This window comes from Sinorhizobium chiapasense (assembly GCF_045277575.1).
GTDB classification, from domain to species: Bacteria; Pseudomonadota; Alphaproteobacteria; order Rhizobiales; family Rhizobiaceae; genus Ensifer; species Ensifer chiapasense_A.
Genome location: NZ_CP144205.1, coordinates 2778341 through 2887760, shown reverse-complemented (window position 1 = coordinate 2887760; position 109420 = coordinate 2778341). Strand labels below are relative to the sequence as shown.

The window sequence follows — 109420 nt, the reverse complement described above, 5'->3', positions numbered from 1 at the left end:
CTGTATCGGAACCGCAGCGCCTGCCGGGCCTCGCGGTCCGGCAGGCGCTGCGTATTTCGCTTCCTTGCACTAAACATGACGTTTCGCGCGCTGCAAGTGTCTGGCGCGGGATTTTGCCCGCGCTGACCCGGCTACAGCGCCGCGCGTCTATCGAGACGCGCTAAGGTCGCTGTCGCACCTTAGATCTGCTGCATAACTTTGTCCTTAAATCGATGCCGATTTAAGGGAAATGCAGTAGGGCCTCAGAAGGGGTTCCAGGTGGGAGTTTGCGTCATCTTGAGGTAGCCGACATTGATGCCGAGCCGCGCGCCGATGCCGGTGCGGATCGGAACGACGACAATCTGCTCGTCGGTCAGAACCGTCATGCCGACGCCGGCGACGACATAGGCCGAACCGGAGACGCCGCCGAAGCGCTTGTAGAGTGCTGGAACGCTCGGCAGATTGTAGACGAGCATCATGGCGCGGCTGCCTTGACCGCCCCAGTCGATGCCGAGTGAGGGGCCTTGCCAGAAGACGCTGTGCTGGCCGGCGTTCTTGGTATTGAGCTCGCCTTCGCCATAGGTGAGGCCGGCGATGAATGCGCCCGAGCCTTCCTGCCCGAGAATGTAACCGTTCGGCAGGCCGTAGCGCTCAAAGGCGCGCTCGACGACTTTCGCCAAGCCGCCTGACGTTTCGCCGAAGAAGCCGTGACCGGCATCGACGATTTCCTGCATCGTATATTGGCTGTTGTTCGCAGATTGCGCATGCGCCGTCGTTTGGGCAGCAGCGACCAGGAACACCGTGGCCAGGAATACGCGGCAGGCCTGCTTGGCTGCCTTCATGATCTGATGCATCGTTTCCTCCGTCAGGCGCGAAAGTTGCTCGCTTGCGGGTTTGCAATGGCCGCCAGTCAGATCACTGCGCGGCCAGTGAAGGGTCTGGACCATTTCCATGCAATTTGAACCGATGGTCTTAACAATCGGTTTACCAAATGTGGTGTCATTATGATCCACTGATGAACGGCTGCGCCGGGCAGCCCATGGCTTGCGTCTTTTCGCATGAGGCTTTACCGGCGTCACGATGGCGCGTGCCCGCCAAGGGCGGGCCGGCGGAACCAACAAGGATACATGATGGCAACGAATCCGAACCTGACATTGACGGGACCCGATCTGGCCGCGCTTCTGTGCAGCCGGGTTTGCCATGACATCATCTCGCCGGTCGGCGCCATCAACAACGGCCTGGAACTCCTGGACGAGGGCGGCGCCGACGCCGATGCGATGGATCTGATCCGGACCAGCGCGCTCAACGCATCGGTTCGCCTGAAGTTCGCCCGTCTCGCTTTCGGCGCATCCGGTTCGGTCGGAGCCTCGATCGACACCGGCGAAGCGGAGAAGGCCGCCAAGGATTTTGCGGCTGCCGAGAAGAAGACCGAGGTCAACTGGCACGGCCCGCGCGCAATCATCGCCAAGAACCGGGTCAAGCTGCTCCTGAACCTGTTCCTCATCGCCTACGGCGCGATCCCGCGCGGCGGTTCGATCGACGTGACGCTGGAGAACCCGGAATTCGACGCCGTCTTCACCCTGGTCGCAAAAGGCCGCATGATGCGCGTGCCGCCGAAGCTGACGGAACTGCTGTCCGGCACGCCGGAAGAAGCCGTCGACGCGCATTCGATCCAGCCCTACTACACCGTGCTCCTCGGCGAGGAAGCGGGCATGACGATCGAGGTTGCATCGACCGGTGAGGAGATCATCTTCACCACGCGCGTTGCAGCCTGAGGTTTCATTTTCCGACGGCAATCGTTCCATATTCCGACGTGCAAACACGGGCGATCCCATGCTCCGGCGCGGGATCGCCGCTGCGCGTTCCGTTTCTCGCACTATGCGTCCGTTTCTGGAAACTTTAATCTTTTCAGATGGTTGATGTAGCGAAGAAAGGCAAAGTTAAGCAAACTCCGTAACGAATTCTTTCCCAAATTTGTATAGAGTTGTTTCAAGCCTGCGAGTACGCGTATAGGTAAGTTGCGAAGGGAGTTGGACATGCGGCGCTTGATGATTGCCGACGGCTCGGATGTCGTTCGGAAGGTTGGGAAACGTATCCTGTCCGGCATGGGCTTCATGGTCTACGAAGCGTCGAACAGCCTCGAGGCGCTCGTCCGCTGCGAGGCAGAGCTCCCGAACATCCTGATCATCGATGCCGGCTTGGAAGGCGCGCTCGAACTCATCGGCAACATCCGGCGGCTTCCGAACGGCCCGTCGGTCCGGATCTATTATTGCGTCGTCGAGGCGGATCTGAAGAAGATGATGGCCGGCAAGCGGGCCGGCGCCGACGACTTCCTGCTGAAGCCTTTCGACCGCAAGATCCTGACGAGTGTTTTCGCCAGCCAGTCGATGGCAGCCTGAATCCGTCCCGCTCACAAGTAGCCTATGAGATGAAGCCGTGGTCCGCGCCGCGGCTTTTTCGTGTTTGCCGCCGGCCGTCGTTCTCCATACGTCCCGATCCGGGCTTCGATGCTGCTGACGGCGACGGCGTGCGGCGTGGCTACGGCGCATCGCGATTTCCAGGACCGCTGCGCGCTTTTGTGCGGTCTGCCCCTAGAAACAACAAAACCCGCTCGCAGCGGGTTTTGTGAACTTCCGGGCCCGCATCATGCGGGGATCGTGCAGGCCCTTTACGGGTATCAGGCAGTTTCGGCGTATTCAGCACCATCCGGCTCGCGCAGCACGTAGCCGCGGCCCCAGACGGTTTCGATGTAGTTGGCGCCGCCGGCGGCGTTTGCGAGCTTCTTGCGCAGCTTGCAGATGAAGACGTCGATGATCTTCAGTTCCGGCTCGTCCATGCCGCCGTAGAGGTGGTTCAGGAACATTTCCTTGGTCAGCGTCGTGCCCTTGCGCAGCGAAAGCAGCTCGAGCATCTGGTATTCCTTGCCGGTCAGGTGGACGCGCTGTCCGCCGACTTCGACCGTCTTGGCATCGAGGTTGACGATCAGCTCGCCCGTGGAAATGACCGACTGGGCGTGACCCTTGGAGCGGCGGACGATGGCGTGAATACGGGCGACCAGCTCATCCTTGTGGAAGGGCTTGGTCATGTAGTCGTCGGCGCCGAAGCCCAGGCCGCGGACCTTGTCCTCGATACCGGCCATGCCCGAGAGAATCAGGATCGGGGTCTTCACCTTGGAAAGACGCAGCGTTCTCAAGACTTCATAGCCGGACATATCCGGCAGGTTGAGGTCGAGAAGGATGATGTCATAGTCATAAAGTTTGCCGAGATCGACGCCTTCTTCACCGAGGTCGGTGGTGTAGACATTGAAACTCTCGGACTTGAGCATCAGCTCAATGCTCTGAGCCGTTGCGCTATCGTCTTCGATTAGTAGAACCCGCATATTCTTCCCCTTTTCCGCCGCCCAAGGTCGTCGTGGCACCCTTACGCGATACGGATCCAGTCGTTGCCTGATTTGGAGGCTGCCACCAAATGGTTAACAAATTCTGATTCCCTCTGGCAAGGTGTATCGAGATTGTTAAATATTTTTAGCAGTCTCCTGATTTCAAACGTGAATCCAGAACGGCCAATCTCGTGTAAAACATGAAGAAATGCCGCTATCTGACTCTTCCGACTCGTTAATGCCGGGGCGGTCACATTTCGTGCCTCAGCATTTACGGAGCCTTAAATCATCACGCCTATGATTAACGATGCCCGTAAACGAAAGGTTACCAGCGGTAGGCTTTTGTTAATATCGCTGAAGATTTTTCGTTACCGGCCCCGTTCGGGCCGGTTTGCGGGCAAATCAGTAACCGGGGTCTCGTTATCCACGGGAGTATTGCGTATGAAAGCACGTGAGAGCCTTGTCCGCCTGAAGGAGTTTCAGGTCCGCGAGAAGCAGCGTCAGCTGAACCAGCTTCAGATGATGATGGCTGAGTTCGAGCGGATGACCAAGGATCTGGAAAATCAGATTATTTTCGAGGAAAAGAAGTCGGGTATCTCCGATCCCCAGCACTTCGCCTATCCCACCTTCGCCAAGGCCGCACGTCAGAGAGCCGACAATCTTCAGGTTTCCATTCGCGAACTGAAGGCGCAGCAGGATGCTGCCGAGCTCGCGCTCGAAGAAGTGCAGGCTGAATACGCGAAGGCGGCGGCCCTCGAAGAGCGGGACACATCGACCCGCCTGCGGGCATAAGCTGCGGCTCTTGCGCCTCGATCGGGCGCAGCCAAGCCGCAAGGCCTTGATCTAACGGACGATTTGACCCCAGGTCGGTTCCGGTCCGGGGGATTCCGTGCGCCGGTCAGGCAGGTAACCCGTTTCGGGGCAGATCTTTCCAGCCTTGTCGGATCATGCCTTTGGCATGACCCGATCCGGCACGATCGTGACAAGACGAAAAGACCCGCCCAACGCTTTGGCATTCGGGCGGGTCTTCTCATTTTGAGATCAGGATGGGCTGCCGGCTCTTAGATCACGATGATTTTGGGTCGGGTCGACCCAAAATCATCGTGATCGATTCTCATAAGTTAGAGCGGGATGCGGGCGGAAAACCGCACACACTTTTCCTCATCCCGCTCTGGCGGTGTCTCATGCCTGGATGACATCCTGCCATTCCGGGTGCCGCATGGCCTGCGCCTTCATGAAGGGGCAGAGCGGGATGATCTTCCAGCCACCCTTGCGCGCTTCGTCGATCGCGTGTTTGGCAAGCGCCTGGCCGACACCCTTGCCGCGCAGAGCATCCGGAACGAGGGTGTGATCGACGATGATCAATTGCGGCGAGGTGCGCGAATAGGTCATTTCCCCGGTATGCCCGTCGACAACGGTCGAGTAGCGGCCGTGCGATCCAGTTTCCTCGTGTACGATTTCCATGACAGACTTCCTTGGTGAACCGGTTTCCTTGTGCGGAAGCTAACGCAGAAATCCGGAAATCGGAATCCGTCAATCCACTACCGCCGATACACACACTGTTCGCGAAACGGCACCAGTCCGGCTTTCGCCTACTGCATGTCTCCTTAAATCGACCTCGATTTAAGGACGAAGACATGCAGAAATCAAAGTTCTACAGCGCCCTTTGCGCGTCAGACGCGCGGCGCCGTAGGCCAAAATGACGGCGGCGGCTCCGGGGAACCCGAAGCCGCCGCTCGACCTATGGCCCTGCAATGGGCGAACTAGTGGCGATACTGCTGGATGCGAGTGGTGCGCAGGCCGGCAAGACCATGATCGTTGATCGAGGACTGCCAGGACAGGAATTCTTCGACCGTGAGGGTATAGCGTTCGCACGCCTCCTCAAGGCTCAACAGGCCACCGCGCACGGCGGCAACGACCTCTGCCTTGCGGCGGATCACCCAGCGCCGGGTATTGGCCGGCGGCAGATCCGCAATCGTCAGAGGGCTGCCATCGGGGCCGATGACATATTTTACGCGTGGTCGCATCATTTCGGTCATGGGACTCTCTACACAAACTCAAGACCATATGACCGAGACCTTAGCCTGCCACATTTAACATTTGCCTAAGCAGCAAGTAACAATTTGCTCATAATTTGAGACACTTCGGCGAGGCCCCTTATCGCCGATATACCCCATTCCATTCATGGGGCCTTGCGCGCCGTGCTTGTGAATTGCTTTGAGAACAGCCTGGATTATCCCGGAATTGTCATGGGAGCCATGCAATTACCACATTTCACTTTAACTAAAATTTTTGGTAACGAGGCGCCGAAATAAGGATGAGCGACGTATGTGCGCTCCCGCAATCATTCTTGGTGCATCGTCATAATTTTCACAACCGGACGCGTTGCTTGCGCGGTCAGGCCGGTGGCGGCGGCTGTATTTTGTTCGTCGGGTGAAGTTCATGCTTCAGGTGATCTGAGGCGTTTTTGTATTCTCTCGACCGGGCGCGGTGGCGCCTGGGGATGTGGTGATCGCAGATGAAGGAATCGAATGAACCGGCCTTGCTGCGCGAGGCGGAAACGGCGGACATTTTTTCGGACGTCGATACGGCGGCCGTCCGCACCGAATACGAACTTCTGCATCTCATGCGACGGCTGATTGCCCGCTATGGTTTTGGCCATTTCATGATCGCGCGCATGCCGCTGGCCGAGCAGCAGCGCTTTTCCGAGCGGCTGGTGCTCAGCAACTGGCCGTCGGAGCTCGTTCGCCAGTACGACGCCTGCGAAACATTCCAGTCGAGCGCGCTCGTCGAGCGGCTGCGCTTTACGAAATTGCCGGTGACCGGCGGGCCCGAGCTCCTCGATATTGCTGCCAAGCCGGTGGACGAGGCCATAGTGCACCGCCTGCTCGCCCATCCGGAGATGGCCCGCCACTTCGCCGTGCTCCTGCACACGAGCAACGGCGATCCCTTCATTGCCATGCTCTCCGGCCGCCGCGAGGCACCGGTCGGCGTCGAATGCGCCACGCTCTATCTGACGCTGGTCCAGCTTTTCGAATGCCTGGAGCGCACCTTCGACACCGGCAATTCGGCACGCGAGAAGCTGTCGAGCCGCGAGGTGGAATGCCTGCGCTGGGCGGCCGCCGGCAAGAGCAGCGACGAGATTGCCATTATCCTGGGCATCTCGACCTATACGGTCAGCAGCTACTTCAAGAGCGCGACTCGCAAGCTCGACGCCGTCAACCGCATGCAGGCGATCGCGCGCGCCATGCGGCTGAAGCTGATCTGACGCCGAAGCGACGCGTCTTAAGGACGAGCGGCGTCGCCGGGTCTGGCGGCCGGCCTTGCCGCCGGACGGACAAGTTTCTATATGTCGCGGAATTGAAAGTGCTACGGCGACCTTTGCGCGTCTCATCGGACGCGTGGCGCCGACTGCATGTTTCCTTTAATCGTAGCCGATTAAAGGACAAAAACATGCAGTAACTCAAAGTGCTACAGCGAGCTTAGCGCGTCTGATCAGACGCGCGGCGCTGTAGAAGCCGAGCGTGCCGCAAGCCGAGAGTTCCTCGGCCAAGCATCGCATGAAGCGTGAAACAGGGCAGGCGAAGGATTGCCGCCCGAAGGCCGGATTGGATCCCGTGAACAGTCTCGATTTTGACCGCAAGCCCGAAGATACGCGTGTCGTCGTCGCCATGTCCGGCGGCGTCGACAGTTCCGTGGTCGCCGGCCTGCTCAAACGCGAGGGCTACGACGTCTTGGGCATCACGCTGCAGCTCTATGATCATGGCGCTGCCGTGCATCGTGCCGGCTCCTGCTGCGCCGGGCAGGATATCGACGACGCGCGCCGCGTCTGTGAAACGCTCGGCATTCCGCATTATGTGCTCGATTACGAAGCGCGCTTCCGCGAAACGGTGATCAATCCCTTTGCCGAAAGCTATATCGCCGGCGAAACGCCGATCCCCTGCGTTGCCTGCAACCAGACGGTCAAGTTCGCCGATCTGCTTGCGACCGCCAAGGAACTCGGCGCCGATGCGCTGGCGACCGGCCACTATATCCGCTCGCGCCCGAGCCCGAACCCGCGCTATGCCGGCCAGCGGGCGCTCTACCGGCCGACGGACGCCGACCGCGACCAGAGCTATTTCCTGTTTGCAACGACGCAGGAGCAGATCGACTATCTGCGCTTCCCCTTGGGGCATCTCTCAAAGGTTGAGACGCGCAAGCTCGCCGAGGAGATGGGCCTCGTCGTCGCTCAGAAGGCCGACAGCCAGGACATCTGTTTCGTGCCGCAGGGCAAGTACAGCGACATCGTCTCGAAGCTGAAACCGAATGCGGCGCTTTCCGGCGAGATCGTGCACCTCGACGGCCGCGTGCTCGGCACCCACGAGGGCATCCTGCACTATACGATCGGCCAGCGCCGTGGCATCGGCATTGCGACCGGCGAGCCGCTCTATGTCGTCTATCTCGACGCCCGCTCGCGCCGCGTGATCGTCGGCCCGAAGGAAGCGCTGGAAACGCGCCGCGTTTATCTGCGCGACGTCAACTGGCTGGGCGACGAGGAGCTCGAAGCGGCCGCTGCCCGCGGCTTCGACTGTTTCGCCAAGGTGCGCTCCACCCGCCAGCCGGCCCCGGCGGTGCTCGCGGTGGATGACGAGGGCATCTATGTGGAACTCGCCGAAGGCGAAGCCGGCATCGCGCCCGGCCAGGCCTGCGCGCTCTATTCCGGCGTCGGCGAGGATGCGCGCGTCTATGGCGGCGGATTCATTCGCAAATCAGAGCGCGAAGCAGGCGCGGAGGCGGCCTTGAAGGCGCTGCTTTCGGCGCCGGCGGCCGCCTGAAGCCCTTGATTTCCGGGCTGTTGTGAAAACTTCACATTTTCCCGGAGACTTGGCTTGACACTGGCGGGAACGGGGCCTTATAAGCCGCCCGTCCAGTCAAGACGGCTTCCCCTTCGAAGCCCTGACGCGGTACCCGGCGGAGTAGCTCAGTAGGTTAGAGCAGAGGAATCATAATCCTTGTGTCGGGGGTTCGAATCCCTCCTCCGCTACCATTAAAACAGCCGACAACTCTTTGCCGGCAATTCCAGACAGCCATCCTTTGATTTCGTAGCTGTACGGCTCGCCAGGCGCGCGAGGATAAACGATCACGCTCGAAACTATCTCGCGGAACACTCGCGCGATTTCCACCGACGGCTCGGCGCCGCGATTCTTCAGGATCTCCGCCAGCTCTTCCAAATCTTTCCGGAACTTTTGGATAGCTCGAGGTCGCAACTCGATCACGTTGGTAGGTTCCGGTTCCCTCGAAAGATCGGCCTTTAGGTTTTCCCGTTCTGCCTTCAGGACGGGCAAAATCGCCCGGACGTCTTCCTCGTCGATCGTTCCCCTGGAGAGCTGATCTAGCAGCCGCGCAATTCGGTCCTGCACCTCGGTGAGGGCGGTTTCCTTCGAGCTGCGGCTATTGCGTCGCTCCGCAGCGATTCGCTTGCTCTCGGCTTTGTATTCCTCAAGATAGGCGTCGATCACGCTCGTGTCGGCAAAGATCGTTCTCAGCCTGTCGATGACGTCGCGTTCAATCTTCTCGACATAGTATCGAGCGTTGTTCGTGCAGCTTCTGGATTCCTTGAAAGTGCTGCAGACAACTCGTGGCCCGCTGCGGTCAGCGCCGACGATCGACAATCCCCCGCCACACTCTGCGCATTTCAGAAGGCCGGACAGCACGCGCTTGTTTTTCGGGGCGGTCCTAGCGTGCGTGCCGCCAACAGCGTCTTTGCGCCTCTTTGCAGCCTCAAATAACTCTTCCGAGACAATGCGAAGGTGAGGGGCATCGGTCGTTTCGATTAGCGATTCGTCGTTTGCTCGGGAGACACGGCGTCCGGTTGACGGGTCTTTGACCATCTGCACCCGGTTCCAGACGATTTGGCCGGCATAGAGTGGATTGCGCAGGATGCCATAGCCGCGCTTGTCGTTCCCGTTGATCGTTGAGGCATTCCACTGGCGCCCCCGTGGGGCAGCCACGCCTTCAGCGTTGAGAGCTGCTGCGATCGACCGTGGGCCGATGCCAGACACGTAAAGATCGAAAATGCGCAGGACGACGCTTGCCTCATCCTCTTTGATGCGTAGTTCCCCAGGCTGTCCCGGCACAGGCTCGTAGCCGTATGCCTTTCCGCCCGCGTTGCGGCCGGATCTGACGACGCCGACCATTCCCCGCTTGACCTTCTTGGCGCCTTCCTCGCGCTGCATTTGGCCAACCACTCCATACATGCCGATCTGCACCGTATCCAGCGCGCCGCCGTTGACGCAGTTCATCTCGATTTGGCGGAATCGGAGCGTCTTGTGGATGTGGGCGAGATCCGCGATATCGCGGGAAATGCGGTCAGGCGCTTCAGCGATCAGAACGTCGAAGTCACCGCGTTCTGCTGCCTGCATAAGAGCGGAAAGGCCGGGGCGCCCGAACATCGACGCTCCAGATTTCGCCCTATCGGAATATTCTTCAACGACCTCGGCGCCGAGGCGGCCGGCATGATCGCGGCAAAGCCGAATTTGATCCTCGACGGACTGATCGTTCTGCAAATCCGTCGAGTATCGTGCGTAAACCACCGCGCGTTTCATTGTTCGCTCGCTGCTCTTTCATCTCTTTCGTTCTGATTAGCGGGCGTCGGCGGCAGGGCGTCAAGGCGGGCGCGCCGCCTTGCAAGGGCTTTGACAAGCTCAATAATGGGGTTTGTTGGCTCCATGGCTCAGTTCTCCCCGGTATCCACAGCGGCGCCGGACATGCCATCGGCAGCCGCGGCCCTTAGGAACCGCTCGTCCTTCACCTTGATCTCGGCGACCATGTAGCCGATGACCACCTCCTCGAACTCTTGGACGCTCAAGACGTGTTTAGTCTCGTAGCGCTTGTTGTCTCGAAAGAGCATCACGCTACCTTTGCCGTCGAAAATGCACTGGACGCGAAAAAGGTCAGGCGAACCGAAGCGGTCGACAATCGCGTAAACACCATCGCCGACGAATTGCGAGACCGGCGCCAAGAGCACGTAGTCGCGTTTGTTCAGGAGCGTCGGCTCCATTGCGTCGCTATCGACCAAATGGACGCGCAACTTGTTGGACAAGACGTTCTCGGCGGGAATGGCTGGTGCGAGGAGCATGTTCATTTCGCTTCTCCAACAATCAAAACGAAGCCAAACTCGTAGTCGACAGCGTCCCGATAGGTCCGGCTCGGATCGATCGCAGCCATCGCCTCAGCGAGCCTTGCAGCGTGATATCTGACGACCGCAGTCTTCTCGGCGGTGTCGAGCCAGTGCTGAAGCTCAAACGCTTCCGCGGGCGGCTGTGCAGCGGCCACGGCGACGGCAGCAGCCGCCGGGAGAGACGCTGCAGCCATCAGGCCAAGGGCCTTGCGGCGGGTGAGGATCGGCAAGCCTTCGGCGGGAATGAGCCGTGTCGAGGTCATCGGCTGGCCTCCTCTGCACGGGCGCGGGCGCCAGGGGTCTCATGGAAGGTGTGGACTCCGTGCTCATCGATCGAGATGCGCTCGATCTTCAGCTCGGGATGATCCTGCAGCATGACGCCTGCCTCGTTGAGGAGTGCGCCCAACCGGCCCAAAGCTTCGGTTGGGCCGAGATCCGAATTTCCGGCGAAAACGACGGCGAACTCAAACTTTGCGGGGCGGATATAGGCGTAGCCGCAGTCGCCGAGTTCCTCCAATAGCTCAGAAAGCTCTTTGCCAAGCTGACGGGCTCTTTTCCAGCCTTCACAGTAGGCATCTGTCGGCAAGCCGGGCATAGCTTCGCCGTTCGCAGGAACTGCGTTTTGCATCGTGTTTCTCCATGTCTGATGTGATTTTTTTCGGGGCTCAGATAAGCGCCGCGGTCATTCCCGCCGGATCAGTCGGAACCGGCCTTCGATGTAAGGGTGAGTGTAAAGTTTGCCGGCAGAGTGCCTGCATTCGGTCACGAAGCGCTCAAACGTCGCCGTGACATCCTTCTTCCAATAGACCGCGTAAGCGGCGCCCTCGGCTTCCGCGTGCTCATTCTTGACCATGCCTGCAGGTTTCGGAGCATAGGGTGACTGACGCATAACCGCATCAACCGTGGCATCCGACAATCCGAAGAGCTGCCAGATGCGTTTGCGGATGTGGACGATGCTTTCCGAGTTGGCCGGACGAGCGCTGAGCACGGTCAGCGCAGTCTCTATGCGCTCGACTTTTGCGTCGATGAGGTTCAAGCGCTGTTCGCGTCTGGCATCTCGCTGCTCGGCATCTGCCAACATGCGGAATGCCTGGGCGAAAGCTTCGGCCGTTGTCGGGATCTGTGCAACTTCGTTCTTGTGGGACTGCCAGTAATCGACAAGGCGAGCCGTGAACTCGGGCGAGAGTTGGGCGACAACGACGTAGCTGTCGCGCTCGCCTACAAGGTAGACCTCGACAGGGCGAGACCCTGCGCCTTCATGAGAGGTTTCCTCAGATTGAGTAAACCTAACGAGGCCTTTAACGGCCAGCGTCTCAATGGTCCGCTTTACGTTGTCGTGCCGCTTCTGAACGACGTCCGCAATCTCACGGCTCGACATCGTGACCGGCTGGTTTCCGAGAATGGCGTTCATGCTCACTCCATCGTTGGCGATGGAGCATAGAGGCGCGACTCCATCGAGGATGACGGAGATATATAGCCACAAACGCTATGTCAGCGTCAAGTCACTATAGCGATATAGGCTATATCTCATCTCCAAGACCCGGAAGATAGCCTTCCGACTCGACTAGGGATGTAGCGTAAAGAGCAACAACGATCGGTGAGATGTTGGTCACGAGTTTATTTCTTATCGGCGGGAGCGACGGGCGATGTAGGTCATATCGCCCCTTTTGCTTGCTAGGCGCTAAGATCCCAAGATGGGCGTCGTTGTTCTCATCCCAGATTAAACATAGTCGGCCTATGTGCTCGTCCGGGCCTGCCGCCGTGTACCCCGCGCCTATATGGTCGCCGGTATGGAACCATGGATACAGCGCGTCGTCTTCGACAACGAACCACAACGTTTCGGAGTCTACGATGTAGTCGGTCCGGATCGTGAAGTTTCGTGGCTCATCGTCTGGAAACGGCTCAATCTCCGCGCCTGGCAGGATTCGTCCCGTAAGCTGCACTGTTGCGATTGCTTTGGGGCGAGTAACCAAGTCGAAGGTGCCGACGCCTAGTGCGCTTGAGATTTTCTCCATCCAATCGATTGTTAATCGCGTCTGCCCTCTCTCCAGTTTGCTGATGGTTATCCAATGCACTCCTAGCTTTTCAGCGAGGTCCTGCTGGGTGAGGCCGGCGCGCTTGCGGTGTTCGGCGATGCGATTTGTCGAGGGCTGTTTCATATAGCGCACTTTGCTTAGTTTTGGAGGATTTGGTATGCCTCACTCGGCTATATAGGCTTGACGTTAACATAGCGTGTATGGCTATATTAAGCACATGGGCAATCAAATCACCACACCAAGGCGCTGGAGACAGCAACGCGAAATGACGATGGCGGCCATCGCAATGATGCTCGGCATTGGAGGGAAGAACCCCGCTAGGACCTGTCAGCGATATGAAACGGGTGCGGCTGAACCGCCTATTTCTCTTGTCGCCAAGCTTGAGTTGATAACTGAGGGGCAAGTGACATCGGCCTCTTGGGTTTCGGTGCGGCAAGCGCACTTAGCGAAACTGCGGCCGGTGTCGCTATGACCACGCCTCGCTCACTCCCCTATCCCGAACACATCGTCCGCGGCGGCCAATGGCTCGCGGATCAACCCAATTGGCCACCGAAACCCGCCGAGGAACTGGCGACACGGTTTGGCTTCTCTCTCTCGGATGCTCTCGAAGCCGTTAAGGCTGCGGCTCGCATGAAGATGCTGCGGAGGGTGTTCAGTTAGATGGGCGCATTCGCGGAATGGCAACCTCGCTACGCCGAGCACGGTATCATCACGTTCCCCGTCGTCGTCGACGAGACACGGAAAAAGCCAGCCGTGAAGGGCTACCTCAAAATCGGCCTGCCTACGAGCAGCCAGCTCGCCCTGCGTTTCGTCGATCATGATGCTCTTGGAATCGCCTGCAAGCGCAACAGGCTGACTATCCTCGACGTCGACACCACAGACGAGCGCGAACTCGCCGACGGTCTCGCACGCCATGGGCAGACGCCATTCATCGTTCGCAGCGGCTCCGGGAACTTTCAGGCTTGGTACCGCAACAACGGCGAAAGCCGGCGCATCAGGCCAGATCCAGCGCGCCCAGTCGACATCCTCGGAAATGGCTATGTGGTCGCGCCGCCTTCCATGGGTGCCCGCGGCCGGTACGAGATCATTCAAGGCAAAATGGACGACCTCGATCGTCTGCCGGCGATGGTCCACCCTCAGATTGAGGAAGAACCGAAACCGTCGCACGTGCGCGACACATCCGAGCACCCAAGTCGACGTCAGACCGGCATGCGTAAAGGCGACGGGCGCAACAACACCCTTTTCCATCGCGCCCTGCGCCAAGCCCACCAGGCAACCACACAGGAGGAGCTTATCCAGATGGTTTCACACGCTAACCAGCAGTTCGCTGAGCCACTGCCCGCCGACGAAGTGCTCAGCGTGTCCAAATCAGCATGGAAGTACAAAGAGGGCGGCCGCCTGATGGTGACCGGCGGAGAGGCAACCGCCGTCATTTTCCAGAGCGATATCGATCATCTTTGGGATCAGCCGAACGCGCTTTCGCTGCTCGTCCGGCTGCGCCTCGCCAACGGCTATCGCAATGGCGGCGAGTTCCCTTTGTCGAGTGCTTACGCCGCTTCCATGGACGTGAGCGTTCCGACCTTCCGCGCAGCTCGCGATACCCTCGTCGACCGGTTCTTCCTCGAAATCGTCCATCCAGGCGGATCGGGAAAGAACGACCCTCCAATCGTAAGACTGCTGTGATGATGAAGGCAGAGAGACAGGAGAGAGATGTGTCTAGTTATATTGTAGCAAAATTCTTTCTACTAAGACCTCGGTGGATCGGCGGTGCGAAATGAGCACGGTCGCCCCCCCGAAAATGACTGAGGCTCAGGCCTACCTGTACCTCGACTTCGTCGGCTTCCGTCTGATGGGATGGGAGGTCGTTGAGCGGATGAAGCACCATCCGAACAGCAACGCCGCCAAGCGGTCGTTTGAAACCTTCCGCAACATCATTTTGGCTCAACCGAAACCCGACGTGTTCGTCGCCGCAGCGATGGCTGGGGAACCCGTACATCTGCTGTGGCCGGAAGACATGCAGGCCCAGATCGAGCGCCAGATCAACACGAAGGTGCCGCGGTCTAACAATGAGCCGACCCATCCTGAATTCATCGCCGACATGCGTTCCCACGGCCGCACCGATTGGGTTTTGCCTGACTTCCTGGCCAATCACGGGAGAGACGAATGAGCATGACCAGAGTCCTCAACGTCTGCCGTAACGACGACGGCCAATATGAGGTCGTCGACCAGCGTGGGAAGCTCGTCGATGGCCCGTTCGACACGAACGCGGCGGCATGGAAGGCACTCGATCGCCTCGACAACGAAGCCCACGCGCCAGCCCGACCGAAGAGCAACAAGAAGGTGCTTTGGGGCAAACCGCAGCGCCCGAAGTCCAAGAAGGAGAAGCGCAGGGAGAAGGCGGCCAGCAAGCAGATGACGGCCAAGCAGGAGCACCGAATGAAGGTGAACGCGGCCAAGGCGCCTGGCTGGGTCCGATCCGTCGCGGCGGCGAAATTCGACCCCGCCGGCGAGCGCACGTATCGCGACCACAAGCTCGGAACCTTCGGGCCGGCGTCCGAGGTTCGGCGCATCGACGTCGCTGCCTACCTCGCAGAGAAAGCCGAGCGGGGTGAGGCTTGAACCGAGCAGAGAACGGCATCAACCTTCATCGCTTCTGCGAGGGGTACGGACTCCGTGTGCGGCCGTACCATGAGAGCCGCACGCCGCGGCCGGCCAACACGATCTATGGCGGCCGTACGCTCAAGCGGCTGATGCGCAAGGACGTAGATCGCGCCGGTCTCGTCATCCGCTGCATCCAGTCTTCAAACCCGACTTGCTTCGACGATGTCACGGTTTGGGCGACATGGTGTTTCGTCGGCGCGCATTTCGCCCAGGAATCGCCGTCCGTTGCGATCGAGGCATTCCGGCGCATCGACCTGGCCGAAATCCGCAATCGCGCTCAGCGGCTCGTGGTGGGCGACCACGGACGCATGGCGAAGACTGCGACGGCAATCTCCATTCTTTTGGCTCAAGCCATTCACGAGGACAAAGCTGCATGAAGATCACGGAACGCGAAGCCATCGTGCTCGAGCGACTTATCCAGGCGATGGAAACCGACATCGCGCTACCGGTGAGGGTAGGGCCGCGGGCGTTCGGGTCCTCGATGCCCGACTATCTGCACACGCCCGGTGAAATCTACACCCGGGATCTGCAGGATCAGATCGAGGCCGGCGGCAAGCACCGCAAGGAACGCGAGAGCGCCAGGCGCCGCGAGACCGAGCGGAAGGCTAGGTGTACCCGCGAGCGCATCTCCGCGATGGAAGAGGCGTTTGCCTGGGTGATCGAACACGTCTCGGACGAAGAGCGCCGCAAAGTCTTGCTCGCCTATGCCGAAATCAAGGCCCGCGGCTGGCAGTGGGATCGGTACCTGAGCAACCGGAACCGCCGAAATCCTACAAAAAAGCCATGGATTAAACGAACGGTTCAGCGGTGGATTGTGCAATCACTGCAAGAAATTGGCGAGAAATCGTCCAAGGGCGCACTCTTCTTGCACGATGATCCCCATTTACTCGTGGCCCAAATGGAGCCAGAACACAGGGGCAAATCAATAAGATCGGGTTTGCACGCGTGGATGGCTCCTGATGGAAAGCCCGACCAGTATCGGAAGATTAGCTAGGGTCTCCGCGTAAATTTCAGTTGGCAACGCGGTCATTATGCGCTTCCTTGAGTTGAGGGCCGAGGGGAGTGCAATGCAAGATAACTCTGTGCTGCGGATCGAATTTAAGAACACAAAGCCCATTGAACTTGTCGACCTAACGACGAGTTTCACAGCGCTGGCGGAATCGTTTCGTGACTTCGCGAACTCCAAGACCGAGGATCCGCACCCCAACAATCTGCGTCTCTATGTCAAGGAGATAAGGTCGGGTAGCGTCATCGCCGACCTGATCACTGTTGCGGAACAGGCTCAGTGGATAATGGAGCACGCCGAGGTCTTTGCCGGGTTCGTCGCCAACACCAACGAACTCGTCAATTACTTCCTGGGCCGAGATTCGGACAAAAGGAACGAGCCGACAACGCGGCAGGCGAAGCAGATTGCCCAGTTTGTAGAGCCGGTAGCTAAGGATTTCGGTTCCCAGCTAAACATGAATGTGATGGACGGTGCTACCGTGCACGTGCACCAGCACTTTCATATTAACGGCGTCGAAGCGAACGCTGTTCAAAACGGCGTTAATCGATTCCTCGGACCACGGTTACCGGCATCGCAAGTCTTGTCTGACCAACTGATGATCTTGGAGCAAGTGAAGAACAGTGCGTCGGCAAAGTCTGGTGATCGCGGCATCATAGAAGCGATCCATTCGAAACCTGTCCGACTTCAATTCTCAAGCGAGGATGCCAAGCGACGAGTTCTGGATCTTCAAGAGAACCCTCTACAGTGCATCTTCCAGGTGAATGTTGAGGTGCGCTCCGTTGGAGGTCGACCTGCATTGTACCGAATAATCGAGGTCACTGACGTGATCCATCGCGACGCAGACTGAGGGACTGATGGCTGCAAAACTGAAGAATGCGCTTTCAAAGGCCAACAAGCTAACTGAGGGCTACAAGCTCGAAATCGGCGGTGGCGCCGCCGGACTTGGTGCGGGCACGATGGTCGGCGGGGTCGGCGTCGCTGGCGCATTTGGAGCGTTCGGCGTTCCGGCTGTGGTAGTCGTTGGTGTCACCGCGCTTGCGGGAGTGGGGGCTGTTTACGCGGCGAAGAAGGTGGTGAGGAAGTTAAGGGACTAGAGGGGACGACTGGTCGCTTATGAAGGCTCACGTTTGATGTCGGCAATAACCGATTTCAAGTTGGCAACGATCAGTTCGAAATCAGAGATTCGTTCGGGCGTCATGTCGATTCGCTGGCCGGAGTTTGCATCGACTTCGTATGAGGTCTGCCGGCCGGCCTTCATATCGCAATGATGGCGGAGAACGTTTCAACCTCTTTCTCGAGCCGCTTTGCGTAGTTCTTCAGCGCTTCGTTCATTGCGTTCTCCCAAAATCATGACGGCAGTTCGGTTGGATGGGGTCACTGTCCCCAGATTCCGTTGCAAGCTTTAATGCCGTACATGGCGCGAACAGTGTCATCTGGAACAGTCGCCTTCGCAATTCGATCGTAGCGCGCGGAGCAACTTTCGAAGTCGTTCTTTCTGAATGCAACCGCAGCACTGAGCATTGCAAATCCAATCAAGATCGCTGCTGCTAAGTGTGTCGTCCCGACGTTCATATCCGAGCCCCCGTCACCCATGTGCCCCACGCCCGGGGCGGTGTCTGAAACTCGCGCACGCGTTGTGCAAAGGCAATCCCACATGACAGACGAGTCCCGAAATAACGGGGGAAACGGGCAGAGCAGGCCAGCCGGGCAAGCGCGACCGCCCGCCGCGTTTACACGGTAGGGCAGTCGCGGGCGTTAGGCCCTTATTGGGCAGGCGCCGCGGTTGAAGGCTGGGTCGTAGACGGCTGCGTGGTTGAAGGAGTCGTTGTTGACGGCTCCGTAGTGGACGGTGTGGTCGTCGACGGCTGAGTGGTTGAAGGCTCCGAGGTCGACGGTGCTGTAGTGGACGGGGTAGTTGTTGAGGGCGTGGTCGTCGACGGTTGCGAAGTCGTCGGCTCAGTCGTGGTGGCGGGCGGTGTTGCGGTCTCCGTAGTCGCTTCCTTCTTTGGCATTAGCAGGACGACCAGGATGACGACGACCACGGCAAGGATAATTCCGAGGACGGTGTTTCGGCTCATGCTTCACTCCTCTTGGATGCATTTCGACTCGCGAATTATACCAGGGCAACCAAAACGGGAGATGAACAGGCTGTCGGCACTTTGCCACGGCTTCAGCGCGGCGGCTTACTTCGGGGAGAAGCCTTGCTCCGCCATGCATGCTTTGAAGGTGCTGTCCGCAGCGATGGCGCCGGCCATCCAGAGACGCCCCGCAATGACCTGCGTCTCCGCGGCGCGCCCATTACAAATAGCCTTGGCGCGCTCGAAGCGAGATTCTTTACTGTTGGTTTGAATTTCCTTCCAATCGCTCGACGAGCTGGAGTTGCAGCCGACTAGTGCTGCAAGGGCTATGAGCCATACCTTGTGCATCGTCCTCCCCCTTGGTCGATCACAGGTTGCTAATGTAGTTGAGGCCGGAGAAACGATCAATCGTTCTGAGATACCTGAGGCCCCGCTCGGGGTGCTGCCCCCGAGTGAGGCCTCGGTCAGGTGTCAATGACAGTGGTAACCGCCTGTCTTGTGGTTGGTGTGACAACCGTTCTCGTCAGTCCCCCCACTGTGAGCAGAAACGTAGGTTGCGCTTCCGAAAAAGATGAGCGCAGCCGCTGCAAGCTTTATCAACTTCATGATGGTCCCTCCATTGCATTGCAACTTAAACACGGCACACAAGTGGAGTCGAGGCTAAATTAGAAGTTACAAAATTGACTGGTTGAATAGGTTAACGAGTACATAGCGAAATGGCTGACGAAAGCGGTGCAAATACACGGACCAAACAGGGTGGCGCCCCTCCTTGGCAGCCAGGCCAGTCAGGCAACCCTGCAGGAAGGCCCAAAGGCGCCCGATCGAAGCTCGGAGAGGCCTTCCTCGAAGCGATGAACAAGGACTTCGAAAAGCACGGCGCCGCGGTGATTGCGGCGGTGCGCAAGAACAAGCCCGACCAGTACCTGAAGGTCGTCGCGTCGATCCTGCCGAAGGATCTGAACGTCAACATCAACAATCTGGACAATCTGACGGATGAACAGCTTACCGAGCGCATCCGCGAACTCAGCGCCCTCCTTGGACCTTTCCTCGCTCCTGCGGGAGCACGTGGTTCTGATGGAGGAGATGGAGCGGAGACGGCGGACCAATCTGCTGGCGAAGTACCGACCATACAGTAAGCAGCGAGAGTTTCACCGGGCGGGTGCGAAGTACCGCGAACGGCTCTTTATGGCCGGCAACCAGCTCGGCAAGACGCTGGCCGGTGCCGCGGAAGCGGCGATGCATCTCTCGGGCAAGTATCCCGATTGGTGGGAAGGCTTCCGCTTCAAAAAACCGGTCGTGATGATTGCGGGCTCGGAATCGTATGAGCTGACACGCGACGGCGTGCAGCGCCTCATGATCGGCCCGCCAATGAGTGAAGAGGACTGGGGCACTGGGTACATACCGAAGGCCGACATTCTCGACTACACGCGCCGCTCTGGCGTCTCTCAGGCGCTGGATAGCGTCACAGTTCGGCATGCCTCCGGCAAAACGTCCACCTTGCTCTTCAAGGCATACGAGCAGGGCCGCGGCAAATGGCAGGCCAACACGGTTGATTACGTCTGGTTCGACGAAGAGCCGCCCGAGGATGTCTATCTCGAAGGCATCACGCGAACCAATGCCACCAACGGGCTTGTGACGGTCACGTTCACACCCCTGAATGGGATGAGTGCCGTGGTCCAGCGCTATGTTCTGCCTGGCAGTGATGCCGGTGCGGCCACTCGAACTGTCACGACGATGACGATTGAGGATGCCGAGCACTACAGCCCCGAAGAACGGCAGAGGATCATCGATAGCTACCCGGCGCACGAGAAGGAAGCTCGCACGAAGGGCATCCCAACGCTCGGCTCTGGTCGCATCTTCCCGGTCTCAGAGGAGAGCATCACCGTCGCGCCGTTCGAGATCCCGAAACATTGGGTGCAGATCGGTGGCCTCGATTTTGGATGGGATCACCCGTTCGCCGCTGTCGGCTGCGCCTGGGACCGCGACGCCGACGTTTTCTATGTGACGAAGGCCTATCGGGCGAGGGAATCGACGCCGGTTATTCATGCCGCAGCGCTGAAGCCGTGGGGCGCCTGGCTGCCGTGGTCGTGGCCGCACGACGGTTTGCAGCACGACAAGGGAAGCGGCGAACAACTGGCCGTCCAGTACCGGAACCAAGGGCTATCGATGCTGCCGGAGCGTGCCACCTTCGACGATGGCACGAACGGCGTCGAGGCTGGTGTCATGGACATGCTCGACCGGATGATGACCGGTCGTTGGAAAGTGTTTTCGACCTGCCCGGAGTGGTTCGAGGAATTCCTCCTCTACCACCGCAAGGATGGGCAGATCGTCAAGGAAATGGACGACCTGATTTCGGCGTCCCGCTACGCGCTGATGATGAAGCGCTTTGCGAAGGTCAAGCCCGACAACAAGGCCTGGGCCTTCACGGATCGGAAGGTTGTTTGATGCCTGCACTGACGAATGAACAGCTCGCCTCGCAGGTGACGCAGTTGGTCAAGGATTGCGAGAGCTTCCGTGACCAGCTCGCGGGCGACCGCATCAAGGCGATGGAATATTACGACGGCGTCATGAAAGACGTGCCGGCCGACCCGAATCGGTCGAAGGTCGTTTCGCGTGACGTGCGCTCTGCCATCAAGAAGGTGTTGCCGTCGCTCATCCGGACCATTCTCGGCAACGACAAGGTCGTCGAATACGAGCCGGTCAACCAGGGTGACGAGGCCGGTGCCGAACAGGCCACAGACTACATCAACTACATCGTCTTTCCGGAGAGCGACGGTTACGACGCCGTGCAGGACGCCGCGCACGACGCGCTGAAACTGCGCAACGGTGTCATCCGCTGGTGGTACGACAAGAAGCGTGTCGTCGAGGTCTCGCGACACACCGGTCTTGATGAGGCCGCCATGGTGCAGCTCGTCGCCGACGATTCGGTCGAGGTGCTGGAACAGGCGCAATCGGTTGCCACGGTCGAAACCGAGCAGGGCCCGCAACAGATCCCGGTATATGATCTCAAAATCAGGCGGGTAATCGAAAAGGGATGCACCAGGCTCGCGGCGGTACCGCTTGAGGAATTCCTCATCCATCCCGACGCGTTGTCGATCGAGGACAGCCTTTGCACCGGGCTTAGCATGAAGATGCGCCGTTCCGACCTTGTCGCGATGGGCTACGATCGGGCGGTGATCGACGCTCTGCCGGCGACGACCAGGGACAACGAGAAGGAAACCGAGGAGTTCGCACGGCGCCGCGATGTCGTCGATGCTGACGACCAGGCGGATAAGGCCGCTCAGGAGGTCGATTACTACGAACTGTATGTCCGGATCGATGCCGACGACGATGGAATCGCCGAATTGCGCCGCATGGTCTTTGCGGGCGGTACCGCTGAGAAGAACCTCCTCGAAAATGAAGAGTGGGACGAAGCGCCATTTGCCGACTTGATCACGGAACGCCGACCGCACCAGCGGGAAGGCAATTCGATCACCGACGACATGGCAGAGATCCAGCGCATCAAGACGGTTTTGCTGCGCCAGACGCTCGATAACCTCTACTGGCAGAACAATCTTCAGCCGATCGTTCAGGAAGGCACGATCGAGAACCCCGAGGCGGTGCTCAACCCGAAATTCGGCCAGCCGATCCGGGTGAGCCAGAGCGTCAGTGTGAGGGATGCTGTCGGCTACAACCAGGTGCCGCTGGTCGCTGACAAGTCTTTCAACATGCTCGGCTACCTCGATCAGGAGGCGACGGACCGCACCGGCATTTCTGAAGCCTCGAGCGGCCTGGCGCCGGATGCGCTGCAGAACATGACCGCCAAGGCCTCGTCGATGATCGAGGCCGCCGGCATCGGTCAGACCGAGCTGATGGTTCGCACCTTCGCGCAAGGCCTGAAGCGCGTGTTCCAGGGCCTGCTGAAGCTGACCATCAAGCATCAGGACCAGCCGCGCACGGTGCGCCTTCGTGGTCAGTGGGTGACGTTCGATCCTCGCCACTGGAATGCGGCCATGGACGCCACGGTGAACACGGGTCTTGGCGCTGGCACGCGGGAACGCGATATGATGATGGTGCAGATGATCCAGCAATTGCAGGAGAAGCTGCTCGCGTCCCTCGGGCCGGTCAACAACCCGTATGTGTCCCCCGACAACCTCTATAACTCGATCGCGAAAACGGTCGAGGCTGCCGGTCTCAAGTCGCCGGACCTGTATTTCACCAAGCCTGATCAGGAAGAGCTTCAGAAGCGCCTCGCAGCCGACGCAGCCAAGCCGGATCCGGAGCTGCAGAAGGTTCAGGCGCAGGCACAGGCGGACATGGAGAAGGCAAAGCTTCAGGCTGAGACCGATCGACAGAAGCTGGCCGCCCAGACGCAAGTCGATATAGCGAAGATCCAGGCTGAGAGCGAGCTCAAGCGCTACCAGATCGATCAGGAAATCCAACTCAAGCGTGACCAGGCCATGGCACAACCCTTTGTCGGTCAGCGCATCCCGCAAACCCAGATCGGAGGCCAACCGGGATGAAGCAGGACGAGAAGCGGGCCGCTGCTCGCGCGATGCTCGACAACCCACTCTTTCACACCGTCATGGACGATCTGGAAGCAGCGGCCATCAACGGGTGCATCAACGCACCGGTCACCGATGATGAGACCCGCGCCGCCTATGCGGCCGAAGCGCGGGCTATCAGAAAATTCCGTAGCAAGCTCAAGTTCCTCGCCGAGGAACAAGCCAATGCTGACGGGAAGGGCGCCCCGGCATAGGGCCCGGGCCAAACCTTAGAAGGCAGCAAGCAACATGACAGACGCAGCCACCAACTCCCCGTTCGTCGGGGAGAGTGATAGCGGTCGCCCCGCACTCACCATCGACGACGCCGCAACCCTCGACTTTGCCGAGCCCGGAGAGGCCAACGAGCAGGAAGAGGAAGAGGGGCAGTCGACGAATGCGACCGGTGAGGCCACGGATGAGGGCCAAGAGACCGGCGATACCGCAGACAACGCCGAAGGCGACGAGCTGACCGATGCCGAGAACGGCGAGGCAGCCAACGAAGCCGACAGCCAGATCGTTACCTTGAAGGGTGGCGAACAGGTGCCGTTGTCCGAGCTGAAGCTCGGCTACATGCGGGATCGCGATTACCGACACAAGACGCAGGATCTCGGCAACAGGAGCCGAAATCTTGACGCCATGACAACCCGCGTGACCAACACGGTCAAGGGTATCGCTTCCTACCTGGCGGAACGTTTGCCGCCTGAGCCGCCGCGGTCGCTGGCGTATCAGAACCCCGCCGAGTACACCCGCCAGAAGGCGCTGTATGACGACGGCCTGGCAAACATCAACCAGATCATCGAACTGGCGAACGACTCCACGGCAGTAGCCGGCGAGCTCCAATCGTCGGTGACCGAAGAGACGCTTCAGGCCGAGAGCGAAAAGCTGGCTCAGGTGTTCCCGCAGACGACCAAAGATGAAGGCCGCAAGGCTTTCTTCGACCAGGCGTTTTCGGCAGCACGCGAACTCGGCTTCTCCGACGCCGAGCTGAAGGGCGTCAGCGATCACCGGCTTTTCGGCCTGGCATACTATGCCCAGATCGGCATGAAGGCCGAACAGGCCCGCGCCAAGGCGCTTACCAAGGTCACGGCAGCGCCTCCGGCCACGCCGAACCCGCGCCCGAACGGTGCTGCCAACCAGCAGGTTCGCAAGAGCAAGGAAGCGATGCAGCGGTTGTCGAAAAGCGGGTCGATCAAGGACGCAATGGCGATCGACTTCGACTAACCCCTCAATCGAAGGAACACGGAAATGGCCGCATTGGCAAACACGTTCACGACCAACCAGGCCGTGGGCAACCGCGAAGAACTTTCCGACGTGGTGTCGCGCATCACGCCGGAAGATACCCCGATCTACTCCCTGATCGAGAAGGGCACCGCGAAATCGGTGCACCCCGAATGGGAGACCGACGAGCTCGCCGCTCCGGCAGCCAACATCAAGACTGAAGGTGACGAATACACCTTCGGCGCGATCACCCCGCCGGAGCGTCTGGGTAACTACACCCAGATCCTGCGCAAGGACTGGATCATCTCCGCCACCCAGGAAGTCGTTTCCGAGGCCGGCAACGTCCAGAAGCGCAAGTACCAGAAGCTGAAGAAGGGCGTCGAACTCCGCAAGGATACCGAGTTCGCTATCGTTGACACCAACGCATCGGTTGGCGGTGCCACGCGCGAGTTCGGTTCCCTGAACACGTGGATCGAAACGAACGTCTCCCGCGGTGCCGGTGGCGCCAACGGCGGTTTCGATACTCCGACCGGCCTCACGGTCGCGCCGACCAACGGCACGCAGCGTGCGTTCACCAAGGCCATCTTGGACAGCGTCATGCAGCAGGGCTACCAAAGCGGGGCGAACTTCCGTCACGTCTCGGTCTCGCCCTACGTCAAAAGCGTGTTCGTCACTTTCATGTCCGACGCCAACGTCGCACCGTTCCGCTACGCCGTTTCCAAGGGTGGCGAGCGCAACACCATCGTTGCGACCGCCGATTACTACGAAGGTCCGTTCGGGACGGTGATGATCCACCCGAACCGAGTGCAGGCCGGTGCCGCTGCGCAAGCCCGCAATGCCTTCTTCATCGACCCCGACATGTTGTCGTTCCTTTGGCTCCGCAAGATCCAGGAAGACAAGGACGTCGCGAAGACGGGCGACGCTGACAAGGGCGTCCTCATCGGTGAGGGCACCCTCAAGGTCCACAACGAGAAGGGCCTCGGCATCGCTGCCGACCTCTTCGGCCTGACCGCCGCGAGCTAATCGCGTCCGTCACCATCATCGTCATCTGCGAAAGGGCGGGCTTCGGCTCGCCTTTTCGCGTTCCAGGAGAAAGTGGAAATGACCGATCATAACAAGCCGGCGGATGCCGCAAAGGAAAAGAAGCTGGTTCCCGTCAAGCTGTTGCGTGACGTCTGGGACGAGGAAGGCGAGCGCCTCCCGAAGGGCGGCGAGATCGACCTTCCCCTCGATTTCGCGAAGCAACTCATCGAAGAAGGCAAGGCAAAGCGGAACGACCCGCTCCCGGGCGATTCCAAATGATCATTCGTGATGGAGCGTGGACGCTCTACGATCACGATATGATGACGGGCCGCTCGGTCTGGCATCTGTTCGACGGGGAGAAAGACGTGTTCCGCGTCGACTACCCCGTCGACAACCTCATCAGCGAAAATCAGGAAGTCCGCAACACCGCCGAAAAGGCCTGGCGCGGAGACTGGCACCGGGTCGCCTCGATCCCGCTGAACATCGCCCACAACAGCGGCCTCGTGCAGGCCCACAGCGAGGGCGACGACCGCTATGTGAAGCGGTTCCTCAACAGTTCCGACAATCGCGCCTGGCGGACAAAGGACGGCCACCTATGAGCGTCGAATACGACCGCATCCAAGGGCAGGTGAAGGCTATCGAGGCGGGTCGCCCCAGCGTCGAGGAGAATCCCGAGGGCCACCGGGAAGCGAATGAACAGATTTCCCGCCTGATCGATCGGTCTCGCATGTACGCCGCTGCCGAGCGCGCACGGAAGGTTCCCCTATGAGCACCATTGCCGATTACGCCTCGTTGCTCGTCGATGCGGGCGAGTATAGCGGCCGCAATGACGTCGCGCACTTGTTCCCGCGCTTTGTCGGCCTCGCCGAGACCAAGCTCAATCGCTTTCTTCGCGTCGCCGATATGGAGGTTGTGGCTCCTGTCACCATCACGAATGGTGCCGGGACGCTGCCGACCGATTTCGTCGAGGCGCGCGAGGTGCTGAATGTCAACGGCGCGACCATTCGTGCCGTGGCGAAGCAGCAGCTCACCGACAGGTACGGCGGGCGATCGGGCATCCCGACCGGCTATTTCATCGTCGGCAACACGATCAACGTCCGCCCCGTCGGCGACGGCAATCTGACCATCACCTATTACGGCAAGATCCCGTCGCTCACGCCCGCGAATCCGACGAATTGGCTGCTCGAGAAGGCCGCCGACGCGTACCTCTTCGCCCTCGTCGAGGAAATCGCGATCTGGGAACGGGACGTCGATAAGGCGGGAGCAGCCGTGCAGCTGAAGATGCAGGCGCTTTCCGGTCTCAAGATCGGCGATGAGCGCTCGCGCTGGGGCAATGCCCAAGTCGTCGTTGGAGGCCCAACCCCATGACCTTGCTTTCCGCCATCAACGAGGTTTGCGACGTCGTTTCGCTCGACCAATTCGAAAGCGTCTACGGCTCCAACGACCCGAACGCGCAGACGATGGTTGCGCTCGCCCAGGAAGCCGGCGATGAGATTGCACGCCGCGCCGACTGGCAGCGCATGCTGGCCACCCACACCGCAGCCGCATCGCCGGAGAACCTGCCGGACGATTACCAGCGCATGACGCCCGGTGGCGCCGTCCGCACAGCGACAGGCGATTTCTTCCGGCCGATCACCAACAGTTCGCAATGGGCCGTCATCGTCGGCATTCCGTCGGCGCAGCCGTATTTCTTCGTTCGCGGTCAGCAGATCCTGTTTTCGCCGGCCGCATCCGCCGTCGGTGCCGTGATCGAGTATCTGTCGAAATACTGGGTGCTGCATGATCCTGAAGGGCCTCAGGCCACGCTGTCTGCCGACGATGACACGACGCTGTTCCCGGAGCGCTTGCTCGTGAAGGGCATCATCTGGCGCTGGAAGCGGCAGAAGGGCCTGCCGTACGAGGACAACCTCGCCGAGTTCGAGGCAGACCTCTTGCAGGAAATCATCGCCGATCGAGGTGTCGCATGAAGATGGCAGTTCGCCCCGCTCGCATCGGGCAGAGCAATCGCGGCTCTGTGTCGATCGGCAAGCAGCAGATATCGGCGCCGATCACCTATCCAGCGCCGAAGCTGGGACTGGTGACCACTGCCGACGTCGCAAGCCAGCAACCCGGCTCTGCGCTCGTCATGCGCAATTTCCTGCCGACGCTCACCGGCTGCAAAATCCGCGGCGGCTCGGTCAAGAAGGGGCTCGCGGCCGACCTGGGCGATATCAAGAGCGCTTTCAAGTACAAGTACGGCACCACCGAGAAGCTGTTCGTTGCCACGAATAGCGCCATCTACGACATGTCATCGCCGGCAGTGCCACCGGCCACGACGCCGGCCGCCGTGAGCGGCTTCGCGGGCGGTGACTGGTGCACCTTCCAGCACACCAACGCCGGCACGTCGAACCTCGTTTGTTTCAATGGGGTGAACCCGCGTCAGGTCTACAACGGAAGCACCTGGTCGACCTCTCCGGCGATCACGTTCTCAGACGGCACGACGATGTCGCAGCTCAACTATGGCTGGCTCTTCAAGAACCGTCAGTTCTTCCTCAAGAACGCAACGCTCGATGCCTATTACCTGCCAGTCAACGCGACCGGCGGTGCCGCAGTCGTTTTCCCGCTCGGCGGGGTCATGAAAAAGGGCGGCTCCCTGCTGATGGGCTTCTCCTGGTCGCTGGAAAGCGGCGACGGTCTATCGGATATGTGCGCCTTCATCTCGACCGAGGGCGAGGTCGCGGTTTATGCCGGCGACGATCCGTCCAGCGCGTCGACCTTCGGCCTCAGAGGCGTCTACCAGATCGGCAAGCCGCTCGGAAAGAATGCGTGGATCCGCGCAGGCGGCGACGTCCTTGTTGCGACCAGTGACGGCCTCACGCCGATCTCGCAGGTATTCCAGCGCGATCGGCAGGCCCTGAGCCTGGTCTCGGTCTCGCGGCCGATCGAGGACGAATGGAAGAAGGCGGCGAATGCTACGGGCGGCGGCTGGACCCTGACGCAGTGGCCAGAGCAAAACCTCGTCTTCGTCACCTTCCCGGAAAACACCGTCGTCAGTGATACGACCTTCGTTCTCAACGTCCTGACGGGGCGGTGGTCGACCATCAGCAACTGGAAGGCGCTCTGCTATGCCACGCTTCAGGGCGGGCTCTTCTTCGGCGCTCTCGACGGCTATTTCTGGCAAGGCGACATCACCGGGACCGATGACGGGCTCACTTTCAGCGCCACCTATCTTTCGCAGTTCTCGCCGGCCGGTCAGTTCGGGCAGCGTGCGGCGGCCTCGATGGCGCATATGTATTTCCGCGGCAAGTCCAGGCCGAAGGTGAAGCTGTTCGCCCGTGCTGATTTGGACCGCTCCACTCCATCGTTTTCCGACGTCACCGAAGGAAACATCAATTCATCGGAATGGGACGTCGGTCTTTGGGATGTCGCGGTATGGGACGGTGTGTCTGAGCTCATCAGATACGATTCCCGCCAGAACGTCCGCGGCACTGGCGACATGCTCGCCGTCGGCTGTGTCATTACCTCTGGCGGCGCGGTGAAGCTCGACCTCGAAATTGACCTCGCGACACTGCAGGTGGCCGCGGGCGAGGCCAGCGCGTGATGCTGATTTGGGGCGGTGAGAGAGCTCCGGAGATCAACCGCGCTGTCGCATCCTTCGTTGCGAGCCATATTCCTGGCTGCGAACGCGGATGGGAGAATTTCACAACACTCGGGCTCGTAGACAGTGCCGATCGGCTCGTTGCCGGTGTCGTCTTCCACAACTACGCGCCAGAGGCCGGCGTTATCGAGCTGTCGTCAGCATCGACCAGCCGCCGCTGGCTCATGCGTCCGATGCTGAAGGCCATGTTCGGCTATCCGTTCGATCAGATCGGCTGCCAGATGGTCGTTTTGCGCGTCTCTGAGCGCAACGCCGTCATGATCGAAATCGCCGAGCGCTTCGGCTTCGCGGCTCACCGGATTCCCCGGCTGCGTGGCCGGGATGAAGCGGAAATCCTGTTCACTTTAACTGATGACGAATGGCGGGCGCATCCCGTCAATCGGAGGTAAATCATGGGCAAGCCCAAAGCACCGAAGGCACCGGACCCGAAAGAGACCGCGGCCGCACAGACCGGCACCAACATCGGCACGGCAATTGCGAACCAGACGCTCGGCAACGTCAACCAGGTGACGCCCGATGGCTCGCTGACCTATTCGCAGACAGGAACGAAGCAGTGGACCGACCCGACCAATGGCAAGGTCTACGATCTCCCGACCTACACGGCGACGCAAACGCTTTCGGCTGGCCAGCAGGCGATCAAGAACCAGAGCGACAAGGCTGAATTGAACCTTGCGACCCTGGCCGCCGGCCAGTCAGCGAAGCTGAATGATCTCCTCGGGCGCCCCGTGGACACGTCGAAGGCGCCGGCCGCTGGCGACCCCTCAAAAATCGGCCTGCCGCAGTATACCGGCTATGGTGCCGGGCCGTCGCTGCAAACGACCGTGCCGAAGACCGGGAATGTCATGTCCTCGATCGCCAGCGGCGGCACCATCCAGGACAAGCTGGGCAGCACCGGCACGGTACAAACGAGCCTGGCGAATGCCGGAAACATCAAGAACAGCATTGCCAATGCCGGGAACATCCAGACCGGCGTTGCCGACGCCGGCGCCATCAAGACGTCGCTTGGTGATACAGGCAACATCACCAATTCGTACGACTACAGCGCCGACACCTCGCGGTACGAGAACGCGTTGATGGAGCGGATGAACCCGCAACTCGAGCGCAGCCGCGCCGCTCTGGAAACGCAATTGGCGAACCAGGGCCTTCAGCCGGGATCAGAAGCCTATAACCGGGCGATCGACGCAGCGACGCGGCAGGAGAATGATGCTCGCCTCGGCGCGATCCTCAATGCTGGTCAGGAGCAATCGCGCCTCGCCGGTCTCGCTCGCGATCAAGCATCGTTCCAGAATGCGGCGCAACAGCAGAACTTCGATCAGGCGCTCGCTGCGGCCGGTTTCAGCAACCAGGCGCAAGCCCAGCAGTACGGCCAAAACGCCAACAACATGCAGTTGGCGAACGCCGCGCAGGCGCAGCAGTATCAGCAGAATGCGAACGATGCGGCGTTCTCCAATCAGGCGCAGCAGCAGGGTTTCAACCAGAATCTCACCTCCGGCCAGTTCGCGAACGCTGCCCAGGCCCAACAACAGCAGAACGCTCTGCAGGCCGCCCAGCTCGCCAATTCGGCGCAGCAACAGCGTTTCGGGCAGAACGCGGCGCAGTTGGAGGCGAATAACGCCGCTCAGGCTCAGAACTTCCAGCAGGCGCTGGCGGCGGCTGGCTTCGGCAACGACGCTCGTCAGCAGATGTTCCAGAACCAGAACACGACGACCGCAGCAAACAACGCGTTGAGGGATCAGACCTTCAACGCGCAGCAGGCGCAGTTTGCGGCGCAGAACAATGCTCGATCGCAGTACCTGAACGAGCTTTACGCAGCCCGAAATCAGCCGATCAATGAGATTTCGAGCCTGCTCTCTGGCGCCCAGGTCAGCCAGCCGAATTTCGTGCCGACGCAAGGGGTGAGCATTCCGAACGTCGACTATGCCGGCCTGGTGCAGCAGGACTATGCGAACCGTGTCAACGCCTACAACACCAAGCAAGCCGGTATCGGCTCGATCCTCGGCGGAATCGCGGGGCTTGCCTCGCTCTCGGACAAGCGGGCGAAGAAGGACATCAAGCAGGTCGGCGGGCTTTATGAGTACCGCTACAAGGGTGAGGGCAAGGACGCTCCGAAGCGCATCGGTGTTATGGCCCAGGAGGTCGAGAAAGTCCGCCCGGAGGTTGTCATCAGGGGTGACGATGGTCTTCGGCGCGTCGATTACGGCGCTCTTTTTGCCGTAGGAAGGAAGTGAGGAAATGGTCGGATTTCTGTTCGGCGGCAACACCGGCGAGACTGCGCAGTCGCTCGCTCGCAAGCGCGATATCCAGGACGCGATTGCCCGCCAGATCATGGGCTCTCAGCCGAAGACGGCAGCCGAGGGCATCGGCGCGCTCTTGAGCGGCATTGGTGTAGGTATCAGCCGCTACCGCACCGACAAGGCTCAACAGGCGGGCACCGACGCTGCCTCGAAGCTCTACAACTCGATCCTTGGCACGCCTGCGAACTCGACGACCGCATCCGGCGTCAAGCCCGGCGCCATGGGTGGCAACATGCCGAAGGTCGACAGCAAGGGGAACATGCCCGTCGCCACCGTCGGCAACGACGAGATCCGCAACGGCATCATTTCGTCTGCGAACGCGCTTGGCATTGATCCGGTCGACCTGGCCACGGCAATCTCCTACGAGACCGCCGGTACCTTTGACCCGACGAAGAAGGGCCCGACCACGCAGTGGGGACAGCACCAGGGGTTCCTTCAGTTCGGCGAGCCGCAGGCGAAAGAGCACGGCGTCGACTGGAACAACCCCGTCGGGTCGCAGCTCGGCGAGAACGGTGCCGTCGTCAGCTACCTGCGCAAGGCCGGCGTGAAGCCTGGCATGGGCATGATGGACATCTATTCGGCTATTAACGCCGGCGGTGTCGGTCGCTATGGCGCTTCGGACGCCAATAACGGCGGCGCACCCGGTACCGTGGCTGACAAGGTGAATAACCAGATGGCCGGCCACCGCCAGAAGGCGCTGGCGTTGATCGGGCAGGGCGGCGCCACCGTTGGCGAGCCGATGGCCTACTATGACGACAAGGGCATGTCTGTTGAAAGCCGTCCGCCGGTGTTCTCTCCGGACGCTCAGACACGACCGGCGGGCGATGCTCGAGCAACGGTCGACGCCAACGCGCCGCGGAACGCTGCCGAGGCGGTGACCGCGATGGCTGGCGGCAATATGCCGGCAACGAGTCCGTTCGTGTCTCCCTTCGTCGATCCCGGTGCGCAGGCTGGCGCCAAGGCAGGCGGTTCGCTCTCCGATGAGGTGGCCGCGTTCGAGCAGACGCCTGAGTATCAGTCGCGCTTCCCAGGCCGTCAGCTTCGCCCGTTCAAGCCTGGTGAGACACGCCCGAACGCCGACGGCTCCTATTCAACCGAAATCACCACGACCTGGCAGTTGCCATCTGGCGAGTGGGTCAACGTGCCGTCACTGTGGATGGGCCCGAACGGTCCGCAGCAGTTCAGCCCCGACGATGAGCAAGGCATTCTCGGCGCCATGGCCGGTTATGAACGGCAGAACGGCCAGACCTTCCAGCGCTTCGGCTCCGAGGGCGACGCCGTCGCAGCGGCGCAAGAGCGTTCGTCAGCCGGTGGCGCTGGTGCAGGTCCTCAGACCGCAGGCGGGCTGCCTGCCGAGTTTCAGCGCTCGCAGCAACTTGCCAATGCAAGCGGCGGCATCATGAGCGCGCTCAATGGTGGCACCCCTGCCAGTGAGGCCCAGATTGCCCAGGCGCGCGCTGCCGATGCGGTTCCCCAGCCTGAGGCCACCAACAGTCAGGGCGGCGTCGACCCGCGTCTCTACGAGATCCTGTCGAATGACTTCGCCACCCCGGAAATGAAGGCGACCGCCCGAATGATGCTTCAGCAGCAGCTTGGCGATCAGGAAGCGGCTCGAGAAGAGGAGACCTGGCGCCGTCGGCAGGAGTATGAGCGTCAAGCGGCGCAGAATGACCCGCTTTACCGCATCAAGCTTCAGCAGGCCCAGAACGAGCTTGATGGCGGCAAGAAACAGCCGCTGATCAATGCCGGGAACGGAAACGTCTACGATCCGAACACCAAGGAATGGATCACGCCGCCCAGTGCTTCGGGCTCTGGCGGCGCGTTCCGTTTCAGCGGCAATTCGGTCGAGGCGCAGGCCCTTAATGGGTTGATGGACAGCAAGCAGTTGACGCCCGAACAGGCGCAGCAGCTTGGCGCCGGCAAGACGATCACCGGCCCGAACGGTGAACTCATCTTCCTGACGCCACAGGGTGTCTTCGGGACCTCGCCACAAGCAGGCGGTACCATTCAGCCGATCACGCCGAATGGCGGTCAGACCGCGCCGCAGGAAGGTAATCCAGCCACTCCCCAGGCGGTGCCGCAGGCCGTACCTCAGGCCCAACCTGATCAGCGTTCGCAGAATGACCCGGCCGCTCTGCCGCCGGGGCAGGCCGTCCGCAATGGAAATATCCAGCTCACCGAGCCGAAGGTACCGGAGGCTCAAAAGAACCGTGCCGCCGCCGTGGACCAGGCTTACAAGGCGCTGAATACCGAACTGGACCGATATTCCGATCTGGTCGAGAAAACCGGTATCGAAGCCATGCCCGGGAAGAGCAAGGATCAGCTCAACTCGGTCCGCCAGGGCGTGATGCTCCAACTGAAAGAACTGTTCAATCTGGGCGTTCTCAATGGTCCCGACCTGAGCCTGATGGAGCGGATGATCTACGACCCAGTTATCGACCCGTTCAAGGAAGGCGGGATCATGAACCTTCCGGATCAGCTTTTCACGTCGATCGCGGGCAACCCTGGCGCTCGCGCGAAAAGCTCGGTCGACGAGTTGAAGCGCATGATCGGGAACATCCGGAACTCAGTATCGGGTCCGAAGAGCAATCAGGGTGACGATCCGAGCATCGACGACCTCGTCAAGAAGTATGGGGGCTGAAACGTGGCCACACTCGAACAACTCGGTATCGCGCTACGCAACGCCGACCATGCCGGCGACGTGCAGGCAGCGAAGCGCCTTGCTGCCGAAATCAAGCGTTTGCAAGCGGCTGCGCCCACGACCGACGCCGCTGCGCCGTCCGGTCGTCATCTGTCTTTTGAGGAAGGCGCCGCTCTCCTCGATCGAGAGGAACGCGCGGCTGGCGGTAGTGGTGCCTTCGGAGCCGCCACGACGAGCTACATCGACGGCATGCCGATCGCCGGTCCGGTTCTGCTTGGCGCCACCCAGCGCGGCGCCGCGGCTCTCTCCTCGGCGATCAACGGCAAAAGTTACGACGAGAACCTGAAGGAAGCCCAAGCGCTCACTGAGGCCGCCCGGGAGGCGCACCCTAGGGTTTCGACCGCTGCCGGCATCACTGGCGCCGTAGCGGGTACCCTGCCGATGGTGGCGGCTGCGCCGGCGGCGTTCGGTGGGGGCAGTGCGGGGCTGCTCGCCCGCTCCGGTATGTCGATGCTGAGTGGCGGTGTCGTTGGCGGGACCGATGCGGCGGTGCGTTCGGGCGGTGACCTCGAAGAGGCCGGATGGGGCACAGCAGCCGGCGCTGGTTTGGGCCTCCTCGGTCCAGTTGTTGGCAAAGCTGTAGGTGCCGGCGCCCGCAAGGTCATGGACCTCTATCGGACCGCTCAGGCAGCGAAGGCGGCGGGAACCAAGCTCGGTACCGTCAACCAACTCGCGAAGGCGATTGCAGGCGACGGTCTCGACGAGGCCGGTCTTCGCTTGCGTCTCGACCAGCTCGGGCCGGAAGGCATGATCGCCGATCTTGGTGCGAATACGCAGGGGAAGGCGGCTGCGCTGGCAGCGATGCCTGGTCGGGGGCAGGACGTCATGCGTTCTGCGCTCGAAGCTCGCCAGGCCGGCGCGAATGCGCGCATCGCCAACGTCGTCAACGAGACGATGGGGCGCAATGTCATTCCGTCGTTCGTTGACGAAGGAATTCAGGCGAACCAGCGTGTCTTGGGGCCGGAGTATCAGCGGCTCTTCCAGAACGTTCGGCCGCATGACTTCCTGCCAATTGCCGACGACCTCGATCGACAGATCCACACTCTACGCGGCGACGCGCAGCGCGCTCTGCGGCAGGTTCGAGGCATGCTCAACACCACTGGCACAGACAGGGTCTCGAATGATCCTCGCGTGGCTTTCCAGACGCGCCAAGCCATTGACGGCATGCTCGGTACCGAGACCGACACGAAGGTGATCGCGGCGCTGACGGAAGCTCGTCAGATGATCGACGATTCCCTGACGCGGGCGGTGCCGCGGTTGAAGGAAGTCGACGCGGCCTTTGCCGAGCTTGCCCGCCAGCGAGAAGCGCTGACGCGCGGTCAGTCCGTGCTTGATCATGGCAGGACCGCGCCACGGCCGGCAGAGCTCGAGCGCGAAATCGCCGAGGGTGCGCTTCCTCAGGGTGAGCAGATCGGGCCGTCGGCGGTCCCGTTCCGGCTTTCCCAAGGCGCCCGCGCCGAGGTCGACCGGATCCTCGGCAGCAACGCCAACGATATCGCCCGCCTTAATAAGCTGGTGAAGTCTGAGGGGGACTGGAACCGTGCGCGTCTCGCTCAACTGTTCGGCCAGGAAAAGGCGGACAAGCTATTCAGCGTACTCGACAACGAACTAACCTTTGCCCGCACCCGCCAGGCGGTCACGAGCAATTCGGAAACGGCACGGCGCCTGCAGCACATCGCCGATCTTGGCGGAACGGGAGATCCGAACCTTGCCCGGAATGCCTACGCAGCTGGTGGTGCAGCTGGTGCCGTGCGCGCTGCCGGAATCCGCACCGCTGACAAGATTGCCAACGCGATCATGGGCGGCCGGCGCGAGGCGGCGAACGCTTCTTTGGCAGAGGCGATGGTCAGCAATCGGGATGCATTGGTAGATGCCCTGGCGCAGGCGCAGCGTCGCGGACAGAACCCGAAGTTGGTTGAGGATCTGGCGAAGTCAATCCTGCTTGGAAGCGGAACCTCTGGGGCGCGATGACGGGTCGACCCAGATAATCAGGAGATAGACAGCAACCGCAAATGCCATCCCTGCGATAAATCCGATCGGGAAATCCGGACCGAACCAAGCTTTCAGCGAGAGGAAACTCTCGCGGAAGGCGAAGAGCACCAACGCGGTCACTGCGATGCAGGCTATCTGAACGATCCGGATCATGGCTACAACATACACGGGAAGGCAGGACAATACAGCCTAGAAAGAGCAATCCTGGGCTTCTTCGAGCGTGGTTGCGTTGTTCACGCAAGATTGGGCGTCCCGTAGCGCCTGAAACAGTTTCCCGTTTCTTGTCACATTCTCTTCGTTCTCGGCAGACTTTGCGCTTAATTCTTGAGATAGGGCCTTATGCTCGGTCACAAGAGTATTATATTTTCGTACGACGTTGTCATGCTGCTCGACCACTTCTTCTAAAGACGACTTGCACACGAAGCCTTTGAAATCGCAGGTGTAATTATTGAAACACACTGCGTTGCCGTCCACGCATTTACCGAATGTACTGCAGACCTTGTCGCCATAGTCGAGGCATGCCGCATTCTTGCCTATCGGGCAGGAAAATGACTGCGCCGAGACAATAGACGAGCAGATCGCAACGGCGAGGAGCGCACCCACAAGCCGATAAATTGTACCGAAGATTGTCATGCGTCCCCCAATGCAGGGCCTAGTCGCGAAGGCCAATAATCTCCCCGAGGGGAATGAAACCGAAATCGCGCACAACTTGCAAGGCTCCCACCCGGGGGCCTTTTTCTATGGAGAATGCCAATGCCCAGAACAGGTGGCGTCTACAGCCCTCCGGCAGGTACCAAAGGCACGCCGAACACGACCATTCAGAGCGTTCCCTACAATACGTGGGTTGACGATCTGACCGCGGATGCGAACGCCGCTCGACCGATCACGGCCGGCGGTACCGGTGCGACGTCGGCGAGTGCTGCGCGCACCGCTCTCGGTGTCGCGATCGGATCGGACGTGCAGGCGTACGATGCTGGCCTGCAGTCGATTGCTGGTCTGACGACGGCTGCCGATCGGATGATCTACACGACGGCTTCCGACGTCTATGCGACGACGGCTCTCACGCCGTTCGCTCGCACGCTTTTGGATGACGCCGACGCCTCTACGGTCCTGAGCACTCTCGGCGTCTCTACGTTCATGAAAACCGTCATCGACGATGCGGATGCGGCAACGGCGCGCGCCACGCTGGGGCTCACGATCGGGACCAATGTGCAGGCCTATGATGCAGGTTTGCAGTCGATTGCCGGTTTGACCACTGCCGCTAACCAGATGATCTACACCACTGCGTTGGACGCCTATGCGACAACCGCATTGACGGCCTTTGCGCGGACCATTCTGGACGATGCGGACGCGGCCACCGTCCGGGCAACGATCGGTGCGAACGATGCCAGCAACCTGACGGCAGGCACAGTTGCCGATGCGCGCCTGCCGACGTCGATGGCCGGCAAGACCTTCACCACCGCCGTCACGATGGGCGACGGTGACCTCGGCGACGGCGAGACGATCCTGACGCTCGCCAGCGATCGGCCATGGACTATCCGTCAGCGCGGCGAAACAGCGACAGCCAACCTCTCGTTCGAGAACATCACCAGTAAGCAGATCGGCTTCTCGTCGGACCCGACCTATGCTGGGCCCGTCATCTTGATGAACCCGGTGACGACAGACCCGTTCATTTCAATTGGCGGCGACCGGGTGGTCACGGTTGCCGGCGCCTCGTTCACTGGCGCCATCAACAACACCGGCATGTATACCTACAACGGCAACGGTGAAGCGTTCCGCATAGCCGCGACTAACACCACCTCCGATCCATTCTTCACCTTCTACAAGCTGGCGGTTCGGCAGGGCTACATCCAGCATACCGACGGGGCAGGGACCGGTGTAGGCTTTAAGCTGGTCAATGAGGCTGGCGGTACGACAAACCAGCTCATCCTGACAAACGACGCCGGCACTGACGGCCTGCGCTACACCATCGGCGCCTCGAACTACGAGGTATGGCATTCCGGCAACGACGGCTCCGGCTCCGGCCTCGATGCCGACTTGCTCGACGGCCTGAATGCCGCAACAGCCAACACTGTCAGCACGATCGTCGCTCGCGACGGCTCCGGCGACATCCAGGCGCGCCTTCTCCGGAGCGAGTACACATCGACTTCTTCCACCTGCGTCGCCTTTATGGGTCAGGAAGTGATCGGCGGCGTTGGCACCAACAACTACGTCAGGCCGATGACGATCGCCCAGGCAGCGGCCCTCCTCGATAGCTCCCTGGTCCCGGTCGGCCGCACCGTCATCGCTGGCAACGGCATGACCGGCGGCGGCGCACTGTCGGCCAACATCACGCTGACGATGGGAACGCCATCGAACATCACCAACTCGACCACTAACAGCGTAACGTCGACGAGCCACACCCACGCGCTCGGCTTCGTCGCGGCAGAGGTTTATCAGGGCACTGGCGCGAACGATACAAGCTTCCCATTGGGGCACATCGTTCTTGCCCAACGAGACGCGATAGCGGCTCCCGATAGGAACTCTGCCCCCGGCGTGTATCTAAACGGCGGGGTATCCACTCGTTATTCTTTGGCGACGGGCGGAACAGCACTGAGTGGAACTTGGCGGTCCAGAGGAAGCGCTGAGGGCTCCGCACCTTTCACTATCTTGCAGAGGACAGCGTAATGGACCGTATTTCGTTAAATTCCGTGGCAAGCGTGAAGGCAACGCAGGAAAGTGGCGTCTTCGTCCTCGAATGCAACATCACCGACATCAACGGCGAGACCTATGACTGCGAATACGTGTCCCGGGAAAGCGATACGTTCGGCCTTGCGCCGACCGTTCGCCAGTGGCTTTCCGACAACCCGTCATTCCCCGTCACTCCCTACGTGCCGCCGACGACCGAGGAAATCCGCGCCGCGATGCCGTCACTGACGGCGCGACAACTTCGCCTTGGCCTGCTCAACGCCGGCATCTCGCCTTCCATCGTCACGGCCACAATCGGCACGATGCCGGCCGGACCCGACAAGGACAAGGCCCAGATCGAATGGGAATACGCGACCACCTTCAACCGAACACACCCGCTGATCGCAACCGTGGGCGCTGCTCTCGGGCTCACCGATCAGCAGATTGATGGCATGTGGCTCGCAGCGGCCAATCTCTGACGCTGGCAGGCTTGAAACCGCTGGCAATACAGCCATAGATGGCGCGTCTGTGAAGTCGAACGCTCAGACGGAAGGCCCTGGATTCTTACGAGGAGAGTCCGGGGCCTTTTTCTTTCTAGCCAAGCAAAGGCGCAACAGGAACACGACCCTGCAGGCTCTGCAACCAGATAAGCGTCACATGACGTGGACGGCATCAAGCGAAAGGGTCAGTGTTTGTCCCTCTACATCGACGTTGAATGTGGCGGTTAGATCACTCCAATATCCGTCGAGCGGTAAGTCGAACCACACTGAGATGAACTGACCGACACGATCGACTTCATGCCTTGGCCATGGGTTATTAACGGGCTCGTCACCTGGATGGTATCTTGCGGTATCCAGGGGCGTCAGCCTGTGACCTTCCTCATAGTTTTCCGGCAGTCCGTAGCCGGCGATGGTGCGTCTTAACTCATCGGCGTCCATGTTCGGAGATCGGACAAGTTTCACCGCCGCGTCAAAGTTGCCGGCAGTAATCAGAGCGCACCACCGCCGTACAACGTCGAGAATGGCCTCATCAGTAGAGGTCAGCGGTAATCTTTCTACGGTCATGGCGGTTGTCTCCCTACCCGAGACTTCTGCCCGAACGGGAACCGCCAATGCAATGAAAATGCAAGCGGGAACCGCCTCTTTCATTCCACCAACCAAGGACATCGCTATGAAATACCGTCTACCGCTGGAATGGCTCCAGCCGGTGAAGATGTCGCGTATCATCGCGCATTGGAGTGCCGGCGCCTATCAAGCCTCAGAACTCGACAAGGAGCATTATCACCTCATCGTCGAGGGCTCTGGCAATGTGGTCCGCGGCGACCATGAAATCGCCGACAACGTCAACACCGCCGACGATGACTATGCGGCCCACACTCGCGGTTGCAATGCCGGCTCGATCGGCGTCTCGCTCGCCTGCATGGCCGGAGCAATCGAGAGTCCGTTCCATGCCGGCAAGTTCCCGATGACGGAAACGCAGTGGCATCGTGCCATGGACGTCATCGCCGACCTAGCCGAGTTCTACAAAATCCCCGTCACCCCGAAGACGATTCTTTCCCATGCTGAGGTTCAGGCGAACCTGGGCATCAAACAGGCCGGCAAGTGGGATTTCACCCGGCTTCCGTTCGCGCCGGATGTGATCGGCGCCAAAGCATGCGGCGACAAGATGCGCGCCGAAGTCAAAGCACGCCTCTAACCAAACCTCCCAACATCGAAGGAACCACCACATGCGTTCGCTGATCATCGTATCGGCGGCGGCCCTTGTGCTGTCCGCTTGCACCACCACCGGCTCGATCGACACCACGATCAAAAGCAACCTGCCGAAGACCTGCGCACTGCTCGAGACGGCGCATGCCGCGTTCGTGGCGGCGTCGGTATCCGGCAACATCAAGGCGTCGACTATTGCCAAGGAAAAGGCCGCTTACGACGGCGTGCGCGTCATCTGCGCCGATCCGTCCAGCGTCACGGCGACCAATGCTCTTGTCGTCGCCGCCACGGCCTACGCGACCATCTCTCTCGCACTGAAGGAAGCACAGTAATGGGTAGCATCTCGAAAGCACTCGGCGCCGGCGTCGGCGGCGCACTCGCTGGCAGCGCCGGCGTCCCGTTCATGCCGGAAGGCACGCCATGGTACGGCTATCTCGCGCTCTATGCGCTCACGATCGGCCTGCCGGCGGTCCTGACTTATTTGGCACCGAAGAATCAGCAGTAAGCATCGACACCGGCTCTCAACCTCGGGGCCGGCCTTTTCATCAAGTGCGGCATTGCAAAAAAAACGAGGGCGAAGAGTGAGCAACGGGAATGAAGAGATGCCTACCGTCCGAGCGCCAGTCTGGAAATGGGAATGGAACCTAAACACGGTCGTAATCCTGCTTGGGTTCATTAGTGGGATTGCTGCCTGGGGGATGACCTGGGAGCGGCTGACGGCCAATCAACAGATTCACGCCGAAAACATAGACAAGCTCGACAAGCGCGTGACCACCCTTGAAGCGTCGATGCGCTTGCTCGACAATCACGAGCTCCGCCTAACCGGCGTGGAGAAGCAGGCGGCCGAGGCGGCTACCTCGATGCGGGCCGTGGAGAACACGCTGAACAGCCTGGCGGCCGACATGCGCGTTACTCGCGAGATTCTTCAACGAATTGAAGCAAGTCAGCGCGAACGCGGCCAGCTTCGGCGTTGATCTGTGCCGTGGCGCTCCGATCAGAGATTGACAGATCAAGTTCTAGTTGCACAAAGTCCCTTTGACTGGGGGCACACATGGCATTGATTCTCGATCCGGCGCAGCGCGTCATCGACAAAGATCACCAAATCTTTGTTCTTCATCCGGGCGACGGAAAGCGCTTTTACAACGACTTTATCGCCCATAGCGCAGTCTTCCTAGACATCCCAGGAATTAAGCTTGCCGCTGCTCCCGACATCGAGGATGAGGAAACGCGAAAGCTCCTCCGTATGGCTCGGGCCATCGGCGGGTGGCACAAGAGCGGTAGGCCTGCTCAGAAATTGCCACAGCGTGATGCACAGTCTTACTCTGTGTCTGTTGAAGGCAGGGAGGCTCCACGCTTTATGCGTGAAGTCCAGACGCTCTACACAGATGCGAAGCCGGGTGACCTAATTATTATTCCAGGCCCTGGTTACAATTCGGCCGTGTTGATGGCTGAACTAGTCGGTGAGTTTGACCCGGAATACAGAGTGGATTCCGCGCGGTACTCTGCAGATCTAATCCCTGCTCGTCGTATAAAATTCCTCCAGACTGGTCACGCGAAATACGAGTTTGGCCGTCGTGCGATCCAGCTCATGCAGAATCGACAGGCGATCATCCGGGTGAGTGATGACGCCGACAGACATGAGTTTTATGAGCACGCTTACGGTGACTACGTCTGGGGGGATGTATCAGGGAATTACATGGAGATTACCGAGTCGGTGGTAGATCAAAAAGATCTGACTGACGTTCTCTTCATGACGAATTACTATGGCGCCATGTATGTTGCGATGAAAGCCGACAAGCTTGACCACTTCGCAAAGCTGCCATGGCATAAGGCCATCAACGAATACTACAATCGAGAGCTGTTCGGGGACATCTCCATTGAGATCCATTCGCCTGGATTCTTTGGCAGGCCCATGCGGAACGCCTCAATCGCCGGCTTCATCGCGGCGATGACCGCTCTTGCCGCTGCAGGCGCAAGTTCGGCCGAGGTGGCGACGGTTGTCGTGCAAAACTCCGCTAATGGTCGCGTTTCTGTTTGTGATCTGGACTTACAGCAGGATGTCCAGTCTACTGTAAAAATGGTTTCAAATGCCCATCTATGGTGGGACGAAGTGTGCGCGGCGCAGAAGGCCGCCTCTGAAAAAACAGGCCTTAAGACTAAAGCAAAGGTTATCGACAAAGCTACAACCGGCAATTAAGAAGCGCGTGAGCGCCCCTGCGGAGAAGGTCACAGCATCATGACCGGCATCACAACTTGGATGAAGCATCATCTCAAAGCTGCTTTTATTGCAGTGGCAGCGGGCGGGGGCCTCATTGGCACTGCCGCTGGTGGCGTCGGCACATATTATTTTGGACTGCAGCAAAGCCGGGTTGACCGCTTTGCAGACAGTTTGATGGAGGAATATAAGGCCGTCGCAGAATCGAAGCGTGAACTTTACATTGCTATCGACAAGTTCACGTTTGCCCTCGCCAAGGGGAAGAAGCCCGATTCGGATGTAGTGACCGAGCTCAATCAAAAGCTTCTCGATTTACATCAGCGTATCGATGTTTTCAGTCTTGGCCTCAACGACGACGACAGGCAGAAAGTCGCCGACGTGAAAGCCGCACTGGCAAATATGAAAATCGAGGCGGCTCAAGCAAGATCTAAGCGTGACTTGGAGTATTTTACGGGTCGGCTTGCCCAGTTTGAGAGTGCCTACCAAGCAGCAAGACCGATTGTGGAGCGTAAAATCGGGACGCCGAACGCACTTCTTACGGGCTAATGCGCGCCTCATCGTAGCCAGATAGAAAGCTTGTGCCCGATCGCCGGCAGATGTATCGGCCGATCGACCAGAGGTTCAGATCAACCTTTGTGGCAAGTGTCTTGCTTTGAAATGCAGGCGTGGCCGCACGGTTTACCTTTTTTGCACGGCCAATTGTCGCAACCGGTCGTAAGGACCGAAACAGTCAGCAACATCGTAGTCAACAGGAGCCTCCCAATCAGGCATCCTTTTGTTTTGCAGATGCCAGACAATCAGTCGTCCTCCATCTCGAAAGTGCGGTACTCCCCGCTTTCGCTGTCGTAAACTTCGATCTCGACGCCTGACCCGTAGCGATTAATGTCTTCGATCGTCACGTCGCGATAGTCGCCGGTCTCGGAGTCGTAGATCTCAATATCCCGTCCTTCCCGAACTAAGTTGCCCCTTCCGATCTCAATCGACGCGCCTGTTTCTGTGTCGGTTCCGTCCCAACCGTAAGCCGGACCGGAAAGCACGACGGTCACGGCGAGCAAAATCATGCGGTTCATTTAGTCCTCCCTTGGGTCTTGATCTCAGTGGCAGTGTACGGAGCCAGCTTTGTTGTCCATGTGGCAGCATTGTCCAGGCGGTGAGCTTTTTCGACATCCCCCGCCGTGTGCGGAGGCGAAAGTGGTAGAAATGAGAGCCAGCGCTGTGGCCAATGCAAACGTGAGCGCGACGAACATCCCACCTTTCCTTTTGTGATTGAGGCCGCGAGATAAGCTCCTTCATCGACAGGAGCGGAACGGAATGGTTGGAGATCGCGCTGATGCCATGCTTGAAGTCATGGATGAAGGCATGCATGAAGCCAGGCATGAGGGAAAGTATCGTCGGATCGAGGTGATCACCGGTCGACGCCAGCGGCGGAATTGGACTGACGAGGAGAAGGCGCGGATCCTTGCGGAAAGCGCAGAGCCCGACGTGAACATCTCGGCCGTTGCCAGGCGCTGGGGCGTCAATCGCGGCTTGCTGAACGTCTGGCGTCGGGAAGCTGGGCTGACCTCTCGTCGCTTTGCCAAGACCTGCGCGCAGCAGGCCGTGTTCGTGCCGGTGACGGTGGTTGGCCATCGAACGTCTCCCGAGAGCTCGCCATCGGATGTCGCCCACTACGCCGCGGGTCGTATTGAGATCGAGTTTGCCGGGGCACGCATGACCGTGATCGGCTCGGTGGCGCCCGAGTTGGCGCAGGCGATGGTGGCGGCTTTGCGAGCACGCCGGTGATCGGACTTTCGCCGAATGGCGTGAAAATCATGGTGGCGACGCAGCCGGTCGACTTCCGGCGCGGCATGAATGGCCTGGTGGCCCTGGTGGCGTCAGCGCTTGCGGCCGATCCCTATTGTGGCGACGTGTTCGTGTTCCGCGCCAAGCGTCTCGATCGCCTTCGCTGCATTTATTGGGACGGATCAGGCATGATCCTGGCGACGAAATGGCTTGAGGCGGGCAAGTTCGTTTGGCCGCCGATCCGCGATGGCGCGATGCAAATGAGTAGCCAGGAGTTCTCGCTTTTGCTGGCCGGCATTGACTGGACGCGCGTCAAACGAAACGCAGTAAAGCGGCCGACGAAAGCAGGCTGATCCTATTGGTTTTGCTTGAAGATTCAGGCTTGTATGGTAGGGTCTGCCATGCCGCTTCGACCCGACCCCTTGCCTCAGGATGCCGCGCAATTGAGCCGGATCATTCTCTCGCTCGATGCAGAGAATGCCGACCTCAAGGCGCGCGTTGCCTTCTTGGAGCAGCAGCTCTTTGGGCCGAAATCGGAGAAAATGACGACGCTCGACCCGACCCAGGCGACACTCGACCTAGGCGATCTCAGCCCCATTCCCGAGGCGGCCAATAATGATGTCGCGCCCGTCGCCGAGGAGACAACGCAGGCTCGACGGGCGCCATCGCGTAACATCGGTCGTTTGCCCAAGCACCTTCCCCGGTATGACGAGGTCATCGAGCCGGAGAGCAAGATATGCCCGTGCTGTTCGTTCGAACTGCATTGCATCGGCACGGATGTCAGCGAGGCGCTCGACATCGTGCCGGCGGTTGTACGGGTGAAACGGACGCTCCGACCGCGCTATGCCTGCCGGGCATGCGAAAGCGTCATCGTGCAAGCGCCCGCGCCGGCGCGTGTGATGGACGGCGGCATGGTGACCACGGCCTTCGCTGCCCATGTCGCCGTTTCGAAGTTTGCCTGGCATTTGCCGCTGCATCGCCAGGCGCAGATGCTTGCCTCCTGCGGCGTGATCATCGATCGCGGCACGCTCGGCGCCTGGGTGACGCGGGTCGCCTGGTGGCTCGAGCTTCTCTACGACGCACTTACCGCCTTCATCCGCTCCCAGCCAAGGGTGTTCTGCGACGAGACGCCGCTTCCGCGGCTCGATCCGGGGCGCAAACGCACCAAGCTTTGCCAACTTTGGGCGCAGGCGGTCGACGATCGGCCATGGAATGGTCCGGCGCCGCCGGCGGTGGCCTATATCTTTGCCGAAAGCCGCAGCGCTCGTGAGGTCGAGGGGCAACTGTCGTCGTTTGCCGGCGTGCTTCAGGTTGATGGCTATCAAGCCTATAAAACCTTGGCCAAGCGCCGGGGAAAGAGCAATGTCGCGCCGCTGCGGCTGGCCTTCTGCCTTGCCCATGCGCGACGCAAGTTCGTCGATGTCGTCAAGCTGAGCGGCTCCTCGGAGGCGCTGTCGATCTTGGCCAGGATCGCCGAGGTCTATCGCATCGAAGCGAAGATCCGAGGCGAGAATGACGATACCCGGTTGAGGGTGCGGCGTCGCGAGGCAGCGCCCATCATGAGCGAACTGAAGGCCCAGCTCACCGAACTGAGCGACGAGGTGTCGGCAAAATCGGCGCTGGGCAAGGCCGTCACCTACACGCTCAACCACTGGAACGGACTGGCAGCCTTCCTGGAGGATGGCCGGATCGAAGTGGACTCCAATGTGGTCGAGCGTTCGATGAAATCGGTGGCCCTGACGAGGAAGAATTCGTTGTTCGTGGGCAATGAGCGCGGTGGCAAGACCTTCGCGGTCCTGGCATCGCTCGTCAACACAGCAAAGCTCAATAGTGTTGACCCCGAGGCCTGGTTAGCCGATGTGCTGGAACGCATCATCTCCGGCAAAGTGAAAGCCAGCGAGATGGAAAGTCTCCTCCCTTGGAACTGGAAGGCTGAGCGCGAGGCGATGACAGAGCAGGAGCGACGGGCGGCATGACGCACAACAACCAGGGCATGACGACCGCACGACCGAAGCTTGATGATGAGGCGTTCGAGGCGTTTATCAGGGCACGTCGTCCAGCATCGCCAATCTGGTCAATGAGCGGTCTCGATGGTTATCTTACGGCTCTCATCATCGGCCCGAAGTTCATCGACCCACGCAAATGGATCCCGGAACTGACCGGTCCGGATGCGCTGAACCTGCCGATGGAGACAACAGAACATCGGGCCGTACAGACGATCGTTGCTGAGTATAACCGCATCTCGGCGAGCCTTTCCGAAACACCGAAAGACCATCGGCCCAGGTTCACCAGGATCGATGATCAGACCTTTGATCAGTTCGATTGGGACCTCTGCTTTTTGTTGGGAACAGGATACGCGCCGAGGCTTTGGCAGCCGGTCCTTCGAGGTCATGCCGGGACTGGCGATATCATCGCGCCCATCCGCAGGCTCGGCGAGACAAAACGAAAAGCGACCCGCCAGGATGCTGCTGACGTCGCCGAAGCACTCGTCAATATCCGAACCTACTTTATGCCGAAGCGGGCAAAACAGAAGTTCTGACCGAGAGCCAGAAACCTATTTAGTCAATCACGAAAGCCGTGGGCCATTCGTTGCGCTCACATGCAAACCGTGCGAGGATCGGAAATTTCCCAAATCGCATTACCACCCCCCAGGCTTTGATGATGCGCTGCGTCTGCCACACCGGTTGCCTGCGGCGTCTCGCTGCCACTCGTATTGGCAATTACCGGGGTACGTTGGTGTAGGATAGTAGCCGCTACCGCAGTTGTTGTTCGCGCAGACGGCAATGGCGGTTCCCACCAATGCAACAGCGACGACGGCTGCCGCAGCTTGGTTCTCCTGCTGCACCATGTTCATGCACTCGATCGGGTCAATGCGACGACGCGCGAGCTCGCCAGTCAGTTCCTGCGTAAAGGCTAGATCGGTGTTCGTGATGAAGGTCCGACAGAGCGCGGACTTGGTCACGCGTGTGGGGTCTTTGCGAAATTCTGCCTGCGTCGTCGTGCAGCTCGATAAGGCAAACGCCATCGCCGCGGCAAGGCTAAGCCGCGAAAAGATAACAGATTTCAATTGTATTACCCCCAATTCCCTCGGGGATCATGGCACAACTTAATGAAGAGTCGAGTCTGAAATGCTAAATTAGCGTTGCTGCCATTTTCGAATGCGACGAGCTAGTGCCGCATGCTTTCGGAGCACCACGCCGAGAAGCCGCTACTGTCGGAAACACCTAGATAGATTTCGGGGCAGGGCCGGACAAAGAAATGGCCCCGCCGTCTCGCGGAGCCAAGGAAGGTGTGCTGCTCAAACAGGGCGTTGCCGGCTAGTAACCAAAGTAGACTGTCACGCCTTGCCGCCGTTCGTAACGGTAATAGTCACGATAGCCGTATCGGTAATGATCACGATATCCGTAGTACCGGGAGTAACGAGGGTAGCACCTGCCGTAGTAACCGCAGGGACGATAGGCGTACCGTCGGTCCCAGTGACGATCCGCACGCCAATGGCGATGGCTCCGGTGTTTTACCTGCTCGACATTGCCGGCCTGCATCTGTTCGGATTTCGGCACGAAGATCGGCGCGGCGTTTAGCGGTAGGGCGAAGGATGCAGCTAGGACTACGGCTGCGAGGGCGGATAATAGCTTCTTCATTTGACGCATCCTCTCTAGTTCTCAGCTTGATCCCTCAAGCGTGAACCTCCGCGCGCTCGACCTTGGCGGAACCTAGCCCTGAGGTGGACCCCAGAGCGCTGGGTCGCTTGGGGCTGGGGTCGCGCTCTGGGATCACTGGCGCCAACGGCGGGGGCCTCCGAACCGTTAGTGCTTAAGCAGCAATGGCGGGGATGTTCAGATTCGGCAACGCCGCTAAGACCTTTGCCTGAGCATGCCGGACTTAGGTCCGGGGCCTGGCCCGCCGGCGCCTGGGCTAAGGGAAACGGTCTTCGAGTGCGGGGCGCATCTTGTCGAATCCGACAATTGCGCCCTGCGACAGGGTCTGTTCTTATGCGGGCATGACGAAGCTCGAAGACTTGAACTTGCACCCATGGCTCCTTCAGGAGCTCAAAATCTTCGGATATGAGACGGCTGAAGATTTGAAGGATGTGCCATCGGCCGAACTGCTCCGGATACCCCTACTTGGCGGAAGCGTTTGGCGAAAGATATGCAAGGCCGCCGGACGGGAGTTGTATAACCCATGACCGAGCCTTGCTAGAGCCCGTCGTCAACGCGCGCCATAGGACGACGGCCCCATGCCATGATATTCCGGCATGAAGAATGTGCATTCGTATCTGTCGGTCATAGCCAACAGCAGCGCGCTCGTGATCGTTCTCTTGGCGTCGTCTCTCTTGTTGGCGTCAATGCCGACCAGATCCTTCGCCACGGTCTCGGGGACCTTCCAAAGCTCCTCCGCCAGAACGTCGATAATCTCCGCTTCGTCGACCGCGGTGCCATTACGCTCTATCCGGTGATTGATGCGGACGCTTTTGACGATCGATTGCGCGATCCAACGGGCGCTCGACTTCTCCCGCCGCCGGGATTGGCCCGTTCCAGCGAACGCCCGTTTTATCGGCATTCGCGTGGTCGTAAGGCGGATGTAGATGATTTGGTCGAGGTTCTTATAATCGGGCACGGGTTCTCTCCCTGGCAGGTATCTGCCGGTTGCTGTTGTGCCGCACTATTGGAAAAATGAGCGTCCCGCCTGACGCTGTCTGTTTCAGGCCTGCTTTGCTGGCGGCCAAGTCGCCGGCCGATGCTCGTAGCAGAACCAGTTGGGCGCGGCGCTGCCGGTCGCAAAGCCGAAACCACCCCACTTCTTGCAGCCGGGGTGCTCGCACCAGTGGTTCACAAGCAAGGAATCCGCTCTCGGGTCCGTGCTCCTCTCGTCACTCATGCTGCATGCCTTCCATTTGCGTGTTCCGCAAATGTTCTCATCGGCGCGCTTGGGAGTCAACGCTCAGATGTGCGGCGACTTTCAGTCGTCTAGGATAATTCGCAACGTCCGGATCATGTTTGCCGCCTCGAGGAGCGCGGCTCGGACGTTATCGCCAGTGTGCCTCTCGATCCCGGCCGCGGTCGTCTGAAGGTCGATGACTGGATCCGGTTCGGTCTTGCTCGGCGCCATTCCGACTTGCTCCCGCATCTCACGGATCGTCACCACAGCGCGCTCCAGAAGCCGGCGCTTTTCGAAGGCGGTCAGGTGCTCGACCTGGTTAGCTGCCCAGACGAGTTCGGAGATGAAGGCGGTCGTCAGAGACATCGCAAGCACCAAAGTCGTTAGGTTCGCGTCCGGACTAAATTTGCGAAGTGCGCACGAGTCAAGGTCTGACGGTTGCGCTTGTGGAAAGGGTGGAAAAGCAAAGGTTGTGATTGGTCCCTGGCTTCGGAGGATGCTTGAACTGTCCCCCGGAGGTGCGAGATGTCGCTAACCTATTTCGCCAGGAACGCCAGAAGCGCCGATCGCGCTCGACGCCGAATGCAACGCGAGGGGGTAACCATGTCGGGCGCAAAGCTCTGGACAGACGAAGAGCGCGAAATCGTACGGAACCTCGCGCCAGACTACGACGCGATTTTGAAACAGCTCCCGCATCGTACGCGTAACGCCGTCAGGAACCAGGCTGGAAAGATGGGCCTCCGCCGGGCAATCCACATCTGGACGGCTGCTGAAATTTCTAGACTTCGAAAGCTTTTTCCTCGCGCGCCGGCCGAAGAGATTTGTGCCGCGTTTCCGCATTCGACATGGATCAACATTCAGCAGGCGGCGCGTTATCATGGACTCCGCCGGAGCGCCAAACAATACAAGATCACTGGTATCGACGCGCTCGATGAGGTCAGAAAAAGATGCTTCGAGATCAATTGGACAATGATTGATCTCGACAATGCTGCCAAGACAAAGAGGTATTTTCGTCGCGCTGGCTGGATCGGCAAAAAGATCAACCATCGAGCGCTCGGGCGAGCCATCGAGGCTCTTGATGGAGTTGTCCAAGCGCAATGGAACGAATAGAGCGAAGGTAAATTCTGTTCGGCTTCGCTTTTCAATCGTCCCAGGTGTTCTGCTGACAAGGTGCGCTTCGTTCGCGATTGACCGCTTCGGGCCATCCTGCCGGCGCTTGGCAACAAAAAAGGCCGGACTGAATCCGACCTTCCGATAACCGGTAGCGGGTGGTTTCTCCGATGAGCCATTTACGACCCATTAGGGCGGATCAAGCTTTGTCATCACTTGATACGGGCCAGACGCTACCGGCAAAAACTATTATACGCCTCCCATCTATCATTGCCAAACTCTTTCAACTCGAAAGCCTCCCTACAGCGGGAAAACGCTCGGGCAACGCCTTGTCTATGTCTTGATACCCGCGACATGCCAAACGGCGGAAATCCGCCTCCTATACGGGGGTTTTGGGAGCGGCGAGTCTCGTAGAGGGCGGTCGGGTCCAAATTGCTGACTGTGGGCAATTTGCCTCCGTACACGCGATTAGTCATCGTCCCAGTTCTCTTTGCCATCCCGGGCGAAGATCATCTGCTCCGGGATCGACGGCTCCGGGCCTGGCAGCACGGTAATTACAAAATTCCGAGGGTCGATCTGCACGATCGAGCCCGTGTTGCGAGCCGCGCGCAAGATCCGCTCGATGTCTGCCTGGCGGAAATTCGCTCGGCTCATTAGTCGGCGCTGAAGTTCGGCGAGAAGCCTATCCGTCGCGTTGTTTGAACAACCTCGAATTTATAAGTCACATCAGCGGCTGGAATTATCATGGTCATCGGGTATCCCTCCAAGCTGAACCCTTTCAGACTGCAGCAGCCCCACGTCGATGGAACCAACCGACGTAACCACCATGCTGAATTCCCGATCTCGCAGGTAGAACGTAGAGACAACGTCTTGGCCGTCTTTCAACTGCTGATGCAGCGGTGTCAGACTATCGACCACCAACATACGCACTTCGCTCGCTTCTGATGCCATCTAACGACTCCTCACAGCCTAGGCTGGCAACCTGCCACGACGCACGCGTTAGTCAAGAACCCTTGTTGGAGCTTCGCTTCTCGTCCTGGCTTTCAGTGGTGTTTGCCGGGGACAGGGGATGCCGCCTAGTAAGATAGCTCGCTATCGCGGCCTTCAGCACGATTTGCCATGTTCCCAGGCTGATCTGCGTCTGTTCATGGTGTCGGCTGTTCTGATCAGAACGGACCTCCGCTACCATTTCTCCAATTGTCCATAACCGGATACATGGGCGACTTCTTGCCCGAGAACGGATGTAGCTCGCCGCGATTTAGAGGCAGCGTGACGGATGGGCGCCCTGATTGGCACTCGTAGATACTCCAAAACAACTTAGCGATCCGGATGCAAAATCTCTATTCCCAAGGCGCCGACAGAGCAGGCGGCTGGAAGAACCACTTCGAGAGAACCAAACGGTGGGAGCAGCGCGCCGTTCAGGCTCTTGCAAATCTCCCGTCGGTCGATTTCCACGAGGCTTTAGATTTCGCGCTCGCGTATTTCGTCTGGTGCCATTCGCTTCGCGACTGGCTCATCAAAGACGGTGCGATCTCTAAAGACGAATTGGATGATCGCCTAAAGCAGCATCCAGAATGGAAGATCGTTCGCGACCTCGCGAATAGATCCAGGCATATGGTACTCACCCAGAGCCCGACAGACGAGGAATGGGCTGTTTTTCGTGAGTACGAACCCTTCGCGCTGCAACTGGAGGGCCGCGAGCGACATCATATGAACCTGTTCTTTGATGGCGAGAAGCACCGGGTTTCCGACCTCGTATCCCGATCGAGCCGGATGTGGAATGACGTCTTGTTTGGCAGCGGCCTACTTCCAGTTTGAGTAAATCGCTAACATGCAAGAGAAGGCGAAAATTGCGCGAGCCGCTTGCATGTTCAAATTGGCAAGCGGGGCGTTTTTGCGGGAGTGTTACGCTTCGGGCGCGGCGGTCAATGCGGCCTGAAAGACGGCTTTGCGGGGTTTCGAAGACTTCTCAAAGGCAGCGCGCGAATATTGAAGCCCCGCCCCCTGCTGGATCGCCAGATTTTGCCATTCGTGGCCCGGTTGTCAAAGTCGTTCTCCGCGACATTCCGCTCTTCCCCACGGGCAACTCGTTGATTTTCAACCATTCCCCCGCACGCGGCCCGGATTGAGTCCATGCCGATGGAAACCCTCAATGCCGCACTGGCTCCAACGGCAAAGTCAGCGCCGGCCCGCTCTTGACTCCGAACTGCCTTCTGAATTGCCGTGACGCGCTGCCGTCGAACAGCGATAGCGGCAATGGCACGCCGATGGCCCATTTGTATTTTGCGGCCGGATCGTTGCTCAGGTCTTGGTGTGCCACCGCGCTCAAGGGCAGAACATATTCCGGCTTGCGCAGGCCTCTCTCGGAATTGCCCAGCCACGTCAGGACGACCAGGATTTCGCCGCCGAGTTCGAGGGCATCCAGTGCCAGTTGTTTCCCGCCGACCGATGCGCGGACCGCCTGTTCGTGAAGCTTGAACGCACTGAGCTTCAGTTCGTTTTGCGGATCCGTCATTTTCCTGGGCCTTTCGAAAAGCATTGCTGGCTTTGAGCGGGACGCGCTCAGTGAGCCTCCCTATCACAATGCAAGCGGGCACCGAAATGGCAGGATTGCTTGTCAGCTCCCGCTGCCGGCCGCCGCTTCGAGCGGTAGGCCCAAGCGAGGCGAAACGCCTCAGCGATGGATCGACGAGGTGATGGTCGAGTAGTCGGGCAGGTCGATATTGGCGATCTCGGCCGCCCGATATTGGGACAGGGCGAAGTGCATGATGGCGATCACGGTGATCGAGAAGACCAGTACGGTGACGTTGACGCCGAAAGCGGTTTTGATCATGTCCGTTGTCCTCCGAGCCCTGCGTTTGTTCACGTGTGTCGGTAAAACCGTGACATGGAGACTATCGTGTGGCGGCAACCTCGCTGTTCCCCGGGGAACATGAGATATGGTTAGCGGAAACTTAACCGGCGTTGCATGAAAGGCGCACTTGCCCAAACGGCTTGCGATCGGCGCGCCCTTGAGTAGGGTGTGCGCCTCGTGCCGGACCGGATTCGTGCCCGGACATCTTCGCCACCTGGTGCCCCGCGCACTGCTTCGGCTCGAGCCGCGAGCTTTGCAATCCCATTGGCGCCTCGTTTTTTTAAAGTGATTGTTTCATGACCATTTCCATTCGCCCCTCCCGTCCCTACGATTTTCCACGCACCTTCGAGATCTGGCGCAGCGCCGTTGTCGCCACGCATGATTTCCTGACGCCGGAAGACTTTGCCGCTATCGAGACGATGGTCCGAGACCAGTATCTGCCGGCTGCCGAGTTCTGGATTGCGGCTGACGAGAACGATGAGGCGCTCGGCTTCATGGGCATGAGCGGGGCACAGATCGACTCGCTCTTCGTCCACGCCGAGGCGCGCGGCGGCGGCGTCGGCCGGCGGCTCGTCGAGCATGCGATGAACCTGCATCCGGTGCTGACGGTCGACGTCAACGAGCAGAACGCATCGGGTGCCGGTTTCTATCAGCGCCTGGGTTTCGAGACGGTCGGACGCTCACCCGTCGATGATGCAGGCCGGCCCTATCCGTTGCTGCATCTCAACCGAGGCTGAACCGGGCGAACCGGGGCCTGATCACGCCGCCAGTTTGTCGATGGTGACCACGAACACGACGGCAGAGGCCGCAGGCTCGATCGTGAAAGCGGCGGATCCTTCAAGGATCGCCGTGTCGCCTGCTGCGAGATCGGCTTGTTCCTCTGCCGCTGCCAGGCGCACCGCGCCGCCGTGGCAAAGGATGAGGGTCGTTTCCGCCGTGCCGTCCACTGTCTGCGGATGGTCGATCGCCAGGCGCCGAACCGTGTGGGCGAGCCTGCCGCGCCTCGTCATGACGTTGAGATCGACGATCGGACCGTCCACCAGCGTCGCCGAGGTCGCGACATCGGCCGGGAAGGGGAGCGGTGCCGTTTCTCCGGTCATCACGATAGGCTCGCGACCCTCGATCATCAGCCGCATGCCCTTGCCCTGAAGGATGGAGAGTGTGCGATCAATGCCGGGGAAACTGGAGAAGGGCCCGTTGCTGGCGACGGTCGCCATGCTCACGCGCCAGTCGAAATCGGCAAGCGAGGCCTTTTTCGGGAAAACGGCGATTTCTACCGTCTCGCCGCCGCCGTTCTTCCACGGCATGCGTTTGTAGGTGCTGGCGCGCAGGATCTTCATGGCATTGTGTCTTCGATGAGTGTGCGCATACGAGCGAAATCGCCGTTCAGCGGCCGGTCGTCGGCATAGGTCGGGATCTTCGCGCGGATGCGCCGGTAGAGACCGTCGGTGCGTGCGGCGCGGCCGCGTGGCTGCAGGTCATAGGCTTGGGCTGCAGAGAGCAGCTCGATCGCCAGGATGGTTTCAAGATTGTCGGCGATCGACAGCGCCTTCCAGGCGGCCGGCGTCGCATGGGTGAGGATGTCCTCCTGCAACGCCGAGGTGATGCCGCCGTCGAGGCTTGCGGGGGCGGCGAGGCGCCGATTTTCGGCGGCAAGCGACGCTGCCGTATATTGCGCGATCATGAAGCCGGAGGAGACACCGCTGTCGCCGGCGAGAAAGGCCGGCAGGCCGCTTACCAGCGGGTTGACGAGGCGGTCGATGCGCCGCTCCGAAATGGCTGCGACCTCGGCGATGGCGACCGCCAGGCTGTCCATGGCAAGGCCAAGGGCAGCACCCACCGCATGCGCCTGCGAATGCACTTCCGGCGCCTCGGGTGTGCCTGACACGGCCGGGTTGTCGGTGAGGCTTGCGAGCTCCCGGTCGACGACTTCGGCGACCTGGACCAGCGCATCGCGGGCCGCGCCGTGGACGTGCGGCACGGCGCGAAGGCTCAAGGGGTCCTGTGTTCGCGTGCCGGCGGTCTCGGCCAGCATCGGGCTGTCGGCGAGGTAGGCGCGGAGCGATGCCCCGACCTCTTCGAGCCCTTTCGAGCGGCGAAGCGCGAGCGGCACGGCGGCAAAGGCGTTGGCCTGGCTGCCGAGGTTTTCATAGGTCATGGCGGCGGCCGCGTCCGCCCAGTCGAACAGGCGGGCCGCGCGCCAGAGCGCCAGGGCCGCAAGGCCCGTGGCGCAGGGCGTACCATTGACGAGGCTGAGACCCTCCTTGGCTTCGAGCCGCAGCGATTTCAGACCAAGCCGAGACAGCGCTTCGGCGCCGCCGATCTTGGCGTGGCCGTCATCGACGCTTCCGTGGCCGATCAGCACGAGGCCGATCGCCGCCGCGTGGGTCAGATAGCCGACCGAGCCGCGCGACGGGATGTCCGGGACGAGATCGGCATTGAGGAGCGCAAGCAGCGCCTCGACTGTTTCGATGCGTACACCGGAATAGCCGTGGGCGAAGTTGGCGATTTGGGCGGCCATGACCCCGCGGGCCTCGACGCGGGCAAGCGGCTCGCCGACGCCGCAGGCATGGCTGAGGATGATGTTGCGCGACAGTGCCTGCTGGTTCTCGCGATCGATGACGACGTCGCAGAGCGCGCCGACACCGGTGTTGATGCCGTAGCCGCGGATGCCGCGCTCGACCAGCGCGTCGACAATCCGGCGGGCATCAACAATGCGCTGCCGTGCGGCATCGGAAAGGGCGAGCGGGGCGCCATTGGCGACCGCCGCGATTTGCCTCCAGGTCAATGGCGCATCGAGGGTTATGCTCTCAGTCATGGGCTTCCGGTCGTCCCTGGCGGCGTTGCACGAAGCGGGCAACATAATCGTTCGCCGGCCGCTCCAGAATATCGTCCGGCGTGCCGACCTGCACCACCTGACCGTCCTTGAGGATGGCGATTTCAGAACCGATGCGCAGCGCCTCGTCGAGATCGTGGGTGATGAAGACGATGGTTTTCGCGAGATTCTGCTGCAGTTGCAGCAACTGGTCCTGCATGTCGGCGCGGATCAAGGGGTCGAGCGCCGAAAAGGCCTCGTCCATCAGGATCACGTCGGTATCGGCGGCGAGCGCACGGGCAAGGCCGACGCGCTGTTTCATGCCGCCCGAGAGCTGGTGCGGGAACTTGGCGTCGTAGCCGGCAAGGCCGACGGTCTCGATCCACTTCATGCCGATCTCGCGGGCTTCGGCCTTGGGCAGGCCGCGCACGCGCTGGCCGTAGACGACGTTCTGCAGCACGGTTCGGTGCGGCATCAGCGCGAAGCTCTGGAACACCATGCTGACGCGGTGCATGCGGAAGGTGCGCAGCGCCTTGGCGTCGAGGTCCAAGATGTTGTTGCCGTCGAACGCTACTTCGCCGCTGGTCGGCTCGATCAGCCGGTTGATGTGGCGTACCAGCGTCGATTTGCCGGAGCCGGAAAGACCCATGATCACGAAGATCTTGCCGGCGCCGATCGTCAGGCTGACATTGTTGAGGCCGACGCTGCAGCCCGAGCGGGCGAGGATTTCGGACTTGTTGAGCCCTTCCTTGGCCATGGCGAGCGCCGCCTTGGAGTCCTGTCCGAAGATCTTGTAGACGTTGCGGATCTCGATATCAGCCATTGCGCGGATCCTCCGTCTGGCTCTTGCCGAAGCCTTGTGTGATGCGGTCGAGAACGATCGCGAGAATGACGATGCCGATGCCGGCTTCGAGCCCCTTGCCGACATCGAGCGTCTGGATGCCGTTCAGCACCTGCTCGCCGAGGCCGCGGGCGCCGATCATCGAGGCGACGACCACCATCGACAGCGCCATCATGATCGTCTGGTTGAGGCCGGCCATGATCGTCGGCGTGGCGAGCGGCAGCTCGACGCCGAAGAGGATCTGGTTGGGGCTACCGCCGAAGGCGGTCGCCGCTTCCACCACCTCATGGTCGACCTGCCGGATGCCGAGATCGGTGAGGCGGATCAAGGGCGGCACCGCGTAGATGATGGTCGCTAGGATCGCCGGGACCTTGCCGAGGCCGAAGAGCATCAGCGCCGGGATCAGGTAGACGAAGCTCGGCATCGTCTGCATGACGTCGAGCACCGGCAGGGTGATGTTGCGCATCACGCGGCTCTTGGCGACGAGAATGCCCATGGGCACGCCGATGACGACCGAGACGATCGTTGCCATCAGCATCAGCGCCAGCGTCTGCATCGTCAGGTCCCAGAGGCCGAGCACGCCGACGAAGAACAGGAGAACACCGACGACGACTGTCAGGCCCCAGCGCTTGGAGCTCTGCCAGGCAAGCGCCATGAAGATGAGGATGACGACCCACCAGGGCAGGCCGCGCAGGATCCATTCGATGAACAGAACGGCTTTCAGGATGACGCCGCTGATCGCCTTGAAGACCCAGCCATAGCCGCTGACCAGCGCCTGGATGAAATCGTTCACCGGCCCGCGAATGGAGAGATTGAGAGTATCCGGAAACATCGGACGGTTCCTTGCTCGGACCGACGGGCGCAGAAAGGCGGCCGACGGCGCTTGCCTCGGGTATTGTGGCCAGTCGCCAGCCCGGGCTCACGCGTCGCGTTGAAAGCGGCGAGGGAGCCGAGCCGGCGATGAGGGGCGATTACTTCAGGCTGGCTTCGATCTTGCCGCGGGCTTCATCGGAAACCCACTTGCCCCAGACGTCGGCCTTGGTCTTCAGGAACTCGGCGGCGGCCGCCGTCGCGTCGACCTTGTTGTCGGCCATGTAGGCGAGGCTGCCGTTGACGGCGTCGAGCGGGAAGGTCGCCTTTTCGAGGATCGCGACGATCTCGGGGGCTTCGTCAGCGAAGGTGCTGTTGACGCCGTAGGAAACGTCCACCGACGGGAAGGCGCAGCCCTGGTCGCGCTTGCCGTTGGCGCTCGAAAGCTCCTTCCAGCAGGCTTCGTTGTAGGCCGGTTCTTCGAGCTGGACGAGCTTGAACTTGCCCATGATCGCGGTCGGCGACCAGTAGTAGAAGAGGATCGGCTCGCCCTGGAGATAGGCCGAGGTGATGGCGGAATCGAGCGCGGTGCCGGTGCCCGGGCGGAAGTTCACATAGGTCTCGCCGAGCTTGTAGGCTTCGAGCTTGGCGGAGCTCACGCCCTCGCAGGTCCAGCCCGACGGGCAATTGAGAAAGCGGCCCTTGGACGGTTCTTCCGGATCGGCGAAGAGCTCGACGATCTTGGGATCGGAAAGCTGCGACACGCTCTTCAGGTCCGGAGCCTTGGCTTCGAGATTGCGGGAGGCGTCACCCTTGATCACGTATTCCGGCACGAACCAGCCTTCGCTGGCGCCGACGAAGGTCTTGCCGACGGCAACGACCTTCTTTTCCTCGACGGCCTTGTTCCAGACGTCGGAGCGGCCAAGCCATTCCTCGGCAAAGATCTGCACATCGTTGTTGGCCGTTGCCTGTTCCAGCGTCACGGAGTTGCCGGGGATCGAATCCACCTGGCAGTCGTAGCCCTTGGAAAGGATGGTCTTCATCACTTCGGTGATGAAGGCGCCGCTTTCCCAGTCGATGCCGGCGAAGGTGACGGTCTTGCCGTCGCCGCAATAGGAGGCGCTGGCGCTGCCGGTGGAGGCCGCAAGCACGAGGCCCGTGGCGGCAAGCGTGAGTTTCAGTTTGTTGATCGACATTAAGCTGTTCCCTTTTTTGATTTTGGCTTCGATGACTATTTCAGTTTCATCAGCACCCGCGCGAAGGCCCGGTCGATATCGTCCTCCCGGTCGTGGCGTCCGTTCCGGATCTTCCACTCGCCCCCGACCATGACGTCGCGGACGCTTTCGCCGCCGAGCGCAAAGAGCCAGCGGTCGAGGATCTGGTTGTCGCTGGCGGCGGCGATATAGGGGTTGTTGCCGTCGAGCACGACGAAATCGGCGCGGGCACCGACGGCGATGCCTGCCGTTTTCTGGCCGGCAGCCTGGGCGCCGCCTTTAAGCGCGGCGTCGAAGATGGTCCGGCCGATCGAGGCGCCCGGGCCGGTGGCGAGCCGGTTGCGGCGGCGATCGCGCAGGCGCTGGCCGTATTCGAGCAGGCGCAGTTCCTCGGCGACACTGGTCGCCACATGGCTGTCGGTGCCGACGCCGAAGATGCCGCCTTCGGCCATGAAGTCGACCGCCGGGAAGATGCCGTCGCCGAGATTCGCTTCGGTTGCGGGGCAGAGGCCTGCAACGGCGCCGGAACGCGCCAGGCGCTGCCGCTCGGTTTCCGTCAGATGCGTCGCGTGGATGGCGCACCAGCGCTCGTCGACCGGCATTTCGTCGACCAGCCATTCGACCGGACGGCGGCCGCTCCAGGCGAGGCTATCGTCGACTTCCTTGGTCTGCTCGGCGACATGGATATGGATCGGACCGGAAACGGGCGCCGCGTCGAGGATGATGCGCATTTCCTCCGGTGTGGCCGCGCGCAGCGAATGGATGGCGTAGCCGAGCGTGTTGCCGGCTTCGCGGCAGAGCGGGTCGAGACGCTCAAGCAGAGCAAGAAAACGATCGGGATCATGCAGGAAGGGTCGCTGACCGGGGTTCGGCGCGACCCCGCCGAAATTGGCGTGCGCATAGAAAACCGGCAGGTGCGTGAGGCCGATGCCGGTCGTGCGGGCGGCAGCGAGAATGCGCAGCGACATCTCCGCCGGATCGGCATAGGGAGTGCCATCGGCCTGATGGTGTAGGTAATGGAATTCGGCAACATGGCCGAAACCGCCCTTCAGCATCTCCATATAGAGCTTGGCGGCGATCGCCTCGACATCGTCGGGGTTTACCAGTCCGACGGTGCGATACATTTCCTCGCGCCAGGTCCAGAAGCTGTCGTCGCCGCTGCCGGCAACCTCGGCAAGGCCGGCCATGGCACGCTGGAAGGCGTGGGAATGAAGGTTCGCGATTGCCGGGATCAGCGGTCCGGCCGCACCCTCGTCGCCATTGGCGGCGGCGCTGCCGGTTTCGATCGCTGCAATGTGACCCGACGCGTCGAGCGAGATCGCGACGTTCTGGGCCCAGCCGCCGGGCAGGAGCGCCCGTTCTGCAAAGATCCGGTTGACGGGAAAACTAGCCATGTGCATTTTCCTGTACGTAGTTGTATATGGAACTATAGATATTTTACGCTGGCGCGCAAGCGTGAAATGAACGAAAAGATTCGTGAGCGAATGCGCATGATTTGTTCGGCATTCCGGAAAGGCGGGGCGTGAGTTGATGACGGCACTCAAAAAACGGAACGATATGGCTGCCTTCGAAGATGGTCCGGTGCCGCGCTACGAGGCGGTCAAGCAGTTCATCCGCAGCCGTATCGAGAGCGGCGAGTGGCCGGCGCATCACCGCATTCCCTCGGAAAACGAGATCGTTGCCGACCTCGGCGTCAGCCGCATGACCGCCAACCGGGCGCTTAGGGAACTCGCAACCGAAGGCGCGATCACGCGGGTGCAGGGCGTCGGTTCCTTCGTCGCTGCGCATAAGGGCAGCACCGCCCTTCTGGAAGTCCGCAACATCGCCGACGAAATCCATGAACGTGGCCACACCCACACGTCGTTGATGACGCTCCTGCAGGAAGAGGTCGCGACGCCCGAGATCGGTTACGCGCTCGGACTTGCGACCGGCGCCCGCGTCTTCCATTCGATCATGGTGCATTCGGAAAACGGCCTGCCGATCCAGATCGAGGACCGTTTCGTCAATCCGGCGGTCTGCCCGCGCTATCTGGAGCAGGATTTCCAGGCGATGACGCCGAATGCCTATCTCACTGCGGTGGCGCCGATCACGCGCACCGAACAGATCGTCGAGGCGGTGTCGCCGCAGCCGTGGGAATGCAAGCTGCTCGGCATCGACCGCAACGAACCCTGCCTGATGATCCGGCGCCGTACCTGGTCGGAGACGGCCAATGTGACGACCGCGCGCCTGCTCTATCCCGGCACTCGCTATCGCCTCGAGGGCATGTCGCAATAGATCGGGATCGATGCGCCCGGCAGAAAAGCGCACATCTTTTCCTCATCCCGCTCTAATCTCGACACTATTCCGGTCGATTCGGAGGATCGACGGCCGAATGGGGAGGATGACGAGATATGGTTGAGGACGCGCTGAAGCTTCGCACCGAGCTGCCGAGGCCCGATGTCAATGCCGAGGAGGCGCGGGCGCTGCTGGCCGAGCACTACGGTCTGTCAGGCACGATCAGCGAACTCGGCAGCCAGCAGGACCGCAACTATCGCATCGATACCGGCGAGCGGCGCTATGTCTTGAAAATCTGCCGTGCGGAATATGGCGCACTCGAACTCGAGGCCCAGAATGCGGCCTTGCAGCACTTGTCCCAGCGCCTGACTTCGGCGCGTGTTGCGGAAGTGGTGCCTTCGCTCAAGGGCGAGGCGATCGAGAGCGTTACCGTTCGCGACCAGGCCTACCGCATCCGCCTGCTGAATTTTCTCGATGGCGAGCCGCTGACCAAACGCAAGCATCTCTCGCGTGAAGCCGTTTCCGCGCTCGGCGACCTGGCCGGGCGGCTGGCCGCCGCGCTGCAGGACTTCGAGCATCCCGGGCTTGAACGCGAACTGCAATGGGACCTGCGCCGCGCCGGCCCCGTCGTGCTTCATCTTCTCGCCGACATGCCGGATCAGCAGCGCAAGAAGCGGATCGCTGAAATCATGGTCGGCGCGATGCGGCGCCTGCAGCCGCTCACGGCGGAACTGCGCGTCCAGGCAATCCATCACGATGTCACCGACGACAATGTGGTGAGTCAGCCGGACGCGGCCGGCCGTCCGATTCCGGACGGTGTCATCGATTTCGGCGATATTCTCAAGGGGTGGCTGGTTGCCGAACTTGCGGTCACCTGCGCTTCGCTACTGCATCACGCCGATGGCGACCCCTGGTTCATCCTGCCGGCGGTCAAGGCGTTTCATGCGGCGTGCCCGCTGACCGAAGCGGAACTGAAGGCGCTCTGGCCGCTGATCGTCGCCCGCGCTGCGGTGCTGATCGCAAGCTCCGAACACCAGCTCTCCCGCGAGCCCGACAACGCCTATGTCGAGGGCAATGCCGCGCATGAGCGGGAGATCTTCGATGTTGCGACCTCGGTTCCGCCGGCGGTGATGGAACACGCCATCCTGACGGCAGCGGGGCTCGCCCCCACGTTGACGCCTGTCACGGGAGAAAGCCTGATCCAGGGGCTCGGGCCGACCGACGTGCGCCAGATCGACTTGTCGATCCTCAGCCCGCTGTTGCCGGAGGAGCGCTGGCAGCACCAGGGCCTGCCGATTTCACTGTTGCAGCACGCCGCCCACGCGATCGGGGTCGCGACCACCCGCTACGGCGAGTACCGGATGACCGAGACACAACTCAGATCGCCGAAGCCCGATCCGACGCTGGCGCTGCATGTCGACATCTGCCTGGAAGCGGGCCGCGAGATCGTTGCCCCGTTTGCGGGGCGCATCATCCGGCAGGACGGGCTGCTGGTTCTGGACGGAGCCGAGGCGAGCCTGTTCCTTGAAGGCGTGGAAGTCGGTGGCGATCTCGAGGAGACCGTCGCCGCCGGGGCCGTGCTCGGCGTCGTCTCGGGCGAGCAGCAGACCTATGGCCTGATCCGCGTGCAGCTTTGCCGCGAGCACGGCCTCGTTCCGCCGCTTTTCGTGATGCCGCATCAGGCGGAAGCCTGGAAGGCCCTGTGTCCATCGCCGGCCGCCGTCCTCGGCTTCGAATGCGATGCGCCGGAACTGCACAGCGAAGCACTGCTAACCCGTCGCCGGCAGCACTTCGCCAAGCCGCAGAAGAACTACTACCAGCACCCGCCACAGATCGAGCGCGGCTGGAAGGAATACCTCTTCGACGTCGAGGGCCGCAGCTATCTCGACATGGTCAACAACGTGACGATCCTCGGCCACGGGCATCCGCGACTGGCGTCCGCGGTCGGGCGGCAATGGTCGCTGCTCAACACCAATTCGCGCTTCCACTATGCCTCCGTCGCCGAATTCTCGACGCGGCTTGCGGCGCTTGCGCCAGACGGGCTCGACACGGTGTTCCTGGTCAATAGCGGCTCGGAGGCGAACGATCTGGCGCTCCGGCTGGCCTGGGCCTATTCCGGCGCCCGCAACGTCGTCAGCCTGCTCGAGGCCTATCACGGCTGGACCGTCGCCAGCGATGCGGTGTCGACCTCGATTGCCGACAATCCGCAGGCGCTCGAGACCCGTCCGGCCTGGGTGCATCCGGTGCCGGCGCCCAACACCTATCGCGGCGAGTTCCGCGGCGCCGATACGACCGACAGCTATGTCCGCTCCGTCGTCGCCAAGCTTACTGAACTCGACGCCGCCGGCGAGAAACTTGCCGGATTCATCTGCGAGCCGGTCTACGGCAACGCTGGCGGCATTCCCTTGCCGAAGGGTTACCTCGATGCCGTTTATACCATGGTGCGTGCCCGTGGCGGCGTCTGCATCGCCGACGAGGTGCAGGTCGGTTATGGTCGCCTCGGCGACTATTTCTGGGGCTTTGAAGAGCAGGGCGTCGTGCCCGATATCATCACCGTCGCCAAGGGCATGGGCAACGGCCATCCGCTCGGCGCCGTCATCACCCGGCGCGAGATTGCCGATGCGCTGGAGAAGGAAGGCTACTTCTTCTCGTCCGCCGGCGGCAGTCCAGTCAGCTCCATCGTCGGCCAGACCGTGCTCGACATCCTGACGGAAGAACGGCTTCCGGAGAATGCCCGTGTCGTCGGCGGTCATCTGAAGGCGCGGCTCGAAGCGCTCGGACAACGCTTCCCGCTGATTGGCGCCGTGCACGGCATGGGGCTCTATCTCGGCGTCGAATTCGTGCGCGACCGGGAAACGCTGTTGCCGGCGACGGAGGAGACGGCGGCGATCTGCGATCGCCTGCTCGAACTCGGGGTCATCATGCAGCCGACCGGTGACCATCTGAACGTGCTGAAGATCAAGCCGCCGCTCTGCCTCAGCCGGGAGAGCGCCGACTTCTTCGCCGACATGCTGGCGCGGGTGCTGGAGGACGGCTGGTAATGCCGTCTGCGGACTTGCCGCCGGTGAGGGGTTACCAGCCGGCGAAATCCGCCAGCACGGTGTCAGAAACACGACCGGCGCTCACATCGTCGAAGGCCTGGTCGAGGATCTCAAGTGCTGCGTCGATGTCCCGATCGGTGATCGTCAGCGGTGGCGTCATCTCCAGCACGTTCGAATTCATCCCGACATAGTAGACGACGAGGCCGAGTTCATAGGCGCGGAAGACGAGCTTGGCCGTCTCGGGTGATGCCGGCGTCCGGCTCTGATGGTCGGTGACGAGCTCGACGCCGCAGGCAAGCCCGCGTCCGCGAACGTCGCCGATCAGGCGATGGCGCCCGGCGAGGCGTTGCAGACCCTGACGGAGCCGCTCACCCTTGCGCTCCGCCTCCCGCGCAAGCTCTTCGCGTTCGATCGTTGCGAGGACCGCCAGACCGGCGGCAGCGGAGATCGGGTTGCCGTGCAGCGTCTGCATGGCGAAGGCGCCGGCGCAATCCAATATGCGCGCCGGGCCGATCGCAGCGGAGAGCGGCAGCCCGCCGCCAAGGCCCTTGCCGATCGTCAGGATGTTGGGGACGAAACCCTCGTGCTCGAAACAATGTAACCGGCCGCTGCGACCGAGGCCGACTTTCACCTCGTCGCAGACGACGAGCACGCCGAATTCGCGGCAGATCTCGGCAAATGCGCGGAAGAAACCGGGCGGCGGAACGATCAGGCCGCCATCGGACTGGATCGGTTCGATGAAGGCGGCCGCGAACCGTTCCGGCGCCGCATCGAGGTGCTGGCGCAGTTGATCGAGGATTGCGCCGCCTGTCGGGTCGTCGCGGTATGGCCGGTAGGGATCGGGGTAGGGGAGCAGCAGCAGGCCGTCGGCCTTCGCCGCGCCTGCCTGGACGCTGTGGCCGGAAAAGGCCATCGAACCCGTGGTGCAACCGTGATAGGCGCCGACGAAAGCGATGACGCCCGTGCGGCCCGTCGTCTTGGTAACGGCGCGAAAGACGGCCTCGTTGGCATCGGAGCCGGAATGGCCGAACCAGACCTTGTTGTCGCCCGACCCCGGAAAGGCGGCGAGCAGTTTTTCGGCAAGCGCCGTTGCCGGTCCGTTGGCGGCTGAGAGAATGCTGGCACCGGCGGGATTTGCAGCAGCAGCGGAGATCGCCTCGACAAGCGCCGGGTGGCCATAGCCGAGGCTTGCCGCACCCCAGGCGCCGGAGAGGTCGATCAGTTCACGGCCATTCTCCTCCACGAGCCTGGCACCCCGGCCGCCGGTCACGGCAAGTGGGAAGAAGCGCAGCTTCTGCAGGTTGGCGATTGCCGCCTTGTCTCTCTCATAGAGCGCGGTCACGGAACTTCCCCGACGCTCGCCTTCAGACACCGGGTAAGTCGCTCGCCCCACGCGGCGACGCCGGCATCTGTGTCGATCAGGTCATGGCGAACTTCGACCAGAACGCCGGGAAGTCCGCGCGCGTCGGCGTGAACCGGCACGGTGTAGTCCTCGTCGGGATGGATGTTGTAGGGCTCGTTGTCGCCGATCGTCAGTTGGGGCTCACTTGCGAGTTGGCGGATCAGCGAGCCGGCGAAATCGACCGCATCGCGATAGAGGATGCCGGCTTGCCAGGGGCGTGGCTTGCCGAAATAGACGGGCGTGAAGCTATGGATGCCGACGACGAAGGGCCGCTTGCCTTCGGCTTCCAACCGGTCGAGGCGGCGGCTGACGGCATCTGCGAAAGGCTTAAACAGCGTATCGATCCGCTGCTGCCGTTCTTCCTCGCTCAAGCCTCGGTTGGCCGGAATCTCCGTCGTCTCGCTGATCTCGGGGATCATCGAGGGGGCGGAAAACGGGCGGTTGCAGTCAATCACCAGCCTTGAATAGTTGGTGAAGAACAGCGGCGCGTCGAGGTTGAGGCTCAAATGCTGGGCGAGCGCCATGGCGCCGATGTCCCAGGCGATGTGGCGCTGACGTTCGTGCAGCGGCAGCCCCATGTCGCCGAGCGAGCGCGGCATCCGATTGGAGGCGTGCTCGCACAGGAGCAGGATCGGCGACGTACCGTCCGGATTGAAGACCGCATAGGGCGGCAGTTCGTCGATCGCCAGCAGCGGCGCGCTCGGGTCGTGTCGCGCGCCGTGTTCGAGGCTCTTGATGGCCGGTGTCGAGGTCATGATGTGCCCGTCCGTCAATCAGTAGACTGCCGCATAGCGGGCGCACAGTTCTTCGGGGGAGAGTCCTTCGACGATCTCGATCTCCTTGCGCTTCATCGCGATGTAGCAGGCGAGGAAATCGCTCGAAAACCAGCCGGTGACGACGGGATCGGCTGCGAGCGTGTCGAGCGCTTCCGGCAGGCTGGACGGCAGGCGGCGAATGCCGAGCTCCTTCTGCTCTTCCTCCGAGAAATCGGACGGATCGGAGTTGATCAAGGGCGGCTGTTCGACCCCGGCCCTGATGCCTTCGAGGCCGGCCTTCAGTAGTACCGCCAGCGACAGATGCGGGCTGGCGCAGGCATCGGCGGCGCGATACTCCATGTTGAACTGCTTGGCCGGATTGCTGCCGGGCAGGTCCAGCGTCGGGCAGATGCGGAGCGTCGCCTCGCGGTTCTTTTCGCCGAGGCAGGTGTAAGCGGCGCTCCAATGGTGCGGCACGAGCCGCATGTAGGAGAGCACGGAGGGGGCGGTAAAGGCGGTCAGCGCCGGCAGGTGCTTGACGACACCGGCGGCGAAGGAGCCGGCGGCCGTGGAAAGCCTGCCGGGACGCGAGGCATCGAAGGTCACCGGATTGCCGTCGAGATCGGTAAAGCTCACATGCAGGTGCACGCCGTTGCCGACGCCGTTGGCGGATGTCTTCGGCGCGAAGCTCGCATTCCAGCCGAAGAGGGCGGCGACTTCCTTGGTGATCGCGCGGATGGTGGCTCCGCGGTCGGCAGCCGTCAGCGCATCGGCGGGGCGGCAGGTGATTTCGAACTGGTCCTTGCCATATTCCGGCAGGAACATTTCCGGCTCGGCGCCGGCCTCTTGCAGCGCCGTCATCAACAGCGGGCCGAAGGGCTCGGCGCGGCGCTGGGCGCGCAGGCCGAAGGAAGGGGCCTCCGGCCAGTCGACGCCGAGCAGCTGGAATTCCTGCTCGACCGCGGAGATGACCTTCAGGCCGGCGTCTTCGTACTCCTTTAACGTCTGCTTCATGAAGCTGCGAACGCAGCAGTCCCAGGCATTGCCCTGGAGGTCGGTGATATCGGAGTGGTAGAAATGCAGCGGCGTCTCGTCGGGCAGGCAGGTGACGCGCGCCTTGCTCTTGGGATCGGCCATCAGCCGGAGGTCGCCGGCCGAGCCCCAGGGATTGTTCTCGGCGATCTGGTCGAAGGGCGTCAGCGCCAGATTGGCCGGCACCCAGCCGACGCCCTTGCGCAGGTAGTCGTCGATCTGTGCGGCGGCGAAGCTTCGGCCACGGGTGATGCCGGCGATATCGGTGGTGACGAAGGTGGCGAGTTCCGTCAGTTCGGCGGCCGCCTTGCCATTGTTCGGTTCAGTCATGGAGTTCCCCTCTTGTCTCTGCTTTCCTGGCGGCAGTTTAGGCCTGGCGCAGGCCGTTCAGGCGGCTGACGACGGTGTCGGTGTCGGTCGTCCAGCAATAGCCCGAGTAGGCGCGAAGTGCTGCGTCGTGGCGCTCTTCGCTGTAGGTGGCGCAGGCATCGTTGACGACGGTGACGAGATAGCCGCGGTCGGCGGCATCACGCACGGCCATGTCGACGCACTGGTCGGTGATGACGCCGGCGATGATCAGGTAGCGGGTGTTGAGGTTGCGCAAGATGTAGTCGATGTTGGTCGAGTTGAAGACGCCGGACGACGTCTTCGGCAATACGATTTCGTTGTCGACTGGCGCGAGTTCCGGAATGACCTGGCCCTCGGGCGCGCCCTTCGGCACGTGCATGTCGGAGAGCTTGTGGTCGAGCGAGCGGTCGCGGCCGTCGAGCGTCAGGCTTTCGATGATCGTGTGCAGCACCTCGCAGCCCGCCTTTCGCGCCGCTTCCAGGATACGAACCTGGTTGGGGATGACGGTCTGGCGCAGGCGCTTGTGGTAATAGCTGTCGGCATCCTGCGGATGGGTCGGGTCGAGGTTCGGTTCGCACCAGATGCGCTGCATGTCGACGAACAGCAGCGAGGTGCGCCCAGCCTCATAGGCGCTGTCGCGCCTCAAGAGATCGTCCCCAACCTTTACAGTGACTGCACTCATTCGAATTCTCCTCGGTTTGTCTGGTTCGCCATGACGGCGGAAAGGCTCAGCGGTCGTCTTCGACCTGCGGATTGAAGGCGTCCTCGGTGATGGCGTAGCCGCGGCGCAGTTCCTCCATGCGCTCGATGCGGCCGCGCGACTGGGTGGCAAGGCGGGCGGTCAGCGCCGCGATCAGCGCCTCGGTCTGGGCGATCGCCGGCACCATGGTGTCGTAGGGCGAGACCGTGTCGACCGGCGCCATCAGCGTCACAGTGGCGAAATCGGCGATCGGCGAGACCCAGCGGTCGGTGAAGAGCACGATGCGCGCTCCTTGCGTCGCCGCCTGGCGAGCGAAACGGATCGTGTCGTTCTGGTACCGGCGGTAGTCGTAGACGAAGAGCACGTCGCGCTTGCCGAGATCGACGAGTTGGTCGACCTGATCGGCCTGGCTGCCGTTGATCCAGCGCGTGTCGCCGCGCAGCTGCTTCATATGCGACCAGAGCAGGCCGGCGAGAAAGCCGCTGAAGCGACCGCCGAGGCAATGGATGCGGGCGCTCATGTCGGCTGCGGCATCGACCGCGGCCTCGAAATCTTCCGAAGGCAGCATCTGCATCGAGGATTCCAGCGCGTGGATGCTGGCGCGCAGGAAATACTGGTAGAAATTCTCCTGCTCCAGCGACGGCCGCCGTTCGTCGAGCATCGAGAGCGGCGAGCTCATGCGCTCCTGCACTTCGCTGAGAAGCGCCTTCTGGAACTCCGGATAGCCCTCGAAGCCGAGCTTGTTGGCAAAGCGCACGACTGTCGGATTGCTGACGCCGGCGGCGGCAGCGAGATGCGCGACCGTGTTCAGCCCTGCTGCCGGATAGTTCGACAGCATCTGCCTGACGATCTTCAGTTCCGAGCGCGTGAAGGTGATCGCGCCGTCGGTCAGTCGGTCCCGGATTGCCACGATTTCTGCCTCCCAAAAATGATGGCGTGAACCCCAATTTCTACTTTTTGTTACAGAATTACTAGCAGAGAATGTTTTTTGAAACAAGATTGACATTTGGTCGATCTGCGATAACGTTCATTTCGGGAACGGGCCCGAGCCAAAAATATGAGACGGGCCGAAAATTTGGGGGAATGCGGATGGTGCGCGTCAGGCGAGAAACCGTCTTTGGTATCCTTGTAACGTCTCTGCCGCTTCTGGCTGCCGCCGTCATCGCCTCGCTGTTCTTTCCGGGCAGCGGCGAGCGCCTGGTGACGCTCTACATGATCAACGTCATCGCCGTGCTCGGCATCGGCATCTATGCCGGCAATTCCGGCATCGTTTCCTTCGGCCACGTCGGCTTCATGGCGATCGGAGCCTATGCGTCGGGCCTGTTGACGCTCAACCCGATCATCCAGAAGACGGCGCTGCCGCATCTGCCGGAATGGCTGGCGGGCATCGGCATGCCCTTCCTGCCGGCGCTTGTGCTTGCGCTGGTCGTGGTCGCCTTGGTCGCGGTGCTGATCGGTATTCCGGTGGCGCGCCTTGGCGGCTCATCGGCCTCGATCGCCACCCTCGGCTTCCTTGTCATCGTGCATGTCGTGCTCGTCGCCTCGACCGACTTCACCCGCGGCAGCCAGACCTTTTTCGGCATCCCGCGCGCGGTCAATCTCTGGGTGGCGCTGCCCTTTGCCATCGCGGCCGTCGCGGTCGCGCGCCTCTATCGGGATTCGAGCGCCGGCCTGAAGCTCCGGGCCTCGCGCGAGGACGAGATCGCCTCGACCGCCGTCGGCGTCAACGTCAAGCTGCACCGCTTCTTCGCCTGGGTTCTGGGTGCCCTGCTTGCCGGTGCCGCCGGCGCGCTGCTTGCGCATTTCCTCGGCGCCTTCTCGCCCAAGGACTTCTATTTCAACCTGACCTTCATGCTGCTGGCGATGCTGATCCTTGGCGGCATCACCACGGTCTCGGGTGCCGTCGGCGGCGCCGCGGTGATCATGCTGATCGTCGAGTTGTTGCGTAAGCTCGAAGGCGGCGTCGATCTCGGCTTTCTTAGGCTGCCGACGGTTTTCGGCCTCACCGATATCGGCATCGGCGTCGCGATCCTCGTGGTGATGTATCGCCTGCAGGACGGCCTCTTCGGCGTGCGCGAGCTCGACGAGCGTTTCGGCTGGTTCAAACGCTCTGCTTCAAAAAGCGTCGCCAGCTCTGCGCCGGCGGTAGTTACCCCTTTGACCGGGCAGCGCGTGCTCCAGGTCGAAAACCTCGGCAAGAGGTTTGCCGGGCTCGTGGCACTGGAGAACGCCAATTTCGAGATCAAGCCCGGTCTCGTCACCGGCCTCATCGGCCCGAACGGTGCCGGCAAGTCGACCTTGATCAACAGCGTTTCCGGCGTCGTTCCGCCGTCGACCGGCCGCGTCTTGATCGATGGGCAGGATGTTGCCTCGCTCGCCGTTCACGCCGTTCCGGTCGCGGGTCTTGCGCGCACCTTCCAGAACATCCGCCTGTTCAAGAACCTGACGGTGCTCGAAAACGTCACGGTCGCGGCGAGTGCGTTGAAGGCCGATGGCGAGGACCCGGCCGCCCGCGCCATGACGGTGCTGGCCGAAGTGGGCCTCGGGGACTTTGCCGACAGGCTGGCCGGCACGCTCTCCTATGGGGCCCAGCGTCGGCTCGAGATCGCCCGTGCACTGGCGCTGAAACCGCGCTACCTGCTGCTCGACGAACCGGCCGCGGGCATGAATCCGGCCGAGACCGAAGAGCTGATGCATGTGCTCGACCGCATCCGCACGAAGTATCGCCTTGGACTGCTCGTCGTCGAGCACGATCTGAAGCTGATCATGCGGCTCTGCGACGTTGTCGTCGTGCTCAACAAGGGCCAGCAGATCGCCATCGGCACGCCGGCGGAGATCCAGGCCAATCCTGAAGTCATCGAGGCCTATATCGGTCGCCGCCGCTCATCGGCGCAGGCGCGAAGCGAGCAGGGGGAAGTCTCCGGGCTCCCGTCCAGCGCGCCGGGTCTGCGCAATCCTGCATAATCAAGAGAGGGAGCTTTTCAGATGAAAAAGAACGTCAAGGCCCTGTGCCTCACCACCATGCTCGGCGGTTTCGTGCTGTCGCCGCTGCCGGCCCTTGCGGAAGACCTGGTCATCGGCCTTGCGACCGCGCAGACCGGCGGTCTCGCGCCCTATGACCAGCCGTCGCTGAAGGGCCTGGAAATGGCCGTCGAGGAGATCAATGCCGCTGGTGGTGCGGCCGGCAAGTTCCCGATCAAGCTCGTCGCCAAGGACACCCGTTCGGATGCGGCCCAGACGGCGCTGGTGGCACAGGAACTGGTCGACCAGGGCGTCAAGATCATGATCACGCCCTGCGACGCCGATCCGTCGATTGCCGCCGGCCAGGTAACCCAGGCCGCTCAGATCCCGGCCTTCTCCTTCTGCGCGACGACACCGACCATGCCGCTCGCCGTCGGCGACTATATGTTCGGCAATTATCCGGCCGACAACGTCCAGGCATCGGTGCTTGCGACCTATGCCACCGAGAAGGGTTACAAGAAGGCCTATATCCTGAAGTCGCCCGACAGCGCCTATACGCTGAAGCTCCCCGAATACTTTGCCGCCGCCTTCACCGCCAAGGGCGGCGAGCTTTTGGGCGAGGGCACATTCAGCATGGGCCAGCAGGATTTCGGCGCCGAAGTCACCAAGATCAAGGCGATGAACCCGGCGCCGGACGTCATCATGACGGCGGCCTACGAGCCTGATTTTCCGGCCTTCATCCGCCAGTTGCGCGGTGCCGGTGTGACGATCCCGATTCTCGGCAGCGATGGCATCGACTCGCCGACCACCTTCGGCCTTGGCGCGACCGTCGACGGCGTCGTCTTCACCACCGCCGGCTTTGCCAGCGAAGGCAGCCCGCTCGCCGACTTCAACGTGAAGTACAAGGAGAAGTTCGGCCAGGTGCCGGACACGGTCTATATCGCCAACGGCTACGACCTCGGCAAGGTGATCGACGCGGCGGTGACGGAAGCCAACAGCATCGATCCGGTCGCCATCCGCAACGCGATCGCCTCGCTCGAAAACGTCCAGGGTGTGACCGGCCCGATCAGCTATGCCGGCACGCAAGGCATGCCGCTGCGCGCGGTCTCGCTGGTGCGCATCGAAGGCGGCAATCGCGAGCTGATCAGCCAGGGCGTTCCGGCGGCCGCCGATATTCCGGCTCCCTGATCCGCTGTCATTTGGCGATCCCCGCTTTGTCGGGGATCGCCCCCGCTGCCTGCGTCGCCTCGCAATTCATGGCAAAGGACTTTGCCCCGATGATGATGAGTGAAATTCCCGTCCCGAAGCCGCTTCTGGAAGTGAGCGGTCTCAAGGTCGCCTATGGCGCCGTCGAGGCGCTGAAGGGCGTCGACCTCACCGTCGGCAAGGGGCAGATCGTCACGCTGCTTGGCGCCAATGGGGCCGGCAAGAGCTCGACCTTGAACGCGCTCGTCGGGTTGGCCGCGAAGAAGGCCGGGCGCGTCTCGTTCAACGGCCAGGATATTTCCAGTCTCGCGCCGGAACAGATCGTCCGGCTCGGCATGACGCTGACGCCGGAGGGGCGGCGCATCTTTCCGAGCCTGACGGTCGACGAACACCTGCTGCTCGGCGGCGCCATGCACAAGGCGCGCGGGGCGATAGCTGAGGTGCGGGAAGACATGCTGTCACGCTTCCCGATCCTGAAAGAGCGGCTCACGCAGAAGGCCGGATCGCTCTCTGGCGGCGAGCAGCAGATGCTGGCGATCGCCCGCTCGATGATGTCGTCGCCGGATCTCTTGCTGCTCGACGAACCTTCGCTGGGGCTGGCGCCGCAGGTGGTCGACCTGATCTTCGATCTGATCGCCGGTCTCCGGCAGAAGGGCCTGACGATCCTGCTCGTCGAGCAGAACGTCTCGCTGTCGCTCGAGATCGCCGATACCGGCTATGTCATGGCCAATGGCCAGATCGTACTGTCGGGTACGGCTGCCGAACTCCGCAATTCAACAGAAATCCAGGGCGCCTATCTCGGCGCCTGAGCCGAGTGCGTGGAGGTCAAAACCATGGACATGTTCCTGCAGCAGCTCGTCAATGCGCTGAGCCTCGGCGGCACCTACGCGCTTCTCGCTCTCGGGCTCGCGGTCGTCTTCTCGATCATGGGGCTCATCAACTTCGCCCATGGCGAGCTGATGACGGCCGCCGGCTACGGGCTCTGCTTTGCGCTATTGCTGGGCCTGCCGTTTCCGCTCGCCGTCTGCGCGGCGCTGATGATCGCGATCGTGCTTGCGATGCTGATGGAGCGCATCGCCTTTCGGCCGGTGCGCGGCGCCAGCGGCACGACGCTGCTTCTGACGAGCTTTGCCGTCAGTGCGATCCTGCGCGTGATCTTCCAGAATTTCATTTCCGCCCGTCCGAAGCCGGTGCCGATGCCCGAGAGCTTTTCCGGCACGATCGAGATCGGCGGTCTGCATCTCGGCCTCATCCAGGGCACCTCGATCCTCGTCACCATCATCATGCTCGCCGGTCTCAACCTCTTCCTGCGCACGACCGTGCTCGGCCGCGCGATGCGCGCCGCTTCGGAAGATTTTGCCATCGTGCGGCTGATGGGCATCCGCGCCAATGCCGTCGTCGCCACCGCCTTTGCGATCTCCGGCCTGCTCGCCGGTGTCGCCGGCATCCTCTGGGTGGCGCAGCGCGGCAGCGTCGATCCGCTGATGGGTTTCCTGCCGGTGCTGAAGGCCTTCATCGCCGCGATCATCGGCGGGCTCGGCAGCCTGTCCGGTGCCGTTGCCGGTGGCTTTCTGCTCGGCTTCATCGAGGTGTTCCTACAGGCCTACCTGCCGGAAGGGCTGCTCAGCTACCGCGACGCCTTCACCATTCTGCTGGTCATTGGCGTGTTGCTCTTCGCACCGCAGGGCCTGCTTGCGCGGAAAACGATCGTCAAGCTCTAAACACGCAGCGGCCGGCGACCGGCTGCTGGACGCAATGGTAAAACGCCGCGATGGAAGTCCGTCGCGGCGTTTGTCTTTGTTGAGGCGGCCAGGCGGATCTGTTGTCCCTATTCGCCGGGCAGCGGTGCGAGGCACGCGCGTCCAAATTGGCCCAAAGACGAAAACGCCGCGGGGAGGGCCGCGGCGTCTCGTTGGCGCTTTTCCTTGATCGAGCAATCCGGACGGAGACCCTCCGGAATTGCTTGAGGGGATCAGCGTGCCGGCGGTGCGTACATCAGGCCGCCCTGGCTCCAGAGTTTGTTGAGGCCGCGCTCGATCTTGAGCGGGCTGTCCTTGCCGAGGTGGCGTTCGAAGATTTCGCCATAGTTTCCGACGGCGGAAACCACCTGGTAGGCCCACTTCGGGTCGAGGCCGAGTGACTTGCCGGCCTCGTTCTCGATGCCGAGGAAGCGCTTCTGAGCAGTCGTCCCGCTTTCGAGCAGTTTGGCGGCATTGTCCTTGGTGATCCCGAGTTCTTCGGCTTCGACCAGCGCGAACAGCGTCCAGCGCACGACCTTGAACCACTGATCGTCGCCCTGGCGGACGGCCGGGCCGAGCGGCTCCTTGGAGATCACTTCGGGTAGCACGACGAAACGGTCGGGGTCGTTCAGCGTCAGGCGCTGGGCGTAGAGTGCCGAAGCGTCGGTCGAATAGACGTCGCAGCGGGCGGTATTGAAGGCTTGGATCGTCTGATCGGCCTTTTCGAAGGCGACCACCTGGTACTGGATATTGTTGGCGCCGAAATAGTCGGCCATGTTCTGCTCGGTCGTCGTTCCGGTCTCGGTGCAGACAGAGGCGCCCGAAAGTTCCTTGACGCTCTTCACGCCAAGGTCGTTGCGCACCATGAAGGCCTGGCCGTCATAGTAGTTGACGCCGACGAAGCTCATGCCGAGGTCTGTGTCGCGCGACAGCGTCCAGGTGGTCTGGCGCGACAGAAGGTCGGCCTCGCCCGATTGTAGCGCGGTGAAGCGCTCCTTGGTCGAGAGCGGCACGTATTTCACCTTGTCAGCATTACCGAGTGCCGCGGCGGCCACTGCGCGGCAGAAGTCGATGTCGAAGCCGCCCCACTCGCCCTTGTCGTTGGGCGCGGAAAAGCCAAGCACGCCCTGGCTGACGCCGCAGCGAAGCTCGCCGCGTTCCTTGATGACGTCGAGCATGCCGGCGTTGGCGGCGGTGCCGGCGAGGAATGCCGCGCTCGCCAGTGCTAGAACTCCAAGTTTCATTGTCCTGTTCTCCTCTTTTTCATGTTTTAAGGCATGCGTCTTCGCTACCGGGATGCGTCCATATCCCGGCCGATCTGTCTTGTTTTGCTGCTGTTGACCCGACCCTAGCCGAGCGTTTTCGATACGTCCGCGAAGGTCTCTTCGAGCACGGCGATCAGGTGATCGGCATCGCGCTTCGAGAAGATCATCGGCGGGCGCATTTTCAGAACATTGTCATGCGGGCCTTCCGTGCCCATCAGCACGCCGCGGCGGCGGGCGCCGTTGGAGACGGCCCGGGCGAATTCGGTTGCCGGCGCCTTCGTCTTGCGGTCGGCGACGAGTTCGATGCCGAGGAAGAGGCCCATGCCGCGGACGTCGCCGATCACCTCGTAGCGGACCTGCATGGCGCGGAAGGCATCCATCAGGTAGTTGCCGATCTTCAGCGCATTGCCGCGCAGGTCCTGTCCCTCGATCACGTCGAGCACGGCGAGACCGACGGCGCAGGAGACCGGGTTGCCGCCGAAGGTGTTGAAATACTCCATGCCGTTGTTGAAGTTGTCGGTCACTTCCCGGGTCGTGACGACGGCTGCGAGCGGATGGCCATCGCCGATCGGCTTGCCCATGGTGACGATGTCGGGCACGACCCCTTGCGTCTCGAAGGCCCACCAATGGCTGCCGACGCGGCCGAAGCCGACCTGAACTTCGTCGGCGATGCAGACGCCGCCCGCCTCGCGCACCAGTCGATAGACTTCCTTCAGGTAACCTTCCGGCAGGAACACTTGGCCGGCCACGCTCGGGATCGATTCCGCGATGAAGAAGCCGGGGCCCTCGCCCTTGGCCCTCATCGCCGCGATCAGTTCGGCAACGCTTTCGGCGAAGCGCTTGCCGTGTTCCTCGACCGGCCAGTCCGCCGGTGCATGATAGCTGTCCGGAATGGTTGCCACATGGATGTGCGGCTTCTGTCCCTTGCCGCCCTTGCGGCGGAACTTGTAGGGGCTGATGTCGATCAGTTCCTGGGTCGTACCGTGATAGGACCAGTCGAGCGTGATCGCATTCTCGCGGCCGGTATGGGCGCGCATCAGTCTGAGAGCCAGGCCGTTCGCCTCGGAACCGCTGTTGACGAAGCCGGCAACCGTCAATTCCTTCGGCAGCGTTGCCGTCAGCCGTTCGGCATAGGCGACGATGTTGTCGTGTAGGTAGCGGGTGTTGGTGTTGAGGATGGCCGCCTGCTTGGCCATCGCCTCGACCACCGCCGGATGGGCGTGGCCGATGTGGCAGACATTGTTGAAGCAGTCGAGATAGGCACGGCCGCTGTCGTCGATCAGCCACACACCTTCGCCGCGCACGAACTTGATCGGCTTGTCGTAGGAGATCGAGAGGTTCGGCAGCAGCAGTTCCTTGCGCCGCTTGACGATCTCCTCGTGCGAGCGGCCTTTCTTCTCGTAGAATTCCTCGGCGATGCCGGCAAAGGTACGCGCATCCGGGAACAGTTCGGCCCAGACGTCGAGAAACTGCGGCTCGCCGACGCCGAGGATTTCGGTCGCGGTCAGGCTGGTGTCGGCCGAAAGCTGCAGGTGCAGATGCGGCGCCCAGCCGCCGTTTTCCTTCGGCGCTCCCATCTCGCCGACGAGTGCGCCGGCCTCCAACCTGTCGCCGGCCTTGATGCGTCCCATGGCCTCATGCGCCATGTGGCCCCAGAGCGTCACGAAGGGCGGGCAGCCCTCCGGCTCGTGGCGAAGCGCGATCAGGCAACCGTAACCGAGTGGGTCTTTCTCGATCTCGACGCTGACGACGGTTGCGGCAAGCGGGGTGTAGACCTTCGTGCCGGCGGCCATGAACAGGTCGAGGCCGAGATGGCGGGTGCGGCGGGTGTGGTCGATGAAGCGAGAGACGAACATGTCGCCGGCATAGACGGTGCGTTCCTCGCCCCAGGGACCGATGCCGAGCTCAACGCCATGCGCGCGGCAATAATCCTCCCAGATCGCCTGGGCTTCGTCGGGCTGTTCACCTGATGACTTCACCGTCATCGGATGCTTGGGGTCGCCATAGGGCACCAGCGCCGCCGGATAGGTGGCGGCCGGCCTTTCGAGCAGCGGCTTCAGCGTCTTGCGGTTGGCATTGATCCAGGCGGCGACGCTCCTGGCGCCGGAAATGGCCTCGAAGCCGCAGGCCTTGCGCAGGATGGCGGTGGCGAAGCGCGGGTTCATCCGGTCGAGTTTGCGTAAGAGCGCCCAGGCCGGACGTTCGCTGATCGCGAGGTAGGGATTGTCGTCGGTGTGGGTGCGGCGAGAGGCCGAGATGGTCACGGAGGTCACGAGGCGCATGGCAATGAGATCGAACAGCAGGTCGACCTCTTCTTCCGTCAGCGGATACTCCGCATGGAAGCCGCGGGCGATCGCGGCTGCGGCACCGATCGGATCGGGATGGTCGAGCCCGGCATAGGCGGCGGCGATCGCCACTTCGGCAATGACGGGCGCGTGCAGCGCATCACCGAAATCGATCAGGCCGGAGATAGTGTCGTGATCGGCCTTGTCGACGAGCACGTTCCAGTCGTTGGCGTCATTGTGGATGACGGCGGCGCGAAGGGTGGCGAGCCGCGGCGCGACGGATTTTTCGAAGCGGACAAGGAAGCGCTCGAGCAAAGCGCGGTCCTCGGCGACGGTGACGTGATGCAGCCGATCCGCCGAGCGGCCGGCATGGCGGATATCCCAGTCGAGATCGCGCAGCGCGCCCGGATGCATGAAGCCCTTGAGCGAGGCATCGAAGCGGCCGAGCATCTGCCCGAGCGATTGCAGCGCCGCATCGCTGCGGCCGGTTTCGGCGAGCGGCAGGCCTTCGACCCAGCTCACCAGTCGCAGGCGATGCGTGACGCCGCGCGCGCTCATGGTCGAAGCGAGACTCGAGCCCGACAGCGTCGGGCGGATATGCGGCACCGGCAGGTCGGCGGCCTGTACGCCGACATGCTTCAGCAGCGCCGTCTGGAAATCGCTTTCGACTTCGGGTTCGGCACCGTTGATGATCTTCAGGATATAGATGCCGCCACCTTCGGCTTCGACCTTGAAGTTCTGGTCGCGTTCACTGGCAAGCAGCGAAAGCGCGCCGGTCAGGCCATAGTGCTCCTTCAGCAGCGCCGCTGCGGCATCGGTCGAAAAGTCAGGTGTCGTCTTCAGCATATCGTTCATGGGGACCCTCATCTGTTGGCGAGACTTACATGAGCGGCCCAGCGATGCATCCGGCAATATGCCGGTTGCACCGGCACTATGTTTATAATAACCGTCATCTTGTCGGCGGGTCCCGGAGGAGCAGACATGCAGGACATAGATGCGATCGACCGCACGATCCTCAGCATTCTGTCGCAAGAGGCGCGCATCCCGATGAAGTCGCTGGCCGGCCGGATCGGTCTTTCTCGAAGTGCGACGACCGAGCGGGTCAGCCGGCTGGAAAAGGCCGGCGTCATCCGCGGCTATCGCGCCGATATCGGGCAATTGGAGGAGGGCACGATCCAGGCCTTCCTGCTGGTGACCTTGAAGCGCACGCCGTCGATCGGCGTGCTCGACCGGCTGGCCGGCTTTTCCGCCGTCCGCAAGGTTTCCTCCGTCAGCGGCCAGCTCGATCTCGTCGTCGAGGTGGAGGTGGGGTCGATCAACGCCCTCAACGAACTGCGCAACGAAGTGGCGACGATGGACAATGTCGAGGACCTGACGACCTCGATCGTGCTCCGGCGGGATATCGAGCGGAGCTGATACGCTGGCGGATATGCGCTGGAGTTGATGCCTCAGCCTTCGCTCAGCATTTCCGCTTCGCCGCCGAAACGTTCGAGCAGCGAACGGCGCACGCGGCCGATGTCGCGCATCGGCGGCTCGCCGAAATGGCGGGCATATTCGCGGCTGAACTGGGACTGGCTTTCGTAACCCACCTGATGGCCGGCATCGCCCGCGTCGAGGCTCTCCTCCAGCATCAGCCGCCGCGCTTCCTGCAGCCGGAGCTGCTTCTGGTACTGCAGCGGGCTCATGGCGGTGATCGCCTTGAAATGATGGTGCAGCGACGAGACGCTCATCGAGACGCGGTTGGCGAGGTCGTCGATCCTGAGCGGGCGCGAATAATGCTCCTTGAGCCAGGCGACGGCGCGGCCCACCTGATGCGGCTGGCTGTCGGCCGTCGCCATCTGCCGCAGGCGGTGGCCGTGCGGCCCGGTCAAGAGGCGATAGAGGATTTCCTGCTCGATCAGCGGCAGCAGGGCCGGCCTGTCTTCCGGTCGCTCAAGCAGGCGCAGCAGTCGCAGCGCTGCGTCTTCGAGATCGGCGGTGATCTTGCTCACCGTCATGCCGCGGGCCGAGGCGGCGGGTTGCGGCAGTTGCGGCAAGGATGCGAGCAGCGCCTGGATCTTGCCGGGGTCGAGCGTGAAGGCCATGCTGAGATAAGGTTCCTCCGCCGAGGCCTCGCAGACCTGGGAGAGAACCGGCAGATCGATCGAGGTCAGCAGATAGTCCGAGGCACCGTAGATCAATGTCTCTTCACCGAGCACCACGCGCTTCGCGCCTTGCACGATGATGGCCAGGCTTGGCCGATAGGCGGAGCAATTGACCGGAGCGTCGCCGCCATGGCGATGAAGGGTCAGCCCGGAAATCTCGGTCATGTGGTCGCCGTCTCGCTCGGCAAACCGGGCAATGACATCGATCATCTGGTGGCGGGTGGTCTGTCGCGTGACTGTCATAATCTATGGCCTTTCCAGATGCTTAGCATTGTCTGAGGTGCTGCTCAGATAAGGCTGCCGTGCGACATCTCCAGTGGGCTTACCGCAAACTCGGAGGATCGTGCAAAAACTTTGCAGGATCGCTCTAACGCCCTTGCCGTCAGCGCGCCCATAGTCAGCGGTGCGTCAGGCCGGACTCCCTCCGGACCTGCACCCTTTCCCAAAAAGAAGGACAGACTGATGGCCATTGCAAGAGGATATGCGGCGACCGATGCGTCGAAGCCGCTTACGCCCTTCACCTTCGAGCGTCGCGAACCGCGCGACGACGATGTGGTGATCGAGATCAAATATTGCGGCGTCTGCCATTCCGACATTCACCAGGCCCGCAACGAATGGGGCAATTCGGCGTTCCCGATGGTTCCCGGCCACGAGATCGTCGGCATCGTGACGGCGGTCGGTTCCAAGGTCACCAAGTTCAAGGTCGGTGACCGCGCCGGCGTCGGCTGCTTCGTCGATTCCTGCACCACCTGCGCCACGCGCGACGTGGATCTGGAACACTACATGCCTGGTTTGATCGTCACCTATAACGGTGTCGAAGCCGACGGCAAGACGCCGACCCAGGGCGGCTATTCCGACAGCATCGTCGTCAAGGAAGGCTATGTGCTGTCGATCCCTGAGAACCTGCCGCTCGATGCCGCAGCACCGTTGCTTTGCGCCGGCATCACGCTTTACTCGCCGCTGCGTCACTGGAAGGCCGGCCCGGGCAAGAAGGTCGCCATCGTCGGCATGGGCGGCCTCGGCCACATGGGCGTCAAGCTGGCGCACGCGATGGGCACGGATGTGACCGTTCTCAGCCAGACGCTTTCCAAGAAGGAAGACGGGCTGAAGCTCGGTGCCGACCACTACTACGCCACCAACGACCCCGAGACCTTCAAGGCGCTGCAGGGCACGTTCGACCTGATCATCTGCACCGTCGCTGCCGAGATCGACTGGAACGCCTACGTCAATCTCCTGAAGGTCGACGGTGATTTCGTTCTGGTCGGCATTCCGGAAAATGCGGTGCCGGTGCACGCATTCTCGCTGGTACCGGCGCGCCGCAGCATCTCCGGTTCGATGATCGGCTCGATCAAGGAGACCCAGGAGATGCTCGACTTCTGCGGCGAGCACGGCATCGTCTCGGAAATCGAAACGATCCGCATCCAGCAGATCAACGAGGCCTATGAGCGGGTCATCAAGAGCGACGTGCGCTATCGTTTCGTGATCGACATGGCATCGCTGGCAGAGTGATAAGGCGATGGCGCGGTGAATCTCCTAGACGTGCCGCGCCAGTCGGGACGGTGGTGGGAGCGTCAGACTCCCCTCTGCCCTGCCGGGCATCTCCCCCACAAGGGGGGAGATCGACTTAGGGCACGGTCTCGCTCGACGATGATGCTGATATTGCGAAGCCCCTGACATCCATTGAGCAATCATCAGATTGCTGATGGAATGGGACATTCCGGCTTGTGGATCTCCCCCCTTGTGGGGGAGATGCCCGGCAGGGCAGAGGGGGGTATCTTCCGCGCCTACTGACCGCAACGCCTCGCTCACACCAGCGGCAGCGGCCCGTCGTTCTTGATCTCTTCCATCACCGCATAGGTACGGGTCTCCTTGACGCCCGGCAGCGTCCAGAGCACCTGGCCGAGAAAGTTGCGGTAGGCAGCCATGTCCTCGAAGCGGGTCTTGATCAAATAGTCGAAGCCGCCTGCCACCATGTGACATTCGAGCACGGCTGGCGCCTGTTTGACGGCGGCCGCGAACTGATCGAAGACATCGGGCGTCGTCTTGTCGAGCATGACCTCGATGAAGACGAGGAGCCCGAAGCCAAGCTTTTGCGGGTCGAGCCTTGCGCCGAAGCCCGAGACGTATCCCTCCTTCAAGAGCCGGCGCAGGCGTTCGCTGGTTGCCGTCGGCGACAGGCCGATGCGATCGGCAAGTTCCAGGTTGGTGATGCGGCCATCGGCCTGGAGGATGTTCAGAATTCTACGGTCAATCTTATCGATCTGATGCATGGTGCCTCCCGCCCGTGCCTCAGGCGGCAAGTCGCGTTTCCGCGAGCTTCACCCAGTAGGAGATGCCGTGCGGGATCGCCTCGTCATTGAAGTCGTAGGCGGGGTGATGCAGCCCGGCGGTCTCGCCGTTGCCCATGAACACGAAGGCGCCGGGGCGCGCGAGCAGCATGTAGGAGAAATCTTCGCCGCCCATCATCGGGTCGAGCGAAGGCTTGACGTTGCCTTCGCCGGCGATCTCGGCCGCGGCCTTCAAGGCGTAGCCGGTCTCTTCCGCATGGTTCACGGTCACCGGATAGTTGCGGTTGTACTGGACGGTGACGGTCGCGCCATAGAGGCCGGCGACACCCTCGGCGATCGTTCGGATGCGGTTCTCGCCGATATCGCGCACCTCGGGCACGAGCGTGCGTACCGTGCCGCCGAGCACGGCCTCTTCCGGGATGACGTTGTGGGCAAAGCCGGCATTGAACTTGGTGACCGAGACGACGACCGAGGCGAGCGGATCGACGGTGCGCGACGCGATCGTCTGCAGCGCGGTGACGATCTGCGTGCCGACCACGATCGGGTCGATCGTCTTGTGTGGCTGGGCCGCATGGCCTCCACGGCCCTTGATGGTGATGGTGAACTCGTCGGTCGAAGCCATGATCGGCCCGACACGGCTGCCGAAATGACCGATCGGCATGCCCGGCATGTTATGCATGCCGTAGACTTCCTCGATCGCAAAGCGCTCCATCATGCCGTCCTTGACCATCTCGTTGCCGCCGCCACCGCCTTCTTCGGCGGGCTGGAAGATGACGGCGACATTGCCGGCGAAGTTGCGGGTCTCGGCGAGATACTTGGCCGCTCCGAGAAGCATGGCCGTATGGCCGTCATGGCCGCAGGCGTGCATCTTGCCTGACGTCTGCGACGCCCAGGCCTTGCCGCTTGTCTCGGTGATCGGCAGCGCATCCATGTCGGCGCGAAGCCCGATGGTGCGGCCCGCGCCGAGACTGCCGCGGATCAGACCGACGACGCCGGTGCGGCCGAGCCCCGTCACGACTTCGTCAACGCCGAATTCCTTCAGTTTCTTTTCGACGAAGGATGCCGTATTTTCGACCGCAAACAGGAGCTCCGGGTTCCTGTGCAGATGGCGCCGCCATTCGGTGACTTCGTTCTGGAGCTCGGCGGCACGGTTGAGTATCGGCATCGGTTCGTCCTGTCGGTCTGTTCGATTACTAATTGTATCTGCGTCTCTGCGGTGGATTGGCAAGGCTGCCCGTGAATGGGCTTTGCCATCTCCTCGCCATATAGGCTAAATAGCCGGACGAGACGAGGCAACAGCGGAATTTCGAGGTTCTATCGTGGTGACAGCAGGATTTTTCACGCGCGGCAAGATGAAGGCGCTGGGAGTGACGGTGGCGACCTGCGCGACGCTTCTTGCGGCGCTGCCGGCTGCGGCCAATCCGAGACTCGTCGTCGACGTCAATTCGCTGAAGGTCTACGAGCACCAGGACATCTTCCAGAAATGGTATCCGGCGTCGCTCACCAAGCTGATGACGGCCTATACGACCTTCCGCGCGATCAAGTCGGGACAGCTTACGCTCGAAAGTCCGGTTATCATGACCAAGAACGCGGCGTCCGAGCCGCCGAGCAAGATGTTCTACAAGCCCGGCCAGGCGATGACGCTCGACAGCGCGCTGAAGATGATGCTGGTCAAGTCCGCAAACGACATCGCCGTGGCAATCGCCGAGACGGTCGGCGGTTCGGAACCCGCCTTCATCGAGCGGATGAATGCCGAAGCACGCCGCATCGGCATGACTTCTTCGAACTTCATCAACGCCAACGGTTTGCCCGGCCCCGGCCAGTACACGACGGCGCGTGACCTCGCCGTGCTGGCGATCACGCTCAAGCGCGAGTTCCCGCAGTACGCTTCCTATTTCTCGCTGGAAGGTTTCACCACCGGCAAGAAGGACTATCCGAACTACAATATGCTGATCGGCCGCTTCGAAGGTGCTGATGGCATGAAGACCGGCTTCATCTGCGCGTCCGGCTTCAACCAGGTTTCGTCTGCCACCCGTGACGGGCGCAGCGTCGTTTCGGTCGTGCTCGGCGAGAGCAGCCTCGGCGCGCGCGCGGACGAATCCGCGCGGCTCATGCAGATGGCGCTGACGACGAGCGGCAACGGCAAGCCATCGCTTGTGCAGATCGCGCCCTATGGCGAGACGCGCGACACGGTGGCCGATGTCAGCAAGCAGATCTGCTCGAAGGCAGCGGCCAAGGTCCGCAGCGAAGGCCGCGACGAGGCCGGCCGCCAGAAGCTGCTTTCGCCATATGTCCACGAAATCAACCGGCCGCTGAAGCTCGCCTTCGCCGGTCTTATCGCCGGCAGCGGTGAAAAGGCACCGAAGCTTGCCGGCGATCCGGTCGGCCAGGGCGACGTCGCCAATGTGCCGATCCCCGTGCCGCGGCCGACCTTTTGATCGGAGTTCATGATGGTTAGTCCTATGCCGGCGGTGCCGGTCTCGATCCTCACCGGCTTTCTCGGTGCGGGCAAGACGACGTTGCTCAACCGGCTGCTGAAGGATCCCGATCTCTCCGACACGGCCGTCATCATCAACGAGTTCGGCGACGTTTCGATCGACCACCTGCTGGTGGAAGCCTCCAGCGATGGGGTCATCGAGCTTTCCGACGGCTGCCTCTGCTGCACCGTGCGCGGCGAACTGGTCGACACGCTCGCCGATCTCATGGACCGGATGCAGATCGGGAAGATCAAGCCGCTGAAGCGCGTCGTCATCGAAACGACTGGGCTTGCCGATCCGGCGCCGGTGCTGCAATCGGTGATCGGCAATCCCATCATCGCGCAGAATTTCCGCCTGGACGGCGTGGTCACTGTCGTTGACGCCGTCAATGGCTTGCAGACGATCGCCAATCACGAGGAAGCCCTGAAACAGGTCGCAGTCGCAGACCGCATCGTCATCAGCAAGACTGGTCTTGCCGATGCGTCTGAGCGCGACGCGCTGACGGCCCGGATCCGGGCGCTCAACCCGCGTGCGCCGCTCATCGACGGCGACAGCGACGAGGCGGGACGTTCGGCGCTTTTCGCCTGCGGCCTCTATGACCTATCCTCCAAGATTGCCGATGTCGGCCGCTGGCTGCAGGACGAGGCGCATCACGATGATGGCCACCACCGTCATCTCCACGATCATGGTGACCACCATCATGATCATGACCATGACCACGATCACAATCATGTCCACGAACATCACCATCATCATCATCATGATGTGAACAGGCATGGCGGCGACATCCGCTCGTTCAGCATCGTGCACGACCGGCCGATCGAGCCGATGGCGCTCGACATGTTCATCGACTTGCTGCGTTCGGCACATGGCGAGAAGCTGCTGAGGATGAAGGCGATCGTCGCGGTTGCCGACAGGCCGGATCGGCCGCTGGTGCTGCATGGCGTGCAGAACGTTTTCCACGCGCCGGAACGACTGGCCGCCTGGCCGGACCCAAACGACCGGCGCACGCGCATGGTGCTGATCACCAAGGGCCTGACGGAGGACTTCGTGCGCGACCTGTTCGACGCCTTTACCGGCAAGCCGCGCATCGACCGGCCGGACGCCCAGGCGCTCTCCGACAATCCGCTCGCCGTTCCCGGCATGCGGTTTTAAGCAAGCTCCAGGAAAAGTGCGAAGCGGTTTTCCGTCCGGAGTTGCGAGCCAGGTTTGAAGCAAGCTCCAGGAAAAGTGCGAAGCGGTTTTCCGTCCGGAGTTGCGCCCGAATAGAACGGGCCAAGCCGCGTCGCGACTTGGTGTGTCTCAGGCGCCCTTGCGGATGAGGAACCGGTGGCCGCCTTCGGCGGGCGCCGCCTCTTCGAGCTTGTGGCCGTCCTCCTTGCAGAAGTGCGGGATATCGATCACCGCCAGAGGATCTGTCGTTTCGATCTCCAGAAGCGTGCCCGGGGCCAGCGCGGCCATGCGCTTGCGCGTCTTCAAAACGGGAAGGGGGCATTTAAGCCCCCTGAGGTCGTAGACGATCTTGGTCTCGTTCGGCATCAATTGCCCCAGATCTTCCAGAAGGGACGCTTCTTCGGCGGCTCTTCGGTGAGGACAGGCGTTTCCGCCACCGCATCGGGGGCGGGTGCCGTGGCAACGGTCGCCGTCTGCTGTGGCGCGGCGGTGGTTGCCGCGGCTCGCGCCTGCTTCTCGGCCTTTGCCGGCTCCTGAGCCTGTGGCGGGACGGCGGACTGCTGCCCATTCGCTGCTTGATCCGGCGTGATGACGACCGGAGCGGGCATTTGAAGCTCAGGCTCACTCTTGGAGAACAGGCTCCAGAAGGATTTTTTCGCGGGCTGCTCAACGGCCGCCTGCATCACCGGCTGCGGAATGGGGTTGGCGGCTGGAACCGGGACGTGCTTGCCGCCGTCGGTCGCTTTTTCGAGTTCCTTCTTCTGGATCTCGACGGCCTGCTTCGTCTCTTCCGCTTCCTTCTGTTCGGCGAGCTTCTTCTCGAGATCGCTCGCCTTCATCAGCTTGCCGGCATCGAAGGAGTTGCCGGTCGGCGCGTAGGCGAGTTCGCGGCCGACGCGCTGCTTGGCGACGATCGCCTTGCGCTCGGCTTCGCTCGGCTCGTACCAGACCATGCCGTCATACTTCTTGAGGGCCTTGTCGTAGTCGGTCTGGTAGGTCTTCTCGAAGCTCGCCATCGCCACTTGCAGCGCCGGCGGGGTCGACATCGCAGGGCACTGGCCGCTCGGGTTGAACGGGCCGGTGGCCTGCTGGTTGAAGACGTACTTCCTTTCGCAGACATTGACTTCCGGCGGACGTTTGGTGATTTCGAACTGGTCGTAGCCGACCTTCAGCATCTTCCAGAAGTCGATATTCGGATTATTGCGATGGCGCGCCATGTTTTCCGCCGTCATGCGGAAGGGGAAGGCCTGGAGCTGAACGCTTTCCTGGCCACCCTTGAAGGAATCCCGGGCGAGCGCGAAGATCTCGATAATCTGTTCGTCGGTCATCGAGTAGCAGCCGGCCGACGAGCAGGCGCCGTGGATCATCAGATGCGTGCCCTGGCGGCCGTTCGCCTTGTCGTAGGCGTTGGGGTAGCCGGTGTTGATCGCCAGATAATACTTCGAATTGGGATTCAGCTGATGCGGGAAGAGCGGGTAGAAGCCTTCCGGCGCTTGACGATCGCCTTCCTTCACCTTCGGTCCCAGTTTGCCGGACCAGGCGCAGATCTTGTAGCTCTTCAGCAGCTGGAAGCGGTTGGCGGTATTGGCCTTCCAGACCTCGAGCGTGCCTTCCTCCTTGAAGATGCGCAGCGCGATCGGGGCCTGCTTCTGCATCCCGAGTTCGCTCATCTTTTTGACCATCGGTCCGGAGACCTGGTACTCGGTCTTGTTCTTGACGGATTTGAGGTCGACCGATGTCGTCGTGTCAAGCGTTTCATTGGTGCAGCCGGCAAGCGCGGCGACGATGGCGGCGGAGGCTACAAGGTTTCTGAAACGCATCAGCAGAGGCCCGATCAAACCCAAACTCGACTACTTAAATCGATGCCGATTTAAGGAATTACGCAGAAGAGCCCAAGTCCGTGAGGGAGGGCCCTTCAGAGAATCACTAAGCGATTATACTTCACGAATTCTTAACCCTGCAGGGGGCGCCTGCCGATGCGCTGTTCATGACCTCATGAATATGGCCAAGATTTGGCCACACTCCGCTTTGCGGTTGCGAAATCCGCTCCCGCAATCGCCAACCGTCTGGGCGAGATGGGATGGGGCGCGTGGGATTTCCGCCCGCATCCGGCTCCAGCTTAGAGGTTGCGGCCGATATTGAGGTACTTCTGTCGGCGATCCGTGCGCAATTGGTCGCCGTTGCGTCCGGAAAGCTCCTTCAGCGCGTCGGCGATCACGGTTCCGGTGCGGCTGATGACCGCGTTCGGGTCGCGGTGTGCGCCGCCGACCGGCTCCGGAATGATGCCGTCGATGACGCCGAGTGCCTTCAGGTCCTCGGAGGTGATCTTCATGTTGCTGGCGGCTTCCTTGGCGCGGGTCGAATCGCGCCAGAGGATCGAGGCAGCGCCTTCCGGCGAGATGACGCTGTAGATCGCATGCTCCAGCATGTAGACGCGGTTGCCGGTGGCGATCGCGATCGCACCGCCGGAGCCGCCTTCGCCGATGACGACGGTGACGATCGGCACGCGAACATTGAGGCACATCTCGGTGGAGCGGGCGATGGCTTCCGCCTGGCCGCGTTCCTCCGCGCCGACGCCCGGGTAAGCACCTGCGGTGTCGACCAGCGTGATCAGCGGCAGGCTGAAGCGATCGGCCATTTCCATGACGCGGATCGCCTTGCGGTAGCCTTCAGGACGAGGGCTGCCGAAGTTGTGCTTGATGCGCGACTTCGTGTCGTTGCCCTTCTCCTGGCCAAGAACGGCCACGGGCATGCCGCGAAAGCGCGCAAGGCCGGCCTGGATGGCGTCGTCATTGGCGAAGTTGCGGTCGCCGGCAAGCGGTGTGAACTCGGTGAAGAGCTCGGCGGCATAATCGAGGAAGTGCGGGCGCTGGGGGTGGCGGGCGACCTGGGTCTTCTGCCACGGCGTCAGCTTGGAATAGATCTCGACCATCGCGTCGCGGACGCGCGTCTCCAGCCGTTCGATCTCATCCGAAGTGTTCACGCTCTCGTCTTCGCCGGCGAGCTTCTTCAATTCGAGAATCTTGCCTTCGAGGTCCGAGATGGGTTTTTCGAAATCGAGATAGTTGTGCATGAGATGCGTTTCCGATCATTTTGCGACAAGGATATGCGGGCCGAAACCAGCTTCCCGGCGGTCCTAATCCTGTTTTTTCGCCTGTTTGGCAAGAGGGTGATGGTTTTGCACGAGGTTGTGCAGCCGTTCTTCCAGCACATGCGTATAGATTTGTGTCGTTGAAATGTCCGAATGTCCGAGCAGTTCCTGTACCGCACGAAGGTCCGCGCCATTGGCGAGCAGGTGGCTGGCGAAGGCATGCCGCAGCACGTGCGGGGAAATCGTGGCGACCCTTATGCCGGCACGTGCGGCAAGCGATTTCAGATCGCGCGCAAAGACCTGGCGCGGCAGGAAGCCCTGCTTGCCGGAAGACGGGAAGAGCCAGGGGCTTTCGCGGCCGCCCGCTTCCTCATTCGCCATCTCCTCTGCGAGCGCCTCGCCATAGGCCCGCATTGCCCGGATCGCGGCCTGCGAAAGCGGCACGAGCCGCTCCTTGTTGCCCTTGCCGCGGATGACCAGGAAGCGGCCGTTCTGCGCCAGCACGCTTGCCGGCAGCGAGACCAGTTCGCTGACACGCATGCCGGTGGCGTAGAGCAGCTCGATCAGCGCATGCATGCGCAAGCGGGCAAGGCGGTCGGGCCCGCCTGCCGCGGCTTCCGTCTCCGCTTGCCCAATCAGCCGCGAGACGTCGTCGACGCTCAGCGTCTTCGGCAGGCTGCGCCCCTTCTTCGGGGCGTCGAGAATTCCGGTCGGATCGTCGCCGCGCATACCTTCGGCGTAAAGGAACTTGTAGAATTGCCGGAGCGCCGAGAGACGTCGTGCCTGCGACGAGGGCTTGAAGCCCTGGCTGGCAAGATGGGCGAGATAGGTACGAAGATCGTCCGGTGTCGCCCCTGTTAGTCCGGTTCCGAGCGTGCGCAGATGCGAGGAGGCGTCCTCCAGGTCGCGCTCATAGGATTGCAGCGTGTTGACGGCAGCGCCGCGCTCGGCGCTCATCATTTCGAGGAAGGCCTCGACATGGGCTGCGGAAAGATCGTTCATTGGGGCTTGTTCACCCGCTCGGACGGTATTTTCACGGTCACGTCCCGCTCTACCGGCTCGACAAAGGTGACGAGGGAGACCATCGTGCCGTAGACTATTCCGGCGATAACGGCGCAGAAGAACAGGAACCGGAATAGGGTCGGCATTTCAATCTCCTCTGCATGAGCCCTTCGATGAAGCGGACGCAAGGATACGCATGCAGGCGTTCAAACGGCCAGTGCGGTTCACGCGTTCGAAGGAATACGCGGCGCAATGGCGGGTGCCAGACCTATATGAACGCCGCGTCGGCCGAGTTCAAGAACCGTGAGCGGACGCGCGCGACGACTTGACGCTACACCCCGATTTGTCGATACCGAAAGGGAATGGGGAATAAGAAGTCCAATGAACGACGTGATCGAACCGGTTTCCGCAACGCTTGCCGAGCAGGCGAAGCTTGTACTCGGTAAACGCAATCTCGTGTTCATCGGCCTGATGGGTGCCGGCAAGTCGGCAATCGGACGGTTGACCGCCCAGGCACTTGGCATTCCCTTCGTCGATTCCGACCACGAGATCGAGCGCGTCTCGCGCATGACGATCAGCGATCTCTTCGCCCGCTACGGCGAGGAGGAGTTCCGCGCGCTGGAAACGCGGGTGTTGAAGCGCCTGCTGAGGAGTGGACCGCGCGTCGTTTCCACCGGCGGCGGCGCCTATATCAACGAGCGCTCACGCCGACAGATCAAGAAGGGCGGCCTGACGGTCTGGCTCAATGCCGAACTCGACGTACTCTGGGAACGGGTGAACAAGCGCGATACCCGGCCGCTCCTAAAGACGGAAAATCCCAAGCAGACGCTCGAAAACCTGATGAACGCGCGCTACCCGATCTACGCCGAAGCCGACCTGACCGTGTTGTCGCGCGATGTGAAGAAAGAGACGATGGTGGAAGACGTTCTCGCCGCCGTCATCGAACACCAGGACAAGAAAAGTCATGAATAGCCATGCGATGCCCGCTGCCGAACGCCAGGTCCGCGTCGACCTCGGCGATCGTTCCTACGATATCCTGATCGGTCCCGGGCTGATTGCGGCCGCCGGCGAGCAGATCGCAGCCCGCCTCAAGGGGCGGAAGATGGCCGTCATCACCGACGAGAACGTCGCGCCTCGCTATCTCGAGCCGCTGATGGCGAGCTTGAAGGGGCGTGACATCGATGCGGTGTCGCTCGTGCTGCCCGCCGGCGAGAAGACCAAGAGTTTCGAGCACCTGATCCCGGTTTGCGAAACCGTGCTCGGCGCCCGGATCGAACGCAACGATGCGGTGATCGCGCTCGGCGGCGGCGTCATCGGCGATCTCACCGGCTTCGCCGCCGGCATCGTGCGCCGGGGTTCGCGTTTCATCCAGATCCCGACTTCGCTCTTGGCACAGGTCGATTCCTCCGTCGGCGGCAAGACCGGCATCAATTCTCCGCACGGCAAGAACCTGATCGGCGTCTTCCATCAGCCGGACCTGGTGCTTGCCGATACGGACGTGCTCAATACGCTGAGCCCGCGCGAGTTCCGCGCGGGCTATGCCGAGGTCGCAAAGTATGGGCTGATCGACAAGCCGGACTTCTTCGCCTGGCTCGAAAAGAACTGGCAGGCGGTCTTTGCCGGCGGTGCGGCTCGCATCGAGGCGATCGCGGTGAGCTGCCAGGCCAAGGCCGATGTCGTCGCGGCGGACGAGCGCGAGAACGGTTTGCGGGCGCTGCTCAATCTTGGCCACACCTTCGGTCACGCGCTGGAGGCGGCGACCGAATATGACAGCGCGCGGCTCGTGCACGGCGAGGGCGTTTCGATCGGCATGGTGCTGGCGCATCAGTTCTCGGCACGCATGAACCTTGCGAGCCCCGACGATGCGACGCGCGTGGAGGCACATCTGAAAACCGTGGGGCTGCCGACGCGCATGTCGGAAATCCCCGGTACGCTGCCGCCGGCCGAGCGGCTGATGGACGCGATCGCCCAGGACAAGAAGGTCAAGGGCGGCAAGCTCACCTTCATCCTGACGCGCGGCATCGGACAATCCTTTGTCGCCGATGACGTTCCGGCATCGGAGGTCCTGAGCTTCCTGAGGGAAAAACATCCGCAATGAGCGGCGAAGCCTTTATAGCTTTTCTGGCGGAATACTGGCTGTCGATCCTCTCGGTCTTCTGCCTGCTCGTGCTCTCGGCGTTCTTCTCCGGCTCGGAGACAGCGCTGACGGCCGCCTCGCGCTCACGCATGCATACGCTGGAGAACAATGGCGAAGAGCGCGCCGGCATCGTCAACCGGCTGATCGAACGGCGCGACAGGTTGATTGGCACGCTGCTGATCGGCAACAATCTCGTCAACATCCTGGCTTCGTCGCTGACGACGAGCCTGCTGATCGGCCTTTTCGGCGATTCCGGCGTGGCGATCGCGACGCTCGCCATGACCGTGCTGCTCGTCATCTTCTCGGAAGTGCTGCCGAAGAGCTGGGCGATCGCCTCTCCTGATCGCTTCGCGCTGGCCGTCGCGCCGCTCGTTCGTCCCTTCGTCGCGATCGTCGGGCCGGTCTCCAGCGTGGTCAACGGCATCGTCCGGCGCCTGCTCAACATCTTCGGCATCAACCTCGCCGCTGACATGTCGATGCTCTCGGCGCATGAGGAGTTGCGCGGCGCGGTGGACCTGCTCCACCGCGAAGGCTCGGTGATCAAGGCGGACCGTGACCGGCTGGGCGGTGTGCTCGATCTCGGCGAGCTCGAAATCTCCGACATCATGATCCACCGCACCAGCATGCGGGCGATCAACGCCGACGAGCCGCCGGAAACCTGCGTCCGCGACATTCTCGAAAGCCCGTTCACGCGGCTTCCGCTCTGGCGTGGCTCGACCGACAACATCATCGGCGTCGTTCATTCCAAGGACCTGCTGCGGGCGCTCGCGGAGCCGAACGTCGAGCCGGAAAACCTCGATATCGTCAAGATCGCGCAGAAGCCCTGGTTCGTGCCCGACACGACCAACCTCAAGGACCAGCTCAACGCCTTCCTGCGCCGCAAGCTGCACCTTGCGATCGTCGTCGATGAGTATGGCCAGGTTCAGGGCCTGGTGACGCTGGAAGACATTCTGGAGGAGATCGTCGGCGACATTGCCGATGAGCACGACCTCGATATCCAGGGCGTCCGACAGGAGGCCGATGGCTCGATCGTCGTCGACGGATCGGTACCGATCCGCGATCTCAACCGCGCGCTCGACTGGTCATTGCCGGATGAGGAAGCGACGACGGTTGCCGGCCTGGTGATCCACGAGTCCAAGAGCATTCCGGAAGAGCGCCAGGCCTTCACCTTCCACGGCAAGCGCTTCATCGTGATGAAGCGCGTGAGGAACCGGATCACCAAGCTGCGCATCCGGCCGGCGGAAGACGGTGCCGCTCCGACGGTCTGAATGATAGCCGATCGCTACCAGCGGGTCGCCTCACCGGGTGCCGCCGGCTCGACCGCAAGGGCATGCAGGCCGGCATCGAGTTCCGGCTTCAGAAGGTCGTTGATCGCGCGGTGGCGAGCGACGCGGCTCATGCCGGTAAAGGCGCTCGAAACGATACGCACCCGCAGGTGGGTTTCGCCGCCGCCGTCGAAGCCGGGCTGATGGCCGGCATGCATATGGCTCTCGTTGATGACCGCCAGTCTCTCGGGGTGGAAGGCCTCGATCAGCTTCTTTTCGATCGTGTCGGTGAGTGACATTCTTCCGTCCCATTTCCTTGATTGTTTGACGCCCCCTCGCGGGTCTGTCGAACCCGGCAGTCGCAGGCTCGGCGGCGCAAAATGCCCGCACAAAGCCAGCAACATTCTACTTTGTCAATTCTTGTTGTGGCCCCGGCCAAACCCCATAATGAGCGCCATGAGACTCGATTCAAAATACTTCGATCGTATCCGCACCCGGCGCAAGGTCGAGCCGCGGGCGGAGCCGGCTGCGCCCGTCTGCCAGTGGGACGGCTGTGATCAGAAAGGCGTGCATCGGGCGCCCGTCGGCCGCAATGCCGAGGGGCAATACTTCATGTTCTGCTTCGAGCACGTGAAGGAGTACAACAAGGGGTACAATTATTTCTCCGGCCTGTCCGACAGCGAGGTTGCGCGCTACCAGAAGGAAGCGGTGACCGGTCACCGGCCGACCTGGACCGTTGGCGTCAACAAGAACGCCAGGAATGGTCCGACTCAATCGCAGATGCGATCCGGCACCGCGGGCGCCCAGGCGCGCATGCGCGATCCCTTCGGCTTCGTCAGCGAGGCGCGGGCGCGTTCCGGCCGCCCGGAGCCGCGCCAGCGCAAGTTGAAGACGCTCGAGGCGAAGGCCTTCGAAACGCTCGGTCTCGGTGCTTCGGCGACCGCTGCGGATATCAAGGCCGCCTACAAGGATCTCGTCAAAAAGCATCACCCCGATGCCAATGGCGGAGATAGAGGATCGGAAGAGCGTTTTCGCGCCGTTATTCAAGCCTACCAATTGTTAAAACAGGCTGGTTTCTGCTAACAACGCGGATTATTACAGAAGCACTTTTGCAGGCGAATGCGCGGGTGCCGTCCGGTGGCCGCTCTGGAGACATGATGAGCAAGATTGACCTCGATATTTCCAACCTCCCCGACACGACGATCTCTGTCCGGGAGGTTTTCGGCATTGATACGGATTTGCGCGTTCCTGCCTATTCGAAGGGCGACGCTTATGTGCCGGACCTCGATCCGGACTACCTCTTCGACCGCGAAACGACGCTCGCCATTCTCGCAGGCTTCGCCCACAACCGACGCGTGATGGTGTCGGGCTATCACGGTACCGGCAAGTCCACCCATATCGAGCAGGTCGCCGCCCGCCTCAACTGGCCGTGCGTGCGTGTCAACCTCGACAGCCATGTCAGCCGTATCGACCTCGTCGGCAAGGACGCGATCGTCGTCAAGGACGGTCTGCAGGTCACCGAATTCAAGGACGGCATCCTGCCCTGGGCCTACCAGCACAATGTCGCGCTGGTCTTCGACGAATACGACGCCGGCCGTCCGGACGTGATGTTCGTCATCCAGCGCGTTCTGGAATCCTCCGGCCGCCTGACGCTGCTTGACCAGAGCCGCGTCATCCGCCCGCACCCGGCCTTCCGCCTGTTCGCGACCGCCAACACTGTCGGCCTCGGCGATACGACCGGCCTCTACCACGGCACGCAGCAGATCAACCAGGCGCAGATGGACCGCTGGTCGATCGTGACGACGCTGAACTACCTGCCGCATGACAAGGAAGTCGACATCGTCGCTGCCAAGGTGAAGGGCTTCACCGCCGACAAGGGCCGTGAAACCGTATCCAAGATGGTCCGCGTTGCCGACCTCACGCGCGCTGCCTTCATCAATGGCGATCTTTCGACCGTCATGAGCCCGCGTACGGTCATTACCTGGGCCGAGAACGCCCATATCTTCGGCGACATCGCCTTTGCCTTCCGCGTAACCTTCCTCAACAAGTGCGACGAGTTGGAACGGGCGCTGGTCGCCGAGCACTATCAGCGCGCCTTCGGCATCGAGCTGAAGGAAAGCGCTGCCAACATCGTGCTCGAAGCCACTGCCTGATCCTTGGTCTGCCTTCCCCTTGGGGAGGGCGGACTGTGACGCTGTGGCAAACTCGATGATGCCCGACAGCGCCGCGCGTCTTGTCAGACGCGCAAAGATCGCGGTAGCAGTTTGAATTGCTGCATGTTTTGTCCTTTGATTGGCAACGATCAAAGGAACCATGCAGTAGCGGGGCATCATCGCCGCTGGCTGAAGAAGGAACTGTCGTGAGCTCGAACTCGAAGGCAAAGCCAACCACGCGCGAGAACGCTGCGGAACCGTTCAAGCGGGCGCTTTCCGGCTGCATCCGATCGATCGCGGGCGATGCCGAGGTGGAAGTCGCCTTCGCCAACGAGCGGCCGGGCATGACCGGCGAGCGCATTCGCCTGCCGGAACTCTCCAAGCGCCCGACGCTTCAGGAGCTTTCCGTGACCCGCGGTCTCGGTGACAGCATGGCGCTGCGCAAGGCCTGTCACGATGCGCGCATCCACGCGACAATGTCGCCGCAGGGGGCGGACGCCCGCGCGATCTTCGACGCGGTGGAACAGGCTCGCGTCGAGGCGATCGGTGCGCTGCGCATGGCGGGTGTCGCCAAGAACCTGAACGTCATGCTCGAGGAGAAATACGCCAAGGCGAATTTCGCCACGATCGAGCGGCAGGCGGACGCGCCGCTCGGTGAAGCCGTGGCGCTGCTGGTGCGCGAAAAGCTGACCGGCGAGAAGCCGCCGGCATCCGCCGGCAAGGTGCTCGACCTCTGGCGCGAGTTCATCGAGGGCAAGGCTGCCGGCGACATCAAGAACCTGTCGTCGACGATCAACGACCAGCAGGCTTTCGCCCGGGTCGTCCGCGACATGCTGACCTCGATGGAGGTCGCCGAGAAATACGGTGACGACGACGTCGAACCGGACGAGCAGGAGAGCGAGACCGACGAAGACCAGCCGCGCAGCCAGGAGCAGGACGAGAACGCCAGCGACGAGGAAGCCGGCGACGACGCTGCGCCCGCCGACGAAAACCAGGCTGCCGAAGAGCAGATGGAAGAAGGCGAGATGGACGGCGCGGAGATCTCCGACGACGACCTCCAGGATGAAGGCGACGAGGACAGCGAGACGCCGGGCGAGGTCAAGCGCCCGAACCAGCCCTTTGCCGACTTCAACGAAAAGGTCGACTACGCCGTCTTCACCCGCGAGTTCGACGAGACGATCGCTTCGGAAGAGCTGTGCGACGAGGCCGAGCTCGACCGGCTGCGCGCCTTCCTCGACAAGCAGCTTGCCCACCTCCAGGGCGCGGTCGGGCGCCTTGCCAACCGCCTGCAGCGCCGGCTGATGGCGCAGCAGAACCGTTCCTGGGAATTCGACCTCGAAGAGGGCTATCTCGACACGGCGCGGCTGCAGCGCATCATCATCGACCCGATGCAGCCGCTTTCCTTCAAGCGCGAGAAGGACACCAACTTCCGCGATACGGTCGTGACGCTGCTGATCGACAATTCCGGCTCGATGCGTGGCCGACCGATCACGGTTGCGGCCACATGTGCTGACATCCTGGCGCGCACGCTGGAACGCTGCGGCGTCAAGGTCGAGATCCTCGGCTTTACCACCAAAGCGTGGAAGGGCGGACAGTCACGCGAGAAGTGGCTGGCTGGCGGCAAGCCGCAGGCGCCGGGTCGGCTGAATGACCTGCGCCATATCATCTACAAGTCCGCCGATGCGCCCTGGCGCCGCGCGCGGCGCAACCTCGGCCTGATGATGCGCGAGGGCCTGCTCAAGGAAAACATCGACGGCGAGGCGCTGATGTGGGCGCATGAGCGGTTGATGGCGCGTCGCGAACAGCGCCGCATCCTGATGATGATCTCCGACGGCGCACCGGTCGACGACTCGACCCTTTCGGTGAACCCCGGAAACTATCTGGAGCGGCACCTGCGCGCGGTGATCGAGCAGATCGAAACGCGCTCGCCGGTAGAACTGCTGGCGATCGGCATCGGCCACGACGTGACGCGCTACTATCGCCGCGCTGTAACGATCGTCGACGCCGATGAACTCGCCGGCGCCATGACCGAGCAACTGGCCGCACTCTTCGAGGACGAAAGCCAGCGCCGCGGCTCGTCGCGCCATCGCCGTGCGGGATAATCCTATCGTTCGGAGGTGGCCTTGCCGCTTCCGAACGTCACTCGGGCGCAGCACGTTACGGCTCTCCGCCGAAGTCAATTTACGGACAAAGTTTTACGGTCTACCAAGCTGCTGCGATGATCTCAGTGCGCCGTGGCGGGTGCCCCTCGTGGTCGTGCTCCGTTTCATTCCCGACGCTTTCCCCCTGAAGGTACTCTCCCCATGCTTGGCCGCGGACTTCTAGCCCTCCTGCTTCTGGCGTCGACCGGCTCGGCATGGGCCGCCTCGAACAGCGAAACTTTGCCGATCCGCAGCCGCCAGATCACGAGCTTCGCGGTTGGATCGAGCGACACCCGGTTCGGCGCGCTGGAGTTTGTCGGCGGGTTGGAAATGACATCGCCGAATTCCCTGTTCGGCGCCGTGTCGGCGATCCGTTTTCGACCTGATGGTACCTCGTTTATCGCGATCATGGACACCGGCCATTGGCTCGAAGGCGCGGTGACCCGCGATGCGGACGGCCGGCTTTCCGGTCTCACGGATCTCACCGCCACGCCGATGGCCGACCGAAACGGTGACGTCGGCCTGGCGAAGTGGAAGGTGGATTCCGAAGGATTGGCGCTCCGGTCGGGGCAGGTGGTTGTCAGCTACGAGCAGGCGCATCGCATCGACATCTACCCGGACCCGGGTTTTGCGGCTTCGACGCCGATCGGCAGCCTGGCCTTGCCGTTCCCGATCAAGGAGCTGCGCAACAATGGCGGCATCGAGACCATTGCGGTCGCGCCAAAGAACAGCCCGCTGGCCGGTGCGACGATCGCTGTTGCCGAGCGCAGCGTCGACAAGGCGGACAATCTGCTGGCGGGTATTCTCGACGGGCCAAAGCGTGGCGCGTTTAGCGTCGTGCGCAAGGATCCCTATGCGGTGACGGATGGGGCGTTCCTGCCGAACGGCGACCTGTTGCTCCTGGAGCGGCGCTTCTCGTTCGGTTCGGGTCTCGGAATGCAGATCCGTCGTATCGCCGGGGATACGATCAAGCCCGGCGCTGTGGTCGATGGGGAGGTCCTCTTCGAAGCCGACATGCGCTACCAGATCGACAATATGGAAGGGCTCGACGTTGTCGCCCGACCGGACGGCGAAGTCCGGGTGATCGTCGTTTCGGACGACAACCATTCGATTCTCGAGCGCAACCTGATACTTGAGTTCCGCCTCACATCGCCTCTGACGCAATAGAGCGATCCCAGGAAGAGCGCGAAGCGGTTTCCGTTGGGCAATAGCTGGCCGCGGAAATGGAAAAGCCGCTGACATCGGTCCATGCAACCGGCGTCAGCGGCTCGAGCCTTATTGTCGGATCGTGCTTAGATCATTTCACTGTTTCACAGATATAGTGAAATGATCTAACCTTTTGAAATTACGCAATTCCGGACGGAAAACCGTTTCACACTTTTCAGGAGTTGCTCTAGGCGGCGGCCTTTTCGGCCACCGGCATCGGCTTGATGACGCTCATCAGTGCGCCATAGGGCAGCAGCATGACGAGGCCGCAGAGGATCTTGACGCTCAGGTCGCCGATCGCCCAGGAGATCCAGCGTGGTGCCTCGGCCGCGAGCACGCCGAGAAGCGGCGCGGTCTCCAGCGCGAAGCTGTCGTTCGGGCCGAAGAACACGAAGAACGGCGCAAAGGCGAAAGAGAAGAACATGGCGGTGTCGAGCGCCGAGCCGATCAGCGAGCCCGCCAGCGGCGCATGCCACCAGCTCTGGCGGCGCAGGCGGTTGAACACGGAGATGTCGAGAAGCTGACCGAACAGGAACGCAGAGCCCGAGGCAATGGCGATCCGCGGCGTGGCGGCGACAAAGGAGAGCAGGATGGCGACGATGAAGCCGGCGACCACCACGCGGCGCGCGAGGCGCGGCCCGAACTGCCGGTTTGTGAGGTCCGTCACCAGGAAAGCGAAGGGATAGCTGAAAGCGCCCCAGGTCAGGAGATCACCGAGCTGCATGCCGGCAATCGAGCCCGGCAGAGGAAACTGAACGAGGATATTCGAGGCGACGACCACGAGGGTCATCAGCGCGACATAGATGAAGAATGTACGGTTGATCAGCATTTTTTTATCCTGGGAGATGCCACCAGCTAGAGAAACGGAAGCCGGGCAAGGTGCCCGGCCGATGAGGCAAAAGACGCGCACGAGAAAAAGGCTTGCCGGATGAACCCGCAAGCCTTTTAAACGCGTGTCAAAGACAGTGCGCTGGCGCCGATCAGGCGGCTTCAGCAACCTTCTTGACGATCTGGCGGCGCAGCAGGCGAGCACGCATGCTCAGCTCGTTCTCGTCCGACTTCAGCAGGAAGGCGTCGAGGCCGCCACGGTGTTCGACCGAGCGGAGAGCTGCAGCGGAAACGCGCAGGCGGTAGCGCTGGCCGAGAGCATCGGAAATCAGCGTGACGTTGCACAGGTTCGGCAGGAACCGGCGCTTGGTCTTGTTGTTGGCGTGGCTTACATTGTTGCCCGACTGGACGCCCTTGCCGGTCAATTCGCAACTACGGGACATGGTACACCTATTCTCTTTATCGCCGCCGGACAATGCGGTAGCGGGCCCAGAGCCCAGGCCGCGTTCCTAGGCCATTATTGGAAAGTCGCGGTTCTATAGTCAGAGACGGCCCGCCCGTCAAGCCAAACCTCTAGTATTCTCCGAAAACCCGCGGTTTTTCCCAACCGTTCCTCGGATGTGAGGCCTGGCTTGCATTGAAATAATGCCTTGCAGGACCCATTCCAAGCGGTTTTGCTATGCGCTACTTCTGGTATGAGGACCTGTGGCTGCCGCGGGGCCGGCCCGGCGGGCGGCGGCAGCGAACTGGGCGTAGAAAAGCCGTAAAGAGCCTGCATTTCAGGGTATTGCGGCGAAATTCAAGTGATGGATTTTTCAGGGCATGAAGTTGCGAAATGGCTTTCGCGTGGCGGCGCTGCTGTCCGCGGTCTCGTTTTCCACAGCATCGTCGGCCGCCGATGTCGAACATCTGACGGATTACAGCATCTCGCTCGCCGGTTTGCCGGTTGCGCGCGCCTCCTTCCATACCGAGCTTCAGAAGAATCGCTACACGATATCGGGAACGTTGAAGTCCGCGGGGCTGCTCGATATCCTCAGCCGGACCTCGGGCCAGACCCAGGTTTCGGGCGTTGTCGACAAGGATCACCTGCGGGCCTCGCAATATTCGATGTCCTATCGCAGCGGCTCGAAGGGCCGGGCGATCAGCGTCACCTATCGCAACGGCAATGTCGTACATGCAAGCATGACGCCGAAGCGCACCCCCTTGCCAAAGAACTGGGTGCCGGTGACCTCGCGCGACATGCGCAACGTGCTCGATCCGCTTTCCGGTCTCATCATTCCCGCCGACGCGCGCGTCTGCCCGAACACGCTGCCGATCTTCGACGGCGAGTCGCGGCTCGACATCAAGCTTTCACCGAAGGGGACCAAGCCTTTCAAGACGAAGGGCTTTGAAGGCGAGGTGATCGTCTGCGGCATCCGCTTTGTCCCGAAGGCCGGCTACAAGAAGGGCCGCGAGGATGTCGAGTATCTGCGTCGTCTGCAGACGATGGAGATCTGGTTCGCCAAGGCGCAAGCCGTAAATGTCTACGCTCCCGTCTATGTCCGAATCCCCACGAAGCTTGGGCCGGTCACGGTCTCGGCGACGCGATTTGGTGGTTGACGCGCGGTCGCGTGCAACTAAAAGGTTAAACACCACGAAACACCGTGATTTTATCGGCGCAGGTTTCCGTGAGAGAAGCCGCGCGAGGGGACGACTATGAAATTCAAGGCAACGCTGATCGGCTTTTCGGCCATTCTGATGTGGTCGCTGCTCGCGCTGTTCACGGCAGCATCCGGCAAGATGCCGCCGTTCCAGCTTTCGGCGATCTGCTTTCTGATCGGCAGTGTGCCCGGCCTGGTGGTGCTGGCTTTGAGGCCGGAGCGCATGGCGCTGCTCAAGCAGCCGGCCAAAGTCTGGATCACTGGCATTGCCGGCCTGTTCGGCTATCATTTTCTCTATTTCACGGCGCTGCGCAATGCGCCGGCGGTGGAGGCGGGGCTGATCGCCTATCTCTGGCCGCTGCTGATCGTCGTCGGCTCGGCGCTGCTGCCCGGCGAACGTTTGCGCTGGTATCATCTCGCTGGCGCGCTTGCCGGTCTCGTGGGGACGATCCTGATCGTTGCGCGCAATGGCGTTGCCTTCGACGATGCCTATCTTATGGGCTATGGTGCGGCCTTCCTCTGCGCCTTCACCTGGTCCGGCTATTCGCTCATCACCCGCCGCTTCGAGGCGGTCTCGACGGATGTTGTCACTGGCTTTTGTCTTGCGACCTCGATCCTGTCCTTCGTCTGCCATCTGGCGCTTGAAACGACCGTCTGGCCGGAGAGCACCTTCGAGTGGCTGGCGGTTGCGGGTCTCGGCTTGCTGCCGGTCGGCGCTGCCTTTTACGCCTGGGACTTCGGTGTGAAGAACGGCAACATCCAGCTTCTCGGCGTCTCAAGTTATGCAGCGCCGGTACTTTCGACGCTGATCCTGATCCTGTTCGGCTTTGCCGAGCCGTCCTGGCGCATCGCACTCGCCTGCCTGTTCGTCACCGGCGGTGCGGTGCTTGCGGCGAAGGATATGATCTTCCGCAAGCGCGCCATGGTGGCACAGCCGGCGGAGTAATCGGGACCGTTATCGTTTGGGCGGCTGCCAATCGGGGGCCGCCATTTCGAAGGCGGCGAAATCAAATGCCGGCGCGACAGTGCAGCCGACCAGCGTCCAGTCACCCAGCGAAGCAGCGGATTGCCACCAATCGGCGGGGACCACGCCCTGCGGGCGCTCGCCGTTCAGGATGTCGGACCCGAGCCGCAGCGTCTCGGCAGGCTTTCCATCCTCGGCGATGTTCAGTTCGAGCGGCGCACCGGCATGATAGTGCCAGATCTCGACGGCGTCGCGGACGCGATGCCAGTGCGAGCGTTCGCCACGTTCCAACAGATAATAGATCGCCGTCGAGTGACCGCGTGGGCCACCTGCGGTGTCGCGGAAGGTCTCGATGTACCAGCCGCCCTCCGGATGACGCACCAGACCGAGCGCCTCGATGATCTCCGTCGCCGATCGCGCCCCAGCCACTAGAAGTTATCCTTCCGCCTGCGGATTTCGGCGAAGACTGCGGCATCGCTGGCGTTCTGCATGCTGAGATGGGCGCGGATGCCGGGGTCAGCGGCGCGCAGGAACGGGTTCGTCCGTTTCTCAAGGCCAATCGTCGTCGGCGCGGTGAAGCCACCATCACAGCGCGTTTCCTCGATCTCGGCGGCGCGCGCCTTGAGCTCGGAATTTTCTGGATCGATCGTGACCGCGAAATGGGCGTTGGAAAGCGTGTATTCGTGGCCGAAGTAAACCGTCGTGTCGTCGGGCAATGCGGCAAGCCGGCCGAGAGACTGCCACATGGTCTCCGGCGTTCCCTCGAAAAGGCGTCCGCAGCCGAGCGCAAACAGCGTGTCGGCGGCAAAGAGCAGTTTATCCTCGGTGAAATGGAAGCAGATATGACCGGCCGTGTGGCCCGGCGTCTCGATCACCTCGACGGAGCGGCCAGCAAATTCGAAATGCTCTCCATGACGCACGGCCTTGTCGAGTCCCGGGATTTTCGAGGCTTCACTGAGCGGACCGATGATCGTGACGCCGAAGCGCCTCTTCAGCGCATCATTGGCCGCGACGTGGTCGCCATGGTGATGTGTCGTCAGGATATGGGTGAGCTTCCAGCCGCGCCGCTCCAGCGCATCCAGGATGGGCTGCTCTTCCGGCGCGTCGATCGAGGCGGTCATGCCGCTTTCGGGATCATGGACAAGCACACCGAAATTGTCGGTGCGGCAGAGGAAGAGGTCGAGTTCGAGCGCGGCCATGGCACGTCCTCCGGTCAGGAGAGAGGGAATGCTGCCGAATGTAGCGAGGCTTGCCTTGAAGTCTACCGCTTCGAAGCTAACATGTTGCGAATGCACACCGATATCGTCGACCTGCGCGAATTCTATCACTCCGAGCTCGGCCGGATGGCGGAGCAGTCCGTCACCATGGCGCTTTCGTCAGTCTGGGCGCGTCTGCCGGAGGAGCGGCTGGTCGGCCTCGGCTATGCCGTTCCCTATCTTGAGCGGTTCCGCAAGGACACCGAGCGCACCTTCGCCTTCATGCCGGCGGGGCAGGGGGCGGTGAACTGGCCGGTTGCCGAGCTTTCCTCGACAGCGCTGGTGTTCGATGAGGAATTGCCACTGCCCGACGCCTCGATCGACCGGGTGCTGATGGTGCATTCGCTGGAATTCGCCGAAAGCCCGCGGGAGACGATGAAGGAGATCTGGCGGGTGCTGGCGCCGGGCGGCCGGCTGGTCATCGTCGTACCCAACCGGCGCGGCGTCTGGGCGCGCATGGAACACACGCCCTTCGGCTCCGGCCGGCCCTATTCGCGCGGGCAGTTGACGGCGCTGCTGCGCGAGACCAACTTCACGCCCGGCGCCACGGCGGACGCGTTGTTCTTCCCGCCGTCGAAGCTCAGGGCGATCCTACGGCTGCGCCGGGGCTTCGAGCGGCTCGGTCGCTCGCTCTGGCCGGTCTTCTCCGGTGTCATCGTCGTCGAGGCGCAGAAGCGGCTTTACCAGGGATTGCCGGTCGCAGCACGCGCATCGCGCCGGGTGTTCGTGCCTGTCCTGGCGCCGCAGGGCGTACCAAGCACGCGCGAGCGGCTGCATCCCACCCGCTAACCTGCGCGGGAACCGCGGCGGACCCTCGACAAAAGCCGCTTGCGCCGCTAATGCCTTGACCTCTTTCCTGCCTGCAGCGCCGTGCGCCTCCCAAGGCGCGCAGCGGTCGCTGCGGCACTTTGATGGCAATAGAAAGCTGACCCAATGAGCCTTGCTTCGAAGAGCCCCGAGCCGCGTTCCGGCATCCTGGATATTGCCGCCTATGTGCCGGGCAAGGAGCATGCGCCGGGTGTCGCCAAGGTGCACAAGCTCTCGTCGAACGAGACGCCGCTCGGCGCCAGCCCCAGGGCGATCGAAGCCTTCCAGGGGGCTGCCTTCAACCTGGAACGTTATCCGGACGGCCAGGCGCGGGCGCTTCGCGAGGCGATCGGTGCCGTGCACGGCCTCAACCCGGCAAATATCATGTGCGGCAATGGTTCGGACGAACTGCTCGGGCTTCTCTGCCACACCTATCTCGGGCCCGGCGACGAAGGCATCATCACCGAGCATGGCTTCCTCGTCTACAAGATCCAGATCCTGGCTTCGGGCGCGACACCCGTTACCGTCAAGGAGAAGGATGCGCGCGTCGGCGTCGACGCCATCCTTTCGGCGGTGACGGCGCGGACGAAGGTCGTCTTTCTCGCCAATCCCGCCAACCCGACCGGCACCTACATTCCGGTCGACGAAGTTCGCCGGCTGCATGCGGGCCTGCCCGAGGGCGTGCTGCTGGTGCTCGATGCGGCCTATGCCGAATATGTGCGCCGCAACGACTATGCCGCCGGGCTGGAGCTCGTCTCGGCCAGCCGCAATGTGGTGATGACCCGCACCTTCTCGAAGATCTACGGTCTTGCGGGCTTGCGCATCGGCTGGATGTATGCGCCGCCGGAGGTGATCGACGCGGTCGACCGCGTTCGCGGGCCGTTCAACCTCAGTGCACCGGCAATTGCGGCCGGTGCTGCGGCGATCCGTGATCAGGCTTTCGTGGCAAAGGCGGTCGACCATAATCTCACCTGGCTGGCCCGTGTCAGCGAAGCGCTCGAGGCGATCGGCCTGCGCGTCACGCCTTCGGTCACGAACTTCGTGCTGATCCACTTTCCGGAAGAAGCGGGCAAGCGGGCCGAGGAGGCCGATGAATTCCTGACCGGCCGCGGCTATATCCTGCGGGCGGTCGGCAGCTACGGGTTCCCCAATGCACTGCGCATGACCATCGGCTCGCAAGAGGCCAACGAAGGCGTCATCGCGGCGCTGACCGAATTCATGGGACGGAAGTAATGGCTCAGCAGTTTGAAACGATCGCCCTCATCGGGATTGGTCTCATCGGCTCGTCGATCGCGCGTGAAATCCGCGAGAAGCAGCTCGCCGGTACGCTCGTCGTTTCCACGCGCAGCGAGGCGACGCTGAAGCGTACGCAGGAGCTCGGGCTCGGCGATCGCTATACGCTCTCGGCGGCCGACGCCGTTCGCGATGCTGACCTCGTCATCGTTTCGGTCCCGGTCGGCGCGTCCGGTGCCGTTGCCGCCGAGATCGCGGCGCATCTGAAACCCGGCGCGATCGTCACCGATGTCGGCTCGACCAAGGGCTCGGTGATCGCGCAGATGGCGCCGCATCTGCCGGAAACCGTTCATTTCGTGCCGGGGCACCCGATCGCCGGTACCGAGCATTCCGGCCCGGATGCCGGCTTCGTCGGCCTCTTTCGCGGCCGCTGGTGCATCCTGACGCCGCCGGAAGGCGCCGATGGGGAAGCAGTCGCGCGTCTCCGGCGTTTCTGGGAAGCGCTCGGCTCGATGGTCGAAGAGATGGATGCCGAGCATCACGACAAGGTGCTGGCGATCGTTTCGCACCTGCCGCACATCATCGCCTACAACATTGTCGGTACGGCCGATGACCTGGAGACGGTCACCGAATCCGAAGTCATCAAGTATTCCGCTTCGGGTTTCCGTGATTTCACCCGTCTGGCGGCATCCGATCCCACCATGTGGCGTGACGTCTGCCTGCACAACAAGGATGCGATCCTGGAGATGCTGGCGCGGTTTTCGGAAGATCTCGCCTATCTGCAGCGGGCGATCCGCTGGGGCGACGGCGAGAAGCTTTTCGACCTCTTCACCCGCACCCGCGCCATCCGCCGCTCGATCATCCAGGCGGGCCAGGATACGGCGATGCCGGACTTCGGCCGGCATGCCATGGACCAGAAATAGTCTCACCAGATCGAGGAAGACCATGAGCGGTCTTCCTCGCGAAGTTGCGTCCCTTGGTATTTTAGAGCGTCGGCAGGACGCCAATCGGGATGAAGGCGAGAAACGCGGTGCCGTCGCGCACGTTGAGTTTCACCGTCGCTTCGTCCTTGCCGTTGGCGAGCGCCTTCAGCATGTTGGCGGTGTTGTCGACGAGGTTGGCGTCGTCGGGGATCAGCTTGACCAGATTGGCCCGCCAGGCCTCGATGTTCGTCATCGTCAGCGAGAACTCGCCGGAGATCAGTCCCTGGTCGTTGACCGAGAAGGGACCGGAAAGCTTGGCGTTCATGCCGGAGCCGAGATCGAGGTTGAGCTGCCTGAGTTCGCCCTTGCTGCCGCGAAACATTTCCGGCGTCGGCGTGGCCGTCATCCATGCCGCCTTGTCGGTGAAAGTAAGGTCCGCCGCGACGGTGGCCGGTGGCGCGTAGCTCGGGCCTTCCTCCGGGCGAAGATCGAGCTTGTCGACGCTCAAGGCAGCGTCGAGATCCGCACCGTTCTGGCGCAGGTGCAGTTCGCCGTGGCTGGCGCCGAAGCCAAGTCCGTCGCCCGAGAGCGGCAGGCGCACCCGACCGGTGAGATTGTCATAGGTGAGCGAAGTGCGGTCGACGCCGGACAAGGTCGCGCGCACGCTTGCATGCAGCAGGGTCCAGTCGGCGGAGACGTTGAGGCCGGGCGAGGCGCGGATTTCGGCCGGGCCGTCAAGCTCGATCACGGCATGGCCGGGCTGGTAGACCTGGGCGGCCGTCCGCAACGCTCCGAAGGAGGCCGAGGTGCCGTGGCGGGTATCGTCGAGATGGACCTTGTCGCAGAAGAGGCCGATGCGGAACGGAAAGCCGCGCACGTCCATGTTCGTGCATTCGCCGCCGAGGCCGGCTGCCTGCCCATCGGCGAGACGGGCCGTGAGACGCTTCTCGATCTGATCGGCGGCGAGGAACCAGCCGGCCGAATAGATGCCGGCGACAAGCACGATGCCTGACGTCAGCCAACGGAACTTCCGGCTGACCGGCGAGGGATTGGAAACTGCGGTTGCCGACATGGGCGCGGATACCTCACTTTAGATTACGATGATCTTGGGTCGGCTCGACCCAAGATCACAAACGTGATCGCTTCTAACAAGTTAGAGCGGGATGTGGGCGGAAAACCGCAAACACCTTTCCTCACCCCACTCTAAACCGGATTGCGGCTGCCTTTCGGGTGGCGCCGCCGATCCGCAAAACTATTCTTTCGTTCGGGTGCACGAAGACGAGCTTGTCTCTTCCGTGCCGAGATGCTGTGCCGTAGAAACCGACATGGCTGACCATTCCGACGGGCCGATCATGATTCGGTTGCGAGAGCAGACAGCGCGGGTTGAATGACGGTGGATATGGACGAATTTTGGGTCTTTGGCTACGGGTCGCTGATGTGGAACCCGGGCTTTGCCTTCGAGGAGAAGCTGACGGCGCGTGCCTTCGGCTATCGCCGCTCGCTCTGCGTGCATTCCTGGGTTCATCGGGGCACCGAACAGCGGCCGGGACTGGTACTCGGACTGGACCGTGGCGGCTCCTGCATCGGCACGGCATTCCGCGTCGAGCGCGGGCAGCAGGCGGACGTCGTCGACTATCTGCGCGAGCGGGAACTGGTGACGCATGTCTACAAGGAGCGCACGATGCCGGTGCTGCTCGCCGACGGCCGGCGCGTGCCGGCGCTTGCCTACGTCATTGACCGCGACCACGTTCAATATGCGGGCGCGCTCACAGCCTCGGAGGCGGCCGATATCGTCGCGGTTTCGACGGGAAAATCCGGTCCGAACAGCGAGTATGTGTTCAATACGCTCGCTCATTTGAGAGAAATGGGTATCCGCGATCACTGGTTGGAAGAGGTGGTCGCATTGCTCCAGCAGACGCCACGGCGCGCGCGAGCCTGATGCTCAGGCGCGGCCTGCCGCCTTCAGTTCCTTCAGCCGTTGTTCGGCTGTTGGCGGCAGCGGCAAATGCGGATTGTTCTTCACCGTTTCGACGAGCAGTTCGTCGCTGGCCTTTTCCGTGACTTCCACCAGCTTGGCAAGGAATGCATCCGGATCCATGCCTGCCTCGACCGGCGGCAGGATGCGGACCTTGAAATGGCCGGGAAAACGCAGGAACTTACGGCGCGGCCAAAAGAGACCGGGATGCATGGCGACCGGCACGACCGGCACGTTCAGATCGCGATAGAGACGGGCGATGCCATATTTGTATTCCGGCGGCGCCCCCGGGGGGCGGCGCGTACCTTCCGGATAGATGATGAGTTCGCGGCCGGTTGCCATTTCCTGCTTGGTGCGATCCATGACGCTGGTCATGGCCCTACCGCGTGCGGCCCGGTTCACCGGAACCATGCGCTGCTTGAGAATGTACCAGCCGAATAGCGGGATCCAGGTGAGCTCGCGCTTCAGGATGTAGAAAGGATCGTCGAGCCAGGGAAGTAGCGCATAGGCATCCCAGAAGGACTGATGCTTGGGGGCGAAGATGTAGGGGACATCAGGGAGATTCTCCAAGCCTTCGATTTCGAAGGTCGTCCCGACCATCTTCTCTAGCAGCCAGTGATTGCTGCGCACCCAGTTCTTGGGAACGAACCAGGCGCTCTTGCGCGGCAGCAGGAAGTAGATCGGCGTCAGCACGATCATCTGCACGATCAGATTGGCGTAGAACACCATGTTGAAAAGGATCGAACGCAAGACGATCATCAGGCACGCTCTCGTAGGCGGGTTCTCAAGGGGCTCGGCGTCAGGCCGATCGATCGCTGCCTACACGAATACGTGCGGAAGGAAAACTGCCCTTCGTCACTTTAGGCCCGCGACGTCGCCGATGGCCTTTATTCTTCGGCCGGCGTGGCGCGGGAGGGATCGGTGCGCAGACCGCTCGTCGGCCGGGCACCGGCGAAATCGCGAATCGAAGCGATCGTATATTTCCCGAATTCCAGGAGGATCGCTTTCAGGACCATCGGGTTGCGCAGCCAGTTCGTCGTCTTGAGGTCGGAGTTGACCACCGGGTAGGGGATGAACTCCGTCTCCGGGCGGGTGCGCCGAAGCTCCAGCAGGCTGCGCGGCATATGGTAA

At 61.8% G+C, this 109420-nt stretch carries 118 protein-coding genes and 1 tRNA gene (1 of these 119 only partly in view); 67 read left to right on the top strand and 52 right to left on the bottom strand.

Annotation, left to right across the window (positions count from 1 at the left end; translation table 11 throughout):
* Positions 1 to 242: 242 nt before the first annotated feature.
* Entirely contained in the window at positions 243 to 833 is a 591-nt protein-coding gene (locus tag QM996_RS14050; protein WP_429813485.1) for a DUF1134 domain-containing protein, read from the bottom strand.
* A gap of 276 nt (positions 834 to 1109) precedes the next feature.
* Here QM996_RS14050 and chpT point away from each other — a divergent pair, with 276 nt between their 5' ends.
* Positions 1110 to 1754: a histidine phosphotransferase ChpT gene (gene chpT, locus QM996_RS14045; RefSeq protein ID WP_173520474.1), complete on the top strand. Its 645-nt coding sequence runs from the start codon at positions 1110 to 1112 to the stop codon at positions 1752 to 1754.
* 261 nt (positions 1755 to 2015) lie between these two features.
* On the top strand, positions 2016 to 2378 hold the full coding sequence (locus QM996_RS14040) for a response regulator (protein ID WP_034806707.1): 363 nt from the start codon (positions 2016 to 2018) through the stop codon (positions 2376 to 2378).
* A 278-nt stretch (positions 2379 to 2656) separates the two neighbouring features.
* Here the strand turns inward: QM996_RS14040 and ctrA are convergent, their stop codons facing one another.
* Positions 2657 to 3358: a response regulator transcription factor CtrA gene (gene ctrA / locus QM996_RS14035; protein ID WP_025424706.1), complete on the bottom strand. Its 702-nt coding sequence runs from the start codon at positions 3356 to 3358 to the stop codon at positions 2657 to 2659.
* Between the two features lie 441 nt (positions 3359 to 3799).
* Here ctrA and QM996_RS14030 point away from each other — a divergent pair, with 441 nt between their 5' ends.
* Positions 3800 to 4150: a flagellin family protein gene (locus QM996_RS14030; RefSeq protein ID WP_057254717.1), complete on the top strand. Its 351-nt coding sequence runs from the start codon at positions 3800 to 3802 to the stop codon at positions 4148 to 4150.
* 390 nt (positions 4151 to 4540) lie between these two features.
* Here QM996_RS14030 and QM996_RS14025 read toward each other — a convergent pair whose 3' ends face one another.
* Together QM996_RS14025 and sciP are read right to left on the bottom strand one after the other, a co-directional pair.
* Complete coding sequence (locus tag QM996_RS14025; RefSeq protein ID WP_500268004.1) at positions 4541 to 4822, bottom strand: GNAT family N-acetyltransferase; 282 nt, start codon at positions 4820 to 4822, stop codon at positions 4541 to 4543.
* A gap of 299 nt (positions 4823 to 5121) precedes the next feature.
* Positions 5122 to 5397, bottom strand: a complete 276-nt coding sequence (gene sciP, locus QM996_RS14020) for a CtrA inhibitor SciP (protein ID WP_003527546.1) — start codon at positions 5395 to 5397, stop codon at positions 5122 to 5124.
* Positions 5398 to 5876: 479 nt separating this feature from the next.
* Here sciP and QM996_RS14015 point away from each other — a divergent pair, with 479 nt between their 5' ends.
* The 3 genes from QM996_RS14015 to QM996_RS14005 all read left to right on the top strand — a co-directional run bounded on the left by QM996_RS14015 (position 5877) and on the right by QM996_RS14005 (position 8384).
* A complete protein-coding gene (locus tag QM996_RS14015) occupies positions 5877 to 6626 on the top strand; it encodes a helix-turn-helix transcriptional regulator (protein WP_500268003.1) in 750 nt (249 codons plus the stop codon).
* Between the two features lie 292 nt (positions 6627 to 6918).
* Positions 6919 to 8172, top strand: coding sequence for an MnmA/TRMU family protein (gene mnmA / locus QM996_RS14010; RefSeq protein WP_500268002.1), 1254 nt, complete (start codon positions 6919 to 6921; stop codon positions 8170 to 8172).
* A gap of 135 nt (positions 8173 to 8307) precedes the next feature.
* Positions 8308 to 8384, top strand: a tRNA-Met gene (locus QM996_RS14005).
* On the opposite strand, the gene QM996_RS14000 is transcribed toward QM996_RS14005, so the two are convergent.
* The 6 genes from QM996_RS14000 to QM996_RS13975 form a co-directional block, all read right to left on the bottom strand.
* Positions 8341 to 9942, bottom strand: a complete 1602-nt coding sequence (locus QM996_RS14000; protein ID WP_500270315.1) for a recombinase family protein — start codon at positions 9940 to 9942, stop codon at positions 8341 to 8343. The two genes, QM996_RS14005 and QM996_RS14000, sit on opposite strands and share 44 nt — an antisense overlap.
* A gap of 128 nt (positions 9943 to 10070) precedes the next feature.
* Positions 10071 to 10481 (bottom strand): hypothetical protein, encoded by a 411-nt coding sequence (locus tag QM996_RS13995; protein ID WP_500268001.1) that lies wholly within the window; start codon positions 10479 to 10481, stop codon positions 10071 to 10073.
* Positions 10478 to 10780: a hypothetical protein gene (locus tag QM996_RS13990; RefSeq protein WP_500268000.1), complete on the bottom strand. Its 303-nt coding sequence runs from the start codon at positions 10778 to 10780 to the stop codon at positions 10478 to 10480. The genes QM996_RS13995 and QM996_RS13990 overlap by 4 nt, the downstream gene beginning before the upstream one ends.
* The gene (locus QM996_RS13985; RefSeq protein ID WP_500267999.1) at positions 10777 to 11145 is read right to left on the bottom strand and encodes a hypothetical protein; all 369 of its coding nucleotides are present in this window, start codon (positions 11143 to 11145) and stop codon (positions 10777 to 10779) included. Before QM996_RS13985 ends, QM996_RS13990 begins: the two co-directional genes overlap by 4 nt.
* A 54-nt stretch (positions 11146 to 11199) precedes the next feature.
* The gene (locus tag QM996_RS13980) at positions 11200 to 11928 is read right to left on the bottom strand and encodes a Rha family transcriptional regulator (RefSeq protein WP_500267998.1); all 729 of its coding nucleotides are present in this window, start codon (positions 11926 to 11928) and stop codon (positions 11200 to 11202) included.
* 109 nt (positions 11929 to 12037) lie between these two features.
* Positions 12038 to 12676 carry a helix-turn-helix domain-containing protein gene (locus QM996_RS13975; protein WP_500267997.1) on the bottom strand — a complete coding sequence of 213 codons (639 nt, stop codon included), beginning with the start codon at positions 12674 to 12676 and terminating at the stop codon, positions 12038 to 12040.
* Between the two features lie 537 nt (positions 12677 to 13213).
* Between QM996_RS13975 and QM996_RS13970 the strand changes: the two genes are divergently transcribed.
* From QM996_RS13970 to QM996_RS13940, 7 genes are all read left to right on the top strand, one after another.
* Positions 13214 to 14236: a bifunctional DNA primase/polymerase gene (locus QM996_RS13970; protein ID WP_500267996.1), complete on the top strand. Its 1023-nt coding sequence runs from the start codon at positions 13214 to 13216 to the stop codon at positions 14234 to 14236.
* Between the two features lie 91 nt (positions 14237 to 14327).
* Entirely contained in the window at positions 14328 to 14720 is a 393-nt protein-coding gene (locus tag QM996_RS13965) for a hypothetical protein (RefSeq protein WP_500267995.1), read from the top strand.
* Complete coding sequence (locus QM996_RS13960) at positions 14717 to 15172, top strand: hypothetical protein (RefSeq protein WP_500267994.1); 456 nt, start codon at positions 14717 to 14719, stop codon at positions 15170 to 15172. The genes QM996_RS13965 and QM996_RS13960 overlap by 4 nt, the downstream gene beginning before the upstream one ends.
* Positions 15169 to 15591, top strand: coding sequence for a hypothetical protein (locus QM996_RS13955; protein WP_500267993.1), 423 nt, complete (start codon positions 15169 to 15171; stop codon positions 15589 to 15591). Before QM996_RS13960 ends, QM996_RS13955 begins: the two co-directional genes overlap by 4 nt.
* Positions 15588 to 16208: a hypothetical protein gene (locus QM996_RS13950; RefSeq protein WP_500267992.1), complete on the top strand. Its 621-nt coding sequence runs from the start codon at positions 15588 to 15590 to the stop codon at positions 16206 to 16208. The genes QM996_RS13955 and QM996_RS13950 overlap by 4 nt, the downstream gene beginning before the upstream one ends.
* A gap of 73 nt (positions 16209 to 16281) precedes the next feature.
* Positions 16282 to 17067: a hypothetical protein gene (locus QM996_RS13945; RefSeq protein ID WP_500267991.1), complete on the top strand. Its 786-nt coding sequence runs from the start codon at positions 16282 to 16284 to the stop codon at positions 17065 to 17067.
* 7 nt (positions 17068 to 17074) lie between these two features.
* The gene (locus QM996_RS13940) at positions 17075 to 17314 is read left to right on the top strand and encodes a hypothetical protein (RefSeq protein ID WP_500267990.1); all 240 of its coding nucleotides are present in this window, start codon (positions 17075 to 17077) and stop codon (positions 17312 to 17314) included.
* A gap of 1089 nt (positions 17315 to 18403) precedes the next feature.
* Here the strand turns inward: QM996_RS13940 and QM996_RS13935 are convergent.
* On the bottom strand, positions 18404 to 18646 hold the full coding sequence (locus QM996_RS13935) for a hypothetical protein (RefSeq protein WP_500267989.1): 243 nt from the start codon (positions 18644 to 18646) through the stop codon (positions 18404 to 18406).
* A gap of 123 nt (positions 18647 to 18769) precedes the next feature.
* The gene (locus QM996_RS13930) at positions 18770 to 18904 is read right to left on the bottom strand and encodes a YHYH domain-containing protein (RefSeq protein ID WP_210266398.1); all 135 of its coding nucleotides are present in this window, start codon (positions 18902 to 18904) and stop codon (positions 18770 to 18772) included.
* Positions 18905 to 19014: 110 nt separating this feature from the next.
* On the opposite strand from QM996_RS13930, the gene QM996_RS13925 reads away from it, so the two are divergent.
* The 16 genes from QM996_RS13925 to QM996_RS13850 all read left to right on the top strand — a co-directional run bounded on the left by QM996_RS13925 (position 19015) and on the right by QM996_RS13850 (position 35665).
* A complete protein-coding gene (locus tag QM996_RS13925) occupies positions 19015 to 19434 on the top strand; it encodes a DUF5681 domain-containing protein (protein ID WP_500267988.1) in 420 nt (139 codons plus the stop codon).
* Positions 19373 to 20743, top strand: coding sequence for a terminase large subunit domain-containing protein (locus QM996_RS13920; RefSeq protein ID WP_500267987.1), 1371 nt, complete (start codon positions 19373 to 19375; stop codon positions 20741 to 20743). The genes QM996_RS13925 and QM996_RS13920 overlap by 62 nt, the downstream gene beginning before the upstream one ends.
* Complete coding sequence (locus QM996_RS13915) at positions 20743 to 22800, top strand: portal protein (protein WP_500267986.1); 2058 nt, start codon at positions 20743 to 20745, stop codon at positions 22798 to 22800. Before QM996_RS13920 ends, QM996_RS13915 begins: the two co-directional genes overlap by 1 nt.
* Positions 22797 to 23036: a hypothetical protein gene (locus QM996_RS13910; RefSeq protein WP_500267985.1), complete on the top strand. Its 240-nt coding sequence runs from the start codon at positions 22797 to 22799 to the stop codon at positions 23034 to 23036. Before QM996_RS13915 ends, QM996_RS13910 begins: the two co-directional genes overlap by 4 nt.
* 34 nt (positions 23037 to 23070) lie before the next feature.
* Positions 23071 to 24042: a hypothetical protein gene (locus QM996_RS13905; protein ID WP_500267984.1), complete on the top strand. Its 972-nt coding sequence runs from the start codon at positions 23071 to 23073 to the stop codon at positions 24040 to 24042.
* A 24-nt stretch (positions 24043 to 24066) separates the two neighbouring features.
* Positions 24067 to 25062, top strand: a complete 996-nt coding sequence (locus QM996_RS13900) for a DUF5309 domain-containing protein (protein ID WP_500267983.1) — start codon at positions 24067 to 24069, stop codon at positions 25060 to 25062.
* A 78-nt stretch (positions 25063 to 25140) separates the two neighbouring features.
* The gene (locus tag QM996_RS13895; RefSeq protein WP_500267982.1) at positions 25141 to 25341 is read left to right on the top strand and encodes a hypothetical protein; all 201 of its coding nucleotides are present in this window, start codon (positions 25141 to 25143) and stop codon (positions 25339 to 25341) included.
* A complete protein-coding gene (locus QM996_RS13890) occupies positions 25338 to 25661 on the top strand; it encodes a hypothetical protein (RefSeq protein ID WP_500267981.1) in 324 nt (107 codons plus the stop codon). The genes QM996_RS13895 and QM996_RS13890 overlap by 4 nt, the downstream gene beginning before the upstream one ends.
* Complete coding sequence (locus tag QM996_RS13885) at positions 25658 to 25831, top strand: hypothetical protein (RefSeq protein WP_500267980.1); 174 nt, start codon at positions 25658 to 25660, stop codon at positions 25829 to 25831. Before QM996_RS13890 ends, QM996_RS13885 begins: the two co-directional genes overlap by 4 nt.
* Positions 25828 to 26430, top strand: coding sequence for a phage adaptor protein (locus tag QM996_RS13880; RefSeq protein ID WP_500267979.1), 603 nt, complete (start codon positions 25828 to 25830; stop codon positions 26428 to 26430). The genes QM996_RS13885 and QM996_RS13880 overlap by 4 nt, the downstream gene beginning before the upstream one ends.
* The gene (locus QM996_RS13875; protein ID WP_500267978.1) at positions 26427 to 27029 is read left to right on the top strand and encodes a phage adaptor protein; all 603 of its coding nucleotides are present in this window, start codon (positions 26427 to 26429) and stop codon (positions 27027 to 27029) included. Before QM996_RS13880 ends, QM996_RS13875 begins: the two co-directional genes overlap by 4 nt.
* Positions 27030 to 27031: 2 nt before the next feature.
* Positions 27032 to 28642, top strand: a complete 1611-nt coding sequence (locus tag QM996_RS13870; RefSeq protein ID WP_500270314.1) for a hypothetical protein — start codon at positions 27032 to 27034, stop codon at positions 28640 to 28642.
* The gene (locus tag QM996_RS13865) at positions 28639 to 29088 is read left to right on the top strand and encodes a GNAT family N-acetyltransferase (RefSeq protein WP_500267977.1); all 450 of its coding nucleotides are present in this window, start codon (positions 28639 to 28641) and stop codon (positions 29086 to 29088) included. The genes QM996_RS13870 and QM996_RS13865 overlap by 4 nt, the downstream gene beginning before the upstream one ends.
* A gap of 3 nt (positions 29089 to 29091) precedes the next feature.
* The gene (locus QM996_RS13860; RefSeq protein ID WP_500267976.1) at positions 29092 to 30927 is read left to right on the top strand and encodes a tail fiber domain-containing protein; all 1836 of its coding nucleotides are present in this window, start codon (positions 29092 to 29094) and stop codon (positions 30925 to 30927) included.
* 4 nt (positions 30928 to 30931) lie between these two features.
* Complete coding sequence (locus QM996_RS13855; RefSeq protein ID WP_500267975.1) at positions 30932 to 33634, top strand: hypothetical protein; 2703 nt, start codon at positions 30932 to 30934, stop codon at positions 33632 to 33634.
* A 3-nt stretch (positions 33635 to 33637) separates the two neighbouring features.
* Positions 33638 to 35665, top strand: coding sequence for a hypothetical protein (locus QM996_RS13850; protein WP_500267974.1), 2028 nt, complete (start codon positions 33638 to 33640; stop codon positions 35663 to 35665).
* Between the two features lie 210 nt (positions 35666 to 35875).
* On the opposite strand, the gene QM996_RS13845 is transcribed toward QM996_RS13850, so the two are convergent.
* Positions 35876 to 36319 (bottom strand): hypothetical protein, encoded by a 444-nt coding sequence (locus QM996_RS13845; RefSeq protein ID WP_500267973.1) that lies wholly within the window; start codon positions 36317 to 36319, stop codon positions 35876 to 35878.
* A 120-nt stretch (positions 36320 to 36439) separates the two neighbouring features.
* On the opposite strand from QM996_RS13845, the gene QM996_RS13840 reads away from it, so the two are divergent.
* A complete protein-coding gene (locus tag QM996_RS13840; protein ID WP_500267972.1) occupies positions 36440 to 38353 on the top strand; it encodes a hypothetical protein in 1914 nt (637 codons plus the stop codon).
* Positions 38353 to 38832 (top strand): hypothetical protein, encoded by a 480-nt coding sequence (locus QM996_RS13835; RefSeq protein WP_500267971.1) that lies wholly within the window; start codon positions 38353 to 38355, stop codon positions 38830 to 38832. The genes QM996_RS13840 and QM996_RS13835 overlap by 1 nt, the downstream gene beginning before the upstream one ends.
* Before the next feature lie 174 nt (positions 38833 to 39006).
* Here the strand turns inward: QM996_RS13835 and QM996_RS13830 are convergent, their stop codons facing one another.
* Positions 39007 to 39417: a DUF7668 domain-containing protein gene (locus QM996_RS13830; RefSeq protein ID WP_500267970.1), complete on the bottom strand. Its 411-nt coding sequence runs from the start codon at positions 39415 to 39417 to the stop codon at positions 39007 to 39009.
* Here QM996_RS13830 and QM996_RS13825 point away from each other — a divergent pair.
* The 6 genes from QM996_RS13825 to QM996_RS13800 all read left to right on the top strand — a co-directional run bounded on the left by QM996_RS13825 (position 39416) and on the right by QM996_RS13800 (position 42820).
* Positions 39416 to 40048 carry a peptidoglycan recognition protein family protein gene (locus QM996_RS13825; protein WP_500267969.1) on the top strand — a complete coding sequence of 211 codons (633 nt, stop codon included), beginning with the start codon at positions 39416 to 39418 and terminating at the stop codon, positions 40046 to 40048. The two genes, QM996_RS13830 and QM996_RS13825, sit on opposite strands and share 2 nt — an antisense overlap.
* Before the next feature lie 31 nt (positions 40049 to 40079).
* Positions 40080 to 40391: a cell wall anchor protein gene (locus QM996_RS13820; protein WP_500267968.1), complete on the top strand. Its 312-nt coding sequence runs from the start codon at positions 40080 to 40082 to the stop codon at positions 40389 to 40391.
* A complete protein-coding gene (locus tag QM996_RS13815; RefSeq protein WP_192372506.1) occupies positions 40391 to 40564 on the top strand; it encodes a hypothetical protein in 174 nt (57 codons plus the stop codon). Before QM996_RS13820 ends, QM996_RS13815 begins: the two co-directional genes overlap by 1 nt.
* A 97-nt stretch (positions 40565 to 40661) precedes the next feature.
* Positions 40662 to 41033 (top strand): hypothetical protein, encoded by a 372-nt coding sequence (locus QM996_RS13810; protein WP_500267967.1) that lies wholly within the window; start codon positions 40662 to 40664, stop codon positions 41031 to 41033.
* A gap of 77 nt (positions 41034 to 41110) precedes the next feature.
* Positions 41111 to 42256, top strand: coding sequence for a hypothetical protein (locus tag QM996_RS13805; RefSeq protein ID WP_500267966.1), 1146 nt, complete (start codon positions 41111 to 41113; stop codon positions 42254 to 42256).
* A gap of 39 nt (positions 42257 to 42295) precedes the next feature.
* On the top strand, positions 42296 to 42820 hold the full coding sequence (locus QM996_RS13800) for a hypothetical protein (RefSeq protein WP_500267965.1): 525 nt from the start codon (positions 42296 to 42298) through the stop codon (positions 42818 to 42820).
* 251 nt (positions 42821 to 43071) lie between these two features.
* Here QM996_RS13800 and QM996_RS13795 read toward each other — a convergent pair whose 3' ends face one another.
* Complete coding sequence (locus QM996_RS13795; RefSeq protein WP_500267964.1) at positions 43072 to 43344, bottom strand: DUF5334 family protein; 273 nt, start codon at positions 43342 to 43344, stop codon at positions 43072 to 43074.
* Positions 43345 to 43585: 241 nt separating this feature from the next.
* Between QM996_RS13795 and tnpA the strand changes: the two genes are divergently transcribed.
* From tnpA to QM996_RS13775, 4 genes are read left to right on the top strand one after another with little or no spacing between them, the layout of a single operon-like run.
* The gene (gene tnpA / locus QM996_RS13790; protein WP_334141775.1) at positions 43586 to 44056 is read left to right on the top strand and encodes an IS66-like element accessory protein TnpA; all 471 of its coding nucleotides are present in this window, start codon (positions 43586 to 43588) and stop codon (positions 44054 to 44056) included.
* Positions 44053 to 44409 carry an IS66 family insertion sequence element accessory protein TnpB gene (tnpB, locus tag QM996_RS13785; RefSeq protein WP_291165224.1) on the top strand — a complete coding sequence of 119 codons (357 nt, stop codon included), beginning with the start codon at positions 44053 to 44055 and terminating at the stop codon, positions 44407 to 44409. The genes tnpA and tnpB overlap by 4 nt, the downstream gene beginning before the upstream one ends.
* A gap of 48 nt (positions 44410 to 44457) precedes the next feature.
* Positions 44458 to 46032 carry an IS66 family transposase gene (gene tnpC / locus QM996_RS13780; protein WP_334141772.1) on the top strand — a complete coding sequence of 525 codons (1575 nt, stop codon included), beginning with the start codon at positions 44458 to 44460 and terminating at the stop codon, positions 46030 to 46032.
* Entirely contained in the window at positions 46029 to 46595 is a 567-nt protein-coding gene (locus QM996_RS13775) for a UPF0149 family protein (protein ID WP_334141769.1), read from the top strand. Before tnpC ends, QM996_RS13775 begins: the two co-directional genes overlap by 4 nt.
* Positions 46596 to 46694: 99 nt before the next feature.
* Here QM996_RS13775 and QM996_RS13770 read toward each other — a convergent pair whose 3' ends face one another.
* From QM996_RS13770 to QM996_RS13755, 4 genes are all read right to left on the bottom strand, one after another.
* Entirely contained in the window at positions 46695 to 47123 is a 429-nt protein-coding gene (locus QM996_RS13770) for a hypothetical protein (protein WP_500267963.1), read from the bottom strand.
* Between the two features lie 250 nt (positions 47124 to 47373).
* Complete coding sequence (locus tag QM996_RS13765) at positions 47374 to 47697, bottom strand: hypothetical protein (protein ID WP_500267962.1); 324 nt, start codon at positions 47695 to 47697, stop codon at positions 47374 to 47376.
* A 568-nt stretch (positions 47698 to 48265) separates the two neighbouring features.
* The gene (locus tag QM996_RS13760; protein ID WP_500267961.1) at positions 48266 to 48673 is read right to left on the bottom strand and encodes a hypothetical protein; all 408 of its coding nucleotides are present in this window, start codon (positions 48671 to 48673) and stop codon (positions 48266 to 48268) included.
* 342 nt (positions 48674 to 49015) lie between these two features.
* Positions 49016 to 49300, bottom strand: a complete 285-nt coding sequence (locus QM996_RS13755; protein ID WP_500267960.1) for a hypothetical protein — start codon at positions 49298 to 49300, stop codon at positions 49016 to 49018.
* 237 nt (positions 49301 to 49537) lie between these two features.
* On the opposite strand from QM996_RS13755, the gene QM996_RS13750 reads away from it, so the two are divergent.
* Entirely contained in the window at positions 49538 to 50044 is a 507-nt protein-coding gene (locus QM996_RS13750; protein ID WP_500267959.1) for a hypothetical protein, read from the top strand.
* A 468-nt stretch (positions 50045 to 50512) separates the two neighbouring features.
* Here the strand turns inward: QM996_RS13750 and QM996_RS13745 are convergent, their stop codons facing one another.
* Entirely contained in the window at positions 50513 to 50698 is a 186-nt protein-coding gene (locus QM996_RS13745; protein ID WP_500267958.1) for a hypothetical protein, read from the bottom strand.
* A gap of 72 nt (positions 50699 to 50770) precedes the next feature.
* Complete coding sequence (locus QM996_RS13740; RefSeq protein WP_500267957.1) at positions 50771 to 50995, bottom strand: hypothetical protein; 225 nt, start codon at positions 50993 to 50995, stop codon at positions 50771 to 50773.
* A gap of 378 nt (positions 50996 to 51373) precedes the next feature.
* On the opposite strand from QM996_RS13740, the gene QM996_RS13735 reads away from it, so the two are divergent.
* A complete protein-coding gene (locus tag QM996_RS13735; protein WP_500267956.1) occupies positions 51374 to 51862 on the top strand; it encodes a hypothetical protein in 489 nt (162 codons plus the stop codon).
* Between the two features lie 331 nt (positions 51863 to 52193).
* Here the strand turns inward: QM996_RS13735 and QM996_RS13730 are convergent, their stop codons facing one another.
* Both QM996_RS13730 and QM996_RS13725 read right to left on the bottom strand, forming a co-directional pair.
* Positions 52194 to 52559: a hypothetical protein gene (locus QM996_RS13730; protein ID WP_500267955.1), complete on the bottom strand. Its 366-nt coding sequence runs from the start codon at positions 52557 to 52559 to the stop codon at positions 52194 to 52196.
* Positions 52560 to 52718: 159 nt separating this feature from the next.
* Positions 52719 to 52877 (bottom strand): hypothetical protein, encoded by a 159-nt coding sequence (locus QM996_RS13725; protein WP_500267954.1) that lies wholly within the window; start codon positions 52875 to 52877, stop codon positions 52719 to 52721.
* Between the two features lie 317 nt (positions 52878 to 53194).
* Here QM996_RS13725 and QM996_RS13720 point away from each other — a divergent pair, with 317 nt between their 5' ends.
* Positions 53195 to 53635, top strand: coding sequence for a GNAT family protein (locus QM996_RS13720; protein ID WP_500267953.1), 441 nt, complete (start codon positions 53195 to 53197; stop codon positions 53633 to 53635).
* A gap of 21 nt (positions 53636 to 53656) precedes the next feature.
* On the opposite strand, the gene QM996_RS13715 is transcribed toward QM996_RS13720, so the two are convergent.
* The 6 genes from QM996_RS13715 to hutF all read right to left on the bottom strand — a co-directional run bounded on the left by QM996_RS13715 (position 53657) and on the right by hutF (position 59972).
* On the bottom strand, positions 53657 to 54238 hold the full coding sequence (locus QM996_RS13715; protein WP_500267952.1) for a HutD/Ves family protein: 582 nt from the start codon (positions 54236 to 54238) through the stop codon (positions 53657 to 53659).
* Entirely contained in the window at positions 54235 to 55716 is a 1482-nt protein-coding gene (locus QM996_RS13710) for an HAL/PAL/TAL family ammonia-lyase (RefSeq protein WP_500267951.1), read from the bottom strand. The genes QM996_RS13715 and QM996_RS13710 overlap by 4 nt, the downstream gene beginning before the upstream one ends.
* Positions 55709 to 56536, bottom strand: a complete 828-nt coding sequence (locus QM996_RS13705) for a quaternary amine ABC transporter ATP-binding protein (protein WP_429820054.1) — start codon at positions 56534 to 56536, stop codon at positions 55709 to 55711. Before QM996_RS13705 ends, QM996_RS13710 begins: the two co-directional genes overlap by 8 nt.
* Positions 56529 to 57386, bottom strand: coding sequence for an ABC transporter permease (locus QM996_RS13700; RefSeq protein ID WP_500267950.1), 858 nt, complete (start codon positions 57384 to 57386; stop codon positions 56529 to 56531). The genes QM996_RS13705 and QM996_RS13700 overlap by 8 nt, the downstream gene beginning before the upstream one ends.
* A 139-nt stretch (positions 57387 to 57525) precedes the next feature.
* Positions 57526 to 58560, bottom strand: a complete 1035-nt coding sequence (locus tag QM996_RS13695) for an ABC transporter substrate-binding protein (protein WP_500267949.1) — start codon at positions 58558 to 58560, stop codon at positions 57526 to 57528.
* A 35-nt stretch (positions 58561 to 58595) separates the two neighbouring features.
* Positions 58596 to 59972 (bottom strand): formimidoylglutamate deiminase, encoded by a 1377-nt coding sequence (hutF, locus tag QM996_RS13690; protein ID WP_500267948.1) that lies wholly within the window; start codon positions 59970 to 59972, stop codon positions 58596 to 58598.
* Positions 59973 to 60108: 136 nt separating this feature from the next.
* Between hutF and hutC the strand changes: the two genes are divergently transcribed.
* Entirely contained in the window at positions 60109 to 60852 is a 744-nt protein-coding gene (gene hutC, locus QM996_RS13685) for a GntR family transcriptional regulator (protein WP_500267947.1), read from the top strand.
* A gap of 116 nt (positions 60853 to 60968) precedes the next feature.
* Positions 60969 to 63893, top strand: a complete 2925-nt coding sequence (locus QM996_RS13680; protein WP_500267946.1) for an aminotransferase family protein — start codon at positions 60969 to 60971, stop codon at positions 63891 to 63893.
* Positions 63894 to 63924: 31 nt separating this feature from the next.
* Here the strand turns inward: QM996_RS13680 and QM996_RS13675 are convergent, their stop codons facing one another.
* The 5 genes from QM996_RS13675 to QM996_RS13655 are packed head-to-tail and all read right to left on the bottom strand — an operon-like array spanning position 63925 to position 69040.
* Positions 63925 to 65235 (bottom strand): aspartate aminotransferase family protein, encoded by a 1311-nt coding sequence (locus QM996_RS13675; protein WP_500267945.1) that lies wholly within the window; start codon positions 65233 to 65235, stop codon positions 63925 to 63927.
* The gene (locus QM996_RS13670) at positions 65232 to 66050 is read right to left on the bottom strand and encodes an N-formylglutamate amidohydrolase (protein WP_500267944.1); all 819 of its coding nucleotides are present in this window, start codon (positions 66048 to 66050) and stop codon (positions 65232 to 65234) included. Before QM996_RS13670 ends, QM996_RS13675 begins: the two co-directional genes overlap by 4 nt.
* Positions 66051 to 66068: 18 nt before the next feature.
* Positions 66069 to 67412 carry a glutamine synthetase family protein gene (locus QM996_RS13665; RefSeq protein WP_500267943.1) on the bottom strand — a complete coding sequence of 448 codons (1344 nt, stop codon included), beginning with the start codon at positions 67410 to 67412 and terminating at the stop codon, positions 66069 to 66071.
* A 37-nt stretch (positions 67413 to 67449) separates the two neighbouring features.
* Positions 67450 to 68112: a cysteine hydrolase family protein gene (locus QM996_RS13660; RefSeq protein ID WP_500267942.1), complete on the bottom strand. Its 663-nt coding sequence runs from the start codon at positions 68110 to 68112 to the stop codon at positions 67450 to 67452.
* Positions 68113 to 68158: 46 nt separating this feature from the next.
* Positions 68159 to 69040 (bottom strand): MurR/RpiR family transcriptional regulator, encoded by an 882-nt coding sequence (locus QM996_RS13655; RefSeq protein ID WP_500267941.1) that lies wholly within the window; start codon positions 69038 to 69040, stop codon positions 68159 to 68161.
* A gap of 179 nt (positions 69041 to 69219) precedes the next feature.
* Here QM996_RS13655 and QM996_RS13650 point away from each other — a divergent pair, with 179 nt between their 5' ends.
* From QM996_RS13650 to QM996_RS13635, 4 genes are all read left to right on the top strand, one after another.
* Complete coding sequence (locus QM996_RS13650) at positions 69220 to 71094, top strand: branched-chain amino acid ABC transporter ATP-binding protein/permease (protein ID WP_500267940.1); 1875 nt, start codon at positions 69220 to 69222, stop codon at positions 71092 to 71094.
* Positions 71095 to 71115: 21 nt separating this feature from the next.
* Positions 71116 to 72279 (top strand): ABC transporter substrate-binding protein, encoded by a 1164-nt coding sequence (locus tag QM996_RS13645; RefSeq protein ID WP_500267939.1) that lies wholly within the window; start codon positions 71116 to 71118, stop codon positions 72277 to 72279.
* Between the two features lie 89 nt (positions 72280 to 72368).
* The gene (locus QM996_RS13640; RefSeq protein ID WP_500267938.1) at positions 72369 to 73106 is read left to right on the top strand and encodes an ABC transporter ATP-binding protein; all 738 of its coding nucleotides are present in this window, start codon (positions 72369 to 72371) and stop codon (positions 73104 to 73106) included.
* Between the two features lie 24 nt (positions 73107 to 73130).
* A complete protein-coding gene (locus QM996_RS13635; RefSeq protein WP_173520511.1) occupies positions 73131 to 74018 on the top strand; it encodes a branched-chain amino acid ABC transporter permease in 888 nt (295 codons plus the stop codon).
* 251 nt (positions 74019 to 74269) lie between these two features.
* Here QM996_RS13635 and QM996_RS13630 read toward each other — a convergent pair whose 3' ends face one another.
* Positions 74270 to 75280: an amino acid ABC transporter substrate-binding protein gene (locus QM996_RS13630; RefSeq protein WP_500267937.1), complete on the bottom strand. Its 1011-nt coding sequence runs from the start codon at positions 75278 to 75280 to the stop codon at positions 74270 to 74272.
* A 104-nt stretch (positions 75281 to 75384) separates the two neighbouring features.
* Positions 75385 to 78441 carry an aminotransferase class III-fold pyridoxal phosphate-dependent enzyme gene (locus tag QM996_RS13625; RefSeq protein ID WP_500267936.1) on the bottom strand — a complete coding sequence of 1019 codons (3057 nt, stop codon included), beginning with the start codon at positions 78439 to 78441 and terminating at the stop codon, positions 75385 to 75387.
* A gap of 78 nt (positions 78442 to 78519) precedes the next feature.
* Between QM996_RS13625 and QM996_RS13620 the strand changes: the two genes are divergently transcribed.
* On the top strand, positions 78520 to 79002 hold the full coding sequence (locus QM996_RS13620) for an Lrp/AsnC family transcriptional regulator (protein WP_500267935.1): 483 nt from the start codon (positions 78520 to 78522) through the stop codon (positions 79000 to 79002).
* A gap of 32 nt (positions 79003 to 79034) precedes the next feature.
* Here the strand turns inward: QM996_RS13620 and QM996_RS13615 are convergent, their stop codons facing one another.
* Positions 79035 to 79973: an AraC family transcriptional regulator gene (locus tag QM996_RS13615; protein ID WP_500267934.1), complete on the bottom strand. Its 939-nt coding sequence runs from the start codon at positions 79971 to 79973 to the stop codon at positions 79035 to 79037.
* 219 nt (positions 79974 to 80192) lie between these two features.
* Between QM996_RS13615 and QM996_RS13610 the strand changes: the two genes are divergently transcribed.
* The gene (locus QM996_RS13610; RefSeq protein ID WP_500267933.1) at positions 80193 to 81239 is read left to right on the top strand and encodes an NAD(P)-dependent alcohol dehydrogenase; all 1047 of its coding nucleotides are present in this window, start codon (positions 80193 to 80195) and stop codon (positions 81237 to 81239) included.
* Between the two features lie 296 nt (positions 81240 to 81535).
* Here the strand turns inward: QM996_RS13610 and QM996_RS13605 are convergent, their stop codons facing one another.
* Together QM996_RS13605 and QM996_RS13600 are read right to left on the bottom strand one after the other, a co-directional pair.
* Positions 81536 to 82000, bottom strand: a complete 465-nt coding sequence (locus tag QM996_RS13605) for an Lrp/AsnC ligand binding domain-containing protein (protein ID WP_404525111.1) — start codon at positions 81998 to 82000, stop codon at positions 81536 to 81538.
* 19 nt (positions 82001 to 82019) lie between these two features.
* Complete coding sequence (locus QM996_RS13600) at positions 82020 to 83183, bottom strand: M20 aminoacylase family protein (RefSeq protein ID WP_500267932.1); 1164 nt, start codon at positions 83181 to 83183, stop codon at positions 82020 to 82022.
* Positions 83184 to 83370: 187 nt separating this feature from the next.
* Here QM996_RS13600 and QM996_RS13595 point away from each other — a divergent pair, with 187 nt between their 5' ends.
* A complete protein-coding gene (locus QM996_RS13595) occupies positions 83371 to 84456 on the top strand; it encodes a D-alanyl-D-alanine carboxypeptidase family protein (protein WP_500270313.1) in 1086 nt (361 codons plus the stop codon).
* A gap of 12 nt (positions 84457 to 84468) precedes the next feature.
* Positions 84469 to 85650 (top strand): CobW family GTP-binding protein, encoded by a 1182-nt coding sequence (locus tag QM996_RS13590; protein WP_500270312.1) that lies wholly within the window; start codon positions 84469 to 84471, stop codon positions 85648 to 85650.
* Between the two features lie 147 nt (positions 85651 to 85797).
* On the opposite strand, the gene QM996_RS13585 is transcribed toward QM996_RS13590, so the two are convergent.
* The 5 genes from QM996_RS13585 to QM996_RS13565 form a co-directional block, all read right to left on the bottom strand.
* The gene (locus QM996_RS13585) at positions 85798 to 86034 is read right to left on the bottom strand and encodes a sulfurtransferase TusA family protein (RefSeq protein WP_500267931.1); all 237 of its coding nucleotides are present in this window, start codon (positions 86032 to 86034) and stop codon (positions 85798 to 85800) included.
* Complete coding sequence (locus QM996_RS13580; protein ID WP_500267930.1) at positions 86034 to 87488, bottom strand: L,D-transpeptidase family protein; 1455 nt, start codon at positions 87486 to 87488, stop codon at positions 86034 to 86036. The genes QM996_RS13585 and QM996_RS13580 overlap by 1 nt, the downstream gene beginning before the upstream one ends.
* Positions 87489 to 87787: 299 nt before the next feature.
* Positions 87788 to 88741, bottom strand: a complete 954-nt coding sequence (locus QM996_RS13575; protein WP_173520522.1) for an acetyl-CoA carboxylase carboxyltransferase subunit alpha — start codon at positions 88739 to 88741, stop codon at positions 87788 to 87790.
* A gap of 63 nt (positions 88742 to 88804) precedes the next feature.
* Positions 88805 to 89761, bottom strand: coding sequence for a site-specific tyrosine recombinase XerD (gene xerD, locus QM996_RS13570; RefSeq protein ID WP_500267929.1), 957 nt, complete (start codon positions 89759 to 89761; stop codon positions 88805 to 88807).
* Positions 89758 to 89907: a hypothetical protein gene (locus QM996_RS13565; RefSeq protein WP_173520524.1), complete on the bottom strand. Its 150-nt coding sequence runs from the start codon at positions 89905 to 89907 to the stop codon at positions 89758 to 89760. The genes xerD and QM996_RS13565 overlap by 4 nt, the downstream gene beginning before the upstream one ends.
* A gap of 235 nt (positions 89908 to 90142) precedes the next feature.
* Here QM996_RS13565 and QM996_RS13560 point away from each other — a divergent pair, with 235 nt between their 5' ends.
* Genes QM996_RS13560 through QM996_RS13550 form a run of 3 tightly spaced genes read left to right on the top strand, consistent with a single transcriptional unit; the run spans position 90143 to position 93166 of the window.
* Positions 90143 to 90733, top strand: a complete 591-nt coding sequence (locus QM996_RS13560; protein WP_500267928.1) for a shikimate kinase — start codon at positions 90143 to 90145, stop codon at positions 90731 to 90733.
* Entirely contained in the window at positions 90726 to 91859 is a 1134-nt protein-coding gene (gene aroB, locus QM996_RS13555; protein WP_500267927.1) for a 3-dehydroquinate synthase family protein, read from the top strand. The genes QM996_RS13560 and aroB overlap by 8 nt, the downstream gene beginning before the upstream one ends.
* Positions 91856 to 93166, top strand: coding sequence for an HlyC/CorC family transporter (locus tag QM996_RS13550; RefSeq protein WP_500267926.1), 1311 nt, complete (start codon positions 91856 to 91858; stop codon positions 93164 to 93166). Before aroB ends, QM996_RS13550 begins: the two co-directional genes overlap by 4 nt.
* Positions 93167 to 93180: 14 nt before the next feature.
* Here QM996_RS13550 and QM996_RS13545 read toward each other — a convergent pair whose 3' ends face one another.
* A complete protein-coding gene (locus QM996_RS13545) occupies positions 93181 to 93462 on the bottom strand; it encodes a BolA family protein (protein ID WP_057254747.1) in 282 nt (93 codons plus the stop codon).
* A gap of 148 nt (positions 93463 to 93610) precedes the next feature.
* On the opposite strand from QM996_RS13545, the gene QM996_RS13540 reads away from it, so the two are divergent.
* The 4 genes from QM996_RS13540 (at position 93611) to QM996_RS13525 (ending at position 98624) form a co-directional block, all read left to right on the top strand.
* Positions 93611 to 94246: a J domain-containing protein gene (locus QM996_RS13540; RefSeq protein WP_500267925.1), complete on the top strand. Its 636-nt coding sequence runs from the start codon at positions 93611 to 93613 to the stop codon at positions 94244 to 94246.
* Positions 94247 to 94320: 74 nt separating this feature from the next.
* A complete protein-coding gene (gene cobS, locus QM996_RS13535) occupies positions 94321 to 95316 on the top strand; it encodes a cobaltochelatase subunit CobS (RefSeq protein WP_034806552.1) in 996 nt (331 codons plus the stop codon).
* A gap of 206 nt (positions 95317 to 95522) precedes the next feature.
* A complete protein-coding gene (cobT, locus tag QM996_RS13530) occupies positions 95523 to 97418 on the top strand; it encodes a cobaltochelatase subunit CobT (protein ID WP_500267924.1) in 1896 nt (631 codons plus the stop codon).
* A gap of 201 nt (positions 97419 to 97619) precedes the next feature.
* Positions 97620 to 98624 carry an esterase-like activity of phytase family protein gene (locus QM996_RS13525; protein WP_500267923.1) on the top strand — a complete coding sequence of 335 codons (1005 nt, stop codon included), beginning with the start codon at positions 97620 to 97622 and terminating at the stop codon, positions 98622 to 98624.
* Positions 98625 to 98850: 226 nt separating this feature from the next.
* Here QM996_RS13525 and QM996_RS13520 read toward each other — a convergent pair whose 3' ends face one another.
* Entirely contained in the window at positions 98851 to 99492 is a 642-nt protein-coding gene (locus tag QM996_RS13520) for a 7-cyano-7-deazaguanine/7-aminomethyl-7-deazaguanine transporter (protein ID WP_500267922.1), read from the bottom strand.
* Positions 99493 to 99643: 151 nt separating this feature from the next.
* Positions 99644 to 99934 (bottom strand): 50S ribosomal protein L28, encoded by a 291-nt coding sequence (rpmB, locus tag QM996_RS13515; protein WP_034806568.1) that lies wholly within the window; start codon positions 99932 to 99934, stop codon positions 99644 to 99646.
* 379 nt (positions 99935 to 100313) lie between these two features.
* Here rpmB and QM996_RS13510 point away from each other — a divergent pair, with 379 nt between their 5' ends.
* Together QM996_RS13510 and yddG are read left to right on the top strand one after the other, a co-directional pair.
* Complete coding sequence (locus QM996_RS13510) at positions 100314 to 101090, top strand: DUF3108 domain-containing protein (RefSeq protein WP_500267921.1); 777 nt, start codon at positions 100314 to 100316, stop codon at positions 101088 to 101090.
* Between the two features lie 96 nt (positions 101091 to 101186).
* A complete protein-coding gene (gene yddG, locus QM996_RS13505; RefSeq protein ID WP_500267920.1) occupies positions 101187 to 102077 on the top strand; it encodes a DMT family transporter in 891 nt (296 codons plus the stop codon).
* Positions 102078 to 102086: 9 nt separating this feature from the next.
* Here yddG and QM996_RS13500 read toward each other — a convergent pair whose 3' ends face one another.
* Together QM996_RS13500 and gloB are read right to left on the bottom strand one after the other, a co-directional pair.
* Positions 102087 to 102524 carry a cupin domain-containing protein gene (locus QM996_RS13500; protein ID WP_500267919.1) on the bottom strand — a complete coding sequence of 146 codons (438 nt, stop codon included), beginning with the start codon at positions 102522 to 102524 and terminating at the stop codon, positions 102087 to 102089.
* Positions 102524 to 103294: a hydroxyacylglutathione hydrolase gene (gene gloB, locus QM996_RS13495; protein ID WP_500267918.1), complete on the bottom strand. Its 771-nt coding sequence runs from the start codon at positions 103292 to 103294 to the stop codon at positions 102524 to 102526. The genes QM996_RS13500 and gloB overlap by 1 nt, the downstream gene beginning before the upstream one ends.
* 81 nt (positions 103295 to 103375) lie before the next feature.
* Between gloB and QM996_RS13490 the strand changes: the two genes are divergently transcribed.
* From QM996_RS13490 to QM996_RS13480, 3 genes are all read left to right on the top strand, one after another.
* The gene (locus QM996_RS13490) at positions 103376 to 104140 is read left to right on the top strand and encodes a class I SAM-dependent methyltransferase (protein WP_500267917.1); all 765 of its coding nucleotides are present in this window, start codon (positions 103376 to 103378) and stop codon (positions 104138 to 104140) included.
* Positions 104141 to 104284: 144 nt separating this feature from the next.
* Complete coding sequence (gene hisC, locus QM996_RS13485; RefSeq protein WP_500267916.1) at positions 104285 to 105391, top strand: pyridoxal phosphate-dependent aminotransferase; 1107 nt, start codon at positions 104285 to 104287, stop codon at positions 105389 to 105391.
* Entirely contained in the window at positions 105391 to 106314 is a 924-nt protein-coding gene (locus tag QM996_RS13480; protein WP_500267915.1) for a prephenate/arogenate dehydrogenase family protein, read from the top strand. Before hisC ends, QM996_RS13480 begins: the two co-directional genes overlap by 1 nt.
* 61 nt (positions 106315 to 106375) lie before the next feature.
* Here the strand turns inward: QM996_RS13480 and QM996_RS13475 are convergent, their stop codons facing one another.
* On the bottom strand, positions 106376 to 107386 hold the full coding sequence (locus tag QM996_RS13475) for a DUF2125 domain-containing protein (protein WP_500267914.1): 1011 nt from the start codon (positions 107384 to 107386) through the stop codon (positions 106376 to 106378).
* A 315-nt stretch (positions 107387 to 107701) separates the two neighbouring features.
* Here QM996_RS13475 and QM996_RS13470 point away from each other — a divergent pair, with 315 nt between their 5' ends.
* Complete coding sequence (locus QM996_RS13470; RefSeq protein ID WP_500267913.1) at positions 107702 to 108253, top strand: gamma-glutamylcyclotransferase; 552 nt, start codon at positions 107702 to 107704, stop codon at positions 108251 to 108253.
* A 3-nt stretch (positions 108254 to 108256) separates the two neighbouring features.
* Here QM996_RS13470 and QM996_RS13465 read toward each other — a convergent pair whose 3' ends face one another.
* A complete protein-coding gene (locus tag QM996_RS13465; protein ID WP_500267912.1) occupies positions 108257 to 109048 on the bottom strand; it encodes a lysophospholipid acyltransferase family protein in 792 nt (263 codons plus the stop codon).
* 128 nt (positions 109049 to 109176) lie between these two features.
* Positions 109177 to 109420: the final stretch of a YdcF family protein gene (locus QM996_RS13460; protein ID WP_500267911.1), read on the bottom strand. 455 nt of this gene lie beyond the right edge of the window; the window shows 244 of its 699 coding nt (coding positions 456-699); its start codon lies beyond the right edge, outside the window; it ends in the stop codon at positions 109177 to 109179.

Excerpts from the sequence above, each read along its gene's own strand:
- QM996_RS14050 (WP_429813485.1), bottom strand. The coding sequence starts at position 833 with ATGCATCAGATCATGAAGGCAGCCAAGCAGGCCTGCCGCGTATTCCTG.
- chpT (WP_173520474.1), top strand. The coding sequence starts at position 1,110 with ATGGCAACGAATCCGAACCTGACATTGACGGGACCCGATCTGGCCGCG.
- QM996_RS14040 (WP_034806707.1), top strand. The coding sequence starts at position 2,016 with ATGCGGCGCTTGATGATTGCCGACGGCTCGGATGTCGTTCGGAAGGTT.
- ctrA (WP_025424706.1), bottom strand. The coding sequence starts at position 3,358 with ATGCGGGTTCTACTAATCGAAGACGATAGCGCAACGGCTCAGAGCATT.
- QM996_RS14030 (WP_057254717.1), top strand. The coding sequence starts at position 3,800 with ATGAAAGCACGTGAGAGCCTTGTCCGCCTGAAGGAGTTTCAGGTCCGC.
- QM996_RS14025 (WP_500268004.1), bottom strand. The coding sequence starts at position 4,822 with ATGGAAATCGTACACGAGGAAACTGGATCGCACGGCCGCTACTCGACC.
- sciP (WP_003527546.1), bottom strand. The coding sequence starts at position 5,397 with ATGACCGAAATGATGCGACCACGCGTAAAATATGTCATCGGCCCCGAT.
- QM996_RS14015 (WP_500268003.1), top strand. The coding sequence starts at position 5,877 with ATGAAGGAATCGAATGAACCGGCCTTGCTGCGCGAGGCGGAAACGGCG.
- mnmA (WP_500268002.1), top strand. The coding sequence starts at position 6,919 with ATGAAGCGTGAAACAGGGCAGGCGAAGGATTGCCGCCCGAAGGCCGGA.
- QM996_RS14000 (WP_500270315.1), bottom strand. The coding sequence starts at position 9,942 with ATGAAACGCGCGGTGGTTTACGCACGATACTCGACGGATTTGCAGAAC.
- QM996_RS13995 (WP_500268001.1), bottom strand. The coding sequence starts at position 10,481 with ATGAACATGCTCCTCGCACCAGCCATTCCCGCCGAGAACGTCTTGTCC.
- QM996_RS13990 (WP_500268000.1), bottom strand. The coding sequence starts at position 10,780 with ATGACCTCGACACGGCTCATTCCCGCCGAAGGCTTGCCGATCCTCACC.
- QM996_RS13985 (WP_500267999.1), bottom strand. The coding sequence starts at position 11,145 with ATGCAAAACGCAGTTCCTGCGAACGGCGAAGCTATGCCCGGCTTGCCG.
- QM996_RS13980 (WP_500267998.1), bottom strand. The coding sequence starts at position 11,928 with ATGAACGCCATTCTCGGAAACCAGCCGGTCACGATGTCGAGCCGTGAG.
- QM996_RS13975 (WP_500267997.1), bottom strand. The coding sequence starts at position 12,676 with ATGAAACAGCCCTCGACAAATCGCATCGCCGAACACCGCAAGCGCGCC.
- QM996_RS13970 (WP_500267996.1), top strand. The coding sequence starts at position 13,214 with ATGGGCGCATTCGCGGAATGGCAACCTCGCTACGCCGAGCACGGTATC.
- QM996_RS13965 (WP_500267995.1), top strand. The coding sequence starts at position 14,328 with ATGAGCACGGTCGCCCCCCCGAAAATGACTGAGGCTCAGGCCTACCTG.
- QM996_RS13960 (WP_500267994.1), top strand. The coding sequence starts at position 14,717 with ATGAGCATGACCAGAGTCCTCAACGTCTGCCGTAACGACGACGGCCAA.
- QM996_RS13950 (WP_500267992.1), top strand. The coding sequence starts at position 15,588 with ATGAAGATCACGGAACGCGAAGCCATCGTGCTCGAGCGACTTATCCAG.
- QM996_RS13945 (WP_500267991.1), top strand. The coding sequence starts at position 16,282 with ATGCAAGATAACTCTGTGCTGCGGATCGAATTTAAGAACACAAAGCCC.
- QM996_RS13940 (WP_500267990.1), top strand. The coding sequence starts at position 17,075 with ATGGCTGCAAAACTGAAGAATGCGCTTTCAAAGGCCAACAAGCTAACT.
- QM996_RS13935 (WP_500267989.1), bottom strand. The coding sequence starts at position 18,646 with ATGCACAAGGTATGGCTCATAGCCCTTGCAGCACTAGTCGGCTGCAAC.
- QM996_RS13930 (WP_210266398.1), bottom strand. The coding sequence starts at position 18,904 with ATGAAGTTGATAAAGCTTGCAGCGGCTGCGCTCATCTTTTTCGGAAGC.
- QM996_RS13925 (WP_500267988.1), top strand. The coding sequence starts at position 19,015 with ATGGCTGACGAAAGCGGTGCAAATACACGGACCAAACAGGGTGGCGCC.
- QM996_RS13920 (WP_500267987.1), top strand. The coding sequence starts at position 19,373 with ATGGAGGAGATGGAGCGGAGACGGCGGACCAATCTGCTGGCGAAGTAC.
- QM996_RS13915 (WP_500267986.1), top strand. The coding sequence starts at position 20,743 with ATGCCTGCACTGACGAATGAACAGCTCGCCTCGCAGGTGACGCAGTTG.
- QM996_RS13910 (WP_500267985.1), top strand. The coding sequence starts at position 22,797 with ATGAAGCAGGACGAGAAGCGGGCCGCTGCTCGCGCGATGCTCGACAAC.
- QM996_RS13905 (WP_500267984.1), top strand. The coding sequence starts at position 23,071 with ATGACAGACGCAGCCACCAACTCCCCGTTCGTCGGGGAGAGTGATAGC.
- QM996_RS13900 (WP_500267983.1), top strand. The coding sequence starts at position 24,067 with ATGGCCGCATTGGCAAACACGTTCACGACCAACCAGGCCGTGGGCAAC.
- QM996_RS13895 (WP_500267982.1), top strand. The coding sequence starts at position 25,141 with ATGACCGATCATAACAAGCCGGCGGATGCCGCAAAGGAAAAGAAGCTG.
- QM996_RS13890 (WP_500267981.1), top strand. The coding sequence starts at position 25,338 with ATGATCATTCGTGATGGAGCGTGGACGCTCTACGATCACGATATGATG.
- QM996_RS13885 (WP_500267980.1), top strand. The coding sequence starts at position 25,658 with ATGAGCGTCGAATACGACCGCATCCAAGGGCAGGTGAAGGCTATCGAG.
- QM996_RS13880 (WP_500267979.1), top strand. The coding sequence starts at position 25,828 with ATGAGCACCATTGCCGATTACGCCTCGTTGCTCGTCGATGCGGGCGAG.
- QM996_RS13875 (WP_500267978.1), top strand. The coding sequence starts at position 26,427 with ATGACCTTGCTTTCCGCCATCAACGAGGTTTGCGACGTCGTTTCGCTC.
- QM996_RS13870 (WP_500270314.1), top strand. The coding sequence starts at position 27,032 with ATGGCAGTTCGCCCCGCTCGCATCGGGCAGAGCAATCGCGGCTCTGTG.
- QM996_RS13860 (WP_500267976.1), top strand. The coding sequence starts at position 29,092 with ATGGGCAAGCCCAAAGCACCGAAGGCACCGGACCCGAAAGAGACCGCG.
- QM996_RS13855 (WP_500267975.1), top strand. The coding sequence starts at position 30,932 with ATGGTCGGATTTCTGTTCGGCGGCAACACCGGCGAGACTGCGCAGTCG.
- QM996_RS13845 (WP_500267973.1), bottom strand. The coding sequence starts at position 36,319 with ATGACAATCTTCGGTACAATTTATCGGCTTGTGGGTGCGCTCCTCGCC.
- QM996_RS13840 (WP_500267972.1), top strand. The coding sequence starts at position 36,440 with ATGCCCAGAACAGGTGGCGTCTACAGCCCTCCGGCAGGTACCAAAGGC.
- QM996_RS13835 (WP_500267971.1), top strand. The coding sequence starts at position 38,353 with ATGGACCGTATTTCGTTAAATTCCGTGGCAAGCGTGAAGGCAACGCAG.
- QM996_RS13825 (WP_500267969.1), top strand. The coding sequence starts at position 39,416 with ATGGCGGTTGTCTCCCTACCCGAGACTTCTGCCCGAACGGGAACCGCC.
- QM996_RS13830 (WP_500267970.1), bottom strand. The coding sequence starts at position 39,417 with ATGACCGTAGAAAGATTACCGCTGACCTCTACTGATGAGGCCATTCTC.
- QM996_RS13820 (WP_500267968.1), top strand. The coding sequence starts at position 40,080 with ATGCGTTCGCTGATCATCGTATCGGCGGCGGCCCTTGTGCTGTCCGCT.
- QM996_RS13815 (WP_192372506.1), top strand. The coding sequence starts at position 40,391 with ATGGGTAGCATCTCGAAAGCACTCGGCGCCGGCGTCGGCGGCGCACTC.
- QM996_RS13810 (WP_500267967.1), top strand. The coding sequence starts at position 40,662 with ATGCCTACCGTCCGAGCGCCAGTCTGGAAATGGGAATGGAACCTAAAC.
- QM996_RS13805 (WP_500267966.1), top strand. The coding sequence starts at position 41,111 with ATGGCATTGATTCTCGATCCGGCGCAGCGCGTCATCGACAAAGATCAC.
- QM996_RS13800 (WP_500267965.1), top strand. The coding sequence starts at position 42,296 with ATGACCGGCATCACAACTTGGATGAAGCATCATCTCAAAGCTGCTTTT.
- QM996_RS13795 (WP_500267964.1), bottom strand. The coding sequence starts at position 43,344 with ATGAACCGCATGATTTTGCTCGCCGTGACCGTCGTGCTTTCCGGTCCG.
- tnpA (WP_334141775.1), top strand. The coding sequence starts at position 43,586 with ATGGTTGGAGATCGCGCTGATGCCATGCTTGAAGTCATGGATGAAGGC.
- tnpC (WP_334141772.1), top strand. The coding sequence starts at position 44,458 with ATGCCGCTTCGACCCGACCCCTTGCCTCAGGATGCCGCGCAATTGAGC.
- QM996_RS13775 (WP_334141769.1), top strand. The coding sequence starts at position 46,029 with ATGACGCACAACAACCAGGGCATGACGACCGCACGACCGAAGCTTGAT.
- QM996_RS13765 (WP_500267962.1), bottom strand. The coding sequence starts at position 47,697 with ATGAAGAAGCTATTATCCGCCCTCGCAGCCGTAGTCCTAGCTGCATCC.
- QM996_RS13755 (WP_500267960.1), bottom strand. The coding sequence starts at position 49,300 with ATGTCTCTGACGACCGCCTTCATCTCCGAACTCGTCTGGGCAGCTAAC.
- QM996_RS13750 (WP_500267959.1), top strand. The coding sequence starts at position 49,538 with ATGTCGGGCGCAAAGCTCTGGACAGACGAAGAGCGCGAAATCGTACGG.
- QM996_RS13745 (WP_500267958.1), bottom strand. The coding sequence starts at position 50,698 with ATGAGCCGAGCGAATTTCCGCCAGGCAGACATCGAGCGGATCTTGCGC.
- QM996_RS13740 (WP_500267957.1), bottom strand. The coding sequence starts at position 50,995 with ATGGCATCAGAAGCGAGCGAAGTGCGTATGTTGGTGGTCGATAGTCTG.
- QM996_RS13735 (WP_500267956.1), top strand. The coding sequence starts at position 51,374 with ATGCAAAATCTCTATTCCCAAGGCGCCGACAGAGCAGGCGGCTGGAAG.
- QM996_RS13730 (WP_500267955.1), bottom strand. The coding sequence starts at position 52,559 with ATGACGGATCCGCAAAACGAACTGAAGCTCAGTGCGTTCAAGCTTCAC.
- QM996_RS13725 (WP_500267954.1), bottom strand. The coding sequence starts at position 52,877 with ATGATCAAAACCGCTTTCGGCGTCAACGTCACCGTACTGGTCTTCTCG.
- QM996_RS13720 (WP_500267953.1), top strand. The coding sequence starts at position 53,195 with ATGACCATTTCCATTCGCCCCTCCCGTCCCTACGATTTTCCACGCACC.
- QM996_RS13715 (WP_500267952.1), bottom strand. The coding sequence starts at position 54,238 with ATGAAGATCCTGCGCGCCAGCACCTACAAACGCATGCCGTGGAAGAAC.
- QM996_RS13710 (WP_500267951.1), bottom strand. The coding sequence starts at position 55,716 with ATGACTGAGAGCATAACCCTCGATGCGCCATTGACCTGGAGGCAAATC.
- QM996_RS13705 (WP_429820054.1), bottom strand. The coding sequence starts at position 56,536 with ATGGCTGATATCGAGATCCGCAACGTCTACAAGATCTTCGGACAGGAC.
- QM996_RS13700 (WP_500267950.1), bottom strand. The coding sequence starts at position 57,386 with ATGTTTCCGGATACTCTCAATCTCTCCATTCGCGGGCCGGTGAACGAT.
- QM996_RS13695 (WP_500267949.1), bottom strand. The coding sequence starts at position 58,560 with ATGTCGATCAACAAACTGAAACTCACGCTTGCCGCCACGGGCCTCGTG.
- hutF (WP_500267948.1), bottom strand. The coding sequence starts at position 59,972 with ATGGCTAGTTTTCCCGTCAACCGGATCTTTGCAGAACGGGCGCTCCTG.
- hutC (WP_500267947.1), top strand. The coding sequence starts at position 60,109 with ATGACGGCACTCAAAAAACGGAACGATATGGCTGCCTTCGAAGATGGT.
- QM996_RS13680 (WP_500267946.1), top strand. The coding sequence starts at position 60,969 with ATGGTTGAGGACGCGCTGAAGCTTCGCACCGAGCTGCCGAGGCCCGAT.
- QM996_RS13670 (WP_500267944.1), bottom strand. The coding sequence starts at position 66,050 with ATGACCTCGACACCGGCCATCAAGAGCCTCGAACACGGCGCGCGACAC.
- QM996_RS13665 (WP_500267943.1), bottom strand. The coding sequence starts at position 67,412 with ATGACTGAACCGAACAATGGCAAGGCGGCCGCCGAACTGACGGAACTC.
- QM996_RS13660 (WP_500267942.1), bottom strand. The coding sequence starts at position 68,112 with ATGAGTGCAGTCACTGTAAAGGTTGGGGACGATCTCTTGAGGCGCGAC.
- QM996_RS13650 (WP_500267940.1), top strand. The coding sequence starts at position 69,220 with ATGGTGCGCGTCAGGCGAGAAACCGTCTTTGGTATCCTTGTAACGTCT.
- QM996_RS13645 (WP_500267939.1), top strand. The coding sequence starts at position 71,116 with ATGAAAAAGAACGTCAAGGCCCTGTGCCTCACCACCATGCTCGGCGGT.
- QM996_RS13640 (WP_500267938.1), top strand. The coding sequence starts at position 72,369 with ATGATGATGAGTGAAATTCCCGTCCCGAAGCCGCTTCTGGAAGTGAGC.
- QM996_RS13635 (WP_173520511.1), top strand. The coding sequence starts at position 73,131 with ATGGACATGTTCCTGCAGCAGCTCGTCAATGCGCTGAGCCTCGGCGGC.
- QM996_RS13630 (WP_500267937.1), bottom strand. The coding sequence starts at position 75,280 with ATGAAACTTGGAGTTCTAGCACTGGCGAGCGCGGCATTCCTCGCCGGC.
- QM996_RS13625 (WP_500267936.1), bottom strand. The coding sequence starts at position 78,441 with ATGAACGATATGCTGAAGACGACACCTGACTTTTCGACCGATGCCGCA.
- QM996_RS13620 (WP_500267935.1), top strand. The coding sequence starts at position 78,520 with ATGTTTATAATAACCGTCATCTTGTCGGCGGGTCCCGGAGGAGCAGAC.
- QM996_RS13615 (WP_500267934.1), bottom strand. The coding sequence starts at position 79,973 with ATGACAGTCACGCGACAGACCACCCGCCACCAGATGATCGATGTCATT.
- QM996_RS13610 (WP_500267933.1), top strand. The coding sequence starts at position 80,193 with ATGGCCATTGCAAGAGGATATGCGGCGACCGATGCGTCGAAGCCGCTT.
- QM996_RS13605 (WP_404525111.1), bottom strand. The coding sequence starts at position 82,000 with ATGCATCAGATCGATAAGATTGACCGTAGAATTCTGAACATCCTCCAG.
- QM996_RS13600 (WP_500267932.1), bottom strand. The coding sequence starts at position 83,183 with ATGCCGATACTCAACCGTGCCGCCGAGCTCCAGAACGAAGTCACCGAA.
- QM996_RS13595 (WP_500270313.1), top strand. The coding sequence starts at position 83,371 with ATGAAGGCGCTGGGAGTGACGGTGGCGACCTGCGCGACGCTTCTTGCG.
- QM996_RS13590 (WP_500270312.1), top strand. The coding sequence starts at position 84,469 with ATGGTTAGTCCTATGCCGGCGGTGCCGGTCTCGATCCTCACCGGCTTT.
- QM996_RS13585 (WP_500267931.1), bottom strand. The coding sequence starts at position 86,034 with ATGCCGAACGAGACCAAGATCGTCTACGACCTCAGGGGGCTTAAATGC.
- QM996_RS13580 (WP_500267930.1), bottom strand. The coding sequence starts at position 87,488 with ATGCGTTTCAGAAACCTTGTAGCCTCCGCCGCCATCGTCGCCGCGCTT.
- QM996_RS13575 (WP_173520522.1), bottom strand. The coding sequence starts at position 88,741 with ATGCACAACTATCTCGATTTCGAAAAACCCATCTCGGACCTCGAAGGC.
- xerD (WP_500267929.1), bottom strand. The coding sequence starts at position 89,761 with ATGAACGATCTTTCCGCAGCCCATGTCGAGGCCTTCCTCGAAATGATG.
- QM996_RS13565 (WP_173520524.1), bottom strand. The coding sequence starts at position 89,907 with ATGCCGACCCTATTCCGGTTCCTGTTCTTCTGCGCCGTTATCGCCGGA.
- QM996_RS13560 (WP_500267928.1), top strand. The coding sequence starts at position 90,143 with ATGAACGACGTGATCGAACCGGTTTCCGCAACGCTTGCCGAGCAGGCG.
- aroB (WP_500267927.1), top strand. The coding sequence starts at position 90,726 with ATGAATAGCCATGCGATGCCCGCTGCCGAACGCCAGGTCCGCGTCGAC.
- QM996_RS13550 (WP_500267926.1), top strand. The coding sequence starts at position 91,856 with ATGAGCGGCGAAGCCTTTATAGCTTTTCTGGCGGAATACTGGCTGTCG.
- QM996_RS13545 (WP_057254747.1), bottom strand. The coding sequence starts at position 93,462 with ATGTCACTCACCGACACGATCGAAAAGAAGCTGATCGAGGCCTTCCAC.
- QM996_RS13540 (WP_500267925.1), top strand. The coding sequence starts at position 93,611 with ATGAGCGCCATGAGACTCGATTCAAAATACTTCGATCGTATCCGCACC.
- cobS (WP_034806552.1), top strand. The coding sequence starts at position 94,321 with ATGAGCAAGATTGACCTCGATATTTCCAACCTCCCCGACACGACGATC.
- QM996_RS13525 (WP_500267923.1), top strand. The coding sequence starts at position 97,620 with ATGCTTGGCCGCGGACTTCTAGCCCTCCTGCTTCTGGCGTCGACCGGC.
- QM996_RS13520 (WP_500267922.1), bottom strand. The coding sequence starts at position 99,492 with ATGCTGATCAACCGTACATTCTTCATCTATGTCGCGCTGATGACCCTC.
- rpmB (WP_034806568.1), bottom strand. The coding sequence starts at position 99,934 with ATGTCCCGTAGTTGCGAATTGACCGGCAAGGGCGTCCAGTCGGGCAAC.
- QM996_RS13510 (WP_500267921.1), top strand. The coding sequence starts at position 100,314 with ATGAAGTTGCGAAATGGCTTTCGCGTGGCGGCGCTGCTGTCCGCGGTC.
- yddG (WP_500267920.1), top strand. The coding sequence starts at position 101,187 with ATGAAATTCAAGGCAACGCTGATCGGCTTTTCGGCCATTCTGATGTGG.
- gloB (WP_500267918.1), bottom strand. The coding sequence starts at position 103,294 with ATGGCCGCGCTCGAACTCGACCTCTTCCTCTGCCGCACCGACAATTTC.
- QM996_RS13490 (WP_500267917.1), top strand. The coding sequence starts at position 103,376 with ATGTTGCGAATGCACACCGATATCGTCGACCTGCGCGAATTCTATCAC.
- hisC (WP_500267916.1), top strand. The coding sequence starts at position 104,285 with ATGAGCCTTGCTTCGAAGAGCCCCGAGCCGCGTTCCGGCATCCTGGAT.
- QM996_RS13480 (WP_500267915.1), top strand. The coding sequence starts at position 105,391 with ATGGCTCAGCAGTTTGAAACGATCGCCCTCATCGGGATTGGTCTCATC.
- QM996_RS13475 (WP_500267914.1), bottom strand. The coding sequence starts at position 107,386 with ATGTCGGCAACCGCAGTTTCCAATCCCTCGCCGGTCAGCCGGAAGTTC.
- QM996_RS13470 (WP_500267913.1), top strand. The coding sequence starts at position 107,702 with ATGACGGTGGATATGGACGAATTTTGGGTCTTTGGCTACGGGTCGCTG.
- QM996_RS13465 (WP_500267912.1), bottom strand. The coding sequence starts at position 109,048 with ATGATCGTCTTGCGTTCGATCCTTTTCAACATGGTGTTCTACGCCAAT.